The organism is Microcystis aeruginosa NIES-843 (assembly GCF_000010625.1).
GTDB classification, from domain to species: domain Bacteria; phylum Cyanobacteriota; class Cyanobacteriia; order Cyanobacteriales; family Microcystaceae; genus Microcystis; species Microcystis aeruginosa.
In genome coordinates this window covers 687,732-803,074 of the sequence record NC_010296.1, presented here as the reverse complement: position 1 = coordinate 803,074, position 115,343 = coordinate 687,732, and the positions used below count along the sequence as shown (strand labels likewise).

The 115,343-nt window shown below is 42.8% G+C and carries 118 protein-coding genes, 1 tRNA gene and 2 pseudogenes (2 of these 121 cut by a window edge); 52 read left to right on the top strand and 69 right to left on the bottom strand.

Annotated features, from left to right (window positions below):
- The 8 genes from MAE_RS04090 to MAE_RS04055 form a co-directional block, all read left to right on the top strand.
- Positions 1-583 carry the 3' portion of a PstS family phosphate ABC transporter substrate-binding protein gene (locus MAE_RS04090; protein WP_012264444.1) on the top strand. It extends 416 nt beyond the left edge of the window, so 583 of the gene's 999 nt are visible here — the last part of the coding sequence; the start codon falls outside the window, past its left edge; the stop codon is at positions 581-583.
- A gap of 20 nt (positions 584-603) precedes the next feature.
- Entirely contained in the window at positions 604-1,548 is a 945-nt protein-coding gene (pstC, locus tag MAE_RS04085) for a phosphate ABC transporter permease subunit PstC (RefSeq protein WP_012264443.1), read from the top strand.
- A gap of 6 nt (positions 1,549-1,554) precedes the next feature.
- Positions 1,555-2,445: a phosphate ABC transporter permease PstA gene (pstA, locus tag MAE_RS04080; protein ID WP_002738206.1), complete on the top strand. Its 891-nt coding sequence runs from the start codon at positions 1,555-1,557 to the stop codon at positions 2,443-2,445.
- Between the two features lie 139 nt (positions 2,446-2,584).
- A complete protein-coding gene (pstB, locus tag MAE_RS04075) occupies positions 2,585-3,382 on the top strand; it encodes a phosphate ABC transporter ATP-binding protein PstB (protein WP_012264442.1) in 798 nt (265 codons plus the stop codon).
- A 73-nt stretch (positions 3,383-3,455) separates the two neighbouring features.
- Positions 3,456-4,547, top strand: coding sequence for a calcium/proton exchanger (gene cax / locus MAE_RS04070; protein WP_012264441.1), 1,092 nt, complete (start codon positions 3,456-3,458; stop codon positions 4,545-4,547).
- 141 nt (positions 4,548-4,688) lie between these two features.
- Complete coding sequence (locus MAE_RS04065) at positions 4,689-5,381, top strand: cadmium resistance transporter (protein WP_012264440.1); 693 nt, start codon at positions 4,689-4,691, stop codon at positions 5,379-5,381.
- A gap of 613 nt (positions 5,382-5,994) precedes the next feature.
- Positions 5,995-6,690, top strand: a complete 696-nt coding sequence (locus tag MAE_RS04060) for a transposase (RefSeq protein ID WP_012264438.1) — start codon at positions 5,995-5,997, stop codon at positions 6,688-6,690.
- Positions 6,691-7,992: 1,302 nt separating this feature from the next.
- Positions 7,993-9,429: a folate/biopterin family MFS transporter gene (locus tag MAE_RS04055; RefSeq protein ID WP_012264436.1), complete on the top strand. Its 1,437-nt coding sequence runs from the start codon at positions 7,993-7,995 to the stop codon at positions 9,427-9,429.
- Between the two features lie 96 nt (positions 9,430-9,525).
- Here MAE_RS04055 and MAE_RS04050 read toward each other — a convergent pair whose 3' ends face one another.
- The 8 genes from MAE_RS04050 to MAE_RS04015 all read right to left on the bottom strand — a co-directional run bounded on the left by MAE_RS04050 (position 9,526) and on the right by MAE_RS04015 (position 11,721).
- Positions 9,526-9,747 carry a type II toxin-antitoxin system HicA family toxin gene (locus MAE_RS04050; protein ID WP_002732388.1) on the bottom strand — a complete coding sequence of 74 codons (222 nt, stop codon included), beginning with the start codon at positions 9,745-9,747 and terminating at the stop codon, positions 9,526-9,528.
- Positions 9,747-9,992, bottom strand: a complete 246-nt coding sequence (locus MAE_RS04045) for a type II toxin-antitoxin system HicB family antitoxin (RefSeq protein ID WP_002753457.1) — start codon at positions 9,990-9,992, stop codon at positions 9,747-9,749. The genes MAE_RS04050 and MAE_RS04045 overlap by 1 nt, the downstream gene beginning before the upstream one ends.
- A 105-nt stretch (positions 9,993-10,097) precedes the next feature.
- Complete coding sequence (locus MAE_RS04040) at positions 10,098-10,286, bottom strand: hypothetical protein (RefSeq protein WP_039899746.1); 189 nt, start codon at positions 10,284-10,286, stop codon at positions 10,098-10,100.
- A 69-nt stretch (positions 10,287-10,355) separates the two neighbouring features.
- On the bottom strand, positions 10,356-10,628 hold the full coding sequence (locus tag MAE_RS04035) for a type II toxin-antitoxin system RelB/DinJ family antitoxin (RefSeq protein ID WP_012264434.1): 273 nt from the start codon (positions 10,626-10,628) through the stop codon (positions 10,356-10,358).
- 77 nt (positions 10,629-10,705) lie between these two features.
- Entirely contained in the window at positions 10,706-10,930 is a 225-nt protein-coding gene (locus MAE_RS04030) for a type II toxin-antitoxin system HicA family toxin (RefSeq protein WP_012264433.1), read from the bottom strand.
- A complete protein-coding gene (locus MAE_RS04025) occupies positions 10,927-11,139 on the bottom strand; it encodes a type II toxin-antitoxin system HicB family antitoxin (RefSeq protein WP_008199545.1) in 213 nt (70 codons plus the stop codon). The genes MAE_RS04030 and MAE_RS04025 overlap by 4 nt, the downstream gene beginning before the upstream one ends.
- Before the next feature lie 67 nt (positions 11,140-11,206).
- Positions 11,207-11,380, bottom strand: coding sequence for a hypothetical protein (locus MAE_RS04020; RefSeq protein WP_012264432.1), 174 nt, complete (start codon positions 11,378-11,380; stop codon positions 11,207-11,209).
- A 2-nt stretch (positions 11,381-11,382) separates the two neighbouring features.
- Entirely contained in the window at positions 11,383-11,721 is a 339-nt protein-coding gene (locus tag MAE_RS04015; protein WP_012264431.1) for a hypothetical protein, read from the bottom strand.
- A gap of 143 nt (positions 11,722-11,864) precedes the next feature.
- On the opposite strand from MAE_RS04015, the gene MAE_RS04010 reads away from it, so the two are divergent.
- A complete protein-coding gene (locus MAE_RS04010; protein ID WP_002763657.1) occupies positions 11,865-12,164 on the top strand; it encodes a type II toxin-antitoxin system Phd/YefM family antitoxin in 300 nt (99 codons plus the stop codon).
- Positions 12,148-12,420, top strand: a complete 273-nt coding sequence (locus tag MAE_RS04005) for a Txe/YoeB family addiction module toxin (RefSeq protein WP_012264430.1) — start codon at positions 12,148-12,150, stop codon at positions 12,418-12,420. The genes MAE_RS04010 and MAE_RS04005 overlap by 17 nt, the downstream gene beginning before the upstream one ends.
- Positions 12,421-13,113: 693 nt before the next feature.
- Here MAE_RS04005 and MAE_RS04000 read toward each other — a convergent pair.
- Positions 13,114-13,569 (bottom strand): annotated as a pseudogene (locus tag MAE_RS04000) (PEP-CTERM sorting domain-containing protein); the annotation flags it as partial.
- A 416-nt stretch (positions 13,570-13,985) separates the two neighbouring features.
- On the opposite strand from MAE_RS04000, the gene MAE_RS03995 reads away from it, so the two are divergent.
- Together MAE_RS03995 and MAE_RS03990 are read left to right on the top strand one after the other, a co-directional pair.
- Positions 13,986-16,157 carry a glutamine synthetase III gene (locus MAE_RS03995; protein WP_012264426.1) on the top strand — a complete coding sequence of 724 codons (2,172 nt, stop codon included), beginning with the start codon at positions 13,986-13,988 and terminating at the stop codon, positions 16,155-16,157.
- A gap of 113 nt (positions 16,158-16,270) precedes the next feature.
- The gene (locus MAE_RS03990; protein ID WP_041804531.1) at positions 16,271-17,740 is read left to right on the top strand and encodes a carotenoid oxygenase family protein; all 1,470 of its coding nucleotides are present in this window, start codon (positions 16,271-16,273) and stop codon (positions 17,738-17,740) included.
- A gap of 44 nt (positions 17,741-17,784) precedes the next feature.
- On the opposite strand, the gene MAE_RS03985 is transcribed toward MAE_RS03990, so the two are convergent.
- The 3 genes from MAE_RS03985 to MAE_RS34680 form a co-directional block, all read right to left on the bottom strand.
- Positions 17,785-18,660, bottom strand: coding sequence for a Tab2/Atab2 family RNA-binding protein (locus tag MAE_RS03985; RefSeq protein ID WP_012264424.1), 876 nt, complete (start codon positions 18,658-18,660; stop codon positions 17,785-17,787).
- Between the two features lie 175 nt (positions 18,661-18,835).
- Positions 18,836-19,855 carry a glycosyltransferase gene (locus MAE_RS03980; protein ID WP_004163274.1) on the bottom strand — a complete coding sequence of 340 codons (1,020 nt, stop codon included), beginning with the start codon at positions 19,853-19,855 and terminating at the stop codon, positions 18,836-18,838.
- Between the two features lie 418 nt (positions 19,856-20,273).
- Positions 20,274-21,737, bottom strand: a complete 1,464-nt coding sequence (locus MAE_RS34680) for a hypothetical protein (RefSeq protein WP_012264423.1) — start codon at positions 21,735-21,737, stop codon at positions 20,274-20,276.
- An 85-nt stretch (positions 21,738-21,822) separates the two neighbouring features.
- Here MAE_RS34680 and MAE_RS03965 point away from each other — a divergent pair.
- A protein-coding gene (locus tag MAE_RS03965; RefSeq protein WP_125730587.1) for an ISKra4-like element ISMae18 family transposase occupies positions 21,823-22,874 on the top strand; the annotation gives its coding sequence in 2 pieces (ribosomal slippage) (positions 21,823-21,979 and positions 21,979-22,874; 1,053 coding nt in all).
- A gap of 6 nt (positions 22,875-22,880) precedes the next feature.
- On the opposite strand, the gene MAE_RS33130 is transcribed toward MAE_RS03965, so the two are convergent.
- Positions 22,881-23,042, bottom strand: a complete 162-nt coding sequence (locus MAE_RS33130) for a hypothetical protein (RefSeq protein WP_012264421.1) — start codon at positions 23,040-23,042, stop codon at positions 22,881-22,883.
- 466 nt (positions 23,043-23,508) lie between these two features.
- A complete protein-coding gene (locus tag MAE_RS03960; RefSeq protein ID WP_012264419.1) occupies positions 23,509-24,366 on the bottom strand; it encodes an IS5-like element ISMae4 family transposase in 858 nt (285 codons plus the stop codon).
- Between the two features lie 923 nt (positions 24,367-25,289).
- Between MAE_RS03960 and MAE_RS03955 the strand changes: the two genes are divergently transcribed.
- From MAE_RS03955 to MAE_RS03945, 3 genes are all read left to right on the top strand, one after another.
- Positions 25,290-25,733, top strand: a complete 444-nt coding sequence (locus MAE_RS03955) for a hypothetical protein (RefSeq protein ID WP_041803780.1) — start codon at positions 25,290-25,292, stop codon at positions 25,731-25,733.
- 215 nt (positions 25,734-25,948) lie between these two features.
- Positions 25,949-26,536 (top strand): L-threonylcarbamoyladenylate synthase, encoded by a 588-nt coding sequence (locus MAE_RS03950; RefSeq protein WP_012264415.1) that lies wholly within the window; start codon positions 25,949-25,951, stop codon positions 26,534-26,536.
- Positions 26,491-27,348, top strand: a complete 858-nt coding sequence (locus MAE_RS03945) for a sensor histidine kinase (RefSeq protein WP_012264414.1) — start codon at positions 26,491-26,493, stop codon at positions 27,346-27,348. The genes MAE_RS03950 and MAE_RS03945 overlap by 46 nt, the downstream gene beginning before the upstream one ends.
- On the opposite strand, the gene MAE_RS03940 is transcribed toward MAE_RS03945, so the two are convergent.
- Positions 27,284-27,754, bottom strand: a complete 471-nt coding sequence (locus tag MAE_RS03940; protein ID WP_002758109.1) for a GNAT family N-acetyltransferase — start codon at positions 27,752-27,754, stop codon at positions 27,284-27,286. The two genes, MAE_RS03945 and MAE_RS03940, sit on opposite strands and share 65 nt — an antisense overlap.
- 154 nt (positions 27,755-27,908) lie before the next feature.
- Positions 27,909-28,046: a hypothetical protein gene (locus MAE_RS33125; RefSeq protein WP_158303489.1), complete on the bottom strand. Its 138-nt coding sequence runs from the start codon at positions 28,044-28,046 to the stop codon at positions 27,909-27,911.
- Positions 28,047-28,076: 30 nt separating this feature from the next.
- Between MAE_RS33125 and MAE_RS03935 the strand changes: the two genes are divergently transcribed.
- Together MAE_RS03935 and MAE_RS33705 are read left to right on the top strand one after the other, a co-directional pair.
- Complete coding sequence (locus MAE_RS03935; RefSeq protein WP_012264413.1) at positions 28,077-29,072, top strand: carbohydrate kinase family protein; 996 nt, start codon at positions 28,077-28,079, stop codon at positions 29,070-29,072.
- A 15-nt stretch (positions 29,073-29,087) separates the two neighbouring features.
- Positions 29,088-29,255, top strand: a complete 168-nt coding sequence (locus MAE_RS33705) for a hypothetical protein (protein ID WP_012264412.1) — start codon at positions 29,088-29,090, stop codon at positions 29,253-29,255.
- A gap of 136 nt (positions 29,256-29,391) precedes the next feature.
- Here MAE_RS33705 and MAE_RS03930 read toward each other — a convergent pair whose 3' ends face one another.
- From MAE_RS03930 to lepB, 4 genes are all read right to left on the bottom strand, one after another.
- Entirely contained in the window at positions 29,392-30,462 is a 1,071-nt protein-coding gene (locus MAE_RS03930) for a YheT family hydrolase (protein WP_002758113.1), read from the bottom strand.
- Between the two features lie 65 nt (positions 30,463-30,527).
- A complete protein-coding gene (locus MAE_RS03925) occupies positions 30,528-30,896 on the bottom strand; it encodes a DUF1818 family protein (RefSeq protein ID WP_002758115.1) in 369 nt (122 codons plus the stop codon).
- Between the two features lie 6 nt (positions 30,897-30,902).
- Positions 30,903-31,478, bottom strand: coding sequence for a hypothetical protein (locus MAE_RS03920; RefSeq protein ID WP_012264411.1), 576 nt, complete (start codon positions 31,476-31,478; stop codon positions 30,903-30,905).
- Between the two features lie 188 nt (positions 31,479-31,666).
- A complete protein-coding gene (gene lepB / locus MAE_RS03915; RefSeq protein ID WP_041803776.1) occupies positions 31,667-32,764 on the bottom strand; it encodes a signal peptidase I in 1,098 nt (365 codons plus the stop codon).
- Positions 32,765-32,887: 123 nt separating this feature from the next.
- Between lepB and MAE_RS03910 the strand changes: the two genes are divergently transcribed.
- From MAE_RS03910 to MAE_RS03900, 3 genes are all read left to right on the top strand, one after another.
- The gene (locus MAE_RS03910; protein ID WP_012264409.1) at positions 32,888-33,547 is read left to right on the top strand and encodes a glutathione S-transferase family protein; all 660 of its coding nucleotides are present in this window, start codon (positions 32,888-32,890) and stop codon (positions 33,545-33,547) included.
- The gene (locus MAE_RS03905; RefSeq protein ID WP_012264408.1) at positions 33,548-33,844 is read left to right on the top strand and encodes a hypothetical protein; all 297 of its coding nucleotides are present in this window, start codon (positions 33,548-33,550) and stop codon (positions 33,842-33,844) included.
- Positions 33,845-33,992: 148 nt separating this feature from the next.
- Entirely contained in the window at positions 33,993-34,613 is a 621-nt protein-coding gene (locus tag MAE_RS03900) for a chorismate lyase (protein ID WP_002758121.1), read from the top strand.
- A 302-nt stretch (positions 34,614-34,915) separates the two neighbouring features.
- Here the strand turns inward: MAE_RS03900 and MAE_RS33950 are convergent, their stop codons facing one another.
- Entirely contained in the window at positions 34,916-35,062 is a 147-nt protein-coding gene (locus MAE_RS33950) for a hypothetical protein (protein WP_173351057.1), read from the bottom strand.
- Between the two features lie 7 nt (positions 35,063-35,069).
- Entirely contained in the window at positions 35,070-37,109 is a 2,040-nt protein-coding gene (locus tag MAE_RS03895; RefSeq protein WP_012264407.1) for a hydantoinase/oxoprolinase family protein, read from the bottom strand.
- An 84-nt stretch (positions 37,110-37,193) separates the two neighbouring features.
- Here MAE_RS03895 and MAE_RS03890 point away from each other — a divergent pair, with 84 nt between their 5' ends.
- On the top strand, positions 37,194-38,201 hold the full coding sequence (locus MAE_RS03890; RefSeq protein WP_012264406.1) for a Gfo/Idh/MocA family protein: 1,008 nt from the start codon (positions 37,194-37,196) through the stop codon (positions 38,199-38,201).
- A gap of 353 nt (positions 38,202-38,554) precedes the next feature.
- Here MAE_RS03890 and MAE_RS03885 read toward each other — a convergent pair whose 3' ends face one another.
- From MAE_RS03885 to MAE_RS03870, 4 genes are all read right to left on the bottom strand, one after another.
- Complete coding sequence (locus MAE_RS03885) at positions 38,555-38,968, bottom strand: type II toxin-antitoxin system VapC family toxin (protein ID WP_004268924.1); 414 nt, start codon at positions 38,966-38,968, stop codon at positions 38,555-38,557.
- Positions 38,965-39,240: a hypothetical protein gene (locus tag MAE_RS03880; protein ID WP_002752671.1), complete on the bottom strand. Its 276-nt coding sequence runs from the start codon at positions 39,238-39,240 to the stop codon at positions 38,965-38,967. The genes MAE_RS03885 and MAE_RS03880 overlap by 4 nt, the downstream gene beginning before the upstream one ends.
- A gap of 362 nt (positions 39,241-39,602) precedes the next feature.
- A complete protein-coding gene (locus MAE_RS03875) occupies positions 39,603-39,977 on the bottom strand; it encodes a type II toxin-antitoxin system PemK/MazF family toxin (protein WP_173351054.1) in 375 nt (124 codons plus the stop codon).
- Positions 39,958-40,260, bottom strand: a complete 303-nt coding sequence (locus MAE_RS03870; RefSeq protein WP_012264403.1) for a hypothetical protein — start codon at positions 40,258-40,260, stop codon at positions 39,958-39,960. The genes MAE_RS03875 and MAE_RS03870 overlap by 20 nt, the downstream gene beginning before the upstream one ends.
- A 190-nt stretch (positions 40,261-40,450) precedes the next feature.
- Here MAE_RS03870 and MAE_RS33120 point away from each other — a divergent pair, with 190 nt between their 5' ends.
- On the top strand, positions 40,451-40,600 hold the full coding sequence (locus MAE_RS33120; RefSeq protein WP_012263821.1) for a hypothetical protein: 150 nt from the start codon (positions 40,451-40,453) through the stop codon (positions 40,598-40,600).
- Positions 40,601-41,487: 887 nt separating this feature from the next.
- Positions 41,488-42,729 (top strand): IS701 family transposase, encoded by a 1,242-nt coding sequence (locus MAE_RS03865; RefSeq protein ID WP_050766271.1) that lies wholly within the window; start codon positions 41,488-41,490, stop codon positions 42,727-42,729.
- A 191-nt stretch (positions 42,730-42,920) separates the two neighbouring features.
- On the opposite strand, the gene MAE_RS03860 is transcribed toward MAE_RS03865, so the two are convergent.
- From MAE_RS03860 to MAE_RS03825, 8 genes are all read right to left on the bottom strand, one after another.
- Positions 42,921-43,163: a PIN domain-containing protein gene (locus MAE_RS03860; protein WP_231859711.1), complete on the bottom strand. Its 243-nt coding sequence runs from the start codon at positions 43,161-43,163 to the stop codon at positions 42,921-42,923.
- Positions 43,163-43,372, bottom strand: a complete 210-nt coding sequence (locus MAE_RS03855; RefSeq protein WP_012264400.1) for a DUF2281 domain-containing protein — start codon at positions 43,370-43,372, stop codon at positions 43,163-43,165. The genes MAE_RS03860 and MAE_RS03855 overlap by 1 nt, the downstream gene beginning before the upstream one ends.
- A gap of 452 nt (positions 43,373-43,824) precedes the next feature.
- Positions 43,825-44,835, bottom strand: a complete 1,011-nt coding sequence (locus MAE_RS03850) for an adenine-specific methyltransferase EcoRI family protein (protein ID WP_002775122.1) — start codon at positions 44,833-44,835, stop codon at positions 43,825-43,827.
- 37 nt (positions 44,836-44,872) lie between these two features.
- Positions 44,873-45,709 carry an EcoRI family type II restriction endonuclease gene (locus tag MAE_RS03845; RefSeq protein WP_002794631.1) on the bottom strand — a complete coding sequence of 279 codons (837 nt, stop codon included), beginning with the start codon at positions 45,707-45,709 and terminating at the stop codon, positions 44,873-44,875.
- 381 nt (positions 45,710-46,090) lie between these two features.
- Positions 46,091-47,154 (bottom strand): ISKra4-like element ISMae43 family transposase gene (locus MAE_RS03840; RefSeq protein WP_148204723.1). Its coding sequence is split into 2 segments (ribosomal slippage): positions 46,091-46,998 and positions 46,998-47,154, totalling 1,065 coding nucleotides; the frame shifts between segments, so codons are not numbered across the junction.
- Between the two features lie 147 nt (positions 47,155-47,301).
- Positions 47,302-47,601 carry a hypothetical protein gene (locus tag MAE_RS03830; RefSeq protein WP_012264396.1) on the bottom strand — a complete coding sequence of 100 codons (300 nt, stop codon included), beginning with the start codon at positions 47,599-47,601 and terminating at the stop codon, positions 47,302-47,304.
- Positions 47,602-47,769: 168 nt separating this feature from the next.
- Complete coding sequence (locus MAE_RS36315; protein ID WP_080506930.1) at positions 47,770-47,877, bottom strand: N-acetylmuramidase domain-containing protein; 108 nt, start codon at positions 47,875-47,877, stop codon at positions 47,770-47,772.
- Between the two features lie 244 nt (positions 47,878-48,121).
- Positions 48,122-48,922, bottom strand: coding sequence for a carbon dioxide-concentrating mechanism protein (locus MAE_RS03825; RefSeq protein WP_002775137.1), 801 nt, complete (start codon positions 48,920-48,922; stop codon positions 48,122-48,124).
- 213 nt (positions 48,923-49,135) lie between these two features.
- Between MAE_RS03825 and MAE_RS03820 the strand changes: the two genes are divergently transcribed.
- The 3 genes from MAE_RS03820 to MAE_RS03810 all read left to right on the top strand — a co-directional run bounded on the left by MAE_RS03820 (position 49,136) and on the right by MAE_RS03810 (position 52,180).
- On the top strand, positions 49,136-50,215 hold the full coding sequence (locus tag MAE_RS03820; RefSeq protein ID WP_012264393.1) for a RuBisCO accumulation factor 1: 1,080 nt from the start codon (positions 49,136-49,138) through the stop codon (positions 50,213-50,215).
- A 302-nt stretch (positions 50,216-50,517) separates the two neighbouring features.
- Complete coding sequence (gene csaB, locus MAE_RS03815) at positions 50,518-51,555, top strand: polysaccharide pyruvyl transferase CsaB (RefSeq protein ID WP_012264392.1); 1,038 nt, start codon at positions 50,518-50,520, stop codon at positions 51,553-51,555.
- Between the two features lie 274 nt (positions 51,556-51,829).
- Positions 51,830-52,180 carry a hypothetical protein gene (locus MAE_RS03810; protein WP_002760665.1) on the top strand — a complete coding sequence of 117 codons (351 nt, stop codon included), beginning with the start codon at positions 51,830-51,832 and terminating at the stop codon, positions 52,178-52,180.
- Here MAE_RS03810 and MAE_RS03805 read toward each other — a convergent pair whose 3' ends face one another.
- The 3 genes from MAE_RS03805 to MAE_RS03795 form a co-directional block, all read right to left on the bottom strand.
- Positions 52,181-52,750, bottom strand: coding sequence for an ExbD/TolR family protein (locus tag MAE_RS03805; protein WP_002760667.1), 570 nt, complete (start codon positions 52,748-52,750; stop codon positions 52,181-52,183).
- Between the two features lie 18 nt (positions 52,751-52,768).
- Complete coding sequence (locus tag MAE_RS03800) at positions 52,769-53,407, bottom strand: MotA/TolQ/ExbB proton channel family protein (RefSeq protein WP_002760669.1); 639 nt, start codon at positions 53,405-53,407, stop codon at positions 52,769-52,771.
- 322 nt (positions 53,408-53,729) lie between these two features.
- Entirely contained in the window at positions 53,730-54,635 is a 906-nt protein-coding gene (locus MAE_RS03795; protein WP_012264389.1) for a metal ABC transporter permease, read from the bottom strand.
- Positions 54,636-54,770: 135 nt separating this feature from the next.
- On the opposite strand from MAE_RS03795, the gene MAE_RS03790 reads away from it, so the two are divergent.
- From MAE_RS03790 to MAE_RS03770, 5 genes are all read left to right on the top strand, one after another.
- Complete coding sequence (locus MAE_RS03790; RefSeq protein ID WP_004163174.1) at positions 54,771-55,289, top strand: cofactor assembly of complex C subunit B; 519 nt, start codon at positions 54,771-54,773, stop codon at positions 55,287-55,289.
- A 7-nt stretch (positions 55,290-55,296) separates the two neighbouring features.
- Positions 55,297-55,713: an acyl-CoA thioesterase gene (locus tag MAE_RS03785; protein WP_012264388.1), complete on the top strand. Its 417-nt coding sequence runs from the start codon at positions 55,297-55,299 to the stop codon at positions 55,711-55,713.
- A 3-nt stretch (positions 55,714-55,716) separates the two neighbouring features.
- Positions 55,717-56,346, top strand: a complete 630-nt coding sequence (locus tag MAE_RS03780) for a DUF1361 domain-containing protein (RefSeq protein ID WP_012264387.1) — start codon at positions 55,717-55,719, stop codon at positions 56,344-56,346.
- 226 nt (positions 56,347-56,572) lie between these two features.
- Entirely contained in the window at positions 56,573-57,982 is a 1,410-nt protein-coding gene (locus MAE_RS03775) for an IS4 family transposase (protein ID WP_012263965.1), read from the top strand.
- A 204-nt stretch (positions 57,983-58,186) separates the two neighbouring features.
- The gene (locus MAE_RS03770; protein WP_012264385.1) at positions 58,187-59,527 is read left to right on the top strand and encodes a Rieske 2Fe-2S domain-containing protein; all 1,341 of its coding nucleotides are present in this window, start codon (positions 58,187-58,189) and stop codon (positions 59,525-59,527) included.
- A 48-nt stretch (positions 59,528-59,575) separates the two neighbouring features.
- On the opposite strand, the gene MAE_RS33700 is transcribed toward MAE_RS03770, so the two are convergent.
- The 10 genes from MAE_RS33700 to MAE_RS33945 form a co-directional block, all read right to left on the bottom strand.
- On the bottom strand, positions 59,576-59,764 hold the full coding sequence (locus MAE_RS33700) for a hypothetical protein (protein WP_162467754.1): 189 nt from the start codon (positions 59,762-59,764) through the stop codon (positions 59,576-59,578).
- Between the two features lie 19 nt (positions 59,765-59,783).
- Complete coding sequence (locus tag MAE_RS03765; RefSeq protein ID WP_012264383.1) at positions 59,784-60,248, bottom strand: DNA phosphorothioation-associated protein 4; 465 nt, start codon at positions 60,246-60,248, stop codon at positions 59,784-59,786.
- Between the two features lie 100 nt (positions 60,249-60,348).
- Entirely contained in the window at positions 60,349-61,941 is a 1,593-nt protein-coding gene (locus tag MAE_RS03760) for an ArnT family glycosyltransferase (protein ID WP_080506929.1), read from the bottom strand.
- Between the two features lie 362 nt (positions 61,942-62,303).
- A complete protein-coding gene (locus MAE_RS03755) occupies positions 62,304-63,227 on the bottom strand; it encodes a glycosyltransferase family 61 protein (protein WP_422730593.1) in 924 nt (307 codons plus the stop codon).
- Positions 63,228-63,323: 96 nt separating this feature from the next.
- On the bottom strand, positions 63,324-63,800 hold the full coding sequence (locus MAE_RS31530) for a hypothetical protein (RefSeq protein ID WP_193763619.1): 477 nt from the start codon (positions 63,798-63,800) through the stop codon (positions 63,324-63,326).
- A 627-nt stretch (positions 63,801-64,427) separates the two neighbouring features.
- Entirely contained in the window at positions 64,428-66,782 is a 2,355-nt protein-coding gene (locus MAE_RS03745) for a GH116 family glycosyl hydrolase (protein ID WP_012264378.1), read from the bottom strand.
- 191 nt (positions 66,783-66,973) lie between these two features.
- A complete protein-coding gene (locus MAE_RS03740) occupies positions 66,974-67,417 on the bottom strand; it encodes a DUF3531 family protein (RefSeq protein ID WP_012264377.1) in 444 nt (147 codons plus the stop codon).
- A gap of 66 nt (positions 67,418-67,483) precedes the next feature.
- A complete protein-coding gene (locus MAE_RS03735; RefSeq protein WP_004163182.1) occupies positions 67,484-68,065 on the bottom strand; it encodes a CPBP family intramembrane glutamic endopeptidase in 582 nt (193 codons plus the stop codon).
- Positions 68,062-69,120, bottom strand: a complete 1,059-nt coding sequence (locus MAE_RS03730; RefSeq protein WP_041803772.1) for a DUF3326 domain-containing protein — start codon at positions 69,118-69,120, stop codon at positions 68,062-68,064. The genes MAE_RS03735 and MAE_RS03730 overlap by 4 nt, the downstream gene beginning before the upstream one ends.
- Positions 69,117-69,293 (bottom strand): hypothetical protein, encoded by a 177-nt coding sequence (locus MAE_RS33945; RefSeq protein ID WP_002762817.1) that lies wholly within the window; start codon positions 69,291-69,293, stop codon positions 69,117-69,119. The genes MAE_RS03730 and MAE_RS33945 overlap by 4 nt, the downstream gene beginning before the upstream one ends.
- A gap of 213 nt (positions 69,294-69,506) precedes the next feature.
- Between MAE_RS33945 and MAE_RS03725 the strand changes: the two genes are divergently transcribed.
- A complete protein-coding gene (locus MAE_RS03725) occupies positions 69,507-70,061 on the top strand; it encodes a Uma2 family endonuclease (protein WP_004163185.1) in 555 nt (184 codons plus the stop codon).
- 77 nt (positions 70,062-70,138) lie between these two features.
- Here the strand turns inward: MAE_RS03725 and MAE_RS03720 are convergent, their stop codons facing one another.
- The 3 genes from MAE_RS03720 to MAE_RS03710 all read right to left on the bottom strand — a co-directional run bounded on the left by MAE_RS03720 (position 70,139) and on the right by MAE_RS03710 (position 74,848).
- Positions 70,139-70,993 (bottom strand): Rpn family recombination-promoting nuclease/putative transposase, encoded by an 855-nt coding sequence (locus MAE_RS03720; protein ID WP_012264374.1) that lies wholly within the window; start codon positions 70,991-70,993, stop codon positions 70,139-70,141.
- A 222-nt stretch (positions 70,994-71,215) separates the two neighbouring features.
- Positions 71,216-72,889 carry a DNA methyltransferase gene (locus MAE_RS03715; RefSeq protein WP_041804528.1) on the bottom strand — a complete coding sequence of 558 codons (1,674 nt, stop codon included), beginning with the start codon at positions 72,887-72,889 and terminating at the stop codon, positions 71,216-71,218.
- 300 nt (positions 72,890-73,189) lie between these two features.
- Positions 73,190-74,848, bottom strand: coding sequence for an IS1634-like element ISMae10 family transposase (locus MAE_RS03710; protein WP_012264372.1), 1,659 nt, complete (start codon positions 74,846-74,848; stop codon positions 73,190-73,192).
- 957 nt (positions 74,849-75,805) lie between these two features.
- Between MAE_RS03710 and MAE_RS03705 the strand changes: the two genes are divergently transcribed.
- Together MAE_RS03705 and pyrC are read left to right on the top strand one after the other, a co-directional pair.
- Positions 75,806-77,020, top strand: a complete 1,215-nt coding sequence (locus tag MAE_RS03705; RefSeq protein WP_012264369.1) for an ISL3-like element ISMae36 family transposase — start codon at positions 75,806-75,808, stop codon at positions 77,018-77,020.
- 136 nt (positions 77,021-77,156) lie between these two features.
- Positions 77,157-78,191 (top strand): dihydroorotase, encoded by a 1,035-nt coding sequence (gene pyrC / locus MAE_RS03700; RefSeq protein ID WP_012264368.1) that lies wholly within the window; start codon positions 77,157-77,159, stop codon positions 78,189-78,191.
- 43 nt (positions 78,192-78,234) lie between these two features.
- Here the strand turns inward: pyrC and MAE_RS03695 are convergent, their stop codons facing one another.
- The 3 genes from MAE_RS03695 to MAE_RS03685 all read right to left on the bottom strand — a co-directional run bounded on the left by MAE_RS03695 (position 78,235) and on the right by MAE_RS03685 (position 82,848).
- Positions 78,235-80,967, bottom strand: coding sequence for a cation-transporting P-type ATPase (locus tag MAE_RS03695; RefSeq protein ID WP_012264367.1), 2,733 nt, complete (start codon positions 80,965-80,967; stop codon positions 78,235-78,237).
- Between the two features lie 138 nt (positions 80,968-81,105).
- Positions 81,106-82,401 (bottom strand): Glu/Leu/Phe/Val family dehydrogenase, encoded by a 1,296-nt coding sequence (locus MAE_RS03690; protein ID WP_012264366.1) that lies wholly within the window; start codon positions 82,399-82,401, stop codon positions 81,106-81,108.
- A 303-nt stretch (positions 82,402-82,704) separates the two neighbouring features.
- Complete coding sequence (locus MAE_RS03685) at positions 82,705-82,848, bottom strand: high light inducible protein (RefSeq protein WP_002734821.1); 144 nt, start codon at positions 82,846-82,848, stop codon at positions 82,705-82,707.
- Between the two features lie 276 nt (positions 82,849-83,124).
- Here MAE_RS03685 and MAE_RS03680 point away from each other — a divergent pair, with 276 nt between their 5' ends.
- A complete protein-coding gene (locus tag MAE_RS03680; protein ID WP_004163193.1) occupies positions 83,125-84,687 on the top strand; it encodes a B12-binding domain-containing radical SAM protein in 1,563 nt (520 codons plus the stop codon).
- Between the two features lie 479 nt (positions 84,688-85,166).
- Complete coding sequence (locus tag MAE_RS03675) at positions 85,167-86,246, top strand: hypothetical protein (RefSeq protein WP_004163194.1); 1,080 nt, start codon at positions 85,167-85,169, stop codon at positions 86,244-86,246.
- A 2-nt stretch (positions 86,247-86,248) separates the two neighbouring features.
- On the opposite strand, the gene MAE_RS03670 is transcribed toward MAE_RS03675, so the two are convergent.
- Positions 86,249-86,692 carry a molybdenum cofactor biosynthesis protein MoaE gene (locus MAE_RS03670; protein WP_012264365.1) on the bottom strand — a complete coding sequence of 148 codons (444 nt, stop codon included), beginning with the start codon at positions 86,690-86,692 and terminating at the stop codon, positions 86,249-86,251.
- Positions 86,693-87,354: 662 nt separating this feature from the next.
- Here MAE_RS03670 and rdgB point away from each other — a divergent pair.
- Positions 87,355-87,948: an RdgB/HAM1 family non-canonical purine NTP pyrophosphatase gene (gene rdgB / locus MAE_RS03665; RefSeq protein ID WP_012264363.1), complete on the top strand. Its 594-nt coding sequence runs from the start codon at positions 87,355-87,357 to the stop codon at positions 87,946-87,948.
- Here the strand turns inward: rdgB and lipA are convergent.
- A complete protein-coding gene (gene lipA / locus MAE_RS03660) occupies positions 87,911-88,816 on the bottom strand; it encodes a lipoyl synthase (RefSeq protein ID WP_071823433.1) in 906 nt (301 codons plus the stop codon). The two genes, rdgB and lipA, sit on opposite strands and share 38 nt — an antisense overlap.
- 71 nt (positions 88,817-88,887) lie before the next feature.
- Between lipA and MAE_RS03655 the strand changes: the two genes are divergently transcribed.
- A tRNA-Pro gene (locus MAE_RS03655) sits at positions 88,888-88,961 on the top strand.
- A gap of 166 nt (positions 88,962-89,127) precedes the next feature.
- Positions 89,128-92,124, top strand: coding sequence for a type ISP restriction/modification enzyme (locus MAE_RS03650; protein WP_012264362.1), 2,997 nt, complete (start codon positions 89,128-89,130; stop codon positions 92,122-92,124).
- Positions 92,125-92,255: 131 nt separating this feature from the next.
- On the opposite strand, the gene MAE_RS03645 is transcribed toward MAE_RS03650, so the two are convergent.
- A complete protein-coding gene (locus MAE_RS03645; RefSeq protein WP_012264361.1) occupies positions 92,256-92,651 on the bottom strand; it encodes a helix-turn-helix domain-containing protein in 396 nt (131 codons plus the stop codon).
- A gap of 376 nt (positions 92,652-93,027) precedes the next feature.
- Between MAE_RS03645 and MAE_RS03640 the strand changes: the two genes are divergently transcribed.
- Entirely contained in the window at positions 93,028-93,321 is a 294-nt protein-coding gene (locus MAE_RS03640) for a hypothetical protein (protein ID WP_002760270.1), read from the top strand.
- On the opposite strand, the gene hrcA is transcribed toward MAE_RS03640, so the two are convergent.
- Positions 93,308-94,384: a heat-inducible transcriptional repressor HrcA gene (gene hrcA, locus MAE_RS03635; protein WP_012264359.1), complete on the bottom strand. Its 1,077-nt coding sequence runs from the start codon at positions 94,382-94,384 to the stop codon at positions 93,308-93,310. The genes MAE_RS03640 and hrcA overlap by 14 nt on opposite strands.
- A 157-nt stretch (positions 94,385-94,541) precedes the next feature.
- Positions 94,542-94,880, bottom strand: a complete 339-nt coding sequence (locus MAE_RS03630; protein WP_002760272.1) for a rhodanese-like domain-containing protein — start codon at positions 94,878-94,880, stop codon at positions 94,542-94,544.
- A 205-nt stretch (positions 94,881-95,085) separates the two neighbouring features.
- Between MAE_RS03630 and MAE_RS03625 the strand changes: the two genes are divergently transcribed.
- The 4 genes from MAE_RS03625 to recJ all read left to right on the top strand — a co-directional run bounded on the left by MAE_RS03625 (position 95,086) and on the right by recJ (position 101,285).
- On the top strand, positions 95,086-95,313 hold the full coding sequence (locus MAE_RS03625) for a DUF2281 domain-containing protein (RefSeq protein ID WP_002760273.1): 228 nt from the start codon (positions 95,086-95,088) through the stop codon (positions 95,311-95,313).
- 115 nt (positions 95,314-95,428) lie between these two features.
- Entirely contained in the window at positions 95,429-98,452 is a 3,024-nt protein-coding gene (sbcC, locus tag MAE_RS03620) for an exonuclease subunit SbcC (protein WP_012264358.1), read from the top strand.
- A 19-nt stretch (positions 98,453-98,471) separates the two neighbouring features.
- Positions 98,472-98,726 carry a MoaD/ThiS family protein gene (locus MAE_RS03615; RefSeq protein WP_004163207.1) on the top strand — a complete coding sequence of 85 codons (255 nt, stop codon included), beginning with the start codon at positions 98,472-98,474 and terminating at the stop codon, positions 98,724-98,726.
- 276 nt (positions 98,727-99,002) lie between these two features.
- Complete coding sequence (gene recJ / locus MAE_RS03610; protein WP_012264357.1) at positions 99,003-101,285, top strand: single-stranded-DNA-specific exonuclease RecJ; 2,283 nt, start codon at positions 99,003-99,005, stop codon at positions 101,283-101,285.
- A 69-nt stretch (positions 101,286-101,354) separates the two neighbouring features.
- On the opposite strand, the gene MAE_RS03605 is transcribed toward recJ, so the two are convergent.
- The gene (locus MAE_RS03605; protein WP_012264356.1) at positions 101,355-102,302 is read right to left on the bottom strand and encodes a fused MFS/spermidine synthase; all 948 of its coding nucleotides are present in this window, start codon (positions 102,300-102,302) and stop codon (positions 101,355-101,357) included.
- Between the two features lie 361 nt (positions 102,303-102,663).
- Here MAE_RS03605 and accA point away from each other — a divergent pair, with 361 nt between their 5' ends.
- From accA to MAE_RS03590, 3 genes are all read left to right on the top strand, one after another.
- Entirely contained in the window at positions 102,664-103,653 is a 990-nt protein-coding gene (accA, locus tag MAE_RS03600) for an acetyl-CoA carboxylase carboxyl transferase subunit alpha (protein ID WP_004163211.1), read from the top strand.
- Between the two features lie 130 nt (positions 103,654-103,783).
- Positions 103,784-104,074 (top strand): nucleotidyltransferase family protein, encoded by a 291-nt coding sequence (locus MAE_RS03595; protein ID WP_002736589.1) that lies wholly within the window; start codon positions 103,784-103,786, stop codon positions 104,072-104,074.
- Complete coding sequence (locus MAE_RS03590) at positions 104,064-104,342, top strand: HepT-like ribonuclease domain-containing protein (protein ID WP_012264355.1); 279 nt, start codon at positions 104,064-104,066, stop codon at positions 104,340-104,342. The genes MAE_RS03595 and MAE_RS03590 overlap by 11 nt, the downstream gene beginning before the upstream one ends.
- A 283-nt stretch (positions 104,343-104,625) precedes the next feature.
- Here the strand turns inward: MAE_RS03590 and MAE_RS03585 are convergent, their stop codons facing one another.
- The 3 genes from MAE_RS03585 to rplU all read right to left on the bottom strand — a co-directional run bounded on the left by MAE_RS03585 (position 104,626) and on the right by rplU (position 106,399).
- Positions 104,626-105,558, bottom strand: a complete 933-nt coding sequence (locus MAE_RS03585; RefSeq protein WP_012264353.1) for a phytanoyl-CoA dioxygenase family protein — start codon at positions 105,556-105,558, stop codon at positions 104,626-104,628.
- Positions 105,559-105,705: 147 nt separating this feature from the next.
- A complete protein-coding gene (gene rpmA, locus MAE_RS03580; RefSeq protein ID WP_002744094.1) occupies positions 105,706-105,975 on the bottom strand; it encodes a 50S ribosomal protein L27 in 270 nt (89 codons plus the stop codon).
- Positions 105,976-106,009: 34 nt separating this feature from the next.
- On the bottom strand, positions 106,010-106,399 hold the full coding sequence (gene rplU, locus MAE_RS03575; protein ID WP_002760284.1) for a 50S ribosomal protein L21: 390 nt from the start codon (positions 106,397-106,399) through the stop codon (positions 106,010-106,012).
- A gap of 195 nt (positions 106,400-106,594) precedes the next feature.
- Between rplU and murQ the strand changes: the two genes are divergently transcribed.
- From murQ to MAE_RS03555, 4 genes are all read left to right on the top strand, one after another.
- Positions 106,595-107,515 (top strand): N-acetylmuramic acid 6-phosphate etherase, encoded by a 921-nt coding sequence (murQ, locus tag MAE_RS03570; protein ID WP_012264352.1) that lies wholly within the window; start codon positions 106,595-106,597, stop codon positions 107,513-107,515.
- A 27-nt stretch (positions 107,516-107,542) separates the two neighbouring features.
- On the top strand, positions 107,543-109,033 hold the full coding sequence (locus tag MAE_RS03565; RefSeq protein WP_012264351.1) for a site-2 protease family protein: 1,491 nt from the start codon (positions 107,543-107,545) through the stop codon (positions 109,031-109,033).
- A 180-nt stretch (positions 109,034-109,213) separates the two neighbouring features.
- Positions 109,214-109,612: a DUF4164 domain-containing protein gene (locus MAE_RS03560; protein ID WP_002782684.1), complete on the top strand. Its 399-nt coding sequence runs from the start codon at positions 109,214-109,216 to the stop codon at positions 109,610-109,612.
- A gap of 109 nt (positions 109,613-109,721) precedes the next feature.
- Positions 109,722-110,300 carry an esterase/lipase family protein gene (locus tag MAE_RS03555; RefSeq protein ID WP_012264350.1) on the top strand — a complete coding sequence of 193 codons (579 nt, stop codon included), beginning with the start codon at positions 109,722-109,724 and terminating at the stop codon, positions 110,298-110,300.
- A 171-nt stretch (positions 110,301-110,471) separates the two neighbouring features.
- On the opposite strand, the gene MAE_RS03550 is transcribed toward MAE_RS03555, so the two are convergent.
- The 7 genes and pseudogenes from MAE_RS03550 to MAE_RS03520 form a co-directional block, all read right to left on the bottom strand.
- Entirely contained in the window at positions 110,472-110,768 is a 297-nt protein-coding gene (locus tag MAE_RS03550; protein ID WP_231859709.1) for a hypothetical protein, read from the bottom strand.
- Positions 110,769-111,286: 518 nt separating this feature from the next.
- On the bottom strand, positions 111,287-111,796 hold the full coding sequence (locus tag MAE_RS03545; RefSeq protein ID WP_041803768.1) for a HEAT repeat domain-containing protein: 510 nt from the start codon (positions 111,794-111,796) through the stop codon (positions 111,287-111,289).
- Between the two features lies 1 nt (position 111,797).
- Entirely contained in the window at positions 111,798-112,007 is a 210-nt protein-coding gene (locus tag MAE_RS03540) for a hypothetical protein (RefSeq protein WP_041803766.1), read from the bottom strand.
- Between the two features lie 48 nt (positions 112,008-112,055).
- The gene (locus tag MAE_RS03535) at positions 112,056-112,364 is read right to left on the bottom strand and encodes a type II toxin-antitoxin system RelE family toxin (protein WP_002750216.1); all 309 of its coding nucleotides are present in this window, start codon (positions 112,362-112,364) and stop codon (positions 112,056-112,058) included.
- Positions 112,364-112,627: a type II toxin-antitoxin system Phd/YefM family antitoxin gene (locus MAE_RS03530; RefSeq protein ID WP_002750215.1), complete on the bottom strand. Its 264-nt coding sequence runs from the start codon at positions 112,625-112,627 to the stop codon at positions 112,364-112,366. Before MAE_RS03530 ends, MAE_RS03535 begins: the two co-directional genes overlap by 1 nt.
- Positions 112,628-112,732: 105 nt before the next feature.
- Positions 112,733-114,181, bottom strand: a pseudogene (locus MAE_RS34295) (HEAT repeat domain-containing protein); the annotation flags it as partial.
- 17 nt (positions 114,182-114,198) lie between these two features.
- Positions 114,199-115,343 carry the 3' portion of an IS701-like element ISMae34 family transposase gene (locus tag MAE_RS03520; protein WP_012264345.1) on the bottom strand. It continues 124 nt past the right edge of the window, so only the last 1,145 of its 1,269 coding nucleotides appear in the window; the start codon falls outside the window, past its right edge; it ends in the stop codon at positions 114,199-114,201.

Genomic DNA, 115,343 nt, shown 5'->3' with positions numbered 1-115,343 from the left:
GAACACGAAAGCGGAGGGTAGGATTACCAGTTGGAAACAGATTAATCCCAAATTTCCCGACGAAAGATTATTACTTTTCGCCCCGCCTTCCGATACGGGAACCTTCGATTATTTCACCCAAGCGATCACGGGAAAACGGAGAAATAGCCGCACCGATTTTACCCCGAACCGCAATCAAAACGCCCTCGTACAGGGGGTAATCGGCAATCCATCCGCGCTTGCCTATTTAGGCATCTCTTTCTATATGCAGAACCAAGATCGATTGAACTTGGTGGCGATCGAAAATAATGAAGGAAAATGCGTCAAACCGGTCCCCATCGATAACGTTCTCCGCAATGTCTATAATCCCCTTTCCCGTCCCCTGTTTATCTACGTCAACAAGAATAATTTAAAAACGAATCCATCCCTGGAAAAATTCGTGCGCTTCTATTTAGAAAATTCCTGGAAATGGGTCGATGGCGTGGGTTACGTCGCTTTACCTGATGAGGCCTACGTCAAAACCCTGCGGAAATTCGAGCGCGGGGAAACGGGATCGAAATTCGGCAAAGCTAAACCGGGAGAACCGATCACGAACTTTATCTAAAAAAGGAATTTTGTCAAACCATGACCTTAACCCCGAGTTCTTTCGATAATTCTTTTTTCGCGGCAGATAATTCACTCCTCAAGCGCCCTGGCGACGATATTCAAGAGAAGATAATCGCGCTGATTCTCTTCGCTTGCGCTTTCGTTTCCGTGGCGACGACAATCGGCATCGTGGCGATTATTTTTAGTGAAACCTGGGGATTTTTTCAAGAGGTATCTTTCGCCCAATTCTTTCTCGATACCCGTTGGACTCCACTGTTCGCCACCCCTCATTTCGGCATCTGGCCGCTGATTAACGGGACATTTTTAACCACGGCCATCGCTATGTCCGTCGCGGTTCCTTTAGGCCTATCTTCCGCGATCTACCTCGCCGAATACGCAAAACCGAACCTAGCGGCGATTTTACGCCCTGCGGTGGAACTTCTCGCCGGGATTCCCACGGTGGTGTACGGGTACTTCGCCCTACTGGTGGTCACGCCCACTTTGCGGAATCTTTTCCCCGTCGAGATTTTTAACGCCCTCAGCGCCGGGTTAATGATGGGGATCATGATCACTCCCACGGTGGGATCGATTAGTTTAGACGCGATCCGAGCGGTTCCCCGTTCCCTGCGCGAGGGTTCCTACGCCCTAGGAATTACCAAGCTGGAAACGATTTTTAAAGTGGTTCTCCCCGCCTCCCTCTCCGGGATCATGGCCTCGATTATTCTGGGAATGTCCCGGGCGGTGGGGGAAACGATGACGGTGTTGATCGCCGCCGGCTCGCAACCCCGGCTTACCCTCAATCCCTTCGAGTCGATCGCCACGATGACCGCTTTTATGGCCGAGATTTCCGGGGGAGATGCGCCCCGGGGCAGTCTCAGTTTTAAAACCCTCTACGCAGTCGGCGCGGTGCTTTTTCTGATCACGCTGGTGCTGAATCTAGCCAGTTACTGGATCTCCCACCGTTTTAAAGAAAAATACGATTGATTTCCCATGGTTAAATCCTCTGTCAAATCCGATACCGTTGAATTTATCGACCATCTCGAACGCCGCGAGGCGATCGGCAAATTCTGCGAGTATCTTTTCCTCTTCGGTTTACTGATCGGTTTGTTCGTTCTGGCGCTGTTGGTGTTGAATATCGCCCACGATGGACTCGGACGACTCTTAACCCCCGGATTCCTCACGGAAACGCCTTCCCGTTTCCCGGAAAGGGGCGGTATCCGTCCGGCGATCATCGGTAGTTTCTATCTGGGAATTATCGTGCTTCTCGTGGCGGTCCCGATCGGGGTCGGGTCGGCTTTGTATCTAGAGGAATACGCCCCGAAAACTTGGTGGACGGCACTGATCGAGGTGAATATCGGCAATCTGGCCGGGGTTCCCTCGATCGTCTACGGCTTATTAGGATTAGCGGTTTTTAACTATCTGCTCAATTTTGGCCCGACGCTGATTTCCGGCGCGTTAACCCTTGCGCTTCTCTCGCTGCCAGTGATTATCGTCACGGCGCGGGAGGCGATCCGGGCGGTTCCCGATTCCCTACGCCAAGCCTCCTACGGTCTAGGCAGTACCAAATGGCAGACGATCCAACACCATGTTTTACCCTACGCGGTGCCGGGGATTCTCACGGGGGTGATTATCTCCGTGTCGCGGGCGATCGGGGACGCGGCTTCCTTAATGGTCGTCGGCGCGGTTAGTTTCCTCACTTTCGATCCTGGTTTATTCCAACGCTTTATGGCACTACCGATTCAAATTTTCAGCTATATCACCCGTCCCGAACCCGGTTTTGCTAATGCGGCGGCGGCCGCGATTATCGTTCTGATCCTGTTAATTCTCGCCCTCAACGCCATCGCCATCTATCTACGTCAACGTTATTCGACACTGAATTAGGGAAGGCAGCGGGCAAGGGGGTAGATACATAACCTTCCCTACTCCTGCACTCCCCACTTCTCCAGTACGGGAGGGTTTGCAAACCCGCCCCTCTAAAAAAACCATCGATTTTTAATAAACGATCAGGAGAATTTTTGCCATGACTACCCACCTTAACCCAGATCACAGTGTTTTCGAGGCGGAAGGAGTGAAAGTTTTTTATAACGGGTTTCTCGCTCTTGTGGACGTTCATATTAAAATTCCTGCACGAAAAATCGTCGCCTTTATCGGGCCGTCCGGTTGCGGGAAAAGTACCCTCTTGCGCTGCTTTAACCGAATGAACGATCTGATCCCCGGCGCCAAGGTGGAGGGAAAATTACTCTACCGAAATCAGAATATTTACGATTCGCAGGTCAACGCAGTCAAGTTACGGCGACAGGTGGGCATGGTTTTCCAACGTCCGAACCCTTTTCCCAAGAGCATTTACGAGAATATCGCCTACGCGCCCCGAACCAACGGTTATCAGGGAAATCTTGATGAATTGGTCGAGTATTCCCTGCGGCAGGCGGCGATCTGGGAGGAAGTAAAGGACAAACTGAAAGAAAAAGGAACGGCACTATCGGGGGGACAACAACAGCGTCTCTGTATCGCCCGTGCGATCGCGATGAAGCCGGATGTTTTATTGATGGATGAACCCTGTTCGGCCCTCGATCCCATCTCTACCCGTCAGGTGGAGGAATTGTGCCTACAACTGAAGGAAAGTTACACGATCATTACCGTCACCCACAATATGCAGCAGGCATCGCGGATCGCCGACTGGACGGCGTTTTTTAACACCGAAACCGATCCCTCCGGGAAACGCCGGGGAAAATTAGTCGAATTTAGCCCCACGGAAGTTATGTTCGGCAATCCGCAAACCGACGAGGCCCGGGAGTATATTACCGGGCGATTTGGGTAATTGAAACAGTAAAGAAGGCTGATAGTCTGTTTTTCAAAACCGTGCGCGGTTTGATCCCGAAACATCCCTTGGTATGAATATAAAAAACTGGATTTTCGCCATTTTGTTGGTTTTTGTCCCGATCTCGATCGCTGGGAATTTCCTCCATTGGGACGTGACGATCATTTTTCTGAGTGCCTGTCTGGCAATCGTTCCCCTCGCCGCTTACATGGGAAAGGCAACCGAGGAAATCGCCGTCGTGGTCGGACCCAATCTCGGCGGTTTACTGAATGCCACCTTCGGCAACGCTACCGAATTAATTCTCGCCTACGCCGCCCTGGAAGAGGGTTTGATCGAGGTGGTGAAAGCGACGATTACCGGTTCGATTATCGGGAATCTGCTGCTGGTAACGGGCGTATCGATGTTTTTCGGCGGATTACGCTATAAAGAACAGAAATTCCAGCCCGTGACCGCCCGTTTAAATTCCTCGTCGATGAATCTCGCCGTCGCGGCGATCCTCCTACCCACGACCGTTCAATACACCTCCGCCGCAATCGAGGAGAGCGTCCTACAGCGTCTCTCGGTAGCGGTGGCGGCGGTATTAATTTTTGTGTATTGCCTGAGTCTGCTGTTTTCGATGAAGACCCACACCTATCTTTACGAGGTGGGGGTCGCCGATCTCGATCAAGAGTCGGGGGAAGCGGTAAGCGTAAAAAAGCCGAATCTCTGGCTCTGGGTGGGGATATTACTGCTGGTGACCATCGGGGTGGCGGTCGAATCGGAATTGTTAGTTAATACCCTAGAGGAAGCCACGCATAAATTAGGATTAACGACCCTTTTCACGGGGGTGATCCTGCTGCCAATTATCGGCAACGCGGCCGAACACGCCACCGCGGTTAGGGTCGCCTTAAAAGACAAAATGGATCTGGCGGTTTCCGTGACGGTGGGTTCGAGTCTGCAAATCGCACTTTTTGTCGCGCCGGTTCTCGTAATCGCGGGTTATTTCCTCGGTCAGCCGATGGCTCTCGATTTTGATCCGTTTGAATTGGTCGCCGTCGCCGTCGCGGTGTGGCTGACTAACTCGATCAGTAACGACGGTCGCTCGAACTGGCTAGAGGGTATATTACTCGTCGCCACCTACGCAGTGATCACCCTTGCTTTCTTTTTCCATCCCGCACCGGGATAGAGCGATCGGTCGCACGAGATACAGTTTCTCCATCGGGATAGGTAGTAAAATTCCCCCGTTGCCGATTAATTGATCGGTTTCCCCTGCCATGGTGAAGGTAACGAACGGACGAACCCGACAGCTATCTTAAGGAAAAAAACGATGATCGAGATTGTGATTGCCATATCTACGGGTGTAGCAGCATTCGTCGCCACCAACCTCGACGATATATTGATCCTGACGATTCTCTTCAGCCAAACGGGGAGACTCTTCCGTCGTCGCGATATCGTCATCGGTCAGTATATCGGCTTTAGTCTGCTTGTTATTGCCAGTTTAGCGGGATTTTTCGGTTGCTTTCTCATCCCTACCCCATGGATTCGCTATCTAGGCCTCGTTCCTGTGATTCTCGGCATCTTTTCCCTTCTCAAAGAAGATGATAAGCAGCAAGAGCCGGAGAATGTCGAAGTGGACCTGGAGGGTGCGAAACATTCCCCCTTCGGTGGTTGGTTTGACCCGCGCACCTATAGCGTGGCTGCGTTGACCGTCGCCAACGGCAGCGATAATATCGGCATTTACGTTCCCCTTTTCGCCAGTAGTAGCGTAACAAGTCTGATCGTTATCGTCAGCGTGTTTTTGATTCTGGTGGGGGTTTGGTGTGCGTTCGCCTACGGGTTGACCAGTGTGCCGACCATCGCCACCATCCTAACCAGTCAGGGAAGTACCTTTGTTCCCTGTGTGCTGATCGGTTTAGGGATTTTTATCGTCAAAGAAAGTATTACCCTTGCATTTTTGGCCTTAGCAATTAGCTATCTCCGGGCGATCGTCGGTCGCAGTAAGGAACTTGCAAAAAAATAAAGTACCCACTTTCCGCACTTCTTAACATTCAATTGATAATTTTTACTAATACATTGCTTACAACCCTTTGCCAGTAAAGATTGTAGCTACAAGGATCGATTTTCATCAAGGTGAAGAATTGTAATTTGTTTTCTCAGAAAAAATCAATTATTGAAAATGTTCTCAATAGTAGTTTCTACAATGAAGCTTTTTCGTCAAAACATCTTGGGGAATGTAAAAATATATAAAGGTATATGAAGATGTGCGGAATGTCGGGTATAATACTGAATCCGTTGAGCATAGGCCACTTATAAGGACAGGCAATAGGCACTCTTGCAATAGGGGGAATAAATAATCAGTTTTTAATAAACGGATTTAGTATCATAAGGTTTTCATCGGTCTAGAGTGTATTGTAAAGTTTCAATACAAATATGGTCATATATAGTCATTCATGGCAATATGTACAGACAAAACTATCGGACTAGGCAAAAAAAACAGGAATAAGTTATCGAACGGCTTGGAGGTGGTGGAAACAAGGGAATTTAACAGGCTATCAATTGCCTTCTGGTACAATTATGACAACGGATGACAACCCTTCAAAACCCGACGCTGAGTTAAAAGACAACGGACAATAATGTTAGTAGCCGAAAGACACATTATCAAGAAAGGACATCGATTTTGTGCTGAGATAGATAATTTATCTTGGCAGTCTAAAAATCTCTACAACTCAGCCAATTATTTAATCCGACAAAACTTCATTTATGGTCATGGCTATTTGACCTATAATCAGATGGCTTCTCTCATGAAAAAGACAGAACAGTATCAAGCTTTACCTGCTAAAGTTTCCCAACAAGTTTTAAGAGGATTAGACAAAAACTGGCCATCATTTTTTGCCGCTTCATCGGAGTTTAAAAGTCACCCCGATAAATTTCTGGGAAAACCAAAAATCCCTGGCTATAAGGAGCCAAAAAAAGGACGAAATCTCTTAGTTTACACGATTCAAGCCCTAAGCAAAGTAGGTCTTAGGCAAGGATTTGTCAAACTATCAGGTACTTCAATTGCCTTGCCGACAAGAGTGGCGGAGCGCATAGCAGAAGTTAGAATAGTTCCTAAATGTGATTGTTATGTAATCGAGGTAATTTATGAGAAAACCGAACAGTTCTTAGCTCCTAATGAAAAGATAGCTGCGATAGATTTAGGCATAGATAATTTGATGGCTGTAACTTCAAATCAACCGGACTTTATCCCGTTTCTCTGTCATATTGACAAATTCTATTTACTATTATTTGAAGCTTATTGGTTATATTTAAAAAGGTTATTATATTTATAATATCTTGATTAATTTGTTGATCAAGAAGACAATCAACTGAAAGAGCTAATTGGGTAAGAAAAGCTCCCGCACAAGTGACACTCCAGCGATCCATACGTCCTGAATAGCCTTCACTCGCAAGAAATTCTTTGATTAATTGAACAGCACGGTGTCGTATCTCTAAGCTATAAAGAAGTACGACATAATCAGGATCGCGTGAAAAAGGACGCAGTATTTTACGTTCATTCGTCTCCGCATACAAAGCCGCTATACGAGCATCTCGCAACATAATAAAACAGTTGGGTTACTGTCCAGTTGTCTCTATTCTAGCTCGACCAGGAAAATTGTTAAAGAATTACTCTCAGTTACGAGTGCAAGACCTCCACCCAGAGCCAGCTAAATAGACATTATAAAGGCTCTTCGGTAATTGTTATGCAATGGACGGGGGTTATAAGGGATGGAACCCTTATATAGAAAGGCATTTAGCGATTTTTGTCAATTGTTTTTTATCTAGAGCGAACTAATCAATTAAGTCTCTTGCCAGATAAGGATTTAGTCGATTTATGCCACCCTATCGAACCACAACAAGTAACGAAGAGCCACAATAATTAGTCAGGGCGAAGTCGAATCCCACTAGGACTTATCAACTCTCCACCTCGACCTTCTTGATAGATAATCTGGCCTGATAAATTCTCAGGACTAACTATAATCACACGAACTCTTGAGCCATCGCTTTCCCAGTAACCAGAAGCACTCGATGTTCTCGTTCTAGGTGTCGTGTATCCACTGTTTATAAATGAAGAACAGGTCTGTTTAAAATCGCCTCCATCATAGAAAAAATATCTACACCTTTGATTAATACCCGTTCCCGAATCACTACGTTCTGAGGAGAAAGTTGTAACGCCTCTCTGAGAAATCAATTGTGCTTGTACTTGCTGAGAGTTTGGGATATCTAATATCTGAATAACTGAGAAGATACTGAGTATTAAAGTGAGAATTCTAGGTTTTGTCATTTTGGACACCTTAAATCGCAATTTGATCTAGATGGTCTAACTAGACATTAGACCAAAACTTTCCCCATATCAGACCAAATACAGATTTTTTTAAAAATCTTTCTGTATATTACTCTCAAATAGAGCGATCGCAAAAAAGTTTCCCCATAACACGACAATAAGCCTTTTATGGGGAAATTCAACTAAAACCCTAAAACCCAATACCCAACTGCCAAAACCTAAAGCTCAACAGTTAAACCCTAACAGCTAACGCACCGATCGAGCGATCAATCATTATTATAGAGACAGTAACAAATATTTATGAAACTTCATGCTTATTAATCGCCTTGGCATCGATCGCGGGAAAAAATTCCTTAAAGAGACTATCTTGTTCGGAAATGACCCTAATCCCGAATTAATTGGCATTTTAGGGGTTTATTTCGTACAGGGCATTCTCGGACTCTCCCGATTAGCGGTTAGCTTTTTTTTAAAAGACGATTTGGCCTTGAGTCCCTCCCAGATGGGGGCATTAATCGGAGTGGCGGCGATTCCTTGGGTGATTAAACCAGCTTTTGGCTTTCTTTCGGATGGTTTGCCTATTTTCGGCTATCGTCGTCGGCCCTACCTAATTTTATCGGGAATTCTCGGGGTTTTAGCTTGGTTGGCCCTAGCCACTGTGGTGGAGAATGCTTGGCAAGCGGCGGCGGCGATCCTGCTTGGTTCCCTTTCTGTCACCATTAGTGATGTCATCGTCGATTCTTTGGTAGTAGAAAGGGCGCGCAAAGAGTCCTTAACTCAATCCGGTTCTCTACAGTCCTTAACTTGGGGAATATCGGCGTTAGGCGGCTTAATTACGGCTTATCTGGGAGGTTGGTTACTGGCACACCTCGGTACTCGTCCTGTCTTCGCTCTCACCGCTATTTTTCCCCTGATTGCCTCAGCCATGGCGTTTTTAATTACAGAGGAAAAAATCAAGAATAACAATGATGCACAATCAACGCCGAAAGTCAAGGAGCAAATCGGGCAATTATGGTCAGCAATTAGACAAAAATCAATTTTATTACCCACTGCCTTTATTTTTCTCTGGCAGGCTACTCCTAGCGCCGATTCTGCCTTTTTCTACTTCACCACCAACGAGTTAGGATTTGAACCGGAATTTTTAGGACGAGTGCGCTTAGTCACCAGTTTAGCCTCGATCCTGGGCATCTGGGTATATCAACGGTTTTTAAAAGCGATTTCCTTTCGTTTAATTTTGGGTTGGAGTACGGTGATTTCTGCGCTTTTAGGGATGACTACCCTACTCTTAGTTACCCATACTAATCGAGCGCTCGGTATTGACGATCATTGGTTTAGTTTGGGGGATAGTCTCATCCTCACCGTCATGGGACAAATTGCCTTTTTACCCGTCTTAATTTTATCGGCCCGTCTTTGTCCCGTGGGCATTGAAGCATCTCTATTCGCTTTATTAATGTCCATCTGGAATATGTCAGGATTAGTTTCCCAAGAAATCGGCGCTTTATTAACCCATTGGTTGGGAGTCACCGAAACTAATTTTGATAACCTTTGGTTATTGGTGGTGATTACTAATCTCTCTACTCTCCTACCTTTACCCCTAATTAAATGGCTACCTTCTACGGATCCCCAATCTCAGGAAGTCAAGAAAACTTTTCCCCCCGCAGAAGTCTTTGAACATCATGTTACTGGTTCTTTAGCTGAACCCGGTTTTATTCCCGAACTTGTCCCCGAATTAATCGACACAAGAGATTGACAGTTCAGAAAAGGGGTTTCTCAAAGAAACCCCTTTTCTATGGCATTCATCTTGCTTAATTGAGAACAGTTTTTAACTTTTCCAAGACAGAATTGTTTAACGTAATTTTTCCCATTCTTCTCTACTAATATTTGCTTGTTGTAAAATTTTAGCCAGCAAGCTTTTACTGATATCTCCTTGGTGTGGATTAGGAATCCAGATTTTTAATTTTCCCTGCACCATATATTGATGATTTCCTCCTACCAGAGGACCAGAAAATCCCAGCTTTCTCAACTGGCGAATTAACTCTTTCCTTTTGATGGGGGCAAAAGGTGGCATCAGGCGATTTTTTGTTGAGGGGTTAGATTGATACCGTCAACAATCGGTAACTGATGCTGTAAGCGTAGTCCTAAAATAACCCAGCCTTCCAAAACTTCCTGTAACTGTTCCTTAGTAGCTTCGAGGGTTGTTTCATTAGCATATACTCCCTCAAATCCCGGAATTTCTCCATAAAAAGTACCGTCTTCTAGAACTTCATAGGTTGCCAGTTCCATTGCTTGTTTTAGATATTTTGTTAGCATCATTGACAGGAATAAAGCTCAGTTATTGTCTCGAAGATTGTCGATGTGATTATCAGTTGTTTTGAACTTGGCGATAATTTTGCCCTGTTTCTCCAGAAAACGGGTTTCTCAAAGAAACCCGTTTTCTAGGTTTTCTAACTGCTGTCTTCGTCTTTGACGATTTTCCGCTTCTAAGCGACTAATCGCTTCTTCTAATTGTAATCGAACTAATTCCATCTCTTGACAATTGCGGTGTGCTTTTGCCAAAGTTTGCTTAAGTTGATCAGAATCCCGGGGAAGCTGAGGAACAAAATCCATATTTAACTCCATTCAAGTTTAATTTCTTCGACACTACGCATCAAGGCAGGAATCGGCACTTGGGTTGTCTTAATCACTGTTCCAATCCTCGAACATCTGCCCAACGCTAGTATAACGCTTAAGACGCTCAGGATGTTTTTCTACTTCTTCAATGGCGGCGAGCGTTTCTGTATTAGGAATTTGAACATCAAAGGGAAAACCTTGATGACAATCGACATCAGATAAGGCTGGATGCTGAATTTTTTGTAGGAGAAGCTGTTGTTCTTCGTCAGTTAAGGAGAGGATAATTTGAGCAAGGGAATCAATTAGTTTAGTATTGATTGCAGCAGCAGCTTGACTCATATAGCGTTTACATTGTTTAATAGTCTATTTTTGAATTGGCGATTTATGAGCGGTTGTTTCGACTCTGGCAAATCAAGCTAAAGGAGAGTTTTAAACTCTGCCATTGTCAATCCCGCTTGACGAATGATAGATCTCAGTGTTCCCTTAGCCACTTCTCGATGGTCAGGGATGGTGATGCGTCGATAGGGATAGGCTTTTTGTCTGAGTATGATATGACTTCCTCGCTGCCGATCTAATTCGTAGCCAATCTTGCCCAGTGCTTTAACGACTTGGCGACCAGCGATAGGAGGGAGTTCACTCATAATTTAACCTCTACCAGTTCCTCAGAAATTGGTGGTGGAATCGGTTCATTGTGCGCTTCTAGGCTTTCTAGATATAAAGCAATTGCTTCCTGAATGTTGGCGAGTAACTCGAACCGGGTATTGCCTTGAGAAATACAGCCGGGTAGGGAGGGAACTTCAGCCACATAAATGCCATCTTCATCTTGCTCAATTAAGACGCGATATTTCATGGGTTTGTCCTTGCTTTGAATTGATTGTTCCAGAAAACCCGTTTTCTAAGGGGTTTTGCATTTTTTGTCAGGTTTTTTCTAGCTGTTGTCTTCGTCTTTGACGATTTTCCGCTTCTAAGCGACTAATCGCTTCTTCTAATTGTAATCCAACTAATTCCATCTCTTGACAATTGCGGTGTGCTTTTGCCAAAGTTTGCTTAAGTTGATCAGAATCCCGGGGAAGCTGAGGAACAAAATCCATATTTAACTCCATTCAAGTTTAACTTCTTCGACACTACGCATCAAGGCAGGAATCCGCACTTGGGTTGTCTTAATGACTTCTTCTATAAATCTTAGCAAATCAGGAGAAATCATCGGTTGAGATTGAGCGGCACGAATTTCTAAGTTTGATAGCTGAGAAAACCGAGATTCTGCTTGGAGGGCAATTTCTGTGAGTTGCTCTAAACTGTCTAGGGTTTCTGCTGTTTCACCAAAACGGTTTAAGATGGCAAATTCTACAGCTTTAGATTCGTCAACAATGTCTAATAGCCTATTTTTCAGATTGATGATCAGTTGTTTTGACTCTGGCGATAATTTTGCCATTTTTCTCAGCTTACCATACTGGCCAATCTACTGATTCCAGTCTAGCGATCGCCTCTTATTCCAGAAAACGGGTTTCTTTAAAAAACCCGTTTTCTCAGTTGATGAAATAAGCTAAAATCGAATCAACTCGTTGCCCTCGCCTTATGTTTTCTATCCAAACTACCTACACTCAAGCTCAAGAAAATTTAGCGAGCCTTCTGGATCGACTGGAAAGCGAGAATAGTATGGCGATTATTACGCGCCCTGGTCATAAAGATATGGCACTATTAAGCGCAGAGGAATTAACTGGCTTATTAGAAACCGTTTATCTTTTGCGATCGCCTGCGAATGCTAGAAAGTTATTGGCAGCACTGGAACGTTCAATGGAGAGGGACGTTCAAACAATACCGGGACAGACAGTTACAGAACTTTGTCAGGAGTTAGGAATTGAACGCCAAGAGTAGGGCAATTGTCTTTGATCACCAATTTCGAGAAGATTTAAGATGGTGGTACAAAACAGATAAAAAAATCGCCTTTCGCCTACTCGATCTCGTAGAATCTGTCACCGCCGATCCCTTTACTGGAATAGGCAAACCAGAACCCATAAAGTATCTTGAAGCTAATACTTGGTCACGCCGAATTACCACAGAACACCGTCTAGTCTATCGAGTCAAAGATGACCGCATTGAGTTTTTAGCAGCACGATATCACTATACTTAAACAGCTTATGTATTCCAGAAAACGGGTTTCTCAAAGAAACCCGTTTTCTTCTCAAAGAAACCCGTTTTCTCAGTTCCAATGGCGCCTAAATGCCGCTGCCGTTCCTAGTAAGCCTAAAGCCAGCAAACCTAAGCCAGAACTTGATTCAGGAACAGGAACAGTCTGGGCAAAGCGAACTTCAGAGAGACCAATAGGCCCTGGTGCTGTCCAACCAACGAACCAATTGTTTGCTACATCAATTCTAGCATATTGGGCTTGAATTAAAGGAAAGGAAAAGATTGTCGCTGGTATGTTAGTTGCCGTACCTTCAGGTAGTGTTAGGGTTCCTGATACTTGACATCCTCGCCGCCGTAAAACGGACGGCGATTCCTCACCACGCCACTTTTTTAGGGTGGTCGCGTCAACGGGGTTGACGCAGATAGCGAAAAACGCTTAATTGCTTAAGTCTGACTCTTTCGACCCGTCCGTTTTGAGTGTCCGAATGCCCTCCGTCCACTTTGAACAAGTCGAAAAAATCTCATGTTCAACCTTATTTCCTAGAAAGTTTTACTCGTTCAAGGCCGAATTTGAATTCTTTTCTGAACAAAACCCCCTACTATCTGTTGTCAAGGTTCAGTTTTTAGCTTGGTTATCGCTTTTTCCATTGTAGCTTAAAGCCGTCCTAAAAGGACGGGGTTTTAACCCAAATTTTCGATAAACTGGACTGCTAAAGTCGGAGTTATTGGAGAGAATTAGTGTGAAATCCTTGATTCCGCGATCAGTAGCTGTGGTATTAAAAGCGTTGTAATTCCACAAAGCCAAGGTATCTAAGAACACAGAACTGCCAAAATCAAAATCAAGATTGACATCAGCAGGAGTCGTCCCGCTTTCTAAACGTACTCCCCAGAAATTAGCTCCATTGCTACCTCCGACGTGCTGTTGCTGCAAAGCGTTTCCAGGTCCAGTCAACCCATTGCCGTTGGCAGTGTTGACTAAGGCTCCAACGGTGAGAGTAGCAGTGCCTGCATTAAGCGTTAAGGTTGGAGTCGGATTGTAGATGATCGGCCGCGCTTGGACGGGGAGGATAGTCAGTCCAGCGATCGCGCTAACTGTGCCAGCGAAGACAACACCAGCCAGAGAGAGAGATTTGAAGTTAGTTGTAAAATTCATGGGCAATTTTGGGCAAATTCCACCAGCATCTTACTCCCCCCCCGATTTTGTCAAATATCGCTTTTTTATCGATTGCATAGATGTATAGAGTTTTATCTCCAGAAAACGGGTTTCTCAAAGAAACCCGTTTTCTCAGTGCGATCGCTGGTGGAAGATCGGGTTTGGGATATTTGTAATGTTTGATACAAATCTCTCGATCATCTGTTCTTAAGATGAAGGCTGGTGTTGCTAATTGATCGGGAAAGAGGCAGGCGCAAGCAGATAAAAACCGCAGAGAAGCTTGTGCCGTGGGATCAAAATTATTAAGCGGAGAATAGCCTCTGACCGGAATTCAACATCAAAATCAGTAGGAAACTTGTCATCGCCTAAGTAAAGTAACCCTTCATCCACGACACAACAAAATAGGAAAAATACTTATGAGTTATGGAACGCGTGTTCAAGCTATCTCTCAAGTAACGGATCGTAAACCCCTACCTAGCAAAATTCCTCAGCGTTTAGAGGCCCTCTGGGCAACCGATGTGTTTACCCTGAGCAAAATGCAGGCCAGTCTTCCGAAAGACGTATTCAAATCGGTCAAAAACACGATTTTAACCGGGGGAAAATTAGACGTTTCCATCGCCAGTGCGGTAGCGGCAGCGATGAAAGATTGGGCCACGTCCAAAGGGGCGCTGTACTATGCTCACGTCTTCTATCCGATGACTAACGCCACCGCCGAAAAACACGATGGTTTTATCTCTGTGCAGAGCGACGGTTCGGTGATCACGGAATTTACGGGCAAAGTCTTAGTACAGGGAGAACCGGACGGGTCTTCCTTTCCTAACGGCGGACTTCGCTCCACCTTTGAAGCGCGGGGTTACACCGCTTGGGATGTCACCAGTCCCGCCTACGTCATGGAAACGGATAATGGTGTCACCCTGTGTATCCCCACGGTTTTCATCTCTTGGACAGGAGAGGCCCTCGACAAAAAAACGCCGCTTTTACGCTCGATTTCATCGATGAGTAAAGCCGCCACCAGGGTGCTTAAACTATTAGGACATACGGAAGTCGCCCCCGTTAACTCCAGCTGCGGCGCTGAACAGGAATATTTCCTCGTAGATGCTCATTTTGCCCATAGTCGCCCCGATTTACTGCTCACCGGTCGCACCCTATTTGGTAAACCCGCCGCCAAGGGTCAACAGTTCGACGATCATTATTTTGGCGCGATTCCCGAACGGGTTCAGGTGTTTATGCAGGAAGTAGAGGAAAGAATGTATCGCCTCGGCATTCCGGCCAAAACCCGCCATAATGAAGTCGCCCCCGGACAGTTCGAGATTGCCCCCTTTTTCGAGGCTGCTAACGTGGCCAGTGACCATCAGCAGTTAATTATGACTTTGCTGAAAAGTACGGCTAAAAAACACGGTTTTGTTTGCCTACTGCACGAAAAACCCTTTGCGGGAATTAATGGTTCGGGAAAACACGTTAACTGGTCTGTCGGCAACGCCACCCAGGGCAATTTGTTAGATCCGGGCGATACTCCCCACGCTAATATGCAGTTTTTGTTATTCTGTGGGGCGGTGATTCGTGGCGTTCACAAGTACGGGGCGCTTTTACGCGCAGTGGTGGCTACCGCCAGCAATGATCACCGTTTGGGGGCAAATGAAGCTCCTCCCGCCATTATTTCGGTATATTTGGGCAGCCAGTTAGAAAAGGTATTCGACCAAATTAGCCAAGGCCGAATTGAGGGTTCTGATGCCCCGGGGTTGATGGATCTCGGTGTCGATACCCTGCCGGTATTCCCCAAGGATCCTGGCGATCGCAATCGTACCTCTCCTTTTGCTTTTACGGGCAATCGCTTTGAATTCCGCGCCGTGGGTTCTAATCAGTCAGTTTCCGGGCCGCTGGTGGCGATGAACACGATTCTAGCGGATTCCCTGACTTGGGTGGCGGATAACTTAGAAAGCCGGATGAAAGCCGGGGAAGACCTCAATACTGCCGCCCAGGGTGTTCTCAAGGAGATCATGGACAAACACAGAAATGTGATCTTCGGAGGTAACGGATATTCCCCGGAATGGCACAAAATGGCGGTAGAAGAGCGCGGTTTGGCTAATCTCCGCACCACTGCCGATGCTTTACCCGTGCTGAAAGCCGATTATATCGAAGAACTGTTTGCCCGCATGGGTGTGCTTACCCCCGTTGAACTGGAAAGTCGTTTCGATGTCTATGCAGAACAGTATTTACTGGCCATCGAGGTGGAGGCGAAACTGGTGGTAAGTATGGCTAAAACGATTATTTATCCCGCTGCCGTTCGCTACTTGTCGGAATTGTCTTTGGCGATCGCTAATGCGGCGGCGATCGGCATCGAGATGGATAAGGAAAGCGCCCAAACCGTCTCGAATTTAATTAAATTACTGATGGATGGCGTTAGCAAACTGAGTGAGGCCACGGCTAAAGACGATTTTGACTCGATCGAGGAACATATGCAGTATTCCGCTCAAACGATCCGTCCCTTGATGGATAAGGTGCGCGAATATGCTGACACACTGGAAGGGGAAGTGGCCGACAATTTCTGGCCGCTGCCTACCTATCAAGAAATGTTGTTTGTTAAATAACATGACGGCAAGGAGGGGGTAAATAGGCTGAAAAAATGATTGGCCCCCCCTTCTTTTTAGCTCTGGTAGTTTTAAGTTATGTTAAGAAAAGTAAATCCAAACCTAAAACTACCATGGTATTAACTCCGACAATTGGCGAAAAATCCTATAATCGTCAGGATTGGCAAAAAGGCTATCAATCCCAACCTAACGAGTACGATTACGAGGTAGAAGACATCGAGGGGCAAATTCCCCCCGATTTACAGGGTACAGTCTTTAAAAACGGCCCCGGTTTACTCGATATCGCTGGCACTGCGATCGCTCATCCCTTCGATGGGGATGGTATGATCAGCGCGATTAGCTTCAACCATGGGCGCGTACATTATCGTAATCGTTTTGTTAAAACCGAGGGTTATCTCCAGGAACAGAAAGCGGGAAAACCCCTTTATCGCGGTGTTTTCGGCACGAAAAAACCGGGGGGAATTTTCGGCAATGCTTTTGATTTGCGTCTGAAAAATATTGCTAATACTAATGTTATCTACTGGGGTAATAAATTACTGGCACTTTGGGAAGCGGCCGAACCCCATCGCCTCGATGCTAAAACCCTTGATACTATTGGTTTAGACTATCTCGATGGTATCTTGGAAAAAGGCGATTCTTTTGCCGCTCATCCTCGCATCGATCCCGCTTGTATCTTCGATAATCATCAACCTTGTCTGGTAAATTTTGCCATTAAAACGGGTTTGTCGAGTGCCATTACTCTCTACGAAATTAGTCCCACGGGTAAGTTATTACGTCGTCATACCCACAGTGTACCGGGCTTTTGTTTTATCCACGATTTTGTTATTACTCCCCACTACGCTATCTTTTTCCAAAACCCGGTTGGTTATAATCCTTTTCCCTTTCTTTTTGGGTTAAAAGGTGCGGGGGAATGCGTCATCAATCAACCGGACAAGTTAACTAGGATTATTATTATCCCCCGGGATCCTAACAAAAGAGAAGTGAAAGTTTTAGAAACTCCATCGGGTTTTGTCTTCCATCATAGCAATGCTTTTGCACAAGGGGAGAAAATTTATATCGATTCTATTTGTTATCAATCCTTACCACAACTGGATTCAAATAGCAATTTTCAATCGGTAGATTTTGATAGTTTAGCTCCCGGACATCTGTGGCGATTTACACTAAATTTATCAGAAAATACGGTTACAAGAGAATGTATTCTAGAGCATTGTTGTGAATTTCCCAGTATTAATCCTGCAAAAGTTGGTCGAGATTACCGTTATTTATACATCGCTGCCGCTCATCATGCCACTGGTAATGCTCCTTTGCAAGCAATCTTAAAACTGGACCTATTAACGGGAGAAAAACAATTACATTCTTTTGCTCCCCGGGGATTCGCAGGTGAGCCAATTTTTGTGCCTAAACCCGATGGAATCGCTGAAGATGATGGTTGGTTATTGGTAGTCACCTACGATGCAGCCAATCATCGATCGAATGGGGTAATCTTAGATGCTAAAGATATCACTAATTCCCTAGCAGTTATCCATCTTAAACATCATATTCCCTACGGGTTACACGGTAGTTGGACTGGACAATGTTTTTAAGTTAATTCCCTAGGGGTGGATTGAAAACCCACCCTGACTAAACTTTACTCTTGAGAGCCTTCTTGTAATAGCCAAAAACCGGCGAAGGATTCCGATTCAGGGTTAGATTGAATGGCTAAAAAATGCAGATTATTGGCTTTTTGTTTAGCTTCTTCAAAGTTTTTGGCTTCGTTTAAAGTCTCGGCATTAGTGACGTTGACGAGAATCCAGCTATCACTAGCACCCGTTTCTAAACGTAGCAGAGGACGAGAACCAGTTTCTAACTTTAAATAGGCCATTTCTAACCCTGACATCCAACCAGATAATGGTAAAGCGCGGGGGGAAAAAATAACTAAACCGGGGATTTTTAGATTCTCATCTAACCCCATTCCCAGTATAGGCAAATTTTCTCCGAAGCTAATATCCCAATCTTTTAAATCATTAAAAGAAGACAATTCTAGCGTAACAAAAGCCCATTTATCTGCCTTATCTCCCCGGACAGCATCGGGAAGGGGAACAGCATTTAAAGGGGGATAATTAACGGAAGCAGTTTTAGTTAAATTTTGATCATAACCAACTTCTTGGGGGTAGAAATTAACCATTCTTTCTTCTATCCATCTAGTTAAAGCATGAGTGCGACGACTAGGGGAAGCGGGAATACCGATATCCTCGCAAGCTTTGCTAATCATGTTATTCATCTGACGACGGAAAAAGCGAATTTTTTTGGGAGTTACCCCCGCTTCCTTGATAGCTGCAGTAACTGCCTCTCCTAACCATTGGGAATTAACCATCGTATTAGGACAATAACTGGCATATTTAAATATTGTATCGGAGGAGCGATCGATTGTTGCCGGAGTTTCACAGATTAATAATTCCCATCTTTTTTTATTATTTTCATCCACCACCGGCCGCGAATAAAAATCAAGTTCCCAAATAGTCATATTTTTTTCAGTTATCAGTTATCAGTTATCAGTTATCAGTGATTCAGTTATCAGTGATTTAGTTATCAGTCATCAGATTTGAGTTTTCAGTGAACAATATTAAGTGGCAAGTTCCGAGATGTCTTTTCACTGATTACTGTTTACTGATTACTGTTTACTGCTCACTGATTACTGCTCACTGCTCACTGAAAAATCCCCTATTCCCGACAACAGTACGAACGCGGTAGATGGGACGTTTTTGGGATTCATGGTAAGTTCGCATCAAAATTTCTGCCAAAAGACCAAAACAGAGTAATTGTACCCCAGTTAAAAAGAATAACACGGCCAGGATTAACAAAGGTCGATCGCCGATTTCTTGTCCGAAACCGAGTTTGAGAATAGTCAGATAAGTGCCTAGAATAATCCCCACTACCATCGATAACAGTCCGTAGAGTCCAAAAATGTGCATCGGACGGGTGAGGAACTTTTTCATAAAAAAGACAGTAAATAAGTCCATAATCACGCGAATTGTGCGACCTAAACCATATTTACTCTGTCCGAACCGTCTAGCGTGGTGATTAACGGGAATTTCGGTTATTTTTGCCCCTTCAATAAAAGCCAATGCGGGTAAAAAGCGATGTAATTCCCCGTAAAGATTCATATCGGCGACTAATTCGGCTCGATAGGCTTTCAAAGAACAACCGTAGTCGTGTAATTTGACCCCTGTTACCTTTGCTATCAGCCAATTAGCTATTTTTGAGGGTAAAAGCCGTTTTACCCGGTCATCTTGGCGATTTTTGCGCCAGCCACTCACGAGGTCATAACCTTCCTCTAATTTGGCCAATAATAGGGGTATATCATTGGGATCGTTCTGTAAATCGCCGTCGAGGGTAACGATTATCTGTCCCGTGGCATAATTAAATCCGGCAGCCATGGCGGGGGTTTGTCCGTAGTTGCGTCGCAATATTACCGCCTTGAGATCATCGCGATTTTTGGCTAAATTAGTTAAAACCTCGGTGGAACCATCCTTAGAACCGTCGTCAACACAGATTATCTCGTAGTTAATTTGATAAGAACGCAAAATCGTGGCGATACTCTCGACGAGATGGGGAATACTGTCCACTTCGTTATATATGGGAACCACTACCGATAAAGTCTGGATGGCAGCCTGCGGGTTTGGTTCGTTGACACTGATGGACGGTGTAATCGGGGACATATTTGACTGACGCGGGGACGTTTTGGGGCGATTGTATCACAATTGAGGGGTTAGGCGCAGAAGATCGAAATTAAGTGATAGACACAATTTCCCTAACTCCTGATTCCTGCAACCGATATTAACGTCAGTTCAGGGGCAGATGAGAGATTATGCTCGTTGCCAACCGCGGCTGACAGGGGGACAAGCGAGCTAGAAAACTTGCCAACACAGGCTTCTGGCTTCTCTCGCTAGAAATAGATCTAGCGATTCTAGGCAAAAAGCTAACGAAAGAATTAGGGACAGGAGCGAGCTTACTAGGAATTATTATTAATAAGTGAGAGATGGTGCGGCGAACTTTTTAGAGCTAAAACCATGAAAAGCTTATGATATATGGATTTCAGCCTTCTTGTCCCCCTTTCAGCAACCGCGGTTATCTTATCTATTCTAAACTTACCGATTTCCATAGGTGTATTGTCATTGATATTGCTAACAACAGCATTACCGACCAAATTATAAAAGTCCAGCGACGATTCCATCGATACCTAGCATAATTAAACGGCAATAAAACTATACGGTTATTATAATCAATTTGTTTTAAAGTTCGCCCTAAAGTAGTATCTTGAATTTCACTTAATTTAGCAATTTTCTCGGTAATGCAGGAATCAGATATGGACGAATTAACCTTACAGACTACATTTACTATGCGTTGTCCTAGTCTAAACTCTAAGTAGCGACGTTCTGGAGGTAATAAATATCCCTGGGCATCTTCCAACGCAAAACTCAAGATAATTGAGAGAGATTGTATAATAATCGACAGGAAAATTATTGTCTTTATTATCCAATTTTTAAATCCTCGACTTCTAAACATAAATTCTATAAGTACAGGAATTAAAGGGAGGAGAATTAAATGGACAGACGTGACGTGATAACGAGCAGCCCATGCACTATCACCGTGCCAGAAATCTAGATAACTGGTTACGGCTATATGTAATCCTAAATTTAACAAAACACTGAGAAGATATAATTTAATCTCCGGTAGAAAACGTTTCCAAAAAACAATTCCTAAAATTAAGCAGGGCAATAATAAAGGATCATAAATAAAAATACTTTTGGCTGGTGAAAATAACGCTCCCCAAATACCGATAGGATCAGACAGTATAGGCCAATTTTCTGGAAACTCTGGCAAATTAGACCAAAAAGGATGATTATAAATTTGTTTAACCCATAATCTTTGTCCAGTCATCCAGGGGCTTCCATAGCGGATATAATCGAGCAATCTCCCCAATAAAAATAGAGGGAGAAAGCCTCCCAACCAGATTAATCCGTACTGAAAGATAATTTTTCTATGTCGATACTTGTAAAAAAGGTAAGTAATAAAGAACAGAGACACAGTTAGAACATGAAGAATAGAACTAACCCGAATTAAAATGGCCAATCCTAAGCATAATCCACCAAGTAGGGCAAAAAGAGGTTTTTGATCGAGGGAAGCGACTAAAGCACAACCATACCCGAGTATAACCAATAATAGCACCTGATTGTTCTGAAATGGAATTTGGGCATAGTGTAGAAAAGTGCTACCAATTAACCATATAATACTACTAAAAGCCGCTAGATTTTCGTTAACTTTAAAAATTCTTAGTAACCAAAAACAAGCAATAACTGTAGCAACGTTAAGAGGAATAAAAGTCAAAAAAGTTACGGACAAACGACGGAAATCTTTTTCACCTATATCAGGAAAATATTGATGTAATTGAGTTCCTATCCAATCAGCAGGAAGCATTAATACCGATTGTCCTACTTCATAAAAAATGTAAGGTTTATTATCAACTCCAAAAACCATCCACTGTTCTCCGCGAACTTCAGGTTTATAATCCGATGTTAAGGATATTTCCGGTGGGAGCATCCCAATTTTGCCATAAGTATAAATGCTTAGAGACTAAAAACGTTAGCTAAGGCAAAATAAAGAGAAACAATTAAACGGTAGAATCATGAATACAGACCAAAAAGAACAACTAGATCAACATTTAAAAGCCATTGCTCAAATTCTAGTCGATAATACCCCAGAAGAACAACTACGTAGCTTTGAGGGCATTGAAACCGCCCTGCGAGACCATTGGCTGACTACATTGGGTCCTGCCATAGGCAATTTTTTTTTGAATCAGCAACAGGAACCCAAGCAGGGCGAACCAAAAGCGTAAGCAGTATCATAGGGAAAGTCAAGATAAGCGAGAAACAAGCCGATAAACTAGGATTAAGCAAGAATAATCGATTAAGTCCCATGCTGGAGAAATGTTGCTTAGGAGCAGTGGCTAAAGTCTCTTTTGAAGATGCGGAAAAAGCTATCAAAATGGCGACAGGAATGGCAGTTTCAGGCAGTAGTCAACAGAGGCTTGTACAAAGATATAAATTTGAGGAAGCAGAAGCAAAGAGTCCGGTAGAAGCATTGAGTGTAGAGGTCGGAAAAGTCAGAATCAGAACGCCCAAAGGACAACCGAGTCAAGGTCGAGATTACAAAGCAGTAAGTCTGCATGGTCAAGAATGTGCGGGATTTTTTCAGCAAAATGAAGAATTACTGGAATGGGTGAACCGTCAGCCCTTAACAGAGGTAGTCACCTGTTTAGGAGATGGTCATGATGGGGTGTGGAATCTGATGGAGAAAATCGGTGTTAAAAGGAGAGAAATATTGGATTGGTATCATTTAGTAGAGAATATGAAGAAAATAGGCGGGTCAAACAAGCGTCTGAATAGAATCAAAGAGAATTTATGGAAAGGAGAGGTGAAAAGAGTTTTAGAGGAATTAGAGGGATGCAAAAAGAAACAGGCTATAAATTTCACCAAATATGTCGATAAACATCGAGAAAGAATACCCAATTACGAACTCTATCAATCACAAGGGATTTGCATCGGTTCTGGAAGTGTAGAGTCAAAGATTAAGCAAATAGGTGCAAGAATGAAAATTGTGGGAGCACAATGGAAAGCAGAGAATGTTCCTCAGTATTTGAAGCTACGTTGTGCTTATCTCAACGGCGATATTGCCTGAGTATTTTTACTCATTGCAAAACTGGGATGCTCCCATTTCCGGTTGACCTGTCCACCAAGCATGAGCCATGTCCAAACGACGTGATGTATCTCCTCCGAGGTCAACTGCGGAAGTAGTCACAATTATCCATAGTAAGGCAACTAAAGCAACCTTAATTATCCTGTTCATATTTTATCTACCAGTTCAAAATATAGGGAAATCATAACACTAAAGAAAAATAGAATGAATTATTTGATAAAGACCTCGGTAGGGATAGTCCTGTAGAGAAGGTGGATAATCAACTATAATAGAGTGGATAGGAATGATGAGGTTAATGTAAAGAAGTGTTGAGATAGTTAAATAAAGCCATTTAGGAAAATCCTGGTTTTCTTGTAACCAAATATCTAAACTAATCAATAGAACTCTTGCAAATTAATTATATGTTATAATGATGGGTTAACTAATTTTCCCCAAAAAATTAGTTAATCAGTACATTTGTCCTGAATGAAAACTTGAAGTTTAACTTTTAACTCAAAACTCTTTAGAGCTGCTTTAATTTGGTTATCAAAACCTCTTTATTTAAGCGGCACAAACTATCTCAATTATAAAAATTGAGAATAAATTCTCCTTGACTTGATTAATCTTTAGGCAACTTTTAAGAAGCTGCTATACCTATCCCTAACTCACAGTTATAAATAGCCGCCAACAAGTTAACTCTTAAACTATATCTTCGACGACGATTCCGATATTTACAGGATAAGATTTTAAAGATTTTGAGTTTCCTATTTATAGGTTCAATGATAATCCTTTCTTTGGCTAAAGCCTTGTTATACTCTTTTTCTAACTCTGTTAATTTTCTATTTTTCGATTTCTTTTTCGGTGTATAACTATTACTATGGTATGCAGCTATTCCCTGATAACCACTGTCTTCTATGCTGGTAGTTAAAGGATGAAAACGAACTCGACTTTTTTTAAATAAACTAAAATCATGACCTCTACCTTTCCCACAAAAGACACAGATAATTTCCTTTGTATTTTGATCAGCTACTAATTGGGATTTTAAAGTATGATAACCTCTTTTACCCCCCAAAAAATCTTTCTGTTTCTTTTGGGGGCGTTCAATGGGAGTTTCCGTTACATCCATTACCGTTATGACCGGTATCTCTGCTTGATTGAGTAAAGCTTTTTTTCCTTTTAAACGGAAGTTTCCCGATTGTAAAAGCATTTTTTCCGTCTTATTTACAATCCGACATATAGTTGATTCTGATAGTTCCCAGCTTGTACCAATGTGAAAATATGTTCTATATTCTCGCCAATATTCTAACGTTACTAAAACTTGTTCTTCTATAGATAGTTTAGGTTTCGGTCCCCTTTTAGATGGTGAATTAGAGTCGGCTTCAACACTTTTTACTGATTCTACCATCTTTCTATATGTTTGTTTATACACACCGAAACGGCGTTTGAATTGTTCATCTGATAAGTTTTGATAATCCATAATTTTGCTAATAAACATAGCAAAATTATAGATGATTTCCTGACCTAAGATCACATTTTATTCTTTTTTCCACTTCAATCTAAGAATTGAGAAAAAAGCAAAACCTTATATTATACCATAAAAAAATTATGCAAGAGGTCTAATATTCCTAAAAAACCAAAGCCCACGTTACGAGTTGTATCTAATGCTAAACCAGCCAAGGCAATCGGGAACACGATCGGGAGCATCTCACCTTTGCAATGAGCATAAATACTTAGTGGAAAAATAGGCTTTTCGAGGGTAATTCTTGTTTTAATTCTCCATGTACGCAGTCTTTAAAAGCCTCTATTTCGTTCCAAGACACGATTAAGAGTGGCTTTTAGGCTAAGTATAATTACTTATCGCGTAAGTGAGATGCTCCCGGATTTTGCTTACCTGATAGCCATAAGCGGAAAAATCGGGATAGTCACTCATAAATAACAAGGACAGCCAGCGAATCTTAGGCTTATTATTCCCTGATTTACAGGCAAAAGTAGGGCCAAGGCTCAATCTACTCAGACAGTGGGAAAAATTAATTTTTGTTGCTCCCAGTCCAGTTAATCAAATACATTGGTCATATTTTGCCAGCAAGCGAGTAGTCTAAAAGACTAAACACATACCTCTAGGGTCTATTGCTAATTCTAGAGTGAACAATTGAGTCAAAAACAAGCCCATCTAAAGGAGCAAAAGTTTTTATTTGCACTCGTTAGTTTTTGGTCAAGAATGTTACAATATGGCTGTACAAGGGAGGACACAAAAGACAATATTAAGTTTGATTAAGTTGGTTAGCGTCTTTGGATAGTAAGCACTTCGAGATGGCCTGATCAACTTTAGAGCGAAACTGGGAGGTCTTAAAAATGAATATTACAGATAGGATTCGGACTTTCAACAAATTGCTTCCAATTACTCTTATCGGGCTGCCTATGTGTCTGCTACTTATTTCATCCCTAGCTACTCAATTAGGGTTAGCCCAACAAAATTCTCCTCTGATCGGTACTTGGCGACATTCGACTTCTGGTGATCCGCCTGCAACTCAACAAATGAGTTTTTTCCCAGATGGCACCTATCGTGGTAGTTATGCGATCGGCTCTGGCTCGAACATTCCCAGTCCGCCGGCGTTGACTGAATGGACAGGCAATTACCGGTTGACTGGTGCTAATTCCTTTGTCTTTACCCCGCTGCGAGGTAGAACCATGGTCGGGGGAATCTGGTACTATTGTCCGCCGGCTCCTAACCAAATGCTTGACGCTTGTACGACAGTTCAATCTCTTGCTGGTACTTTAGGTCAGTCCTCATCGGGGAGTTTTCAGATGAAAGGAGCAAATCAGTTACTGACTGGTGGGGAAATTTGGTACAGGATTCGTTAACTATGCTTAGGAACTTGCGTATGAATAAATTACCGTCTAGACTGGAGAGGCAACTTGTTGCTCCCACTCTCAACGCTGGCATCTTATTTTTACGCCAGTCCCTGACAGCACTCAGCTATAAGTTTTGTCACTTTCATCGGGGGGGGGTTGTTCTGGTTTTATATTTCACCGAAAAGTTTTAGGCTAAATTAGTCCCCAAAAATGATCAATTCTCAATGCCTACTGCTTCTCTTAACGAAATTGTTCACGCGGCCTTAAGTGGTCAAGTGGTTTCTTTTCCCACGGATACAGTTCCCGCTTTAGCAGTTTCTCCCCCCTATGCTGCCTTAATTTTTGCCGCTAAAAAACGGACTTTTGATAAACCTTTAATTCTCATGGCGGCCTCAGCAGCAGATTTATGGGATTATGTCGAGGGAAATCAGGAAGAAAGGGAAATTTGGCGGCAAATGACCGAAAAACACTGGCCCGGCTCCCTAACTTTGGTTTTACCTGCTGCTGAAAAAGTACCAAAAGTTCTTAACCCTAAAAATCCTAGCACGATTGGTATCCGAGTTCCCGCTCATGCGATCGCACGAGAAATTCTTGGTCGAACTGGTGTTTTAGCGACCACAAGTGCTAATCTGTCAGGACAAGAGCCTTTATTGACTCCAGAAGCGATTATGACTACTTTTCCCTCGGTGACGGTGTTAGCGCCCACAGAAAGGCAAGCATGGGGAATAATCAATAGTGGACAACCCTCCACCGTTGCGCGTTGGCAATGTCAAGGATGGGATATCTTACGACAAGGGGCAGTTTTTCTGTAAATATGGACGATATTGACGCTTTAAAACGGGAATTACAGCAAACTCGCCTCGCTTATCACCTGGCCGTGGCAATTAATCACCTCAAAAGCAGTTTTTTGGCACGGGTTGCCCACGAATTGCGATCGCCATTGAGCAGTATGATCAGTCTCCATCAACTGATTCTCGCCGATCTTTGTGAAAGTCCGGCCGAGGAAAGGGAATTTATCGCCCAGGGGCAACTGGCGGGCTGTAAACTGATGGCAATGGTCGATGAGATGATTAATCTCTCCAAACTAGAGTCGGGTACTATACCTCTCGATCAAGAAATTTTTTCTTTAACTAAACTTTGGCAAGATTGGGCAAGTCTAACCTATTTACAGGCAGCTAATCGCAATATTAAGCTTAAATTTAGCCCTTTGACCGATGATATTGCTATTATTGCCGATTATCAACGTTTATCCTCCGCTCTTGTCCTTCTCGTCGATGCGGCGATCGCCAACTTAACGAGTGGCTCTATTTGTATATCGGTAAGCGCCCTTGGCGAGAAAAAAGTCACTATTACCCTAGAATTTCCGGGGGAAATCGCTCTCTGGCAAATGCCAGAAATTTCTCCTTTGAGTTTAGAATCAAAGCCAGAAGAAGTCAAACAATTTACTCAAGCTATCGGTCTTTCTCCCGGTCTTAAATTTCAGTTAGCGAAAGGCATTATCGAAGTCTCGGGGGGGGAAATGAGCTTAGATCAAATCGATAACAATAGTCAGGACAAGCTCACACGGATCGTTTTTTCTTTACCTCGATCGCCGGATAGGAAAACTCCTCGGGATAACGATTAAATAATACCATCGTCGTGGTGGCGTTGCTTTGGAAACCAATGCGCCGGTAAAAATTTTCTTGATTAGTAGTCATCAAATAGACTCTTTCCACCCGATTTATTCGGGGATGGGCCAAGACTGTTTCTACTAATTTACGCCCTAAACCCGCTCCCTGATAATCGGGATGAACGATCACATCCCAAATAGTTGCCCGATAAATGCCGTCAGAAATGGCGCGAGCAAAACCAATTAATTGCCGCTCATTCCACACCGTCACCACCGGATCACTATAGTCAATTGCGGTTTCTAAATCTTCTAAACGGCGATCGATTGCCCAAAATGCGGTTAAATTAAATAATTCTCGTAGTTGCGATAGATCTATCTTGCTTTTATCCTCGTCAAACTGAATCTGACTACAATCAACCATGATATTTCCTTAGTCTACGACTAAAAAATAAAAGAGGATTCACGCTCGATCGGACTGATTTATGAGCAATTTCCCCTAATCTATGTGTTTGATTATACTCAATGCCTCAGATAATCTCTAGTTGATTTATCGTGATTTCTTGACAAGTTATTAATCAGTGATCGGGAGTCGGTCGTCGGTCGTCGGTCGTCAGGAGATTATTTTTATTTATTCTTCCCACACCCCACACCCCACACCCCACACCCCACACCCCACACCCCACACCCCACTTCCCACTTCCCACTTCCCACACCCCACACCCCACACCCCACTTCCCACACCAATGCTTAACAATCAAAGATCTTCGCCAGTGTCTGTCATTTGTTTAGGGGAAATCCTCTCTGATCTAATTGCCGATCAAAGCGATCGCGCTATAGAGCAAGTGACTTCTTGGACAACCTATACCGGGGGGGCGCCGGCAAACGTGGCCTGTGGATTGCGAAAATTGGGCATAAATTCGGCTTTTATCGGTTGCGTGGGCAAAGATCAACCCGGAGAACAGTTAATCGCCTTGCTAGACGCTCTTGGAGTCGATACCACGGGTGTACAGTATCATGCCACCCTACCCACCCGACAAGTTTATGTCACCCGCGATGCTGGGGGGGACAGACATTTTGCGGGTTTTGGCGGCATTAAAACGACGGATTTTGCCGATACTGCCCTTAACGCTGACCTATTGCCCGAAAATCTGTTTAAAAATGCCGATTATCTAGTGATGGGAACCCTAGGGTTAGCCTATCCCCCGGCGAGAGCGGCGATGATGCGCGCCCTCGAATTAGCTAAAATTTACGGGGTGAAAGTATTGATCGATATCAACTGGCGGCCGGTTTTTTGGCCTAATCTTGAGGCCGCTCCCGATCGGATTCGAGATTTTATCTTCCGGGCCGATTTGCTCAAATGTAGCGAGGAAGAAGCCGCATGGTTATTTGGCACTGATACCCCCGGAGAAATATCATCACAATACCCCAATTTAGGGGCAATTCTGGTTACTGGCGGCGCAAAAGGTTGTAAATATCATTTAGGCAAAAATAGCGGCACTGTCGAGGCTTTTCCCGGGGAGGTGGTGGATACAACTGGGGCAGGAGATGGCTTTGTGGCGGGTTTTTTGGCTCTTGCCGGTCTTGGAGGCGATCAAATTGGGGAAAATGCCGATTTAGCCCGTAAGGCGGTGATTTATGCCTGTGCGGTGGGGACAATGGTGACAAGGGGGGCAGGAGCGATCGCCTCCCAACCGACTCGGGAACAGGTGGAGGAGTTTCTAGTGGCCTTTGACTCCTAGAAACTATACTAGGGTTTGCGGCAAAAAGTTTTTCGTGGGGGCAGGGTGTGGGGTGTGGGGTGTGGGGTGTGGGGTTTTACCCATTTTCAGGGGGTCAATTACCTAATTTTCAGGGAAAAAGTGCCTAAATTTCCCCCCCGATCACCCCAATGTCTGGCACTTTTTGATGGGAAAAAAGTCTAAAAGTCTTATACAACAAGGTTTTTAGATTTATTCAGCCAACCCTATACTAAATCTGGTTATTAAAAACTGATTATTTATTCCCCCTCTTGCATGAGTGCCTATCGTGATATGTAACCTATACTCAACGGATTTAGGATTATTTGCCAGTTTTTTGGTCAAACCAGTCTAAAACCCGATTCCATGCCCACCAGCGATCGCTATCGCCCCACTGACGCTGACAGGATAAACTGCTGATATAACCCACATGACCGCCATAGTTGGTTAAGAGTAGATCCACGTGGGGATTATCGGCGATCGCTGCTTGCAGATCGGGAATAACTGCGGGGGAAAAGAGGGGATCATCGGCTGCGTAGAGGATAAAAGTGGGTTTAGTTAAATAGGGTTGAAAGGGCAAGGGACTACTAGCGGCATAATAGTCAAAAACTGTCTCAAATCCTAGCTTTTTAATCACTAATTCTCGATCGAATCCGGCAATCGTGGTGGCGCGAGTAATTGCTTCGGGATCGATATGATCGGGATGAGCTTGATGGATGCGTTTGGCTAACTTGCGTAATTCCCTGGCGATCGCTTTTTCCAAATGTTTCCCCCAGGGATCCCGGACGAGATAGGATAAAGAACGATTAGAGTCTAAATTAGGACAAATTACCGCACCACCACCGATATCGACGGGATCGATCCCCATATCTTCCTGATTCTCTGCCGATTTAATTCCCCAGAGGGCCAATTGTCCCCCCAGAGAGTAACCCGTGAACCAAAAAGGAGCAGGACAGCCCATTTTTTGGGCTTGGGCGGCAATATGAAGGAAATCTAGCCCTTCATAGATGCCATCGGAGGTGAGAGTCGGGGATAATTCGGCTGTCTTACCGTGGGCCCGCCAATCGAAGAGGACGACTGCGTAGTTTCTTGCTACGGCTTTTCTGCCTAAAATTCTTAAAAACCATTGATTATCTAAGTCTCCCGTGATGCCGTAGGTGCCGATAATTGTTCCTTTCGCTTGCGGGGGAATGGAAACAATCCCGTAGATAGGGACGGCATTGGCCCCGGTGAAAATGGTTTCTTGATAGACTGGTTCGGGAATAGCGATCGTATTTTGCCAGGTTTCTCGCGCTTTTAGGGACACATAGAGAGTCATGGCAAAACCGTTTTTCAGCAATGGGGGCGGAGTGTAGGTGAGATTATCGGTCTTCGTCCTCGGATGGGCAAGCATAGCAGCACAGGGGAATCAAAAAGTCAAGAGGGGGAGACAAAAATTAACTTATGCCCACCGCTTTCTTAAAAATTGTAAAGCAAATTGTCCCAAGCGGCGAGCAACTCTGGCAGGGCAGTGGCCGACCAATTGCCCTCACAACCGCGACCTTGATAGAGAATAAATCGCAGGGAATAATTATCGGGAAATCCTGCCGCTTCTAACCATAAAAGCTCGCTTTCCGCTTCACAAGCAATACTTTCTTCATCCATTAATTCTGTGGCCATGGCCGCCATAGTTGCGGTCAATTGTGATAGTAACCGACGCAAATCTTGCCACTCGGCCTCGGTCAATTCGATCGCCCAATCATCGCCACCAATTAATCCTTTATAAATGGCTGCCTTAGGATCCCAACCGAGTCGCCAACCTGAACCATATTTGAGAATTTTTTCCATAATTTTCTAGAATTTTAATAGGTCGGCATCTCCCGGTTTTGATAAAGATGGACGACGGGGAGAAGGACTGGGAGAAGGGCTAGGATTGGGGGTTTCTTGGGGGAGAATGGCGGGGTTATAAATTTCGACTAGAAGGGTGACTAACTGCTGCCTTTGACGACGATTAAGACTGTTAATCGCTTTGATATCGGCAGCCATCGGGTTAACCGTAAGGGTTGCTTGTCCGGGATAGTTTTCTTCGCTGATTTTCTCGTTCACTCCTAGATAATCCCCTAGGGTTAATTGCCAATCAAAACGGATGAGAGTAAACCTTTTTTTTGTATCTTGATGATAACGAAGAAAGCGACTTATTAAAGTATTATTCGGATCGATCGCCCCTGTATCTCGACGGGTATAGTTGTTTTCTTTCGGTAAATCTGGCATTGCTTGATAAATTTGTTGAGCAACTGTTTCGGGTCGTTGAATTTGGCTCATCCCGGGGGATTGCCACGATAACCACCAGAAAAATATCCCTATTCCTAGCCAGAATACTAATAATATTATTTGCTTAATTTTCAGCTTTTGAGGGAATTTTAACAGCATATTAATCAAGAAAAGATTGAAGTTAATTATCTAGCACCAGTGGTAATTTTTCAGGAACAATTCAAGGGATGCTGTACTGCATTTAAACTGCGTATTGTAAACTTTAGGACAAATGCTCAACCCCCCTCTCCCTGCTCCCATGAAGTCTTAACGAGTAATTCAGATAGTCAACAGCTTAGTCATCCCCATCATAGCAAAGACTGGACACGATCTAGAGGCCAGTAAACTTTATAGGCTTGACCAACGATATAACTTTCCGGCAAAAAACCCCAAGCATGGGAATCAAAACTATGGTTACGATTATCTCCCAAAACAAACAGGGTTTTTGGGGGTACAGTCATAAATTCTATTTCATAATTGGCCAACTCGGCGGTGTAGGGTTCCTCGATAACTTGCCAGTTGAGATAAACTTTACCCCTGCGGATTTCAATGGTATCCCCAGCAATAGCGATGACTCGTTTGATAAAAAAATCTCCAGAATTAGGCTCTAGTTGCTTAATTTTTTCGGGAGTTATAAAAACAATTATATCGCCTCTTTTCGCTTGATAATTACCAGATTGACTGACGAAAATGCGATCACCTACTGCGAGGGTAGGCAGCATGGATTCGCTCGGAATCTCGAAAAATTCTATTCTTTGATGTAACCAATCGGGAAAATAATTACAGATAATTCCCCAAGTAAAAATTGCTGCCACCATCAGCGCCAAAATGGAACGATAGGTGTGACGATGGGGATGAAATTGATCGGGGAAAGTGTGGTAAACATGATAAACAGCGATTGCTGTAATTAAAGGGGTAAGAAAGAGGATATTGTCCAAAAAATCATCTATTTTCAGGGTAATCAGGGATATAGTCAGAAAAATTATCCCTAAGATCACCTTATCGGCGTACAATTGCCCTAACCCGGGTATAATCCGGTTAGCGAAGACGGCAAACCATGGGTTTTTCTGTTTCCGGGGAATTTTCTCTAAGCTGTTATTCTGTCTGGAATAATAAACAGTCCAGTGAGCGTCAAAAATATTGCTAATGTAAACGATAACCAGAGCAACTATTCCCCCTAATCCCCAGCTTACATGGCCATTGTGGCTAAAAATTGACCAAATTGTCACAATTATTAATATTACTTGAGCGATTGCCAAAATGGTTGCTTTTTGGTTTTTGTTAGCATACCATTGTCCCAAACCGGGGAAAAACATCGAGAGATTGACCGCTAACCAAGGATCTTTTGCTTGTGAATTAGTCGCATAAGGACGAGAAACAGCCGAAAAAAGGGAGGGTTTGCTCATAGTATAGACCTATTGCCAATTCAGTAAACAGTGATCAGTAAACAGTGATCAGTTAACTTAAAACTCAAATCTGATAACTGATAACTGATGACTGATAACTACTATAGCAACCAACAACACTTAATGCTTTTACTTCAATTTAGCACATCTCATTACTGTCGCAAAGCTCGTTTAGCCCTAGGTTATAAGGGGATTGATTACCAAGTAGAAAATCTCACCCCCGGACTACATATTCTCAAACTCAGGTCCCTAACCAAAGGGTTAACCACTGTCCCCGTTTTAATGGCAGCAGATGAGATTATTGCCGATTCTACTGCCATTTTAAAATATTTAGAAAAAGTAGTTCCTTTCCCCTCTTTTATTCCCGCTGGGGAAAAGGAGAAAAATCAAGCTTGGTTACTAGAGGATTGGTTAGATGAAAGTATTGGAGTAGCGACTAGATTTGTCTATTATAATTATCGCGCCGGAGAGGGAAAAGCGATCGATCCTTCCCTGAGTAGTCAAATAATTATTAATATCGTGGGACAACAATATAAAATCACCCCGGCAAGGGTAAAACTAGCGGAGGAGCGACTAGAAAATGCCCTCAAGATTCTAGAATATTGGCAAAATCAGCCCTATTTGGTGGCGGATAAATTAAGTGTAGCCGATATTGCCGCCACTGCCCTACTCAGTCCTCTGGCTCTAATTCCCAGTTATCGTCAAAAATATCCCTGGTTGTTTGCTAGAATCGGGGAAATTCATCAACAGTGTCGGGAAAAATTGCCCCCCGGTTTAAATTAAATGCAGCGAACGACCAAAATTATCATCCTCATCTCGATCGTTTTCTTATCGCCCCTGAAAGCCCTTGCTTTGCCCGCTCCTGAAGATATTCCCGAAGAAGTTTTACGAGCAGAAATTATCACTTCGGCTCGATCGCCCCTTGATAATCAACCCCTAACTGCGGCAGAATATGCCTTACTAGAAGAACAATTAGCCACCAGCATTTATCCCCCCCAAATTAATCCCAAGATTCGACAATTAATTGCCCTGAGAAGATTACAAAAATTCCTCCAGATATTGATACCTTTCTATCGTTAAAATCAAAATAGCCGATCTCCTGTGGCAAGAGTGCATCTGCTAACCGAAAAATTAGAGAGGATTAGAGCAAGGCGATCGCTTTTATCGCCAGCAGACAAAAATCCCGTGTTATCATTAATGAAAAAATCATAAAGTTTTGTAACAAACCTTGACTGCTATCCTCCGCCCCCAAGAAAAGCCCCTGCTTAATCGTCCTTGGTACTCCCTGTCCCCTCTCTGGCAAGGAGACGAAACCGATGTTAAACAAGGTTTACCCCATAGCCAACTCGCACCCCCGTGGCAGATTTTAATTCTCGGCGATGGTTCTCCCACCCGTCATTTACAACTTTTAACGGGTGAAAAAACGGAAGTGGATGTGATCGATATGTCCCCCATCGGCGACGATGAGGATGGCGCACCGATGAAAATTAGCCTGATTCCGGGGCCGAGATTGCGTCGTCAAGTCTGGTTACGCACAGCTAGTGGTCAAAGGTTAGCCTATGCCGCTTCTTGGTGGTCTGTCAATCAAGTGGACGAATATCTGGAAAATCGTTCCCTACCGATTTGGGAAAGTCTCTCGCGGCTGCACACGGAATTGTATCGCGATGTGCAGGGACTTTATTACGGTCATTCCCCGGAATTAGAAATAGCTTTTGGGGAAAAAGGAGCATTTTGGGGTCGTCATTACCTATTTTGGCACGCTCGCCAACCCCTTACCCTGATTTACGAGGTTTTTTCTCCCTATCTCCGTAAATACCTCGGCGAAATGAGAATTGATCAATTAGGATAACTGCTGTAGATATTTCTATGTAGGACTTGCTGAATAATGGTAAAACCCTTTGAAAATAAGGCTTTTGACCTGTTAAAATCTGATGTTAGTGCAAGAAAATAGGATTGGGACATTCAAAAACCTTGCATTATTCTCCTCATAGTACATAAACTGGTACAAAAAAAGAGGGCAACAAAGCCTGAAACGACCGACGACCGGCTACTGACTCCTGACTCCTGACTCCTGACTCCAGGAAAAACTTTTTCAGCAAACCCTATGTAGGGTTTACTGAATAAAGCTAAAAACCTTGTTGGATAATATCTTTAGGCTTTTTTGAAATCAAAAAGTGGGGGAAATTTAGGCACTTTTTCCCTGAAAATTAGGTAATTGGCCACCTCAAAACTGGTAAAACCCCACACCCCACACCCCACACCCCACACCCTACCCCCACGAAAAACTTTTTGCCGCAAACCCTAGTTAATCTTTGGAGAGAATTAAATGATTTTTCTCCGTTAATTTTGCCATCCAACCCGGTTCAATCACAATCGTGCTAATTTTTTCGATAATAATTGCGGGTCCGGCGAGACAATCAAAAGGTTGCAGATCTGAACGCTGATAAATTGGCGTTTCTCGCCATTGATTAGCCATAAAAACCGCTACTCGATCGAGGATAGGAGGTAATTCTCCCATCGGACGGGAGCGAGTTAAAATTGCTTCTTTGGGACTGTCCATAGTCTGGATCAATTCCACGGCAATCGACTCAACAATTAAAGCTTTTTGTTCTTGCTTAAACCCATAACGTCTTTGATGTTCCCGTTCAAAATCCTGACGCATTTGATCGCTAAAATTAACCGCTAAAGTGGCATCACTGCCTTGATATTTTAAACTAACTTGCTGCCGCACCTGATTATAATCCTCTAATTCCCGACCCGCTAAAACTTCTAATTCGTTCATTTCCGTGAGCAACTGCCCGATTAAATCGGCATTTAACGGCTGTTCGATCGCTTTTTCTTTAATTACCCTCAAATCGGCCAAACCCATGCCGTAGGCGCTTAAAACCCCGGCATAGGGATGGAGAAAAATACTTTTCATTCCCAGAGTATCGGCAATTAAACAGGCCACTTGACCCCCGGCACCGCCAAAGGTACAAAGAGTATAATCACTGAGATCATAACCCTTTTGTAGAGAGATTTTTTTAATCGCATTAGCCATATTTTCCACGGCAATTTGAATAAACCCGGCAGCCAGGAGTTCAGGACTATTATTACCCCCCATTGTTGCCGCTAATTCGTGAAACTTTGTCAGCACAATCTCTCTATCTAGGGGTAAATTTCCCTCTTGTCCAAAAATAGCGGGAAAATAGGCAGCTTGAATTTTTCCTAACAAAACATTAGCATCGGTAATTGTTAATGGTCCACCCCGTCGATAACAGGCAGGTCCCGGATTAGCTCCGGCACTTTCTGGTCCGACCCGAAAACGATAACCATCATAGACTAAAATCGAACCCCCACCAGCGGCCACGGTGTGAATACTTAACATCGGCGCTCGCATTCTTACGCCAGCAATTTCGTTATCTGTTTGGCGCTCGTATTCCCCTTGAAAATGAGAAACATCGGTGCTAGTTCCTCCCATATCAAAACTGATAATTTTACTAAATCCCGCCCTTAAACTGGTTTGTACTGCCCCGACTATTCCCCCCGCAGGACCAGATAAAATGCTATCTTTACCCTGAAATTTATCGGCGGTGACTAAACCGCCATCGGATTTCATAAATAACAAGCTAGTTTTCGGTAATTGCTGGCTAATACTATCAACATAGCGGCGTAAAATTGGCGATAAATAGGCAGAGACTACCGTGGTATCTCCCCGGGATACCAGTTTCATTAAAGGACTGACTTGATGGGAAATGGCTAGATGAGTAAAGCCGATTTCTTCGGCAATGGCTGCCACTTGTTTTTCGTGGTCAGGATAACGATAACCGTGCATAAAAACAATCGCACAACTTCGGATACCCGCTTGATAAACTGGTATTAAATCGGCTTTAACTTGGGCGGGATTAACGGCGATTAATTCTTGTCCTTGACGATCGTACCGTTCGGCCACTTCGATAACTTGTTCGTATAATAAAGAAGGAAGAATAATTTGACGTGCAAAAATATCGGGGCGATTTTGATAGCCAATTCTCAAGGCATCTTTAAAACCTTTGGTGATTAACAAAACCGTGCGCTCTCCTTTTCTTTCTAACAGCGCATTGGTGGCTACCGTTGTTCCCATTTTAATCACTTCGATGTTATCTAGGGAACCACTAATATCTTTGATCCCTTGAATGACTGCATCCGAGTATTTTTCGGGATTTTCCGAGAGCAGTTTATAGAGAACAATCCACTGTTGATCGGCAAGGGGAACAATCAGAAATCTAGCGGCATCTCTAGCTAGTCGTTCAATAATTTCTGGTCGATCGATTATCGCCACTATATCGGTAAAAGTTCCCCCTCGATCGATAAAAAATTTTAACATAATCCCTTCCAGTTCTCAGAATCAATTAACAATTGCGCCTAATCCTTTTAAAATAAACTAGATTGATCTATCTGAGTAAGCAAAATGTCCACAGGAATCGCTATTTTAGGGGTAGGACGTTGGGGAGTGCATTACGTCCGTCATTTTTCTCAACATCCCTCAGCACAAGTAGTGGCGATCGTTGACTCCTCCCCTGAAAAACTTCATCTCTGTCGCGATCAATTTAATCTCGATACTAATAAGGTTATTTTAGCCAATGACTGGGAATCTATTCGCAATCACCCCGAAATCTCGGCTGTGGTCGTCGTTACTCCCGCCATCAGTCATTATCCCCTGATTAAAGATGCTCTTAATTTAGGTTATCACGTCCTCGCCGAAAAACCCTTAACCCTCAATCCCCAAGAATGTGCCGAATTAACGGCATTAGCGGCTAAAAAACAGCGTATTTTATTAGTTGATCATACCTATCTTTTTCATCCGGCCGTTATCACTGGACAAAAAGTCCTGCAATCCGGGGGTATCGGTAAACCTCTTTATGGTTATGCCACTCGCACCCACCTGGGGCCAGTTCGTCAGGATGTGTCCGCTTTGTGGGATCTGGCTATTCACGATATCTCGATTTTTAATCATTGGCTAAATAGTACTCCTGTATTAGTACAGGCAAGGGGAACCTTCTGGCTACAACCTAATCTAGCCGATTTAGTCTGGTTAACCCTGATCTATGGCGATGGTTTTCAAGCGACTATTCACCTTTGTTGGTTGAATCCCGATAAACAGCGACGTTTAGGGATAGTTGGCAGCGAAGGGACTTTAATTTTCAATGAATTAGACTCTCGATCGCCTTTAACCCGACAAAAGGGCCATTTTGAACGTCAGGAAGCCTATTTTATTCCCCGGGGACAGGAGACGGAATCTATCCCTATTGCCGATGGTGAACCCCTAAAAGCATTGTGCGAACATTTTTTAGAGTCGGTGGCTACGGGTGTCAATTCTCCTGTATCTTCGGGATCGGTAGGGACGGAATTAGTCAAAATCCTCCAGGCAGCAGAATTATCTCTAGCCAGAGGTGGAGAAATCCTGCGCTTAGAATAGGTAAAAATGGGATCGATAGGTAGGGTCTGCTGAAAAAGTTTTTCGTGGGGGTAGGGTGTGGGGTGTGGGGTGTGGGGTGTGAAGTATAACCTGATTTGCTATTGACGAGGAGTTTGTACGGCGTTAGATTTATTAGAGGTTTTCTTAATTTGTACCCAGTAAGGGGGTATCGGAAATTCTGTTAATCCTTCCTGCAGCACAGGTTATGGCTTTTTGTCAATGGGGAAGTCCAGAACCCGATCGGTGCGTAGCGCGCTCGATCGCTAACGGCTCAAATCAGCGACGGCATTAGAAAGCAAGCTCGGCAGCGACGAATTGCGACCGTCCGCTGCCACGCAGTGTTAGCTGGTGGTTCAAGGAAATAACTCAAAGTAATCGCAGTGACTTGGACGAATAATCGAAAAATCTCGGCGATCAAGTGTGTAAACGCGAGTAATAGTAAGCCTTTCAGCTATGGCAATGATCGCTGCATCTGTAAAGTCAAGCTGATTGTCAGCATATTGTTCCAATATCTCATGCACTCGTACCAAGTCTTCTGGGATTACAGGTTCAACTTGAACCGCATCAGGTGTCATACTGGATACAAAACGGCGCATTGCTTGGTGGCTCAATCTTGATGCAATCAGATAGCAGACCTCAGGCAGGACAACGACAGGTAGAACCAATGGCTCATTCACGCTTTGAGCAATAGCCAACACCCGTTGATGATTGCGATCGCCCTGATCGGTCAAGGCAAACAAAAAACTGGTGTCAAGTATCGCCGTCATACTGAATTGCTTGGGTTAAGATTCCAGCCGGACACCGGATCAATCTCATTGCCTAGAATCTCTTCATCACGTTCTGAAATATCCTGTTGACCAGAGTTGCCTAAACCTGCAACTGCAAGCAGAAAACTAGAAGAATGAGTGGTCAGTTCTCTTTGATGGGCTGCTTTATAGCGAAGATAGTCCAGAAAATTAGACAGTTCCACTAAAGCCTCATCAGGGAGAGCCTTGACTGCTTCAAGTAGCGGTTGCCGTTCTATAATGCTTCTATCCATTACTAAATCTTAGATTAGGACTTCTCCTATTTTACTCCTCAACTCAACGAACAGGCTCACTTACTAACTATCACAGCAGGTAACACCTGAATACAGTCCGCACAAATTGGCATGAAGTCAAAGATCACAGTTGGGGGTCTGCCGTCAACCTAACCCACCAGAGCGGCGTACTGCTACGCAGTGCCTTCGGCATCGCACTTTAACCCACAGTTTCAATCAATGTGCATGGTGCGTTACCCAAAATCGAGCGCTGGAGCAGTAGGACTTGCATTAGGGAACGCACCCTACCAGCTGAATTCACCCGCCATTTTGGTCTATTTTCCAGCATCAGTCGCTTTTTGTTGGTCGGGTGCAATGATTTGTTAGACCTCAAATTCGATTACAGTAGCAATGGAGGCTACAATTTCCAGTATTGTAATTTCAGAAACGCTTCCTAATTTACGAATAAACCTTTGTAAATCCACCCCTCTTAGTTGAAGAGTATCAATTGCAGAAGCTTTATTCAATCCATTGATACTGTTAGGTTCAATTTTAACGTGCCATAAATTTGCTGAAAAATATGTTTTCCAGTCTGTAATAGGAGCAATAAGCTTGATAGGAAGCTTTCCTACTGAATCGGAACTGATGACGACGGCAGGACGCAATTTTTTGATTTCTGCACCAACAGTAGGATCGAAGTTGACTAACCAAATTTCTCCACGTTTTGGCAGCTCAGGGTTAATACTCAATGATGTCACCTGCCATTAACTCCTGCCATTCAGAATCTTGTTGATAGTGAGAGAGCATTATATCGGCTTGACTTTTGAGAATATTCCTCCGTTCAGTCATTGGTAACTTCAGAAAAGCAAGACGCTGTTTTAAGGATGGAGAGATATATTCGCTGGTAGAAGAATCAGAACTAACTTCTTCAACCAAAATAACTACCTCAACAGTTTGTCCTACAGTCAGATCTGGAGATTCAATTTCAATTCTATTTCCCGGTAGGACTTTTGCTGTCCTGTACAAAGTTGATTTAACCATTTTAAGCCTTCTCTTTAAGTATTGTTGTTAATATAGCTTATTAAGATCGGCGACCGCACTTTAACCCACAGTTTCAATCAATGTGCATGGTGCGTTCCCCAAAAATCTATTAGTGGGACTTAAACGCCAAATAAAGATCAAATCGAGTATAATCGTTAAAGAGTAAGCACTTTACGTTGAAAGATCAGCGATGAAAGAGACAACCCCAGCCGCAATGCCCCCATGCTTTGACCGATGGTGTCGGCGGTTTGACAATTGCTTCAAAAACGAAGCGCAAAAAAACGGCTTCAGACAATATTTAGGGTCTGCTGAAAAAGTTTTTCCTAGGGGCAGGGTGTAGGGTGTGGGGTGTGGTGCGATTCGTTGGCTAGAAACTAGACAGTAAGACGTTTAGAGGATTAGCCGCTTGGTAAATGTAGTACCTTGATAACTTTATAACCCTACAGGTGCGGGTTAGTAATAACCTTAGTCCTGTCCTCTAGATGCCTAGAGTGACGGCATTTCCTGCTGCTTTAGACTTGGTACATCTGAGGTAGTGAGCGAGGAAAAAAAAAGCGGTATCTGATAGCCTAAATCAGAAACCCGTTGAGCCAGAACCTATGGATAGCCCTGGGGCGAAGATACGAATTAACCATCGTCAACACCCACGAGCCAAAAGGCTGACAGGCTCGAAACAAAAGTTAACAGAGTTGGGGCTGATAGCTCATACCACTATCAGTAAGGCATTCCCGTTACTCTGTTGTGGACAGTATCATCCTAAGGGTTCAACCAATGGTTATAGGGAACGAAGTAACCCTGATTGACTCTGCCCGTTCGGGGCAGTAGGAAACCATCCGCAAGTCAATAGAGGGAGAGGATGTCCTTAAAAGCCAAGGCTTTGAGTAATATCAAAGATATGCTGACAAAGGACGGGTAACTAGGAAGTCTAAGCAACAATCAACGGTCATATACGCCCTAAAACCAACAATCTTGTCTGGTGGGGATACAGCCAAGAGGGTTGAATAGACAAGGAAATAATAATTCCCATTATTATTCTACTAATGACAGTAGCCTAGTTACTCAGGAGCCGGATACGGCGAAAGTCGTAAGTCCGGTTTTGAAGCAGGGGGTGGGAAGGCGACTTCCTGCTCTACTGTAACGGGTGTGGGGTTTTACCGATTTTGAGGGGGTCAATTACCTAATTTTCAGGGAAAAAGTCCCTGAATTTACCCCTGATCACTCCCATATCTGGTACTTTTTGAGGGGAAAAAAGTCCAAAAGTCTTATCCAACAAGGTTTTTAGATTTATTCAGCCAGCCCTATTTAGGAGGATTATTAGGGGAAAGTGAGAGGAAAAACCTCACTCAAATGGCCAATAATGCCGTCGGAGTAGTTTATAACCGATTACATCACTTTTTGACCGAATCTCCTTGGTCAGACCGTCAGGTGAATGAATGTCGGTTGCAAGTGATGAACCAATGCCGCCAGACGCAAATCCCCCGAGGATTTTCCCTGATTGTCGATGACTCAGGACATCGAAAAAGTGGCAATCTGACCGCCGGAGTTGGCAGGCAGTACCTAGGAGAAATTGGCAAGACAGACAACGGAATAGTCGCCGTCACTACTCATCTCTACGACGGCAAAAAAAGTGTCCCCCTAGACATTGAAATTTATCAACCGGCTAGTTCCTTAGCCGAGGGGAAAGAAGACAAAGAATTTAAGAAGAAACCAGAGATAGCGATAGATTTAATTGACCGGAGCTTAACCAGAGGCTATCGACCGAAAATCGTCTTAATAGATGCTGGTTATGGCAACAACACAAATTTTCTCAAAGCCCTGGAAGAAAGAAAGCTAAAATACTTAGGAGGATTGGCAAAAAATCGAAAAGTAATTATTGAAAAAGAAGGGGGTGTGGAAGAAACAATCCAGCTTGAGCAACTAGCAAAAAGCCTATCAGAAAAGGATTGGGAGAAAATCACCCTAAATCTAGATAAAGAGAAAACGGTTTGGGTAGCGGTATTCAGAGCGAAAATATCTCAACTAGAAGGAGAAAGGAACTTGGCGATCGTCATGAATGCAAGTTCAATGGAAAAAGCCACAGAGGTGGACTATTTCATCACCAATGTAGTTGAGGCAGATACAGTAACAGCTTCGTGGATAGTGAGGACTTACACCGAAAGAAATTGGGTGGAAGTATTCTACCGAGAAGCCAAAGGATGGTTAGGGTTAAGGGAATATCAAGTCAGGGATAAACGAAGCTTACTTCGTCATTTTATCCTGGTGTTTTGTGCCTATACATTTATCCTGTGGCATAAGTTAACTGGGGGATTGCAAAGGCAGTGGGCGAATCGACCTTTAAACACTTTTGTGGAAGCCTTGGAAGCTTTTCGGACAGCGATGTCTTTCCGTTTCTTTGAGTGGCTGACCGAGAATCGGGATGTGTTTGCCGCTTACAAAGCCAGTTTAGGGAGCATCTCACCTTTGCAATGAGCATAAATACTTAGTGGAAAAATAGGCTTTTCGAGGGTAATTCTTGTTTTAATTCTCCATGTACGCAGTCTTTAAAAGCCTCTATTTCGTTCCAAGACACGATTAAGAGTGGCTTTTAGGCTAAGTATAATTACTTATCGCGTAAGTGAGATGCTCCCCCAGTTTAGGCTTTGTTTGGGCTTGAAATTTGTTTAAGTCCCATTAGCAGGAATACTGACCAGTACAACACCAGCATCAATCAAAACGTCATCCACAAATTTGATAAAAACCTCTCGTTGATTCAGCCGATTGCAGATCACCGCGATAGAATGTAAAGTAAAATCAGTCATACACATATCAGACGGTGAGAGCGTATCAAGTAGCTCCGCAACAACCTCCGCCTGTGCTTGTCCTAATAAGCGTTCTAGCCAAATATTCGTATCCAGAAGAAACACTAGCCATTTCTCCATTCAACTGCAAGATGCTGTAACTCAATTGATGTGTAATCAGTTTTAAGCGTCCCTGCCCAGTCTTGACGGAGTTTACGTTTTATAGGTTGGTTAGATTTACTTAAAAGTGACTCTACAAACGTTTGTACTTCAACCTTTAACTGGGGCGATAATTGTCTCACCAGTTCTTCTAGTGATTTTGCTGATGTACTCATGTATTTTACCAATTCAACTTTTTGTAGTAGTTGATAACTGATCTTACCATCAGTCTAGCATAGGATTTGATGAGAAATAGCACTAATCTTGAAAACCCCTATAACCCAGTATCGCGCCCTAAAGCAAGCCCTCCAACCCCATCTAGGGGGGGCTACCCAGTGCCTTCGGTATCGCACTAGCTTTGGAGCATAACGATCGATTTCACCGACATTTTGGATCGTAGCGGAACAATGTCGGTTCTTCGTTACTTGGTATGGTTCGATAGGGGGCATAAATCGACTAAATCCTTATCTGGCAAGAGATTTAATTGATTAGTTCGCTCTAGATCAAAAACAATTGACAAAAATCGCTAAATGCCTTTCTCTATAATGGTTCCATCCCTTATAACCCTCGTCCATTGCATAACACAAACCGAAGAGCTAAAATGTCAGGTACAACGATTTGTTATACATTATCTTTCTTTGTCAGTTAAATCAATATATTCAGTTTGTATTCGTTTATTCTTTATTAGTATTCTAAAATACGGACATTTCCCATTTACTGATAAATCTTTATCATCATTCCCTTTCCTGAATTTAATTATTTCAAATTGGTCGGGATTAAATTTATGTAAAAATGTTATTGGCACCCCCATATATCCCTTATAATCTATTGGTATGTCTTGTGTTTTATTAATATTAATCCCATCATAATTGTCATATTTTGGATATTGAACTTCGTTGCCAAAATATCTTTTTGTAAGTTTTATATCTTCGTGCCGCTTAAAATTATCTAAATTAGTAAGCCATAAACAATTGTTCGGTGAGATTATTCTATTACCAGAGTTATCTATTCGAGTTTCTGTTCCATATAGTTCATAGTGTTCAGGTACAATAAAACCTGAAATACCTCTACCAAGATTTATTCCTAACCACGCCTTGTTTTCTTTAATAAGTTTGAAAATTTCTTTATAGGTTATTGCATTAATATTTCCAATTATCAAAAACTTTTTATCGTATTTAACCAATTGAGCTACATACTCTCTGAATAATGAAAATGGGGGATTGGTAACAACAATATCGGACTGCTTTAATAGTTCAATGCTTTCCGAACTACGAAAATCACCATCTCCATTAAAGTAAACTAGGTCAGTTGAACTTGGTTTGTTTTTTTCCCCTTCTGTACCTGTATATTCAAAGAAAAACCCTTTTTCATCTTCTTCTGTATTAAATAAATTTTTTACTTGCTCTCTATAACAAGATGTTATTATTTTTTTAAGACCTAATTCATTGAAATTTGAGGTAAAATAATTAAAAAAGTTACTAATTCGGGGGTCATCGCAATTGCAATAAACTACTTGATTTTCAAAATGACTTTTATAATGCTGTAATTCGCTTTCTATATCTGAAAGCTGTGTATAAAACTCGTCACTTTTTGATTTTTTAGCTTTTTGTAATAATTCGTTTGTTGCATTTCTTGCCATTTTCAACCTATTTTGATTTAATAAATCTTTGTTTTAGTTATTTACTTTTGGTTATCTGATTAAATATCTCACTGCCTAATACTTTAAGAGAGGTTTTAGAAATTTCAAGCATAATATCAAACATTTTTTTGACATCCCATTTTTCGCCATTTCCTTGTGTGTATATAGAAGTTGCTTGAAGCATAATTGTTTTATCTTTATGCTTGACAAACTTATTTTTACACAAATTGGTATTAATGGGCATTCCATAATTTGCAGAAGTTAACCTATCTAATCTATTTAGCGTTCCTGAATTGTATTCAAGCGTTACAACCCTTCCATCGGGTCTTTTAATTGAAATAGTTTCTGTTAAAAAATTTGAGCCTTCTAGAAATAATACATAGGGAAAATGAGATTCAGATAACATCAAATTAGCGATTTCAGATATGTTTTTATGGGATCTTTCTATCGCATTACCAGCAGCCATCAAATCTTGATCATTTTTTGCTCCTACAAGTTTTCCTGCTTTGATGTTTTCAATGTCTTTCCCCTGATGTTTAGCTTCCGAAACTAAAACGATTCTCCAATTACCGTTATCATCTTTTACTTCTATTATTCCACCATCGGGTATAATACTTGAATTTGATACAAAAAGTGTTTGTCCTAATTCTGGGTCAATTTTCTTTAATGCTTCGTTTATTTCTTCTTTTTTTATGCTCGTTTTGTATTGAAAAGATAATTGAGGAAACTCCTTTTCAAGCTGTTCAATTACAAAAAGTGAAATTTTTCCAACAGTTATGTCGTGTGATTTTGCTTCATCTCCAAATATACCAACTACACCTTTAGACTCTTTATGTTGATTCGTTAATCTTTTTGATTGATTCTTTTTAGTCATATTGTGCCTTTTCTTTACTTAAATCTTCCACTTTCTGCTACAGATAATGTATGTATAACTAAAAATTATACACCAACTTTATGTATAACACTCTCCAGACTAACGATATGGGTTAACTTTCGGCATATCACTCTATTTAGGCGCAATCGCCAGAACTTTTCCCTATATCACGCCCAAAAGCCTGTTAGCCAGATTAGCCCACATCGCACTTTAACCCACAGTTTCAATCAATGTGCATGGTGCGTTCCCCAAAAATCTATTAGTGGAGAAGTAGGAGCCAGATTAGGGAACGCACCCTACAAGATTGCTACAAGCTATTCAGTTTAGGGAGCATCTCACCTTTGCAATAAGTAGAAATGCTTAATGATCTCAATAAAAAAGTTAAAAAAGGCAACCATTTAGATAAGCACAGCGATGACGAAGGACTTGCGGTACATTACCAGATTCCCAACTTGCACCAGTAATTTTAAGACGATGAGCAATTTGTTTAATTTTTGATTCAACAGAGCCAGAGCCAATCGAAATGCCCTCTGCCTGCAAATAACCATAATTGACAATTCGATGTTTATGCTTGTTCAAATAAATAATAAAATTCTCCACTTGCGGCTCTGACCATCCCTCAAAACAGGAGATAGCAGCATCCACTTCCCCCTTCCAGAGAAAACATTTTACCTCCTCAATTCGCTGGAATGACCCGCCAACTTTATAGAGGTTTTCGATTAAATGATACCAATCCAATATTTCAATTCTTTCCTGTTTCTCTCCTATCTCACGAAATAAATTCCAGATACCATCATGTCCATCTCCTAAACAAATTAAAGGCTTGGCCAAAACTTGAGAATTAACCAAATCTAATAAAGCTGAGTTATCTTGAAAAAAAGCCGCTACCCCCAGTTGATGAAAACTCACTGCTTTATAATCACGCCAAATTAAGGCTTTTCCCTTGGCAGTTCTTAGTCGTACCTTACCGCCATCTAGGCTCATTTCTTCCACTTCCACTTCTGGGTTAGACGGTAATTCTTCAAAAGCATAGCGATGTACGAGGCGTTGTTGGGTACTGTGAGAAACAGCAATCCCTGTCAATGATTTGATTTTCTGCGCCGATTTCTCGTAGGATTCATCGCCACTTAATAGCAAACAGTTCTTCTCTAACATTGGACTCATCTGAGTCCGAGACTTTATTTCTAATTTTTTCGCTTGTTTTTCTGTAATTGGTAATTCCCCCAAAATACTTTTCACTTTTCTTGTCCGACCAGCTGTTTCTCCTGTGCTTGTTTTGACAAAAAAATACCGATTTCTGGGTTGACATACTGAATCATTAAATCTCTGACTGTCTCCTCTATCTCTCCCAAGTTATTAAATTTATTAATTGGGGATTGCTCATAGAGACATTGCCCTAACTCTTGACATAACTCTTTAATTCTTTTTTCATTTTCTGATAACATTGAATTATTCCTCCCATCGAGAGCTATTCTGAATTGTAAGTTATAACTATTATAATCTCATTTCTCTTTGTGATCAAGTTGAAGATTTTCTAGTTGTTGACGGCTATAAGTATTAATACTCATTGCATAAGTGAGATGCTCCCCAAGCTATTCTTCTCTTATACCATCTCCGGTTCCAGGTTTCGTTTGGTAACCAATTAACAGCGTTACCAGTGCAGTAATACCTGAAGTCAAACTGGTTTTGAGTGTACCCTTATCTTCTGGTGAAATATTCGCTAGAAATGGAAGGTTCAGCAAAAAGGTTGCTAAAAAGAGGCTGATTATAGAGCCTAGTGCAGCACCGACTGATGCAAAAGCGACTTTTCGATTGATTGAGGGGTTGGTAGTAACAAAAGACGGGGATGGTTGCTGATCGGTTGTGGTGGCTGGGGGGGTGGGGGTATTCATAGAGTAGTATTTAGATGAGACAAGGATTTGATTTCTATTGGTGAGTCAAAGATGGACAATACGAAAGGACGTATTTGTTATACCAAATTTCTAAATCCATGACAGACATCCACGCTCGAATGCTTGCCAAGCCTGTATTCGTTGTGACGCGAATAAAGAAAAATGGTATTAGGCAGAAAGCGATCTATGGTAAGCATTAGCAAGTTTGGTATCGTACCTATTAGCACGATAGCCTGACCCATTGTAGCCTAGAGCAAAACCTGCCCAAATTAGCATATTGCCAAAAACCTTATTTAACTAAATTTCTGACAACTAGGCTCATTCTAGCGACGATTATTCGATCTGGCCGCACCTCTTGATAAAAATTTATAATTATTCGATTGGTTTAACTGTCGGGGGACTCTGTAAAGATTTTTTACCTGGAAATCCACACCCACCAACAAACTTTTTGCCGCAAACCCTAATTCAAACCTTTGCTCCTGTACTTTTAGCAGCACAGGAGCAAAGTTGAAAATAAAAATTAATAACTGTCCTCATCGGTGATAACTTCCACGGGAATCACTTCTTCTAACACTTTCTCCTGCATTTCTTGGCGACGAATCGGTATTTTGGTTTTTTCCAATTCAGGTAAAGCGACCAATTCCCGTTGTTTTTCCCGGACAGTATTGGGTAACAACATCGGTAAAGGTTCGGGAGTTTCTAACCAGTAGCTGGCTACCGGTAGGGTATGTTCTAAATCTTCCAATAAACGGGGAATAATCATCACCGCGTGCAGTTCACCGATTTTCTCTGCTTCCCGCATTCCCGCATCAATGGCTACGGCCACATTAGCGACGGAACCCCGGATAATGGCCGTACACAAACCATCCCCAATTGTTTCGTAGGAAGCTAACTGCACATCGGCCGATTTTAACATGGCATCGGCTGCCCCCACCATAGCGGGAAAACCCCTGGTTTCCAAGAGACCGATCGACATATTGCTCAGTTTGCTGAAACCCCGTTGACTTTGGGCAATTTCGGCTAAACGGCTACCAATGGGGAAAATTACCTCTAAATTGGGCATCGGTCGGGGAATAACCGATTTAGATACCAATTGTCCGAACTGTGCGGCGGTTTTTGCCCCTTCTTCCACTGCTAACCGCACATCGGCAATATTACCACGCACGATCGCCGTACAGTGACCACCGCCAATTTTTTCGTAACCCACGAGGGTAACTTCTGCCGATTTTAGCATCATATCCGCCGTCCCGACGATCGCCGGAAAGCTGAGGGTAGAGACTAAACCCAAGGCGCTATCTTTGGGGTGACGTTTGGTTTTCATCGTCCTTTGACCGGGGTTAGTTGTGGACGAGGGGGGAATGCTTCCATTAACTCTTAATCTAGACATTGAAGATAAACTTGCCCTAACAGGTACGAAGGGGGTGATTGTCAGCTATCCTGTTACTATCTAGTCTATCCTGTTAACCTTAATTGCTATTGAAGATTTTTGAGGGATTAGATAAATTTTAGTTATTGTAGCTTGATCAAGTTGTCTATGACAGAACAGCCTCGCAGTACAGATGATCGAATCAGCGAAACGGAAGCGACCGAATTAATGCGCTCGCTGCTTCATAAGGAAGGAAATTGGGTGAATTGGGGGCAAAAATGTCAAAAACTGCAAAAAGCTGGCTACGATTCCCAGTTAATTTTTGAACAAACTGGGTTTCAAAATGCCCAACAAAATTTAATTATTGTCGCTGCCCAAGTTTTTGAGAGTTTAATCAAAGCGGGAGCAGCTGAAGATTTGTTAAGTTACTACATCGGGCCGCGCAGTGATGTGCTATACGAATTGCGGATTCTCAACCAAGAACAAAGACTAGGGGCAGCGAAATTAGCGGCAGAAAAAAGGATTGAGGTGGCTGAAGCACACGATATCGCCAAAGCTATCCAAGATTTTTCCCGTTTATCCCAGATTCCCAGTGAATTTACCCGTCATCCTGGAGATGCGATCGCTTACCAGTGTTGGAAACGGGGCAAACAAAAGCGAGATTTAGCCGAAAGAGCGAAATTAATCGCTAAAGGGTTGAAATTTGCCCATTCTGACTCGGCCAGACAGGCGATCGAGTCTTTACTACAAGATTTTACCGTTACTCCCTCCCGTAGCGCACCGTTGCTACCCGTCCATCGTTTACAGGATGAGGACGAATTAGCCCGAATTATTCCTTTAGTGGGAAGATTTCCGGTGACAGTAACTGATATAAAACACACAGAAAGTTTGAGCGTCGAGGAACCTTTTCGACTGGTAACGGTGGGGGATAAACAAACAATCGTGCCTCTCCCCGGTTGGCAAGCAATTCTCAAAGCGATCGATCCTGTAGCGATTTTATGGCCTAGCGATCAATTACCTCGATCGATTGCCACTAGGTCTGAGGAAGTGTTATTAGTAATCGATCGAGTTTTGGCTGAATGGGACGTGAACAATTATTATCTAGTAGAGAGAGATAATTCCGTCTCTTTACAATGGTTTGATAGTCCCCCCGATGTCACCATCCTAGGTCAATTGGTCTTGATTTTAAGAGCCAAAAATATCCTCGATGAAAAAAACATCACCGAACCCTGGCAAATGGACGACTAAATCAGTGATCAGTGATCACTGATCAGGTTTAAGCTATTAGTTATGAGTGGGAATAATAAAATAGATAAACTGATAACTGCAATCCAATAAAACTGGTCACTGCTAACTTGTAGCTGACAGCATAACTTAAGAAACTAAGGGACATTTTTCAAGAAAAAAGTAACAAAGAGGACAAAGGAGACAGGAGACAGGAGACAGGAGACAAATTTACCATACTTTTGCCTTTTGCCTTTTGACTCTTGCCTTTTTCTGACTGACAACTGAGAACTGATAACTGATAACTGATAACTGATAACTGATATATGCGTGCAGTAATTTGTGGATATTATGGGAGAGGAAACGGAGGAGATGAGGCATTATTAGTGTCTCTATTGCAGATGTTGCCCTCAGCAATTAAACCTATTGTTTTGTCAAATAATCCCAGAGAAACCAGTCAACGTTATGGAGTGGAAGCCTGTCCTAGTAGGGATTGGTGGCAAGTTTTTCAAACTATGAAAAAAGCGGATATATTTATCTGGGGTGGCGGCAGTTTAATGCAGGATGTCACCAGTTTTGCCAGTCCAATTTATTACGGTGGTTTAATGGCTCTTGCTCAATTATTGGGCTTAAAAACTATTGCTTGGGGGCAGGGAATTGGACCATTAAATAGACCTTTTACCCGTTGGTTAACCAAAAAAGTTTTACAAAAATGTAGTTTAGTTAGTGTGCGCGATGATACTTCGGCTCATTTAGTCGCCAATTGGGGTATTCATCCCATTGTTGCCCCCGATCCAGTATGGGCTTTAGACGCTCAATCAGTCAAGGGATTATCGGATTTACCCGCCCCAAGAATCGCCGTCAATTTACGTCCCCATCCCCTATTAACCCCGGCAAAATTAGATAAATTAACCCAAGCTTTAATTGATTTACAAATCAGTACGGGGGCGTTTATTCTCTTAGTCCCTTTTCAAAAGTCGCGGGATTTGCCCCTTTGTGAAGCTGTAGCCTGTCAATTAAGGGAAAATCATAAAATCATTAGTTTAGAGGATCCAAGACAGTTAAAAGGCTTATTTCGCGGGGTAGAAATGGTGATCGGAATGCGCTTTCATAGTTTAATTATGGCCGCAGCAGAAGATTGTCGTTGTTTTGCCCTGAGTTATGATCCGAAAGTGTCGCGATTAATTGCCGAAGTACCGATGCCGGGTTGGGAATTAGATCAGTTACCAGAGGCAGTTAATGATATTAGTACCACTTGGATTGATTTTTATGCCAATGGAGAGGGATTAACCAGCGATCGCAAACATTTTTTAATCGATCGAGCTTTAATTCATCGAGAAATTTTATCTAGATTGGTGAGCTAATTTTTATGTCGAGTGCGATTACCGATGCCAGGGCTATTTCATTCTAAAAAGTCTCAAAATATGCTTAAGTCCTTGTTGTGGCATAGGTTTTGATCAAGGGGAAAGGAGGCACTCGGCACATCCCCATCCTGCTTCGGTCTCGTGTGGGGACTTCCCGTGCCATATTTTCGTTAAGGGCAGTAAAGGGATCGTTAAATCAATCAGAAATTGTTATAGCCCATTTCCTCCAGAGCCTAGCATAGAGGGGAAACCTCCTTTATCCCTAGGTAATTGCATGAATGGACTACAACAACAGATTATCAGTCTTGAGCAGAAAGTCGAGCGTCTACAGGATATTGTCGAAAGCCTCAGCCAGCAAATTGCTATCCTAGCTGGGGATAAATCGAGTCATTCCAGGCGAGAATCCCTGGAAATGGTCGGTTTTTCCGAGTTATCCGATAATAGCCTCTACGATCATAAAGATATTCTCCGGGATCACGGTGGCAAACAAGCCCCAGCTGTCAATGGCGATAATTCTTTTGCCGATGAAATCCAAATTCGCCGATTAACGGCACAATTGACGGCGGCCTACAATCGCATTGCCGCCCTCGAAGAACAATTACTCAGCTATCGCATCCATTCCTAGTTAATTGCTGCCCAGAGGATTGGGTAAACTGGGCAAGGTGGGATTAGTCGGCAAATTGGGCAAAGGATTGCTATTTTCCAGGGTGGGATTATTAGCCTCCCCCGATAGAGTCGCTAAAGCCACACGATCACCGCCTACCTGTCGCAGTAGGTCTAAAACCCCAACCACTTCGTTATAACTGGCATTTCTGGAGGCATTCAGTACCATCAGTCCATTGGGACTATATTGATGATAATTCTTGATCGCCTCGAACAACTGGGCGCGAGTCACCATTTGTTTTTCGACGTAGAGTTGTCCGAAATCATCGAGACTAACCACCAACATTTCCCGCATCGGGGTGGTGGCGGTACTAGCTTTCGGTAAATCGAGACTGATAGCCTGTTGGCGAGATAATCCCACTGCACCGAGAATAAAGAAAGTGAGAATACAGAAAATTACATCGATCAAGGGAATGATATTAACCTGCACATCCTCTTGAATGCGGTGTTGATCATGCCATAATTTGAGCGGACGAGCCGTAATATGGCTACTTTTTGGCTTTTTGTGGTTAAGAGATTTAGTTTCGGCCATGCTTGATAAGGGAGAGATTTAGCGATCGAGAGGTTTTTCTAGGTTAGCACTGAGGGCGTATTGTTGGTCTTCTTGGTGTAACCAGCGTTGGCGGTAGATAATTTCTAAATCACTGCCGGCCTTGCGAAAAATTCGGGCTTGATTGAACCAGAGTCCCTGAAAAACACGATAGAAAGCGAGGCTAAAAATAGCGACAATTAAGCCGGTAGCGGTGGAAATTAAAGCTTCACTAATACCTAAAGTTACTCCCGCCGTCGAGGAAGTTCCCAGGTCACTTAATTGAATATTGGCCAAAGAGGTAATTAAACCGAGTACCGTCCCTAATAATCCTAACAGGGGAGAAAGGGCAATGACTGCCTCAAGGATTTTATCGCCCCGTTTCATTAGGGATAATTGTTCATCGGCAGCCGATTCGAGGGCAAAGTGAAAAACCTCTGGATCTGGATTTTCTAAGCGCAGGGGTGCGTAGAGATAGCTACCAATGGGGTGATTGCGGGAATCTCCAGCGACTTTTGCCGCCAAATCCCAGTTACGGATGGCGGATTCCATAATGCGATTTAAAATCTGGCCCTCACTGAGGAGAGTACGACTCCAAAACCAAATTCGTTCGATAATAGTGCTAAGAGCTAAAATAGACAGAAAAAGCAGCGGCCACATGGCCACTCCGCCTTTTTGGATTAAATCAGTTATAGTCACGAGTTGTTTTGTTCCTCCAATACCGGGCGATTCGGGGTTGATTATTTAGTTTAAGATTTAAGTCGATCGATTGACATTTATACTTTTTATACCATTTTTCAAAAATCGTGCCATACTTAAGGCGTTTCTCCTAAAGATGAAGTATAACCTGATAGGGCATCCTCTACTGTCTCGGAGTCTCGACTAGGAAATTAATTCTGCACGACTACTGATAGCCGTTATCAGTTTTTTAGCCGTCGGCTTTTTTTGATCACTTGCCAAAAAACCCACCTTCTGCTGCAAACTAACGTCGTCTCAACAAATTTTTCATCTCTCCCCAGATAGAAAGTTGACCACCTAGACTAGAGGGATGGGTGAAAATTCCCTGACGGGGACTGAATAAAAAGGCCAACATAAATAGGCTAAAAGCGACAAGCACGATCGCAGGTCCAGAGGGTAAATTCCAGTAATAACTTAAATACATCCCACTGATACTAGAAATAATACCCACACCCACACCCACACCCATGACTTGATGGAGACGGGTAACTAAAAGATAAGCAGTGGCCGCGGGGGTAATCAAAAGGGACAAAACGAGGATTACTCCCACCGCTTGGAGACTAGCAACTATTGTCAGACCGATCAGGAGCATTAAGCCTAAATCTAATAAATTTACCGGTAAACCCGCCGCTTGCGCCCCGATTTTGTCGAAAGTGTAGAATAATAGTTCTTTATACAGGAGCAAAACGGTTAACAAAACGATAACGGCAATAATTAGGGTATCGCGGATGTCGGCAGCAGTGACACCCAGAATATTGCCGAAGAGAAAGTGATTCAGGTCAATTTTGTTGTTTTTTTGGATGAGAGTGATCAGGGTGATGCCAAGGGCAAAAAAAGCCGAGAAAACGATACCCATGGCCGCATCTTCTTTGATTGGGGAACGATTACGGATCAAGTTAATCAGTAGAGTACTGACCATTGAGGCTAGTAAAGCACCCAGTAGCAGATTAAAATTACCAATAAAAGCGATCGCTAATCCGGGTAAGACCGAGTGACTGATGGCATCGCCCAAGAGGGCCAAACGTTGTACCATCAGGTAGGTTCCCACCACCGCACAAATGATCCCGACGATGATAGCTTCAATTAGGGATCTCTGCATGAAACTATACTGTAAGGGTTCGATTAATCCTGTTAATAGATTGTTGCCCATGAATCTGCCTTGGGGTTAAATTTTTCTGATTCTCGATCGAGGTTTTGCTCCTAGGGTCTATCTTCTAAATCGGGGGAGAAGATAGGTTAGGATAATTAGGATTAATTGTAAGTTTTTTCGCTCCTAACTGCCGCCATGGATACCCCCGTTCTTTCCTCAACTTTTTTTCTGACTCTCCTGCTCATGGTGGGATTATTCTTTTTTATTCGCGGTTCCGTCAAAGAGCGTATCGAACAGCGTGTCTATCTTACCAGTACCAGTGACGACCAACTATTAGAACAACTGCGAGATTATTTTGACCGACGTTCCTATCAAGTCAAGGCGATCGAACCCGAACAGAATATTGTCAGATTACAGGGTTTTGTGCCGCCTAGCCCCTTCCTAGCGATATTTTTGACAATTTTGGCGGCCTTGGGTTTATTTTGCTTCTCACTGGTGTTATCGTTGTTATTTCCCGATACTAATCCCTATATTTTTGCTCTTGTGGGTTTATCTCCCCTCGCGGGTGTTTTCTATTGGCAAAAAGTCGGCCGTTTAGAAGAAGTGGCTTTTAAAGTAGAAAGCAAATCTCAGCAAACGGAATTAACTGTCAAAGCCCATCGGGACGAGTTAAGACAACTACAAGATAGTTTAACCTTTCTGGAAAGACAATAAGCTTTTTATGCCCTACGAGCGCCTAATTTATCTGGCCGATACCGATGCGGCCGGTGTGGTTTACTTTGCCCATCTTCTCTCGATCTGTCATGAAGCCTACGAGTTTTCTTTAGCACAATTTGGCATCAATATCAAGGATTTTTTCAAAGATTCTCCGGTTGCCCTACCGATTACTCAAGCGGAAATCCAGTTTTTTCGTCCCCTTTTTTGTGGTGATCGCATACAAATTGATTTCACTGTCCGATCCCTGAGCGAAAACGAGTTTCAATTGCAGTATAAAATTTATTTGGCTGAAATCATGGTCGCAAAAGCGAAAACTCGCCATGTGTGCATCGCTCCCACCGCTAGAAAAAGAATCCCTTTACCGGAATCTTTAAAACATTGGTTAGGATATTTATCAACCCTAGAGGAGACTGGTATTTAAGGGATGATTTGGGCAGATTTAACGATAATTTTAACTAGGGATTGGTGGCATAATGCTTGGCAATTATTTAACCTTAGCACCGGGAGGATTATCTGGAATTCTTTTCTGGCCTTTATCCCCTTTATCCTCAGCTTTTGGCTATTTCGGATCACCCTCGATCGTTCCCTACTCTGGTGGTTAATTCTCTTAGTTTTCCTGCTTTTTTTACCCAATGCTCCCTATATTCTCACCGATAGCATTCATTTAATCGCCTATCTTCAGCAGGATTACGCCAAAAGTTTATTTTTTTTAGTTTTAATTCCCCAGTATAGTATCTTTATTTTTATTGGCTTTCAGCTATACGTTCTCTCCTTACTTAATTTAAAAAGTTATTGTCAGCAAAGTCAGCTAAATTCAGCAGTTTTACCCCTAGAAATAACTCTCCATTTTTTAAGTGCGATCGGTATTTATCTAGGGCGTTTTCTCCGGCTGAATAGTTGGTATCTAGTCACTCAACCGCAGCAACTATTCTGGAGTTTGCAGAATTTACTGACTCAAAAACCTTTGATATTCATCTCTGTCTGTTTTTTAATTATTTGGGTACTATACGAAATCAATAAAAGACTTTACAATCGACTTTCTGGCTACAATTAACGCCTATCGGGAATTTCGACCCTCTCCTAGTCCCTTTCGGATTGATTAAAAGATAAGTAGGTAGGCGTTAAAAACTATCAGATCCCCCCGCCTATCGGCACCCCCCTTATCAAGCTATCCATTAGTCGGATCTTTCTTAACAAAAAGAGAAGAAACTTAAAAAAAGGGGAAACGATTGATAGGTATAGTTTTGAAAGAAGGAATTAAGGTGGAGGTAAGCAAAAAAATGGAGAAATGGGCAGCCCAAGAATTACAGTATGCAGACCTAGGGGACACCAGAAGAAAGAAAAGGTTAATCAGTATCGTGGAAAACTTGGCCAGTCAACCTAGTACAAGTGTGCCACAAGCTTCAGGAAATCTAGCCGCAGCGAGTGCCACCTACGACTTTTGGAATTCCCCCTATTTTCACCCCTCAGATATAATTGCCGCCCAGGCCAAAAGTACAGTAGAAAGAATCAAAGAACATCCAATAGTTTTGGCAGTGCAAGACACAACAAGTTTAGACTTTACGACGCAAAAAGCCAAAAAAGGCATGGGTTATCTAGATTATAAAAAATCCTTTGGTCTCAAAGTTCATACCACCTTAGGAGTGTCCCCAGTCGGAATACCTTTAGGACTGATTAATCAATATGTCTGGGCAAGAGAAGAAAAGAATTTAGGGATTGCCAAGCAACGCAAAAAAAGAGAAACCCAAGAAAAAGAAAGTCAAAGATGGTTAGATTCTTTGTCAGAAACACAACAACAGATACCCGAAGATATTCAAGTAGTAACAATCGGAGATTGTGAGGCAGACATATTTGATTTATTTGCCCAATCAAGAAGTCCTAACTCTCATTTATTAATTCGAGGAACTCATAACCGAAAAGTTAACTATCTCGAAGACAAGCAAAGGTCAGGGCATTCAGAGCCTAAATATTTACATCAATCCATCAGAGAAATAAAAGCCTGTGGGACCTTAGATGTGCAAGTAAAACGCAATCCTAATCACGAGGCTAGACTAGCTAAACTAACAGTTAGATTTGCCAGTTTTGAAATACAAGTACCTAGCCATCACTCCAAGGCGACCCCTCGTCAACCGGTCAAATTACAGGTAATTTTAGCTGAAGAAGAAAATCCGCATAGCGGAGTTAATCCTATCAGTTGGCTGCTCTTAACTAGCCTAGACATTAGTAGCTTTGAATCAGCGATAACCTGTGTGCGCTGGTATAGTTATCGCTGGTTAATAGAACGCTATCATTTTGTTTTAAAAAGTGGTTGTGGATTAGAAAAACTGCAATTAGAAACGGGTAGGAGAATTGAGATGGCCTTAGCTACCTATTCAATTGTAGCTTGGAGATTACTTTGGTTAACCTATCAAGCACGCTTACACGGAGAGGAGAGTTGTGAAAGTTTTTTGGAAGAACATGAATGGCAATCTTTGTGTGCCACTATTCATAAAAAGAGTCCGCCACCTGAAAAGCCGCCCTCCTTTCGAGAAGCGGTCAGAATGATTGCTTCTCTTGGGGGGTTTTTAGGTAGAAAAGGTGACGGTGAACCTGGTGTTAAAACTATTTGGTTGGGACTGCGAAGGTTACATGATATCAGCCAGACTTGGAAACTATCTCATCAAATTAGTCCCCCTATAGAACCCCCTTGAGCCATCTGGCACACTTTTCTCTTTTTGTCAAATTTTATGTTAAGAAAGATGTGACTAATGGATAGCTTATCAAGGGGGGCAGGGGGGATCGAACCTAAAATCCATTTTTAATTTAATTATAACCAGCTACTTAGTAGAAAAACAGAGATCAATTGGCCGCACCGATATTATGATCAAGATCAATATTTTTTCTCTCTCATCCCCATGACAAGCACTGATCAATCTCAACCCCTGCCTAGGGATGACTGTTTTCACTACCAAAATTGTTGGTATCCTGTGTTATTCGTGCAGGATTGGCAAAAAAATCCCTACTCTTTCTCTCTTTATGGGCAACCATTGCTAATATTTCGCGATCAGCAGGGAAAATGGGGCTGTTTGCTTGATCGCTGTCCCCACCGCTTGGCGAAACTCTCCACAGGACAGATGATCGCTGGTCGTTTAGAATGTTTGTACCATGGTTGGCAGTTCGAGACGGATGGAAAATGTTCCCATATTCCCCAACTGCCAGTCAATACCCCGATTCCCCGCAATGCCAAGGTTAAATCCTATGGGGTGATGGAACGTCAGGGAGTCCTCTGGGTCTGGTTAGGAGAAGAGGAAACAGCGAAAGAAAGCGATATTCCTATCATCAAAGACCTAGAAGACCCCAATTGTGTCCATACCGATTATGTCATCGATTTTCCCTACGAACAGGGCTATTTACTCGAAAATCTCCTCGATCCCGCCCATGTTAATATTAGCCATGATCGCAGCGAATTCGGGGCAAAACGGGAAAATGCTCAACCGTTAGCCTTCCAAATTCTCGAAGTCTCGGCGCGGGGAATTCGCAGTCAGTGGCGCAATAGCCGCAATCCGCAGGAAAGCTGGAAATATCTGGATTTTATAGCCCCTAATCTCGTTCATTATCGTTTTTCTCTGCCTAATCCCCATTGGTGTGCTGGATTGGCTTTATACGGGATTTCTCTGGGTCAAGGTCGTTCTCGCTTACTGATGCGACGTTACCAAAATTTTGCCGTTAACTCCCGTCAATACCGTTGGCGCTGGTTGGAACATCTGCGTCAAAGTCGCATCCTCGAAGATGATCTACCTTTAATTCAAAGTCAGCAGCAAATGGTGGAAAAGTCAAGAGATAGTTTACAAAAATTATACTTACCCTTAAAAAGTTCCGATGCCTTGGTGATTGAGTTACGTCAATGGTTCGATCGCTATGGGGACTCTTTCCCCTACTATCAAGGCTACACCAGCCAGCGGACAACGGCGATCGATTTATCCGATCCTTTACCCCTCGATCGCTATTCTCGTCACACTGTCCACTGTCGCACCTGTAGCGATGCCCATGAAAACATGGTAAAAACTAGACAAATTGCGATTTTAATGGGGATATTATTAGCTTTACTGGCAATTTTATCCCCAAATCAGTCTATCTATCAAATTAATGCCCTTATTTTCGCAATTTTGGCTTTAGCAATAGCGATCGCTGCCAATTACACCCGCAGAAAATTTGAACGCACCTATGAGAAAAAAGCCCATACCAAACTACAGTAATAAGTAGGGTCTGCTGAATAAATCTAAAAACCTTGTTGGATAAGACTTTTAGACTTTTTTCCCCTCAAAAAGTGCCAGCCATTGCGCGGATCGGGGGGAAAATTCCTGGACTTTTTCCCTGAAAATTAGGTAGTTGACCACCTGAAAATCGATAAAACCCCACACCCCACACCCCACACCCCACACCCCACACCCCACACCCCACACCCTACCCCCACGGAAAACTTTTTGCCGCAAACCCTAACTAGAATTTCTACTACAAAAATCTGCCTAAATCGAATTCGGTTGTGGCAGTAATTTCTCGAAAACGTTCTTGACTGATAATTAACAATAATCTTTCAGTATAATCCACCGCACCGCGCAATTCTCGTTCTAATCTTGCTAAACCAGCGTTGGCATATTCCTCGAAAATTGTCAGTCGCAAAGCTTCCGAATCCACCCCATGGAGAGAAAGAATTTTCGTGTCTTGGAATTCATTGACTGCCAATAATTTGATTAGGGTATCGTAGCCACGAGAAATAAAAATTTCGAGGTTAATAGGTGAGGGTTCCTTCGCTACATTTTCTATCGCCACTCTCTCTTGATATTTTACCCCTAAAGCCGCCGCAAAAGCGATGACATCAGCATAGGTTTGAAAGGGTCCAATTCCCTGATTAAAATTAACTAAGGACTGGACAAATTCCCCTTTATCTCTAGCAATACGCACTCGATGAATGGACATATTTATCAAGTAAAAAGTAAAAAAGGTTACAAAATTCAGGAGATAGAAATTATGAGTATTTATGAACTAATTAATCTATCCCCTATCCGCTATAACTGCTTTAAGGATAAGTTTTAATTAGTCCTTTAGCTTGGTAAACATGAAATTGTTCGATGGCGACACCACCGCGCTTGATCGGAATGACAGCTACTTTAGTTATATCTTGGAAATAGGGACGGTAGCGATCGATTATTTCTGGTCTTTCTAGAGAACTATTTGTAGTAATTAATAAACCATTTTTACCGATCCATTCTTGAGGATTAAACCAAATTTGATAACCCCTTTGATCGTTGTTAAAACAGGTGACGGGAATAGGAACTAGGGGATAGAGAGCCATATCTAGCCATGCGGTCACATAAAAACTATGGGTAAAAACGAAGCTAGAATCTTTTAAGAGTGCTAATAATTCGGGAGAATTAGCAAAGCCTTGGCGCAGTTGATCGATATCGACAATTTCCCGAGAAGGGTCTTGTTCTGGGGCAATAATTCCCCCAAAAATTGCGTATTGACTAGGTTTTTGGAAAGTGCCAAAAGTAACGTGAAGCATTGCTATAGATAAAACAGTAACGATAAAAATTCCTGACCCCCATAACCATCTTTTTACCCAGATTCGAGAAGATTGCTGCCAAGTATTGGCCTTTTCTCCTAATAAAATTGTGCAAGACCAGAACCCGGGTAAAATCCAACTAGGGGCGAGATAATGGGAAGCTCCCACATAAAGCATTCCCAGGATTAAAGGCAGAGAAACCGAGAGAATTAACCATTTTTTTAGGGATTCTTCTTCTCGATGAAAAAATCTTTTTTTCGAGATAAAGTTAGGAATTTGTTCGGCAAAGCTTTTAAATGTCACCCACCACATCGGCAGACCGAAAGGAGGAAACATCGTGGCGATACTAATGCCAATAACCGAGAGAATACCAAGAATATTAAAGGTTTTCGGTTCTCCAGAAAAACGGTCTTCTAAATGAAAGCGAAAGGAAATCCAATCATGGTTAATATTCCAGTAGATAATTGGCAATAAGGTTATCAAAAAGAGAATAAATCCTAATCCCAACCAAGGGGATCTAAATACAGGCCAATAGCGGGGAGTGGTCAGGCAAAATAAAACTAAACCAAAGCCCAAAATAAAGCCGTGATATTTACTTAAAACCGCCAATCCTACGGCAAGTCCAATATAAGCGAGACGATAGCTAGGATGATAATTTGTTTCCCGAATTGGCCAGAATTCTTGGGCAGCTAAATAGACTGTTAATGACCAAAAAAAGATTAAAGGACTATCTGGCTGCGAAAGAATCCCGAAGACGATCCCATAGATGGGGATCAGAGTGGCGATCGCTAAAGTCATTCTGGCGACCGGCAGACTGAACAATTTTAAAGCCGTCAGATATAGCAAACAGAGGCTGCCAGTATAGAGGAGGAGAGTACCGAAGCGAATGGTAAATTGATTGACTAATCCCGTGATCCAAGTCCCAAAACCCGTGGAAATCGCTACTATTGGCGGATGATCGAAATAACTCCAATCTAGATTATGGCTGTAAACGTAATAATAGGCTTCATCGTAACCGGGATAAAGCCCCAAGGCGATGATTATTCTAAACAGGAGTCCACCGATGAGCAGATAAACGGCCATGCGATCGCTAAGTATTTTGGTCAAAATTCTTACCTCATTTCATCGCTAAAACTGATGTTAGAGACGGGAGATTTTTGAGGTTGCCAGATTCGAGATTTGTGCATCTATGGCAAGGTTAGATTTAAGTGTGATCTTTAGTTACTATATCACCAACTCTGTCATCTCTTGGCCCTTGGCTATCAGCAAACTCTCCCGATTCGTTGCTGATTGGCGATCTGAAAGTAAGATTAAGGGAACGGGGAACTTAGATAAAAGTGATGTTAATTAAATAACTTTTGCCACCATCAAATCAATAATAATCAGGGCGATAAATTGCGGAATTAATAATCTTAGTGCTTGTTTAGCAATTTCGTCAGTCAGGAAAATAGAAGTTAAAGCGGTTTATTTTAAAGTAAATTAGACTCTTTTAAACCCGATAATGCTGCATCTACATCTAGGATTTTCTGACCCGTGATGTAGTTATCATCTTCTTTTTCTGATTTAATAGCAGCAATATAGGTTGAATTAACTGATTTTAGAGCATCAAACTGAGGAAATGCAATAAATAAACCATCTTTGTCGCTGAGACAAAAAATGTTTTTAGAGTCAGACAGGCTGAAGATAATTGTATGTAGTGACGATCCCCAAGTACCGACAATATATTTATGCTTATTTACTAAATATATCTGTTCTTGTAGAGTCAAATTTTCTGAATAAATAATAGCAAAGCCACGTTCTCTTAATATATTTTCTAGTTGCTCTTCCCCTAGAATTTGTCGGTTGGCTTTTTTTAGTTTAGTTCGAGAAATGTAAAGCGGTTGCTCAGTTTGCGTGACTTTATCGGGTAAGAGCTTTTGGGCTACTAACTCGGGAACAAGTTTGTGACAGGCAAAAACCTCTCTTCTATAAAAGCTCAGAGAAGGATAAGGAAAAACCACCTCTCCTAGTATCACAGGTCTAGTCAACTCTAAGAATTGCTCGGAGTCTAAGTCAAGAGCAGTCATAAATTCGTCAACGAAATTTCTAGAGACTTTTAAGTCACTGATAGACTTAGCTTTACGAGGTTGTCCGATGACCAAAATCCCTAATTTTTCAGCTTGTTCTAAGTACCAAAGACGACAAATTGATTCACAAAGAAAATGTCCATAGTGTAGTGAGATATTCTCTCCATACATAAATTTCTGATCAATCCTTTTAATTTTAGTAGGATCAATAGATTGATGGTATAAAGATTTAAATTCCTGAGAATCTTGCTCGGATTTTGGAATGCCTGGCATTTTAAATGTGTTAATTCTTGACCCATCTCTTAAATCATAGGGCTCTTCGGTAATTGTTATGCAATGGACGGGGGTTATAAGGGATGGAACCCTTATATAGAAAGGCATTTAGCGATTTTTGTCAATTATTTTTGATCTAGAGCGAACTAATCAATTAAGTCTCTTACCAGATAAGGATTTAGTCGATTTATGACCCCCTATCGAACCATACCAAGTAACGAAGAACCAATCATAGAAAGCTTTATACCTAGGAACATAAAGGACATCTTTGACGGTGATAGTCTTCTCTAGAGGTAGTTTGTCACTGTAGTTTATACTATAATAGTCTTCTTTAATAACTTCCAATGTATCGGGGTGATAATTTAAAAAATTGGTCTGGTATTTCTGTGGATATTGTTTCTCTATAGCACTAATTTTTAAAGACTTGTAATTATTTTCCCATTGACTCGATACTGAGTCTCTTATCCTTCTAGGAACAAATAGAGCTTGGCTTTTTGATAAATATTTAGACAAATTATAGTTTGCTACATCTAGTATTTTGGTGGTAATGCCTTGCATAGAAATTTTAAGACAAATTAGAGATACGGGGAAATGATAACATGAATTTTTGCCAATATCAAGGTTCATGGGTAGAAAGTTTTGGCTCTTCTCGACTTTGTGTGATAATTTTTGCTTATGGAATCCTGAAGGGAGCATCTCACCTTTGCAATGAGCATAAATACTTAGTGGAAAAATAGGCTTTTCGAGGGTAATTCTTGTTTTAATTCTCCATGTACGCAGTCTTTAAAAGCCTCTATTTCGTTCCAAGACACGATTAAGAGTGGCTTTTAGGCTAAGTATAATTACTTATCGCGTAAGTGAGATGCTCCCAATCCTGAATCCTGAAGTGCTTATTGGGCAAAACTTTTAGGACTATTTTGCGGAAGAAATTATCAGTATAGACCTCGTTTCCACACAGAAACCAGAAGAGCCAAAAAGGGAAACGATTGATAGGTAGGGTTGGCTGAATAAATCTAAAAACCTTGTTGGATAATATCTTTAGGCTTTTTTGAAATCAAAAAGTGGCAGCTCTTGGAGTGATCGGGGGGGAAATTTAGGCACTTTTTCCCTGAAAATTAGGTAAGGTAAAAACCTACACCCTACACCCCACACCCTGCCCCCAGGAAAAACTTTTTCAGCAAACCCTACTTACAACATTATGCCATAACAATTTAGCCATTGACGAGAACCGGATCGCTCCAGATCAGCGAAAATTTATCCCTGAAATTCCGTCAAAACCCCATAGATAGCCCAGATAGCCATGGCGCGTAAATAATGACAGGCGCGGAAAGTTCCCACCGATGTAATCGCTTCTGGAGTGCGAAATTGTAAGCCATTTTCATAGACTTGTTTCACCACCGCTTCTGTAATTTGCCATCCTTGCTTTTCCATTCCCATTTGCATCAAAAAAGCCACCAACCCAAAATTAATTCCTACCCAAACTTCCAAGGGATGAGTTGCCTGGGGATTTTCGGGAGTACCATCGGGTTTTAACCCATTTGCCGCCCCAAATTTTCCCCCATGAAACTTGAGAAAACAAGCCTGATAAATCTTACTTAAAGCTGATTGCGTGTATTGATTTTCTACCACATCTGGTAAAGCCAATAAACGGGAATAAAATTGACCACATAATTGATCAGTCATCACCACATCGGAACCACTGCCACTATCTAAATTATAATATTCTCCATTCCAGAGAGTCTGATGATAAATAGCGCGAGATTGCTGTAACCAACTGGCAAAAATTTCTGTATCTTCCCCAAGAATTGCCCCAATTTTAAGCGTCGCTTCTAGTGCCGCTATCCACAAACCACCACAATAGGCACTAATTCCCTGTAAACGCCAATCATCAAAGGTTTGGTCTGGTGCGCCGGAATTTTCGGGAATCCCATCCTTATCAAGGTCAAAAGTTTTTAAATATTGCAAAGTCAGGACAATTGACGGCCAACATTCCCGCAGAAAATCCTCATCTTTAGCCCCCGTTAATAAATAATCCCGATAGACTAATAAAACAAAATCACTGCCTAAATCTTTCCAGAGATTACAATCTTGATAACTGGTGTAATTGCTCTTTTGCCAAGGGTGTTCATTGGGTGCGCCTAAATCGTGGGGAGTGGCATTTTTGGTCTTACGAATGGCACTAGCTTGGTTATATCCAATAATCCGAGGAGTGTCGTCACTGCTGGGAATTGCCCTAGCAAAAGCTTCCATGACGGCCTTTTCTAAGCGCGGCCATAACATCAATAACCCAAAGGAACCATAGAGACGCACATCAAGACTTTCATACCAACGATAATCAATACATTCTAACACTCCGAATTGACCAATCGGATCCCGTTCCGTGGCGGCCGTCCAGAGAGTGCCGCCGTCCGTTAACAGGTATAATTCGTTAAATAAAGCCATTTTAAACCAATCGGCCAGATCGCTGCGTTCTAGGATCGGTTTTTGCCAGTTAATAATATTTTCTCGCCATGTATCGCCGTGTTTTAAAGCCGTGCGTACCATCGCCCAAGCATTTTGACCATTGCGACCGAAAAAGTCCGTATAACGACGATAATAGTTAATTCCTTGGGCAAATTCGTTAACGGGTAAATCCCAAGCTAAAATAAAGGGAATTTTGCGAGTTTTCCCCGGACGAATGGTAAAACGAATCGCCATGGCCGTGGCCGTTTGTTCCCCTTTTTGGGCGGGGGTTTCGTCCTCAATATCCGGTAAAGAGCCATTCATGGCGAAATAATCCCAAACTTCGCCCCCATCGCCAGCAGGGTTCCATTTACCCAGATAGAATACCTCTAGACTCGGATTAGTGATAGTGGCAATCGCCATCTGTCCATCCCCTTCCCCGGGGTTTTCGTAATCTCGACGCATTAGACAGCCAACGCGGAAATTATCGACAATCCATTGATTATAATTACCCTCACTTTCTCCCCATTTTGATTGATATTCATAAACGGGACTACCATCATCTCTCACCTTAACCACTGGGGATTTAATCCCGTTAGTAAACCAACCGATTGTATTTTGCCAAGTCAGCATAATACTAATAGTAATCGGTTTATCGGTGGGATTATGGGCCGTCCATTCAAATAGGGCAATAGGATAACTACTTTCTTGATAATTATGCGCCCAAACTGGTGAGAATTGTTCGCAAATTAATTGAGTCTGAAAAACATCTTTATACTCGTACCAACTGCGGGGATAAAGCGCAGAATATGTCCCCTTTTCGGCTGGATACCACGACCAGCGCGATAATGTTCCATCCGTCGGGCTTTCCGTCGCCATAGCGTAGGCTTGGGCGCTTCCGTCTTCTGTTTGTTCAAAAATGCTAAATTGACAGGCTGCAAGGCTATTAAAGCTGTGTTCACCGCCGTCCAGATGCCAGAGGTTAAAGTCACCTTTGGGGGAACGTCCGATGCAACCGGCCCCAAATCCCCCCAGAGGCATCCCATGCCAAGGACCATCATCTAAATTGCTGGCATAGCGGACGCTGTAGGGTTTTTCCCAACCTTTGCCCAGAGGACGTTTCCAAGCGGCGGCGGGAATTTCTGGAAGGGAGACGAGATTAAGCATAGATGTTTTTAAGTGGGGTGTGGGGTGTGGGGAAGTGGGGAAGTGGGGAAGTGGGGAAGTGGGGAAGTGGGGAAGTGGGGTGTGGGGTGTCGGGTGTGGGGTGTGGGGTGTGGGGAGAATAAATAAATAAAAATAAACTCCTGACTCGGAGAATACGGACTCCACCAAGAAACTTTTTTAGTAAACCCTAATTATTCGCTAAAGAGATAATTGCTGCGATCGCTAACCGTCCAATCTTGATTTTCTCCACCGATAATTAAACGTTTAATATCGACAAAATCCTTACTTAATTGGGTCAAGGCATTGATTAAAATATCTAAAGCAATAAGATCGCTAGTACCGAGATCAAACCAACAACGTCCCCAAGTACCTAAGTATTCAAAATCGGTCATATTGTGCATCGGTGACATAAAGGCATTTTCGGCCATATCTGGATCGTATTCCATATAACTAATATCGACTCCCACCTCCTGTACCTGTAGGTTTTCGGCATTGAAAGCCCCTAATTTACCCAAATAAAACCAAGAGGCAAAAACTTCTTCTACATATTGCTGTTCCATATTCGAGGGAACCGTCGAAAATTCCAGCCAAAACCAGACATCAAAAGGATTAAATTCGCGAAATTGCACTTCCATTTTTTTTATAGGAGACAGGAGTAGTCACTGATAACTGATAACTGATAACTGATAACTGATAACTGATTACTGATTACTATGCTGTAATTTCCAGAGAAAACTAGCGAGGAGATTGGTGATAATATGAGCGAGGATCGGGATTAATAAATTACCGGTGATGATGACGGTATAACCGAGGGCAAAACCGACAACAGTTGCCCAGATAACATAGGGCCATTGTTGGGAACCGCTAAAATGGAGGATACCAAAAATTAGACTAGAAACAGTTAAACCAAAGATATTTAAGCCCAAAGCCGGCAAAATCACCCCGCGAAATAATAATTCTTCACTTAACCCCGGCAGTAATCCAATCCAAATTAAATCGGGCCAAGCTAAAGGTTTAATGACTAATTCTAAGTAAGCGTTAGCACTATGGCGATAACTAGACCAAAAACGATAGAGAAGCCCACTAATTCCACTAATTGCCCCCGCTAAGGCTAATCCGAACAGGAAATCCGGGAGAGTCAAGCGAATTGCGGGAATAGCGATCGCACCGAAATATTGCCAAACTTTGGCGACTACCAGCAAGATAATCGCCGTTACCGCCATAATGGTGAGGACTTGTGTGCGTGTCAGGGGATCAAATTCGGAATTAGGGGAATTAGTCACGGATTCTCGGATAAACAGCGTAAAGAGTGTAAATTAGGGCGAAGAGATGCGAGGCTAACCCCTGCCCGTTGACAAACGATCGCACCGATCGCCTCCATATACGAGTGTACCCTAATTGCTTTCACCCCTAGGGGTTCCGGGGCCACCTTCATTCTTGTACTATTTTCCTGTACGGCAATCAGTACAGTTTTTTCTTGACAAAAACTCAATACTGTGCTAGAGCCGCAGGCACTGGCGGGAACGATCAGCGCGTCCACCTCCCGGCCCCAAATAGCATCGGGACTGGGCTGCTTGACCAATTGGGGGGCGCGACTTAAACCCACCAAAACGCAGGGTAAAAAAGTATAACCGATTTCTTCGGCCGCGGCCTTGGGGGAAAGTTGCGGATCGAGGGGCAGCGGACTTAAAGCGGGGGCGTGGGCTGCCGGTATTTGGAATTGTCGGACCACCAGATGGGAAATCACCGCCTCGGCCCCGGCAAGGGGATCCACCCCCTGACCATGGCGATAATTAGCCAGGGCAATGCTATCGGGATCGTCGGGAAAACGGGCAACAATGGCGATCGCTTCCGCCCGGCCCTGGTTAATCAGTTTTTCTGCTCCCCGCAGCAAGCTGTCGGGATTACCAATTGTTCCCCAACTGGCCCCAGAGGCTGCCTCTCGCAACTGCACATTTAAGGGGGCATCGGTGACAAGGTAATCGGTGAGATCTAAGCCTAGGGTAGCCCGGACAGCATCGGCAGCCTGAAGGTGTCTTTGCAAGAGGTCAAATTCAATGGCGCGATCGAATAGTAACCCGATGCGATTTTGATGGACGGGACTTAATCCCCAATCCCCCCGGGCAAAACGATCTAAAGCGTAACCCTCCACATAATAGGTGTTGTCCAGAGGCCAGTACAGTTGTGCGCCGTTGAGGACATTGGGATGGGTAATTAGGCGATCGCAAACTTGGGCGATCGCTCTAGCCACGGGAATGCCATCCCCAGCATAACCGCCAATCGCTGCCCCGATGCCGGTGGGAATAATTAGTACGGCGGTATAGGGACGGGAATTCACGAGGCAGTGGTGACAATCGCTTCGACTTTGACTTGATTATTCTCGCTATCCACTTCTGTGATTGCCCAACGCAAGGGTTCACCCCGTTTGGCTAATTCTTTTTCGATTTCTTGCTGCAGTTGTTGCGGGGTTTCCTGTAGGTCGATTTCGGCACTAATAAAGTGAGTGGTCATGGGGATTGTCTGGGATAGTTATCCCCTCAGTTTATCAAGATTTTGCCCTCTTGCGCTGGCTTATCGGCTCTCTGGGTCAGGAACCACAATGAGACTGAGACTAAGGACAAAAAGATCGATCGCCGCCATATAAGTTAAACTGATCACACAAAGAATAGGAGAGCCAGATCCGTTCTCGTACTATGATTAATAGTAGGCTTTCCCCTAGAGATTATGATCGCAGTTCCCAACTACATCAGTCCCCAAGAATATCTCGCTATCGAGCGCCAGAGTCAGATCCGCCATGAATACCGACGTGGTTTGGTTTATGCGATGGCCGGCGGTACGGATAATCACGAGCGCATCGCCTTCAATTTTCTCAAAGTCATTGACGAACATTTCGGCGACTCTACAGACTGTAGGTTTCACTCGGGTAATGTCAAGGTTAACTATCAAGATCAGTTTTATTACTATCCCGATGCTTTTGTTACCTGCGATCCGCGCGATCGCCAAGATCGTTATCTGAAACGCTATCCGAAACTAATTGCGGAAGTGCTTTCCCCCAGTACGGCCGCTTTTGACAAGGGCGAAAAATTCCAAGATTATCAACAGATAGAAACTTTAGAAGAATATGTATTAATTTCCCAAGAAATCCAGCGCGTGGAATGCCGTCGCCGTAATTCTCTGGGGATATGGGAAACGACTATTTACGAGACAGGCGATCGGGTGATCCTGCAAAGTATTAACCTAGAGTTAGCCATCGCCGATCTCTACCGCGGAATAGATTAAAGTGTTAACTACTCTCAAGGGAGTTGAGAGCTTGCTGCTTCCATGGGAATGGATAGACAGCATTTAGTTTACTTGTACTAACTAGCTCGGCAATTTTCCAGCCATTGTTCTAAATCCTGTAGTGACTGAAAATCTAACAAAGCTTCTCCCAAGTTTTCTAACTGTTCTAGGTCAAGACTGCGGATATTGGGCAATAATTCGGGAGAAATGTCCCCTACACGCCGATTTAATTGACGTAAAACTAGGTTAGCTTCTCCTTCTTGTCGTCCCTCTTGTCGTCCCTCTTGTCGTCCCTCTTGTAAACCTTCCGACCAGATTTCTTGATAGATAACGGATTCTTTCATGATGTCTTTCCTCAATAATCGTTGGATGATGTCTTTCTCTAATACTAACCCGGCTAGAATTGCGGTAGATGCGGCCAGATTACTTTGTTCTCGACTATCGCTGATTTGCTCGATTTCTTGGGCAATTTGCCGCAGTAAGTTTTCTTGTTTCTCAGCTTGAGCGAGTATGGCAAAGGGAAACAGTCCGGGGGCCTTTAATAGGGGTTCCGAGGGTTGTTCCCAAAGTCTAATCACTTCAAATTGATGAGAGGTTTTCCCTTGTTTATAATCATTCTGTCGGACTGTGGGGGAGCCACTTTTCCTTAGATAAATAACCACTTGATGGATAGGTTTACGGGGATAGCGTCGATAGAGTCTGGTGGCATAATCTAGCATTCTATAGGGAATATCTTCTTTAGGGTCGGTTTGGAACTCGATATGTAAGATTAATTCTTCCGACTCCAAAAAGATTAAAGTATCGGCTCTAATTGGCTCTAGGGATAATTCCGAGGGTTTAATTTCTGTTAATTCTAAGGGTTTACCCAGTAACCAAGTGGCCAAGTCTCTCGAATATTCAAGGGCGATAAATTTACAGGTAGAATCATACATTTTCAATTCAATTATAGGTTAAGGCTGACCTATATTTTAACAAAATTATCACCCTATCTCCCCTTATTAAGGGGAGCATCTGACAATTTTTAAGTAGTTAGGTGTTCAAAACCGTGAAATCACCCCCCTTATCAAGGGGGGTAGGGGGGATCGAACCCAAAATCTATCTTCAATTTAATTATAACCAGCTACTTAATACCTAGCTACTTAAACAAAGGATTTTTATTCGGGGAAGGGTATATCTAAACTCATTTGTTGTCCTTGGGTTTCCCTTTGTTTTTCGGCAGCTTTCAGGACTTCAAAGGTGAGGATAACATCGAGACGTTTTTTTTGTTCAAGGATTTCTTGTACCGTCACAATCTCAATTTTATCGACACTTTGACTCATATAACGACCGCGATAAATTCCCGCAGATTTGGCTGTTTGGATCATATCTTTGCTAGGAGGTTTCAAGGTGATAAATATACCCAGGGCTGCCCCTTGTAGTGTCATGGTTCCCTGTAGATCTCTGATGTCTCCCGATTTGACATTACCGGATTTTACTTGAAAAACAATTTTCTCCCGATTGTCTTTATCTCCCTGAAAATAGGCAATGGCATCGACTCCTTTATCTGCCCCTTTTTTGTCATTAATTACGGCCCGGTTATTACTATAGGTTAAAACCGCCCATTTCTCAAATTCTTTGCGGGTACGATCATCGGGTTTAGTGGCTAATGCTTTGGCTGATTCTAGATCTTTGGGAATACCATTCAGTTCAATTTTATCTAAAACATTTTTACCAAAGGAGTCCTCTAATCGCTTTAACATTAAGCTAATACTCTGATAGGTTATATCAATTCCAATCCAGTTTCTCTCTAATCTCTCTGCTACAGCGATCGTCGTTCCACACCCACAATAGGCATCTAAAATTACATCTCCTTTATTGCTACTTGCTTTGATTATTCTTTCTAACAATGCCTCCGGTTTTTGCGTGGGATAACCCAGACGTTCTTTGGCACTTGAGGTTAAGGGAAAAATATCATCCCAGTTATTTTGTAAGGTAACTCCAGGCATTTCATCTAGGTATCTAATATATCGTGGTGGACCACCATTTTTAGGAAAATATAAGCGTCCTTCTGCCATAAATTTTTCCATGTTTTCTTTAGAATATGCCCAGTAACGACCCTTGTAAGGATAAGTTCCATAAAACTCATAGGAAACGTCACCACCTGATTTAGCTGCTGTCAAATTATCTAAACAGTAACGTCTACCTGTTTTTTCTTCCACTAATCTATAGTTTTTTTCAATATATTCCTCGCTGTAAGATGAATATTGGCAATTCCAATTCCATCGATTTGATTTGGTATAAAAAAGAATGACATCTCGAATATTGCCATATTGTTTTTGTCCTTGCTTTGCATCATTATGAGCAGTGGTTCTTTTCCAGCTAATCTCATTTTTAAAATCACCCCCCTGAGGGCAAAAAACAGTATCTAAAACTATTTTTAAATAATGACTAGCAGTAGGATCGCAGTGGAGATAAAAGCTACCAGTAGATTTTAAAACTCGATGGATTTCCACGATCCTCAGAGTCATACTCACCAGATAAGCGAGAAGACTGCCTTTACCTAAAACTTTGGTTAAACCGTCAATTAAATCGATAGTCTGACTGGTAAATTTACCCTGATAGTTGCTTTGAATTTCTTCTAAAGCTTCGTTAGCGTGATTATCCCATGTCCAGGTATCTACAAACGCTTGTGCTTGTGCTTGATCTTCCTTGCCTAAGTTGTTATAAATTTGGTTGTAATTGCGTTTAGAATTAAAGGGTGGATCGATATAACAAAGATCGATCGATTCATCTTTGATATATTTCCGCAGCACTTCTAGGTTATCACCGTAGTATAGTTTATTGACCATAGAGATTAAGGGGATTGACTGCATTCTCAATTGTATTATTATTCCCCCTTAAAGCCCACATTCCGCACCCTAAGTGTCACAACGTCTCAAAAGAGGAAGGGGCGCGAGTCAAAATACTTATCTAGAGGAGTGAGTTGGCGGCAAGCTGCCGGCAACTAAGCCGAAAATTTCAGAGTTCCCCCGGTCATTCTCAATAAACAGTGCTTGTTGAGAATGACCGGTCAATCAGACTTAACATCTAGGGGGAGATGTTCCAGTTGCTCGCTTTGTTTTGTCACCCCTTGAAGTCAATCCATCTGGTCAAGATAAGAGATAATATTCTTGGCAAGGTTTGGGAAAAAATCTCAAAATGTTGCGCCTCTCATCCGTTAAGTTGCTAATCTTTTGATTGTCTTGAATACGTAGGAGATGAATCCCTTGAAAGTTCTGAAATATCCAGCGTAATGTTGGTCGGTCAGTTAACTTACCCAACTGATTTTTCAGTCCCGTCTCCTGCTGTTTTAAATTCAGACGAAGTTGTCTTTGACCAATAGTATAAACCAACAGGCACAAGCCCATGAGCATGGCCATGACCTCGATTCTATGGGGAGATTTGAGAAAGACACTGTGGGCAAAAAAGCAGGGGTCTTTGAGAAAAGAAAATCCTCTTTCTGGAGCTTGTTGCCCCTTATATTTTTTGAGTATATCCTCACTGCTTAATCGTTTTTTCTCCAAATTGTTAGTTGCTAAAACGAATCGTCCTGCTCGTTTCTTGAGCCTCTCAATCGCTGCCAAATTCAACTCTAATTCGGCTTGAACTTGATAGCTTTGAGAGGGTAAATCGTCTTTTGATTTGAGTTTTGACTGCTGAGACTCAGGCGGAATGAGATTGACTTTAATCTCCGTTAACTGATGATATTTTAAGGAGTCAGATAATCCTTTGACTATCGCCAACGCCACCGCTCTATTCTCAAATTCTCTTCGGGATAGTTGCCGGATTTTTTCTTGGGCTGTTTTCTTTTCCTGCTCGATTTTTTTCTCTAATTTTTTCAAGTCTGATTCTTGTCTAGCTTGACTTTCAACTAGCAACCATCTTTGTTCTATCCCCCCATAGTTAGAGATGGTTTCCCGCCAGGAATAACCCGGTATTTCTGAATCGGTTAACTCTTTTTCTGAGATGCTATCGACTAACTCTTGAGCCTCTTTAATGCTTAATGGTACTCGAGACAACCAACGCATTTCTTTCATTAGTTTTAAATTCTCTTTGCTATAGAGGGCGCTATCGCCGACTATTAAACTGTCAAAGTCAACTTGTTTTTTAAATTCTCGGGCGATTTGACCAAAAACCGCTTTGTCCGCTTCATTTCCGTCCCCTACTTTCAGGAATAAAGGTACATCTCCATCCCCACTTACGATTAAGTCAATCATAAATTGTTTTAAGTCAGGTCTTCGGTCGCGGGAGTATCCGTAGGTAATTTTTATTGGCTGTTGTCTGGTTTCAATTTCTTCTCCCACTGCTCCTGATTTCAGGATTTCTACTGTTGGGTATTCCTTTTTATATTCTCCTTCTACTGATAGAGAAGTCGAATCTAAATGGGAGTTCTCGGTTGCTACACCAAATTTTTTCACGGCCGCTAAACTAATCCGTAGGAAAATGACCGAAACATTAAGTTGATAAAGTTTGTCCATTACTCGACCAATTTTATCATCATTCAGGTGTTTTGGTTCGATGCCCTCTCCCAGCAAATGTTCGGTTGCTTTATCTTCAAAAAATTGAGGAAATAAATACAAGGCTCGGGAGACAAATCCCAATCCATTCAGGATAATTGCTTTCACGACTTGCCCCGCTGTGACAATTTCTCCTCGCTCAATTGAGACTTGTTCGTTGATAATTTCAACGATTCCTATTTCATCGATAATTCCGGCTACTAATCCCAGATGGTCTAGATTTTTGACTTCAATTTCTGTTGATTGATTCATGGTCGAACAGCCCACTCGCCTCAGTTTTCCAACAATTCCTATTTTTTCATAATTAGGGTCTCAAAGCCCCCCTAGCGGCCACCGAGAAAACCTTCACCAGCTAAGTATTTTTACTCAAGTCTCTGGAGGGGGACAGCTTATGTGACAGTTGAGGGTGCGGAATGTGGGTTAAAGAGGACGAATGCAATCGCTCCAGAGAATAATATGATTGTACTAATTACAACAAGCGCATCGTGTGCGCTCAAAATTTAATTTTCCTAAGTCTATCTTGCCTGAAAATGAGGGGGTCGCAGGCAGGCACGGATTCCCATTATATAAATAAGTATATGTCAAGTGCTGGGATTTTGTCAAGAGGAATTATCCTCTGCAATCAGTCCAGAGAATAATATGATTGTACTAATTGTAGAAGCGCATCGCGTGCGCCCAAAATTTAATCTAGATATTTCCCCACAGTGGGATTTTGTCAAGGGGAATTATCCTCTGCAATCGCTCCAGAGAATAATATGATTGTACTAATTACAATAAGCGCATCGTGTGCGCTCAAAATTTAATTTTCCTAAGTCTATCTTGCCTGAAAATGAGGGGGTCGCAGGCAGGCACGGATTCCCATTATATAAATAAGTATATGTCAAGTGCTGGGATTTTGTCAAGAGGAATTATCGTCACCGTCAAATCAATTTCGCCGCTAAGTAGGTAGGCGTTAAAAGTTATCAGATCCCCCCACCTATCGGCACCCCCCTTAGGGGGGCAGGGGGGATCGAACCTAAAATTCATTTGGCTCTTCGGGAATTGTTATGCAAATAATTAACTTAAAATAAAATTCGATGAGAGCGCCTACGCTCAAAAGTAGCTGAAATCCATACAGGAAAGGACTTAAGGCACAAACAGGTTAATACCAAAAGATAGACAATTGAGTTAAGATTTGATATAATAGCCAAAAACGAGATTATTTTACTTATGATACTTGACAAATTTTTGAACCTAAAAGGAACCTGTATTCAAGGCTATCTACACCTAGAAAATATCGGTATAGTTTGCCGAATCGAATCGAAAAATCAAAAAGCAACCTGTCCTCGTTGTGGGTTAGAGAGCGATAAACTCCACCAAAATCATCGACATTTAGTCAAAGATTTACCAATCTCAGGTCAACCAGTATACCTACAAATTAATCGTCGTCAATTTAAGTGCGATAATTGTCAGAGACCCTTGAGCGAAGAGTTAGATTTTGTCGCCAAGAAACGAACCTATACGAAAAGACTAGCCGCAAATATACTCGAACAATTAAAAGAAGGAGATATTTTAAATGTTAGTCGAATAAATGACGTAACGGAAGAAGAGATTCAAAGAATGATAGAGGACATCGCCGAAGAAATTACAGAGCCAGACCTATCGGAATTAAAAAGACTAGGAATTGATGAAATCGCTCTAGTCAAAGGACAAAAAAATTACTGTGCGGTTTTAGTAAATTTAGATACGGGAAAACTAATAGCTATTCTAGAGAAGCGAACACAAGAAGAGTTGAGAGAAACGCTTACGGGCTGGGGAAAAGAGGTGTTAGAGCAAATTGAAGAAGTGAGCATAGACCTTTGGTTGCCTTATAAAAATTTGGTGAAAGAATTGATGCCATCGGCCGAAGTAGTCGCCGATAGATTCCATGTAATGAAACAAATTAATCAAGAGTTAGACGAACAGAGAAGAGCGGAAAAAAGAGCCGTAGAAGCGCAGAAAAATAAAAAACAGAAAGCGGAAAAAGAAGCGAAGCTAGAAGTTTTAAAGCGAAGTAAATATAGCCTGTTAAAAAATGAAGAAGATTTAACGGAACCCCAAAAAATTAAACTAGAAGCTATCAAAGAAAAATTCCCAAATTTGAAAAAGATGCAGGAATTAAAGGAAGAATTAAGAACGATTTATGAAACCTCAAATAATCCGACAGAGGGACTGCTATCCATCTCGGAATGGTTGGCAAAATCCTCCAGTGTTTTTACCAAGAGTTGTCAAACAATCCGAAACTGGTTTGGAGAAATCATTAGTTATTTTGAGCGAAGGACAACGAATGGGGTGGTCGAGGGAATCAACAATAAACTTAAACTAATAAAACGGAGAGGCTATGGCTTTAGAAACTTTCGGAATTTTTGGGTTAGAAGTATGTTATCTTGGCATCTTGTATGTTGATTTAGCATAAAGGGTAACGAAGAGCCATTCATTTTTAATTTAATTGTAACCAGCTACTTAAAATCAAAGGTTCTTTCCAATCAACTAAAACCCTTGTGTTTGGTGATGGGAACCCTAACCGTAGTATGATTGAACAATGCGAAGACTCACAATGACTCGACCCGACGACTGGCACCTTCATCTCCGCGATGGTGCGGCAATGAAAGCGGTTCTACCCCATACGGTGCGTCAGTTTGCCCGTGCCATTATCATGCCGAATTTAAAGCCCCCAGTGCGCTCGGTGGCTGATGCTGCCTCCTATCGCGAGCGCATTCTGGCAGCAGTTCCAGAGGGTCAACAGTTCGAGCCACTGATGACCCTCTATCTCACCGATAATACCAGTCCCGAAGAAATCGTGGCGGCGAAAGCCTCCCAGTTTGTCAAAGCGGTGAAATACTACCCGGCCGGTGCGACAACTAATTCCGACTTGGGGGTGACGGACCTTCGTAGGTGCGATGGCGTTTTGGCAGCGATGGAGCAGGTAGATATGCCGCTACTACTGCACGGAGAAGTTACCGATGGTGATATTGATGTGTTCGATCGAGAGAAAGTGTTCATTGAGAAGCACTTAATCCCACTGATAACAAGATTTCCCAAACTGCGTGTCGTATTTGAACACATTACCACTGCCGATGCGGTCAAGTTTGTTCTATCTGCTAACAACAATGTCGCCGCCACAATTACGCCCCAACATTTATTGTTTAGCCGAAACATTCTCTTTACCGGTGGCATTCGTCCTCATTTTTATTGCCTGCCGATTTTGAAACGAGAGGATCATCGTTTGGCACTTTTGCAAGCGGCCACATCGGGGAATCCCAAGTTTTTTCTGGGGACCGATAGCGCGCCCCATTCTCGCTACAGCAAAGAAAGTTCCTGTGGCTGCGCGGGTTGTTATTCGGCTCTGCACGCCCTAGAGTTGTACGCAGAAGCTTTTGAGAGTGTCGATGCGATCGATCAACTAGAAGGGTTCGCCAGCTTCCACGGTCCAGATTTTTATCAACTCCCCCGAAATACCGAACAAATCACCTTAACCAAAAGCCCTTGGCGCATTCCCGATGAATTGCCCTTTCCCGAATCCGGACTGGTGCCGTTACGAGCGGGTGAAGAGATAACCTGGCAATTAGGGGAATAAAAACCGCCAGTCTTGGTAGCTGCGGTCAAGAATTCACGATTAGTTATTTTCCATGACAATGAGGAGGATCGATAACATTGGCAAAAATTGCCCAAAGTACCATGAGCGGCATCGGCAACAAACAGATTAGCCATTGATGACCGGTTAGGGTCGCCGTTGCAAACAGACTGTTCATCACCCCCCATTGGCTAAACAAAATTTGTAGGGCAACAGCAGCCACAATCCCCAAAATTAGGATCGGTGCATTAGTAATCGAGGTTGACTGACGACGCAGGTAGTTAACTAGGCTCATCCCTAATTGACTGATACTGAGCAGATAGATAACCCGTGCTGCCACAAGGGATTGAATTGCCATTGTGCGGGCAACGGCAATATCTCCTGTGGTCGATTTAGCCCACTCAAACATACCAAAAATCAGAATCCAGTTAAACAATGAAACAGCCAAAATTCGGCGCAATAGTTTTTTGGTGATCAAAGGTTCATTGGGATTGCGTGGTGGTGACTGCATAATGCCGGGGGATTTTGCTTCAAAGGCCAGGGGAACAGTCATCGTGACCGAGTTGATCATGTTCAACCAGAGTACTTGTAGGGAGAGGATCGGTAAATCTCGCGCCAGTAAAGTACTGATCAGAATGGTCATCGATTCGCCACCATTGACAGGTAAGAGAAAGGAGATTGCTTTGCGTAAATTTTGATAAACGGTGCGTCCTTCTTCGACAGCAGCCTTGATCGAGGCAAAGTTATCATCAGTGAGGAGCATATCAGCAGATTCCCGGGCGACTTCCGTTCCTCCTTTCCCCATGGCAATGCCGATATCGGCCTGCTTGAGAGCCGGCGCATCATTAACACCATCGCCCGTCATCGCCACGATTTCTCCTTGAGACTGGAGTACTTCCACCAGTTGCAGTTTTTGGGTAGGGGCAACCCTGGCAAATACCGATCCATCTTCAACCGCTTGGGCCAGTTGATGATTATCCATTTGCGCTAATTGTTTTCCCTCAAATGCTAAGACTTGTGCTGCCGTTTTAATGCCCATCCGTTCCGCGATCGCCCGCGCCGTGACAAGATGATCACCAGTAATCATCTTGACGCGAATCCCAGCAGTTTGACAGGCATGAACAGCAGCGATCGCCTCTGGACGAGGCGGGTCAATCATGCCCTGTAATCCTAGAAACACCAAGCCTGTTTCGATATCCTCATGGTCGATAGAATGCTGATGAGAAGCGGCTGCTTTTTTGGCGAAGGCAAGCACCCGTAAACCCTGCTCTGCCATCGTTTCTACCGCTTGCTCGATCTGTTGGGCGTTAAGCGCGGTCATCTGACCATAGCGATCGATCATCTGGGAACAACGACGCATTAGCGACTCAACCGATCCCTTGACATAGATCAGGCGAGGTATCCCATCATGCAGGGTTGCCATGTATTGGTACTCAGATTCAAAGGGAATTGCATCTAATCGTGGGGTTAAAGACAATAGCCCCAATTGACTGAGACCTGCTTTGGCGGCGGCCGCAATCAGCGCCCCTTCCGTAGGATCCCCCACCACTGACCAATCTTCTCCCGTTTGTTTTAGCCCGGAGTCATTACAAAGCAAACCAGCTACCAGACAATCCCCTAGGGCCGGGGGTAATTCCTCTGCAAACGGGCTGCCAGGGTTGCCATCGGTGATCAGACTAATTTCGCCCTTGGGACTATAGCCACCACCACTAACGGCGTAATATTGCCCTTCAGTATAAATGGACTGTACAGTCATTTGATTTTCGGTCAGGGTTCCGGTTTTGTCAGAACAAATGACGGTCGCACTCCCCAATGCTTCCACTGCGGGCAGTTTACGAATAATCGCATTGCGACGGGCCATGCGGTTGACCCCAATGGCCAAGGTAATCGTTACTACTGCCGGCAGCCCTTCTGGAATCGCACTCACTGCCAGGGCAACGGCAGCTTCAAACATATCGATCCAAGATTTCCCCCGTCCTAACCCGATGGCAAAGGTCAAGGTTGCTAGGGTCAAAATTGCGTAGAGTAGGGTGCGGCTAAATTGGGCAAATTTACGGGTCAGGGGTGTGCTAAGGCTGACTCGGCTTTCCATCGACTGGGAAATCTGCCCCACTTCGGTGGCATTGGCCGTAGAGACAACAATCCCTTTGCCCTGTCCAAAGGTAACAAAACTCCCTGCGTAGGCCATGTTTGTCCTTTCTGCTAGGGGCGTATCCCCGGGTAAGGGTTCGATCGCTTTTGACCCGGGCAAGGATTCCCCGGTCAGGGCAGACTCATCCACCTGCAAATTGCGGACTTTCAGCAGCCTCAAGTCCGCCGGCACTTTATCCCCCGATGCCAATAAAACGATATCTCCTGGCACCAAATCCTGAGATGGAATCCGCAGGGTTTGTCCCTCTCGCAACACGGTCGCTTCTGTGGTTACGGCCTTGGCTAGGGAAGCGATCGCACCTTCCGCCTTAGCTTCCTGCACATAGCCAATAATGGCATTGATCAGGGTAACTCCCCAAATCACCGAGGCATTCGTCCAAGACCCTAAAAATGCCTTAATAGTACCCGCAAGCAAGAGAATATAGAGTAGTGGCTGATGAAATTGCTGCAAAAACCTCAACCAAGCTGGTTTCCCCGGCTTAAATCGCAGTTCATTCGGGCCATATTTTTCGTAGCGACTGGCCACTTCTTCTGCTGATAAGCCCGCTGACCCATCGCTGGTCAAGTATTCAATCACCTCTGGTTGAGAAAGTTGATGATACAAGGGCAATGATAATTGAACTGGCATCATGCTCTCCAATATTTAGGGAATTATGAATTATGAATTATGAATTGGGGGGTGGGGAAGCTGTCTCATCACCCTATCACCCCAAAACCCTATCACCCTATTTATTTCCAGACGACCGACGACCGACGACTGACGACCTTAAGCTCTCGTCTTATTTTGATAATAATCGCGGGTTCCCTTGGCATCTAGGGCTTCTCCGAGACGAGCAATGGCCTGGGCGTAGGCGGCGTTACGCAGAGATATATCGAATTCCTGGGCGAAAGACCAGACTTTTTCCGCTTCTGTCACCATTCTTTCTTTTAAGCGCTCATTGATCTCGTTTAATCGCCAATAAAGACCGCTGCGATTTTGCACCCATTCAAAATAACTCACCGTTACCCCACCGGCGTTAACCAAAATATCGGGGAAAACGAGAATCCCTTTTGAGTCTAAAATGCGATCGGCTTCTGAGGTAGTCGGACCGTTGGCCACTTCAAAGATATATTTTGCCCGCACGCGATCGGCATTTTCGGCGGTAATTTGGTTTTCTAGGGCTGCTGGAATCAAAACATCCACATCTAGGGCTAACAATTCTTCATTACTAATCGCTTCGTGTTCGACGATATTACACACAGTACCCTCACAGTAAATAGCAGTAATTCCGCGATGTTCCTGTTTATACTCACGAATGCTGGCAATATCTAGGCCTTTTTCCCGATAAATGCCGCCCTGGGAATCACTTACCGCCACCACTTGATAACCGGCTTTGGCGAGGAGATCCGCCACTACGGCCCCGGCGTTACCGAATCCTTGGACGGCTACGGTAGTATTAGCGGGTTTTTTATCTAATTTCGGCAAAAGAGAGTTAATAACATGAAAAGCCCCCGTTCCCGTCGCCGTATCGCGGCCGCGACTGCCTCCCATGGTTAAAGGTTTCCCCGTCACCACCGCCGGACTAATTTTACGCTGAATGATGCTGTACTGGTCCATCATCCAACCCATGATCATCTCGTTGGTATAGACATCGGGGGCAAGAATATCGATATCGGGACCGATAAAGTCGGCTATACCCTCGATATAGCCCCGGCTAAGGCGTTCTAACTCGGCTTTTGACAATTCTTTCGGATTGAGGGTAATGCCGCCCTTAGCCCCACCAAAGGGCAAATCCAGCAGGGCGCATTTAAAGGTCATCCAAAAGGCTAGGGACTGCACCTCATCAATGCTGACGTTGGGATGATAGCGCACCCCTCCTTTGCCGGGGCCGCGGGTGTCATCGTAGCGGACGCGGTAGCCTTGGAAGATTCTCAGAGTGCCGTTGTCCATACGGACGGGTATGGAGACGCTGAGACTAGCTTTGGGATATTTTAACCGCTCGATCGCATCATCGGAAATGGAGACATACTTAAGGGCCCGTTCTAGGCGACTGCTGGCATCGGTAAAGAGTGATTTCGACATGATTTTTTTCCCCCTATCTATCCCCATTAGAACATGAAAAAACAGTATATTTCGCTACAGTTTATTTTTCTTAATTAACCATAGACAGGAATTGCCGACAAGTATTCTCAAACAAGGTTACTTGAGAGATTTTCCAGTACATCAACTACCCTACACCCTACACCCCACACCCCAGACCCCACTTCCCTATCACCCCACTCCCCCATCCCCAACCTGCAACTAAAAAAGGGAAAGAGCGATGCTCCTCCCTTTTTTGATAATTTATTCAAGACGATTGTAGATGCACAGCAATCGAGGCTGAAATTACATTAAGCCTAATTGAGCAAGGATACCTTTGTGGGTTAAGTATTCCGTAGCTACGCCAATAACGAAACCGAGCATGGCTAAACGACCATTCCAGTTTTCAGCGAAAGCGGTGAAGCCGAGTTTGTTTTCTTGCTTATCCATGGTGAATTGCCTTCCTATAATAAAATTGCATTTGATTCAAGTGCTTGATATTAAATGTAACATAACTTCCCAGACTATGCAACATTTGTTTACATAAATTTTATTAATGTTGACCATAAACTTTTATGGGGGCAGGGTCAAGGGTGGGCAATGGCGGCCGAAAATCAAGCCTGATCTTAGTTCTAGGGCTAAATAACGGTTTTCCCATCCCTGACCGAAAAAGATTACAATCAAGCGAAAGGTCAAGAATCGATCGCCATCGAGCGAGGAGTGAATATGCGCGCCTTACTGATTTATCCCGTTTTTCCGCCGACTTTCTGGTCTTATAACAAAATTCTGGAATTAGTTGATCGCAAAGTCTTACTTCCTCCCCTTGGTATGGTGACGGTGGCGGCGATTTTACCGCAGCAATGGGAATTTAAACTGGTTGATCGCAATATTCGGGCAGTGACAGAAGCAGAATGGGACTGGGCCGAAATAGTGATTCTTTCCGGCATGATTGTGCAACGTCAAGATTTAATCGAGCAAATTCACGAAGCCAAGCAACGGGGTAAACTGGTGGCCGTGGGTGGTCCCTATCCCACTTCTATCCCCCACGAAGTGGCCGAGGCCGATTTTCTGATTCTCGATGAGGGAGAAATCACCATCCCGATGTTTGTGGAAGCATTGGCAAGAGGAGAAACTAAAGGTGTTTTCCGCACCACAGAAAAACCCGATGTGACAATTACCCCGATCCCACGCTACGATCTGCTCGATTTTGAAGCTTATGATTCCATGTCGGTACAATTCTCGCGCGGATGTCCCTTCCAGTGCGAATTTTGCGATATTATCGTTCTCTACGGTCGTAAACCCCGCACCAAAACCCCCGCACAATTATTAAAAGAATTAGATTATCTCTACGAGTTAGGTTGGCGCCGGGGCGTGTTCATGGTGGATGATAATTTTATTGGCAACAAGCGCAACGTTAAATTACTCCTCAAAGAATTAAAAGTTTGGCAAGAAGAACACCAGTATCCTTTCCGGTTTAACACGGAAGCATCGGTGGATTTAGCCGCCGATCCCGAATTAATGGAAATGATGGTCGATTGTTACTTTGATGCGGTCTTTTTAGGTATTGAAACCCCCGACGAAGAAAGTTTACAATTAACCAAAAAATTCCAAAATACCCGTAGTTCCTTAACCGAGACGGTAGAAAAGATTATTAAAGCCGGATTGCGCCCCATGGCGGGATTTATCATCGGTTTTGATGGCGAGAAAAAAGGAGCGGCCGATCGCATTATTAATTTTGTCGAAGAAGCGGCCATTCCCACGGCTCTATTTGGAATGTTACAAGCTTTACCCAATACCGCCCTATGGACTCGCTTGGAAAAAGAAGGACGACTAAGATTAACGGGGAAACAGGACATTAACCAAAGTACCCTGATGAATTTCGTTCCCACCCGGCCGATCGAAGATATTGCCACGGAATATATTGAAGCCTTCTGGAAATTGTACGATCCGGAGGTATTTCTTGATCGCACCTATCGCTGTTTCCTGAAATTAGGGGCACCTAAAGCGAAACCAGCCTTTAAACTGCCTCGCCGGGCCGATCTCTATGCCCTAGCGGTAATTATCTGGCGACAGGGCTTTAAACGGTCCACTCGCTGGAAATTCTGGCAGAATTTATTCGGTATTTTGCGCCATAATCCCGCCAATGCCGAACACTATATCACTGTCTGCGCCCACAACGAGCATTTCCTGGAATACCGTCAGATTGTTCGGGATGAAATTATGGCACAATTAGCCGAATTTCAACGCCAAGAGGCATTAACATCGGAAAAAACCGCCATAGCGGCCTAATTAGGGTATGCTGAAAAAGTTTTTCCTGGGGGCAGGGTGTGGGGTGTGGGGTGTGGGGTGTGGGGTTTTACCGGTTTTGAGGGGGCCAATTACCTAATTTTCAGGAAAAAAGTCCCGGAATTTTCCCCCTGATCACTCCCATGCCCAGTACTTTTTGATTGACAAAAAGTCTAAAAGTCTTACCCAACAAGGTTTTTAGATTTATTCAGCAGCTCCTAATTATTCCGAGGATGGGTTATTTACCCATCCTGAACATTTTCTGTCCTGATGGTGGACGATCGATAAATCAATAATATTCCTAGTTTTCTGGTTAAAAATTCCCTCAATCTCTGCCAAAGCAATTCAGTATAAATTCTTAATTTTCTAGATATAATTACATTTTTTCCCTAAAATGTTAGCTGGAATACTGAATAAATCGAGAAAATCTGGATAAAGCCAGTATTTTTAGCTCCTTAACCCTATCAATCAAGCTAAAATCAATGATTACTCGTCAAGAACTTAAGAAACTACAATCCCTAACTCAAATACCCGCCCTTTCCATTCTCTTACCTACCCATCGCACCTCACCGGATAACAAACAAGACCCTATTCTCGTTAAAAATTTGGTCGATGAAGCAAAGCGCCGATTATCGGCAGAATTCTCTAAACGTGAAATCGAACCTTTGTTCGAGCGCCTCGATAGTCTAGTGGCTGAAATAGATTATCCTTATACTCTAGATGGATTAGCTCTCTATATTGGTCCGGATATTGCCAAGCTTTATAACTTGCCTTTTTCTGTCCAGGCAAGAGTTGTCATCGATAAAACCTTTGCCACACGGGATTTAGTTTATGGATTACATCGAGAACAACCCTATTGGCTGTTACTATTAAGTCAGGGTTCTACTCGTTTAATCTCAGCTACAGGAGAAACTCTCGAAGAAATTCGCGATCAAAATTTTCCCTTAGAAATGACTGGACCGGGGGCCACCGCACCACTGCCCTTTGATGCCGATACCAGTTATCTAGATGATAGAATCCGGCGATTTTTCCAGCAGGTAGATAATGCTCTGGGTGAATACATTGACATTGATGATTCTTCCCCTTTGATTGTGGGTGGAGTGGTTCGTCAAATTTCCTTCTTTCAAGAAGTTTCACAGTACACATCAGCAATTGTTGGCACTTTAACCGGCAATTTTGACAAAACCTCACTGCCAGAATTAATTCCGCAAGTATTGCCGATTATGCATTCAGTGCGTCAGACTCAAAAAACTGAAGCCCTGCAAGCTTTGGACGCGGCAGTCAGCGCTCAAAAAGTTATCTCTACCCTGGGAGAAGTGTGGCGTTTAGCGCAGGAAGGTCGAGGAAAATTGTTATTAGTGGATAAAAATTACCATGTACCCGCAGTTTTAAGCGAAAACGGTGATTTGATACTGGTGGAAAACGTCGGTGGTACGGAGGTAATCGATGATGCAGTGGATGAAATTATCGAAGTGGTATTGGCCAAGGGAGGACGTGTAGCTTTAGTCGATGAAGATTCCTTGAACGATTACCAAAAAATTGCCTTAATTTTGCGTTATTAGACCTAATGGGCCGTTTCACAAGCCCCAATACTAACCCATTGACTAGAACCATCAGACCAGTATTCTTTTTTCCAGATGGGGGCATTATGCTTGAGAGTATCAATAGCATAACGACAGGCTGCGAAAGCTTCCCCCCGATGGGGACAACCCACCGCTACTAAGACGCTAATTTCACCGATTTGTAGCTTACCGGTGCGATGGTGAATGACAACTCGATTGGTATCGGGCCAGGTTTGCCGAATTTGCCCGGCAATTTGCCGGAAAACCTCGATCGCCATGGGTTCGTAGGCCTGATAATCAAGATAAATAACCGGTTTACCGTCGGTTTGCTCCCGTACAGTGCCACTCATTAGTACAATAGCACCATTAGCCCCATCATCGGCTAATTGATATACTTCCTGCAAAGATAAGGGAGCAAAACTGACGCGAAAACTATCTTGAGTCATGGATGAGGGGATCGGGGAGTGGGGAGTAGGGTGTAGGGTGTAGGGTGTGGGGTGTGGGGTGTGGGGTGTAGGGTGTGGGGTGTGGGGTGTAGGGAGTGGGGTGTAGGGTGTAGGGTGTGGGAATTAGGAATTAGGAAGTGGGGGGAATAAATAAAATAATCTCCTGACTACTGCCTTCCTTAACAACATAGCTATCGCTTTTTCGGAGTCAAGAGATGTTTCTATAGCAATTCCCATAGTTGTGAGGTACAGAGTCTTAGGTTTTGAGGAGTCAGGAGTCAGGAGTCAGGATTCGGGATTCAGGAGTCAGGATTCGGGATTCAGGATTCGGGATTCAGGAGTTAAGATTTTGGTGTACCTCATGAGATTGGGAAACGCTATATTTTTTCATCTTCATAAATATACTCAATCTCAAACCAGCGAGCCGAGTATTTTGGATGTATTTGTACTTCCTTGATATGTTTGTCTTTGAGTCTTTCAGTCAATGGGAATTTTAAGGAACCCATCCTTAACTTTAATCCTGGCAATAATCAGGGGGAAATGTCCGTCCGATCCAAAGCAGTCAGGGAGTTAAAAGTTTTCACTGTAGCTTTAGTGTATAGTGAAATATTCTCAACGTCAAGCCGTCCTTTTAGGCCGGGGTTTCAAACCGATTATTTTCGATGAAAAAATTAATTCTAGCCACGAGTAACCCGGGTAAATTAGCAGAGATAGGCGAATACTTAACTGATATTGACCTAGAATTGCAGTTAAAACCCGATGATTTAGAGATAGAGGAAACAGGGGCGACTTTTGCTGAAAATGCCTATTTAAAAGCTGCTCAAATTGCCCTAACATTGGGAGAATGGTCGATCGCTGATGATTCGGGATTGGAAGTAACCGGGTTAGGAAATGCCCCGGGGATTTACTCGGCCCGCTACGGTGAAAATGATCGAGAAAGAATCGATCGCCTAGTCAGAGAATTAGGAGATAATCAGGATCGCTCGGCCCGTTTTGTCTGTGTAATTGCGATCGCCCGTCCCGATGGTGAGATTGCCTTGACTGCTACAGGAATCTGCACGGGAGAAATTTTAACCAGTCCTAGGGGTAAAGGTGGTTTTGGTTATGATCCGATTTTTTATGTTCCCGAATACGCTTTAACCTTTGCGGAAATGTCTCCCGAATTAAAAAGAAAAATTAGCCACCGAGGACGAGCTTTTCAGCAATTGCTGCCCCATCTCAAGACTCTCGCGGGTACAAATTCATTAAGGCTCTGACTTGTTCAGCATGATAAGAGCTTCTTGTCAAGGGACTCGCAACAATTTGTAAAAATCCCAGAGACTCCCCGTATTCGCGCCAAGCGTGGAACTGTTCGGGGGTGATAAATTCCTGTACACCGAGATGTTTTGGCGATGGTTGCAGATACTGCCCGATGGTGAGAATATCACAATCGACAGCCCGTAAATCGCGCATCACTTGGCGCACTTCCTCGTCGGTTTCCCCCAATCCCACCATAATGCCCGATTTTGTGTAGGTAGCGGGAACAATGGCGCGAGCGCGCTGCAATAATTCTAGAGAACGCTGGTAATCACCCTGGGGACGCACGCGACGATAGAGACGGGGAACAGTTTCGGTATTGTGGTTTAAAACTTCAGGTTTAGCGGCAAGAATTAAAGCTAAAGCCTGCCAATTGCCGCAAAGATCGGGAATCAGCACTTCGATGGTGGTTTTTGGGGAAATGCGGCGAATTTCCTCGATACAACGGACAAATTGACTAGCGCCACCATCAGCCAAATCATCGCGATTGACAGAAGTGATCACTACATGATTAAGATCAAGACGTTGCACTGCTGCCGCTAGTCGCAGGGGTTCCGTGGGGTCTAAAGGTTGCGGTTTTTTCTCAAAATCTATATCACAGTAAGGACAGGCGCGAGTGCAAGCAGGACCCATAATTAAAAAGGTAGCCGTCCCCGCGTGGAAACATTCGCCGATATTGGGACAGGAAGCCTCCTCACAAACGGTATTTAAGCCTAAATCGCGTAAAACCTCCTTAACACTGCCGACTCGCTGCCATTGCGGTGCTTTTACCCGTAACCACTCTGGTTTTACCGTCACGCCTGAACTACTCCGATAATTTTTGCCTATATCTGTAATATCCTAGCAAGTCTCGACCCAATCAAGGCCGAATATGCTATGATAATTTAGCTGAAAATTTTCGGGATGTAGCGCAGCTTGGTAGCGCACTTCGTTCGGGACGAAGGGGCCGCAGGTTCGAATCCTGTCATCCCGATTAAAGACAATCAAGGGTAGATCCCCCCGCCTATCGGCACCCCCCTTATCAAGGGTAGATCCCCCCGCCTATCGGCACCCCCCTTATCAAGGGGGGCAGGGGGGATCAGAGTCCAAAATCTATCTTCTCTTTGATTATAACTACTTAATTTACCTCCTCTAAGCCCATGTCTAGATTATTAATCAGCCAGTATCAGGCGGAAGTTGAGAAGATTGTCCAATATGGCGGCAGTCGCAAGGAAACTTCGATTAGAGTCGCTTTTCAGAATTTGTTAAATGACTATTGCAAGGCGCGGGATTTTTTGTTAATTCCGGAGTTGGATTATCGCACTAAGTCGGGAAAAGTTGTCTATCCTGACGGGACGGTAAAGGATGCTTTGCGGTTAGATTGGGGATATTGGGAAAGTAAGGATCAATACGATAATTTAGACGAAGAAATTGAGAAAAAGTTGGCGAAAGGCTATCCTAATGACAATATTTTATTTGAAGATTCCCAGACGGCGGTTTTAATTCAAGGAGGAGAGGAAAGACTGCGCGTCTCCATGCGCGATGATGAGGCTTTGGATGGGATTATTAATGCTTTTATTAATTATGTACGTCCGGAGGTTGAGGATTTTCGAGAGGCAATTGATAGTTTTAAGGAAGATTTACCAACAATTTTAGAAGCGTTGCGGGATTTAATTGCGTTGCAGTCGGAGACGAATCGTAATTTTGTGACAGCGCGGGACAATTTTTTAGAGATTTGTCGCAAGTCAATCAATCCAGAAATTAGTCTGGAAGATGTGCGAGAGATGATTATTCAGCACATCCTGACAGAGGATATTTTTATCAATATTTTTAATGAGTCTCAGTTTCACCGGGAAAATAATATCGCCAGGGAATTACAGGGAGTGATTGAAACTTTCTTTACTGGTAATACCAAGCGCAATACTTTAGGGACTATTGAACGTTATTATGCGGTAATTCGGCGGACAGCGGCGAATATTTATAACCACCACGAGAAGCAGAAGTTTCTCAAGGCGATTTATGAGAATTTTTATAAAGCATACAATCCGAAAGCGGCGGACCGGTTGGGAATTGTCTATACACCCAATGAAATTGTCCGTTTTATGATTGAAAGTGTCGATTATTTAGTTCACAAGCATTTTAGGAAGTTGTTGGCGGATCCAGGAGTAGAAATTTTAGATCCGGCGACGGGGACAGGAACTTTTATAACGGAGTTAATTGAGTATTTACCGAAGGATAAGTTACGGTACAAGTATAAGCATGAGATGCACTGTAACGAGGTGGCAATTCTGCCTTATTATATCGCTAATTTGAATATTGAGTTCACCTACAAGCAGAAGATGGGTGAGTATGAAGAGTTTGAGCATATCTGTTTTGTGGATACCCTGGACCATGCTGCTTTTCATCTCAAGCAGATGGATTTGTTTGCTATGTCGGTGGAGAATACCCAACGCATTCAAAATCAAAATGACCGCAATATTTCTGTAATTATTGGGAATCCTCCTTATAATGCTAATCAGCAAAATGAGAATGACAATAATAAAAATCGGAAGTATCCTGCTATTGATAAGCGCATTAAGGATACTTACATCGAAGAGAGTACAGCGCAGAAGACAAAGCTATATGATATGTATTCTCGCTTCTTTCGTTGGGCTACAGATAGGTTAGGTGAAAATGGTATAATAGCTTTTATTACTAACTCTTCTTTTATCGATGCGAGGACATTTGACGGTTTTAGAAAAGTAGTAGAGAATGAGTTTAGTGAAATTTATATCATTGATTTAGGTGGTAATGTCAGGAAAAATCCTAAACTTTCAGGGACAACTCATAATGTTTTCGGTATTCAGACGGGGGTGGCGATTAGTTTGATAGTGAAGCGAGAAAGTAATAATCTTCCTTGTCGAATTTTATATACTCGCCGTCCTGAATTGGATACAGCATCGCAAAAATTAGAGTTTTTGTCATCGACAAAACTTAATCAGCTTGATTTTGAGCATATCATCCCAGATAAAAAACATAACTGGATTGAACAATCAGATAATGATTTTAATGACTTGATACCTGTAGTTGACAAAAATACTAAACTGCTCAAAAATAAAACTGACATTCAAGCATTATTTGAATTTTTCTCTCTAGGTGTTTCTACGAATAGAGATGAATGGGTCTTTGAAGACGATGAGCAATTATTGTCCAAAAAGATGCAATATTTTATTTCTATCTATAATAAATCGATTGAGTGTAATCACATAAATTATTCGATAAAATGGAGTTCTTCTTTAATATCCAAATTTAAGAACAAAGAAAAATCAGAGTATTTCCCAAGATTCGTAATTTCTCTTATTTATAGACCATATATTACCAAGTATTACTATTCTAATAAATTTTTTTCAGATCGACTTACCTCAAATCATTATCAAGTATTTGGCAATGAATTAATTAATTCAAATCAAGTCATAATGTTTTCAGGAGTTGGCTCTTCAAAACCAAATTCTGTGTTAGTAACTAACAAGATATTTTGTTTAGATACACTTGAAAAAACTCAATGTCTCCCCCTCTACTACTATGAAAAAGAAGGAAACCGTATCGACAATATCACCGATTGGGGATTGCAACAATTCCAAAACCATTACAACGATAAAAACCTCACCAAACTCGACATCTTCCACTACACTTATGCAGTCCTCCACTACCCGGAATATCGCAGTAAATATGAATTAAACCTTAAGCGAGAATTTCCCCGACTTCCCTTTTACGATAACTTCTCTCAATGGGTAGAATGGGGAAGCAAACTAATGGAATTACATATCAACTATGAAACCGTCGCACCCTACCCACTAACCCGCATTGATACTAATAATAATCTCAAACCCAAAACTAAACTAAAAGCTGACCGAGAAAAAAATTCTATCAACCTCGATGATGTCACTTTCCTACAAGATATTCCCAAAATTGCTTGGGAATATAAACTCGGTAATCGTTCGGCCTTAGAATGGATTTTAGATCAATATAAGGAAAAGAAACCCAAAGATCAAACCATCGCCGAAAGATTTAATAATTATCGCTTCGCCGATTATAAAGAAACAGTAATTGACTTATTACAACGAGTCTGTACTGTCAGCGTCGAAACCATGAAAATAATAGAAGCGATGAGACATTAAAAAGATTGCTTCCGGGAAATCTTATTCTAGATTCTACACCCGTTCGGCTGAACGTTCGACTGATCTCACGGCCTCCTGCCCCCTGCCTCCGTTAACGGCTACATCCCGCACTTTATCCTTTGTATTCTTGTCTAAGTTGTTGTACTCTTTCTGTCTCTTTTGCGGGTGGTTGTATAGTTTTTTTTGCGGGTTATTCCCAAGCGTTCGGCTATTCTTGCCACTGTCGCCACACTTAACACTATACCAGTTCTTTCTAGGAATAGTTTCGATAGTTCAGCTAGAGTTGCGTCATTATTTTCCTCAATTAACGTACCGAGGACGATCATTTGTTCTGGCGTGAGTTTTAAATGACGTCCACATCGATAAGTCTTCGGTCGAAGATCTCCCGTTTCTCGATATTGCTTCAAAAGCTTTTGTACGAAACTTAGGGTTACGCAGAATCTTTTCGCTAATTGTCTTTGAGAGATGGGTTCGTTATAATAACAGTCGAGGATTTTCTGACGGAACTCTACTGGATAGGATTTCATTTTTTGTGCGGTTTAGCTATCGATGACATTATACTTCATATTTGTGAGAAAGAAAGAAAAATGTTATAGTGGGTTTTCTGGCGCGACCCAAGCGATCGCTAAAGATGTTATTATCTAGGGTCTGCTGAAAAAGTAGGGGCGAAGCATTCGGGCAATAACCTATCGGTGAAACCGTAGATTTTCTATCCGAATGCTTCGCCCCTACAGGACGCGGGCCGATGAAGACGCCAGGTTTTGAAGCACGATTCTCTCAAAATCTTGCACCTGTTTCGCAAGAAAAGCCACAAAACCCTTACCATGCCTACATTTCACATTTATTCAGCCAGCCCTATCTAGGACAGTCAGCTGAAAATTCCCGCAACCTTCCTAGCCACCGATGAGAGCGATCGCTAAAGATGATATTCTTTATATTCACCATGAGGATGTGCCGGTTTACAAAAAAGGCGGTTCAGTGGTGAGAAATAGTTATTTTTGGGCGCTAAAATCGATCGCCTGTGGAGCGCGTCGGGGACAGGATTGGGAGTTCGATGCGGAGGTGTGGGTGGCGCTGGTGCGGATGTTGCTCTGTTTTGCCAATTCTGGCTATTTGGGGGATGGTGAGACAATTTTAGAGTTTACTGTCGATTGTCCTATTCCCGAACCTTTGCGGGGGATATCTACTTACTTATAGCCTCGCTGAGATAGTTAGCGGTGGATTCCACCAGGGGAATAGTATTTTCGTATAACATTCGCGTCGGTCCGATAATGCCAACACTACCGACGGGAGTATCTCCCTGTTTATAAAAAGCGGAGATAAGAGTACAAGGGCGCATGGATTCCAGAGGATTTTCGGAACCAATGGTGATTTTGACTTTTTTAGCTGATTTTTCCGGTTCTGGTCTTTGTAAAATCAGGGGTAAAAGGCGATCCTGTTCTGCTTCCAATAGATGCAGTAACATTTGTACTTGTTGCCATTGGGCGAATTCTGGCTGTCGAATGACTTCAGCGACACCATGGACGATAATCTCCGGGGTGGCAGTGGATTGGAGACTAGCGCCGATTTCTTGGCTTAATTGTTGGAGAAAATGGGTATAACGGGTAAATTCTCGCTCGATTTGCTGCCAATCGAGGTTAATTAAATCTGCCAAGCAATAACCTTTTAATTTTTCCCCGAGAAAATTAGAGAGGATTTGTAATTCTTCTGCTAATCCATCCTTCTTGTCCGTTGCCATAGACTCAGGAATCTCTATCATAACCGAGCGTGTTTGTAAACTATCTGTAACAATAATTAACATAATCTGCCGGTCCGAGACGGGGACTAATTGCAGATGACGCAGGGTATTGGTGAGGGTGTGGGGGAGGGTAACGATAGCGATATAACCGCTTAAACCGGCTAAAAGTTGGGTGGCCCGTTGCAGCAGACTTTCGAGACTCCAAGCGGGAGATTTAGCGTTTTGATGCAGATAATAGCCGATTTTTTCGCCGATACGGTCATCGGGAGTCATTAACTCATCGACGTAGAGACGATAACCCCAATCGGAGGGAATGCGTCCGGAGGAAGTGTGGGGTTGATAGAGTAAACCTTCTTTTTCCAGTTTACCGAGAGCATTGCGAATCGTGGCGGAACTAACAGTAAATTTGTACTCCTCCAGCAGAGTTTTCGAGCCAACCGGTTCGGCCGTGGCGATATAATGTTGGATTGTGGCCTTTAAGATATGTTGATAGCGATCGCTGAGATGGTTTCTAGCGGACATAGGGGGATAATCTTAACAAAAGATTTATAACATTTTTTTAGACAGTATAACGCTTAATCAGTTATCAGTTATCAGTTATCAGTTATCAGTAGTCAGTCCTCCGTGGGGAGAAAGGGGATAGTTTACCCCTCTCTTTTCCCGATGGAGGCGCTCAAAATTAGTAACGGGGAATATTAGGATCGACGAGGAGGGAATAAGCATCGATGCCGCCGTTAATATTTTTAACATTAGTAAAACCCTGACTTTGTAGCCATTGGCACATTTGCAGGGATCTCATGCCATGGTGACAGATAACCAGGGTTTCCGCTTGGGGGTTGAATTGGCTGGCAATAGTGGGCGACCATTCTTGGTATTGACTCAAGGGTAAAATGGTAAAATTGGCTACAGATGCCATGGCAACTTCCTCCGGTTCGCGCACATCAATAAGTTGTAAATTAGGATCATGATCGGCTAAACGGAGAGCGAGTTCATGGACGCTAATTTCGGGAATGCTCATAGATTTGGTCTTAAGAATCGGTTATCTTTCCTTTAGAGTAGCAAATCGAGGGACCCTGAGCGGTTAGGTACTTGCGTAGGAATAATATCGCAGCCAAGTGGGGGGATTTGGTCAGTGCCAGAGCGGGTGATATAATGGGGAACGGGCAGGTATTGAAGACATTGATGCTTTTTAGTACGCCGATTAATCGACAAGCTGAATTTCGATGAATATTGAACAAGCCGTTATCGAAAACTTGCGAAAACTTCCTTTAGAAAAACAACAAGAAGTCTTAAACTTCAGCCAATTTCTAACTCAGAGAACTTCGCCAAAAATTGCAGAGATGACCTCCCACGAAAAAGCAGAAGATTGGCTAAAATTTCTGGAAAGTCAACCCAAGGATACCCCCGGATTACCCGATGAAGCCTTAGGGCGTGAAACTATCTATGACTAATGGCTAAATATCTATTTGATACCAATATTTTACTGAGGCTGAGTGACAGAATTTCCGCTAATTATGCCTTGTACTGCATTCTCCCCACTTCCCCACTTCCCCACCTCCCCAGCTTATGATTCCCCTACAATTAACCCTGAAAAATTTTCTCAGTTATCGCGAGGCAGTGCTAGATTTTCGCGGATTACATACTGCCTGTATTTGTGGTGCCAATGGTGCGGGAAAATCCTCTTTACTCGAAGCAATTACTTGGGCAATTTGGGGAGAAAGTCGCACCTCGATTGCTGATGATGTGATTCATGCGGGCAGCGATTATGCGCGGGTAGATTTCGAGTTTAGTTATGGGGGAGAAATCTATAAAATTATCCGTAGTCGTCACCGGGGAGGGAAAGCTTCTGGTTTAGATTTTCAGGTGATTAATGATCAGAGTTTTCGTCCTTTATCGGGTAAAAGTATTAAAGATACTCAAGCACAGATTAATACTTATCTGAAAATAGACCATAAAACTTTCATTAATTCTGCTTATTTACGGCAGGGACAAGCGGACGAGTTTATGAAACAGCCTCCCAGTGGTCGTAAACAGATTTTAGCAGAATTATTACAACTCGATCGCTATGAAATTTTAGCAAATAAAGCCAAGGATATATCGAAACAATTTGATGGACAGTCCCTCCAGATCGAGCAGCAAGTAGAAACTATCAAACTCCGTCTTCAGGAGAAAAATTCTTATCAGCAACAGCTGCAAGAGTTAAGCACCCAAATTAACCAAATTAATCAAGAACAAGAGGTAAATAATCGGCGTTTACAGCAACTACAGGGGGAAGAAAATCAGCGTCAGAATTGGGAAAAACAGCTGCAGTGGCAAAGAGAACAGGAGCGAGCTTTATTAGCAGAAATCGAGAGATTAGACCGGGAAAAAGTTAGTCTAGACAATCAATTAAATCAAATTAGGACTATTCTTCATCGCAAAAATGACATTATTACTGCACACGAGCGCCTAATCAATTTAGACAAGAAAGAGGCCAGTTTGTCAAGTCAATTGCAAGCTTGGCAACAGGCCCAGTATGATAAACAACAATTAGAACAGAAATTACAGCAAAAAATTAACGAATTTACCCTTCCCATCCAACAAACGAGCGCTCGTTTAGAAGAATTGGGAAGACAGGAACAAGAAACTCAAAAAATTATCGAGCAAGCGGGGGATATTCAAGCAGGATTAGAGAAATTAAATTATCATCGTCAACGTCTTCAGGAATTGGATAGATTAGCTTTAAAATATGCTCCTTTAAATAGCCGAAAAGCTGATTTAAATATGCAGTTGGAACGGGAAAAAGCTAAGATCAATGCTCGTTGGGAACAACTGCAAAGAAATCGGCAACAATTAGAGACAGAAATCGCTCGTATTCCTCTACTAAGAGAGGAAGCTCTCAATTTAGCCAAACGGATTAAGGAACTGGATAAAAAACAAACCTATTGTGAACGAGTTGAAGAAAAGGAAACTCTTAAACAAGTGGATAAAAAAAGTTTATTGGAGCAACAGAAAAGATATGAAGAACAACTTTTAGAGTTAACTGATAAATTGGAAAAATTAAATATTCCCGATTCGGTTTGTCCTCTGTGTGAACAGAATTTAGACAGTCATCACCGTCATCAAGTAATCAGGAAAACCCATCAACATCAAGAACAAATTCAAGAGCAAATCTGGTCCCTACAGGAAAGGATGGCAGACTGCGATCGAGATTTAAAACGTTTAGGGGAGGAATTAGCCCAAATTAAACAAGAATTGCCAGCAAGATCGAATCTACAACAAAAATATGTGCAGTTGGAAGTCAAGTTAGAAACTATTGAAGAAAAGGAAATAGAACTAGAGAAAACCGAGGAGATACTTGTCCAGTTAGAAGCACTTTTAAGCAGTGGCAATTATGCCCTAGAATTACAGCAAGAATTACAAATTGTCAATCAAGAAATCGCCTTTTTAAACTATGATGAACAAAGTCATGCTTTAGTCAGAGGAGAAGAAAAAAGATGGCGTTGGGCAGAAATTCAAGAATCAGAACTTAAGCAAGCAAACCGTCGTTTAGCTAATATCAAGGCCGAGAAACCTAATTTAATTAATCAATTAGCTAGACTAGAACAAGAGAAGCAAGAACTAGGTCAAAACTCACCACTTAAACAGGAAGTTGAACGCTTAGAAAAGTTTATTCAAAACTTAAATTATGATCGCAGTGAACATCAGAATATTCAAAATCTGATCCGACAATTACAGGGGGTAAGATTACAGTATCAAGACTGGCAACAAGCAGAAAAAAATTATCCGGAAATAGCCGCTAAAATCGCTGAGATTGAGCAAAGATTACAGCTGCGAAATCAGGATCGCCAGAAGCTGAATCAGGAGTTAGCAAATATTAGTCAAAAGATTGGTACTTTGACTGACTATCGCCAAGAAATAGCCGCATTATCGACCAATATTCAACAGCGAAGACAGATAATTGATGGATTGCTCTCCCAAAAAGGTCGGGTTGAGGAGAAATTACATCAACTAGAAACTTTAGGTAAACAACTGACAGAAAAAGAGGGCGATTTAGCTAAAGTTAAAAAACAATATACAGTTTATAAAGAGTTAGCCATAGCTTTCGGTAAAAATGGTTTACAAACTCTGATGATTGAGAATATTTTACCTGAGTTAGAAGCCCAAACTAATCATATCTTAGCTCGCTTAACTGGTAATCAATTTCATGTGCAGTTTTTAACCCAAAAAAGCGGTAAAGGTACGAAGAAACAGCGACAAAAGTTAATCGATACTTTAGATATTATTATTGGCGATACCCGCGGCTCTCGTCCCTACGAAACCTATTCAGGAGGAGAAGCTTTTCGGATTAATTTCTCGATTCGATTAGCTTTAGCGAGATTATTGGCACAAAGAGCCGGAACAGCCTTACAAATGCTCATTGTTGACGAAGGATTCGGAACTCAGGATGCGGAAGGATGCGATCGCTTAATTGCGGCAATTAATGCTATATCCGCTGATTTTGCCTGTATTTTGACTGTAACTCATATGCCCCAATTTAAAGAAGCTTTTCAACATCGCATCGAAGTCCGCAAAACCGAACAGGGTTCTCAATTAATGTTATTATCCTAGGAAAAATATTGATGTAAAGATGGAAAAGATTACGATCACAGTGAAACTATTTGCTATTTATCAAGAAGTCTATCAAACTTCACAATTAAACCTCGAATTTCCTGCCCACACTTCCGTTACAGAAGTGTTAAACTATATTATAGCCCCCTATCCTCAATTAGAAAGATGGCGCGATGTTACTCGTTTTGGAGTTAATCTTCAGTTTGTTTCGGGAGAGAAAATCCTCAAAAATGGCGATGAGATAGTTTTAATTCCCCCCGTTAGTGGTGGCTAAATGGGGTTTGCTGAAAAAGTACGGGCGAAGCATTCGGATAGAAAATCTACGGTTTCACCGATAGGTTATTGTCCGAATGCTTCGCCCCTACAGGACGCGGGCTGATGAAGACGCAAGGTTTTGAAGCACGATTCTCTCAAAATCTTGCACCTGTTTCGCGAGAAAAGCCACAAAACCCTTACCTTGCCTACATTTCACATTTATTCAGCAAGCCCTAAATGGAGATAGGGAAAATCACAAAAACTGTCACCTTTTTTACTTTTTCCTTGATATCCCGTGTCTAACTGGCAAATTCCCCCATCGGTGTCTCTTCCCCAAGAGTTTTTAAAAATAGTCCAAGACTACACCCCAGAGTCGGATGGCAGCGTCGTGGCACAAATATTATGGCATCGCGGTGTCCGGGATATGGCGACTCTGGGGACGTTTCTGGATGAGAAAGCTTATCAGTCAAAAACTCCCTTTGATTTTGGGCAAGAAATGAACTTCGCCGTCAAAAGACTGGAAAAAGCCCTAAATAAAGGCGAAAAAGTGACTATTTGGGGTGATTTCGATGCCGATGGTGTCACCGCTACCACTGTCCTCTGGGAAGGATTAGGGCAGTTTTTCCCAGCTGATCAACAGTTAGATTATTACATACCCGATCGCCAAAAAGAATCCCACGGCCTCAATTGTCCTGGTATCGAGAAACTAGCGCATCAAGGAACCAGTTTAATCGTCACCTGTGACACGGGAAGCACGAATATCGCCGAAATTGACTATGCAAACAGTCTAGGTATCGATATTATCATCACCGATCATCATACCCTACCCGACGAGCGCCCCGAGGTGATTGCCCTGATTAATCCCCGCTACTTTGTGGAAACCCATCCTTTCTATCATCTTTCTGGGGTTGCCGTTGCTTATAAATTAGTGGAAGCGATGTATTTAACCCTGGCAGATATTCCCAGAAAACCCCTAGAAAATTTACTCGATTTAGTTGCGATTGGTTTAATTGCCGATTTAGTCAAATTGACGGGAGAATGTCGTTATTTAGCCCAAAAAGGTCTTAAAAAACTGCAAAACACTCAGCGTTTGGGAGTTAAAAAATTACTGGATTTATGTAACAAAACCGGAGATAGACCGATGGATATATCCTTCGGTATTGGACCGCGCATTAATGCCGTCAGTCGCATTTATGGCGATGCCAGATTTTGTGTGGAATTACTTACCAGTGAAGATGAAAAACGTTGTCACGAATTAGCTGAACAAGCGGAATTGGCCAATATTCGTCGCCAAGAAATCCAACGGGATATTATTAAACAAGTTCAGAAAAAACTAGAAAGAATTGATCTTTCCACCACTAATGTAATTATTTTAGATGATCCCCAATGGATGGCGGGAATTTTAGGATTAGTTGCGGGACAAATTGCCCAAGAATACCAGCGACCGACAATTTTATTAAGTACCAGTGAACCACCTTTTGCTAAGGGTTCCGCTAGGTCAATTCGCGAGATCGATCTTTATCAATTAGTATCCTCTCAATCCCATCTTTTACATCGTTTTGGTGGTCATCCTTTGGCCGCAGGTTTAAGTTTAGCTCTAGAAAATTTACCCCTATTTATTGAGGGGATTAATCAACAGTTGCGACGCACAGGAATTGATTTAACTTCCCTTTCTTCCGAGATAGAAGTGGCTGCGGTGGTGACGGTTTCCCAATTGGGAAAAAGTCTATTTAGAGAATTAAAATTACTGGAACCATGCGGGATGGGTAATCCGACACCGAAGCTATTAATTCAAAATTGTTATTTTCACAATCTTTGGCATAAAAATCTTGAGGATTTCAAAGGCAGAAAAATCGCTTATCCCCGGACAACTTTTGAGATCTGGGATAGTTCAATCGAGCAGGGTTTCCCCGGTATGTGGTGGGGTCATCACAAAGACGAAATTGCTGCCGATACCCGTTATGATGCCGTAGTCGAATTAGATTTTAATACCTACAAAAATCGCTATGAAGTGCGCTTAATTGCCTTGCATCCCTATCAACAAGAATCCCTAACCTATAGCAATAAAAAAGATTTTTTAATCGACAATCGCCATCGAGAAATTAGTCAAGAAGTTAGCCAATTAAATCCACTTTTTCTCTGGGAATGTCCCCGGGATTGGACAAAACTTTCCAGGGAATATCAACAGGCAATTTTACGGGATAAAAAGTTAGTTCTTGCCTATGCTAGTCCTTTGAAAAAATCCGCTCACACCACATGGATAAACCTTGTCGGGATCGGGAAATATTTAGCTAGAACTAAAACCAGCATTTCCTGTCAACAATTACAAAACCGCTTAAACCTCAGCTATCATACCCTAGAATTAGGATTAATTTCCCTAGCAGAAAATGGCTTTAAAGTCAAGAAAAATCAAGAAAATTTATCCTTTGAATTAGTCAATCATGAGGCAAAAATTAATAAGATTGAACAATTTCTAGAAGCGGTGGCCCTAGAAAACTTTCTCCAGCAATACTTTGCTACTGTTCCCCTAGAAATACTGCAAGCAATTCTTAATCATGAAGACTCGATCGATTTCTAGTTATAACCCTTATTTACTGATAGCTGATAACTGATAACTGATTACTGATTACTGATTACTGATAACTGATTACTGGTCACTGATTACTCCTTGACCGAAGAATTTCGGGGGTTTTGCCAGGGTATAAACTTCCGTATTTTGTGCGATTGCTTGACGAATATAGAGAGGAGTTTGTAACATTCCTAGTAAACTCATGCCATCAATTAAACGTAATCCTCCCGTAGTTGTATCGCTGATTAATTCATCTACCACGTCCGGATCGGGACGAGTATTTAAAGGATGATTAGCACAGAGAGTAAAACCCCAAGGGGAACCATAACTAGGAGTGGGAGCGCAATAGGAATGAACGTAGGGAAAAACTGCTTTTAAAGTATTCACCAAACGCGCATGATACATCACCGAAGGAGGAGAAACCGGGCCAGATTGGACAACAACAATGCCATTTTCTGCCAAAACTCTTTGTAGTTTTTCAAAGTATTCTTTCGTGAATAGGGGGAAAGAAGGACCCTCTTCGATGGGATCAACCAGATCGGAGATAATAATATCCCATTGATCGTTAGTGGTGTCTAAAACTTCTAAAGCATCAGCGACAACTAACTGAAAACGAGGATCATCAAAAGTACCTTGGTGCATTTCGGGAAGATGTTCCTTACAAGCTGCCACCACATCCCCATCGATATCAATCATCATCACTTTTTCGATTGTTTTCCAACGCAATAACTCCCGCGTTGTCGCACCTTCACCACCTCCCAGAATTAAAGCAGTTTTTGGTTCTTGGTGGGCAATCATTGCCGGTTGCACTAATGCTTCATGATAAATAAATTCATCCCCCGTACAAGATTGCCATTTGCCATCCAGTACCAAGGCTTTTCCATAGGCCCCCGACTCAACAATATACATCTCCTGAAAAGCGGTTTTTTTGTAGGCTAAAATCCGCGAAACCCCATGACTATAAATGTCCCAGGGGGTAATATATTCGTTAACCCATAGATCCGCTTTTAGTTCACTTCCTGCCATAACTAATCCTCCTTGGGGTGAAAAAGGCACGATCTATCATTATACAACAATTGACAAAATTCGATCGATAACCTGAAATTATCTCCAGGTAATCCCGAAGCTGCCGATAATCGATCGCTGAAAAACGTTAAGCTAGAAAAGATTAAGTAAGTAGTTATAATTAAATTGAAGATAGATTTTGCCTCTGATCCCCCCTGCCCCCCTTGATAAGGGGGGTGCCGATAGGCGGGGGGATCTCCCTTGATAAGGGGGGTGCCGATCCCCCCTTAATCCTCCCTTAATCCCCCCTTGACAAGGGGGGTATTTGATAATTTTTAACGCCTACCTACTTAGCTCCAAGTAAACTTCTAGCCACTAACCTATGACTAAAAACGAGACTACCGAGAAAAAGATTTTTCTCCTAGATTTTGAGAAACCCCTCTACGAATTAGAATCCCGCATCGAACAGATTAAAGAATTAGCCCAAGAAAATAGCGTAGATGTCTCGGAACAAATTACTCAACTAGACGAACGAGCTAATCAATTACGTCGTGAGATTTTTAGCAATCTCACCCCTTCCCAAAGGCTACAATTAGCCCGTCATCCCCGGCGCCCCAGTACCCTAGACTATATTCAAGCAATCACCGATGAATGGTTCGAGTTACACGGTGATCGCGGTGGTTACGACGATCCCGCTCTTGTGGGTGGTGTTGCCCGTTTTAACGGTCGTCCCGTGGTGATTATCGGGCATCAAAAAGGCCGGGATACTAAGGATAATGTGGCTAGAAATTTCGGCATGGCTGCCCCCGGGGGTTATCGTAAAGCCATGCGTTTAATGGAACACGCCCATCAGTTTAATCAGCCAATTTTAACCTTTATTGACACCCCCGGCGCCTGGGCGGGGGTGGAAGCGGAAAAATTAGGTCAAGGAGAAGCGATCGCCTATAACCTCCGGGAGATGTTCCGTTTAGATGTGCCGATCATTTGTACTGTTATTGGCGAAGGTGGTTCGGGCGGTGCTTTGGGCATTGGGGTCGGCGATCGCCTGTTAATGTTAGAGCATTCTGTCTATACCGTGGCGACTCCCGAAGCTTGTGCCGCCATTCTCTGGAAAGATGCCAAAAAATCCGATAAAGCAGCAGTTGCCCTCAAAATTACCTCAAAAGATTTAAAAGAGTTAAATATTATCGATCAGATCGTTCCTGAACCCTCCAGAGGGGCCCATGCTGATCCGATTAGAGCGGCAGCCAATTTAAAAGCCGCTATTAGTGAAAATTTAGAGGCTTTATCTTTGTTAACTCCCCAACAACGGCGCGAATCTCGTTATCAAAAATTCCGCAATTTAGGCGTATTTTTAGAAGCTACAGCTTAATCAGTGATCAGTGATCAGATGTGAGTTTTCAGTGATTAGTTTGTTTTGTAGATTTGGAAGATTTCAGCTTCAGTTTAAGGGTTGCACCGACAAAGCTATAATATTGATGGCAGGTTCAAAGACACACCAGATGAAACGGGACGAGGTGCTGGCAATTCTAGAGGCACACCGAGAACAGTTACAAAAACTAGGGGTGAAATCTTTGTCTTTATTTGGTTCAGTGGCCAGGGATGAAGCTGATGCCGATAGTGATGTAGATTTGTTAGTAGAATTCGATCGACAAGGTGGTTTTTTTCAACTTCTGCAAGTACAGTATTATTTAGAAGATATTCTGGGATGCTCTGTGGATTTAGGAACTCAGGATGCCTTAAGAGAACATTTACGGGAACCTGTGCTTGAGGATCTGATCAATGCCTTCTAGAGATTGGCGACTTCGCCTTCAAGACATTTTAGAATCTATCAGTGAAATTGAACAGCGAACAAAGGCAATGACGTTTGAGGAATTTGCCAAGAATCAAACAAATATCAAAGCGGTTCTCTATGATTTTATTATTATCGGAGAAGCAACTAGAAATGTACCGAAGGAAATTCAGTCTCGCTATCCTCTTATTCCTTGGCGTTTAATGGCAGGAATGAGAAATGTTGCAACTCACGAATATTTTCAAGTTAATTTAAGTAGGGCTTGCTGAATAATGGTAAAACCCTTTTAAAATAAAGCTTTTGACCTGTTAAAGTCCGATGTTAGTGCAAGAAAATAGGATTGGGACTTTCAAAAACCTTGCATTATCCTTCTTGTAGTACATCGCTTGGTACAAAAAACAAGGGCAACAAAGCCTGAAACGACCGGCTCCTGACTCCTGACTCCTGACTCCTACCCCCAGGAAAAACTTTTTCAGCAAGCCCTAAGTAGCCTATACTAAACGGATTTAGTATTAGTCCGATTATTTCCGAGTTATTAGTGGTAAATTAATCTTACCAATTAAAAGGTCCCAAAGCCCGATCGTTGTAATCGCCACCCTCGGCAATAAAATGAATGACCATCGATTTACGGGTTAGCAGGGTATTATTAATCTTCCCACCACCATGAATTAACATTCCGTGCCAGAGAAGAATCTCTCCTTTTTTAGCAGTAAATGATTGACAGTCATAATTCTGAGCGCGCTGGTTAACATAATCTTGGTATTGGGGAATTTGAGCGGCAGTAATATTTTTAAGATTGACGGCGGGATAGTCTGGAAAAAAGTCAGTTACTTTGATATTTTTATGAGATTTAGGATAAAAAATTAGCGGCCCAGCATCGGCGGAAATATCTTCCAAGGCAATCCAAACACCGACTAAATGATTAGCCGGATGAACATAAAAAACTGCCATATCCTCGTGCAGCCCCTGCTCTGTACCGTGCAGGAAGTTGATGGAATATCTCGGTTCGCAGGATTTGCCAATAATTAAATTAACTAAATCTTTCAGATTTTGATTGTCAAAAATTGCTTGAGCGGCGGGGGAAATCTCATGAAAACCATGAAGTCGCCAAATAGAATTGACTAAGGCTTTTCTTTGCTCGATATCTAGGGCTAAAACTTGATCGTGACTTAAACTCGCCGGTAGATTTTCTGCTTGAATGCCTTCAATTCTTAATCCAGGGATAGCCGATTCTAGGAAAAATAAATCGGCTAATTCTGCTACTAAATTATCGATCGCCGTTGCGGGAATTAAATCTTTGACAATACAATAACCCAATTCTCGCCAATGGTCAAGGAGTTGATATTCTCGTTCGGAAATTCGCCGTTGTTGACGAGCTTTTTGCAGGGATTTTTCCGCTTGCGATCGCTCTAACCAGGGTAATTCGGCAGTAGAATTGAAAGACCAGGGCAAATTTTTTAAGATATCGGCAATTTTAAGAATCATGGTGAGTCCATCTTTTCCGAGCTACTTTCGGACTATTTTAATCTATGAGCGATCGATCTACCCTGTCAACAGATATAAATTATCTGAAAAAACCCCCTAGGATGAGTTAGGAGGTTACAGGGAAAAAATTAATCAGGGTTGATGGGATTAACTGGCGCTAACTTCAGCAGGATAAACGCTAACTTGACGGCGACTTTTATCCTTGTATTCAAATTTGACCACACCATCAATTAAAGCGAATAAAGTATCATCGCCACCACGACCAACATTTTTACCCGGGTGAACTTTAGTACCCCGTTGACGGATGAGAATATTTCCCGCTTTTACCACTTGACCACCGTAGCGCTTAACGCCTAGTCTCTGGGAACGAGAATCGCGTCCGTTGCGGGTACTACCCGTACCTTTCTTATGAGCCATAATTTCTCTCCAAATGCTTTTTTGATTCTAAAAGTTATTCTTCTTCATCGCTACTATCTTCCACAACTTCAGCGCTGGAGGTAGCAGCAGTGGCGACTAGGGTTTTACCGTTATAATTGATTGAATCAATCATAAAACGGGTAATTTCTTGACGATGACCGCGTTTTTTACGGGTTTTCTTTTTCGGGCGCATTTTATAAACAATAACTTTTTTGCCCCGACGATGTTGTATGACAGTGCCTTCGACGGTGGCCCCTTCGATAAAGGGTTGACCGATGCTAATATCATCCTCATCATGGATTAATAGCACTTTGTCGATGGTATGGGTACTTTGTTCATCGACGGGAAGAAGTTCGATATCGTAATAGCGACCGGGTTCCACCCGAATCTGTTTGCCACCGGTCTCAATAATTGCGTAACTCATGAATTTTCTGCGCTCGTTTTGCCGTACAGGTAGCTGAAAAAAATTCCAGCTTTTGTGCTAATGTCCTCACCTGATCCGAGCAGGAATTGACACAATTTACTATTATCTAATATCTAGGGGGCAATTGTCAAGCTTTTAGCCCACCGATTCGCTATATACTGAAAATAATCTTACGAAAAACTCAATTAAACCGTTATGGAACAGTGGGAAAGCAGAGGACACCTGTTAACCGAACAAATTAATCCAAACAGCCTAAATTTAGACCAATTAAACCCGCTCGAATTGGTGGATCTGTTCAATCGGGAGGATGCCCAAACCCTAAAAGCGATCGCCATGGCCCGGCAAGAATTGGCCCTAGGGATCTCCCTGACCAGTCAAGCTCTGGCTAAAGGTGGTAGACTCTTTTACATTGGAGCAGGAACCAGTGGCCGGCTGGGGGTTTTGGACGCGGCCGAATGTCCTCCCACCTTCTGCACTCCCCCGGAATTGGTACAGGGAATTATTGCTGGTGGAGCGGCGGCGCTGGTGCGTAGTTCCGAAGATTTGGAGGATAAAGCGGAAGATGGGGCGGCGATTATTGCCCAGCGAGAAATTCACGAATTAGACGTGGTAGTGGGGATTACCGCCGGGGGGACAACCCCCTACGTTCACGGGGCTTTACAGGCGGCAAAACAGCGGGGTGCGACGACGATTGCTATTAGTTGTGTCCCCGCCGAACAAGTGGAGATCGCGGTGGATGTGGATATCCGGTTATTGACTGGACCGGAACTTTTGGCCGGCTCCACACGGCTGAAAGCGGGAACGGTGACGAAAATGGCTTTAAATATCCTTTCCACAGGGACAATGGTCATGTTAGGCAAGGTTTACGGCAACCAGATGGTCGATGTGGCAGTTACTAATCATAAACTCCATGACCGCGCCCTGCGGATTATCTGCCACCTTACCGATGTTAGTCGCGAGGAAGCGGCTATTTTACTGGAAAAAAGTGGCCGCCGGGTTAAACTGGCTTTGTTAATGCAGAAAACGGGACTTTCGGCGGCGGCAGGACAAGAATTGTTACAAAAGCATCGGGGTCAATTACGGGCCGCCCTGCAAGCTTATAATCAAATTGATTGATAAAAACCTATTGATTTTGACTTTCCTATGGTTAATATTTCTTCGGAAATTGCTGCGGTCGCTGTTATTTTCCTCGTCGCTGGTGCTATCTTGACTTGGAGTTTTTATCGAGCTAAACCCTACGGCCAACTGGGAATTTTAGCTTGGTTACAATCCTTGGTACTCATAGCTCCTTGGTTAATTTTTTTCGGGCTATTTGCGGCGGGAATTTATCTCAATCTAGCGGTAATTCTCTTTTTACTGGTTGCTTCCACCATTATCTATATTTATTTGGGCAACCGTTTACGCTTACTGAAAACCAATCAGATAATTGAACCGAAAGTTAACCAGGCAGTTAGCCAGTCCGTTACTCCTCTAGAAATCCCGGCAGCGGTGACAGCAATTGTGCCGGATGTGATGCCAATTCCCGAAGAGGATTTAAAAGTTATTCAGAGTATTTTTGCGATAGATACTTTTTTTGCCACCGAAACTATCTCTTTTCAGGAAGGGGCAATTTTTAAAGGCAATTTACGGGGAGACCCGGATATCGTTCACTCTCGCTTAACCCAGAAATTAAGTAATAATTTTGGCGACAAATATCGTTTATTTCTGGTGGAAGGAACCGAGGAAAAACCTGTGGTAATTATCCTTCCCAAAACTAACGATCCTAGTCCTGCCACTCTTGCTCAAAAAAATCTCTCTTTAGTTTTGTTAGTAGCCACCATTGTCACTAGCTTAGAAGCGGCTGGAATTTTATTGGGTTTTGATTTGTTTGGTAATTGGCAGAGATATCGAGAAGCAATTCCCCTGAGTTTGGGTTTATGGTCGGTATTAATTGCCCACGAAATCGGTCATCTAATTATCGCTAAACGCCATAATGTTCGTCTCAGTTTACCCTATTTTCTTCCCACTTGGCAGATTGGTTCTTTTGGGGCGATTACTCGTTTTGAATCTTTATTACCTAACCGCAGTGTTCTATTTGATATAGCTTTCGCTGGTCCTGCTTTGGGCGGTTTGGTTTCTTTAATCTTGTTAATCGTTGGACTGACTTTATCTAATTCTGCCAGCCTTTTTCAAATCCCTAGTACCTTTTTCCAAAGTTCAATTTTAGTGAGTTTTTTAGCGCGGATAGTTTTGGGCGACGAGTTACAAAATGCTGTTATCTCCGTGCATCCTTTAACTGTTATCGGTTGGTTAGGATTGGTGATTACCGCCCTTAATTTACTGCCTGCTGGACAGTTAGATGGTGGCAGAATTGTTCAGGCTATTTATGGTCGCAAAATTGCCCGCCGCACCACTGTGGCCACTTTGGTCATTTTGGGCATTATTTCCTTAGTTAATCCCAGTAATCCGATTCCTCTCTATTGGACAATTTTAGTCGCTTTTTTACAAAGAGAGTTGGAAAGACCGAGTTTAAACGAGTTAACCGAACCCGATGACACCCGCGCCGGTTGGGGTTTATTACTACTCTTTTTAATGTTGGCGACTCTGATTCCTTTAAGCCCTAGTTTAGCGGGACGGTTAGGCATCGGTGGCTAAATACTTCCCCGAAATTCTTGCCATTGATTGCCGTCAAAAAAAAGCTTGACAAAAACTCAAGTCTTGACTTATAATTTTCTTATAATGGGAATCCGTGTACGCCTATAGACCCCTGATTTTTCCGTAAAATATAGCCTCCAGTATTTACCCCTGAAGATTTGACTTTTGGAGTTGCTTAAAATGTCTAACGAAACTGTCACTTATTCCCTAGAAGCTGTCCTGACAAGGATTGAGGGGAAAATCGACTCTCTGGAAAAACGTATTGACGAGAAAATCGACTCTCTGGAAAAACGTATTGACGAGAAAATCGACTCTCTGGAAAAACGTATTGATGAGAAAATCGACTCTCTGGAAAACCGTATTGACGAGAGATTTGACAAGGTAGAAGACCGGTTAACTAAAGTAGAAATAGGACAGGCCGAACTCAAGGGAGATATTAAAGCTTTAGACGAAAAAATCAATGGATTAACTGCAAGGGTTGCCTATCAGGAATTCACCAATCGAGGGATTCTGATAGCATTGGTGGTCGCTATTTTAGGAGGTGCCGCTAAACTTTTTGGTTTTTTCCCTAATCCTTAGAAGTTGCCGGTAGCCGTACCTAGTAGATAGGCTCTTCCCCAAAATTTTTCGCTCATTACCCCGATCATCCGTTAGAATAGATTCAGAATTCAAGGATAAAATCTCATCTATGAATCCCGTTGTTTTGGTGCATGGTTTTCTAGCCACTACGGCTGTTTTTAAACCGATGAGCGAGTATTTAAACTATCATGGTTGGCAGGTGCATAGTTTTAATCTAATTCCCAATCATGGTTACGAAAAGTTAGAAGTTTTAGCCGGTCAGGTGGACAATTATATCGAGAAAAACTTTGCTAAAGAGCAGAAAGTAGATCTGATTGGGTTTAGTATGGGAGGATTAATTACCCGCTACTACCTGCAAAGATTGGGAGGAGTGGAAAGAGTGCAACGTTACCTAAATATTTCTGCTCCGAATCGAGGCACGTTAACCGCGTATAGTTTACCCTTAGATGGGATTAGACAAATGCAGCCCGGGAGTCAATTTCTAGAGGATTTAAATCAAGATTGTCAACAAATTTTAAATAAAATTAAAACCACAATTATCTGGACTCCCTACGATTTAATGATATTTCCTGCCCATAGTTCCCGTTTATCGGTGGGTAAAGAAATTTCGATTCCCGTATTGCTCCATGCTTGGATGGTCAAAGATAGCAAAGTTTTAACAACAATTAAAGAGACTTTATTAGAATAGAAATACTGGTTGTCTCCAATACCAGAACAAGGTCAAAATATCACCAACAAAAAAGTTAATTATCATCAAAAAAGCTTGACTTATGGTTATAATTGTGCTAATTCAAAAATGAAACGCATCAGCGGCGGACTTCGGGATTTGTATCATTAGAAGATTATTAAACCTCTAGGTTTAATCACTTAAATTAGCAGTTTCTAGCCATTTTTTACCCATTTCAATGGGAATACCGAGGGGAGGACAGAGGACTTTAATTAATTCAATTCCTCCCGTGATTAAAATGCTTCTTAAGCGAGAATTTTTCTGGATTTCTGCGTCAACTTGTGCGACAAAAGTTTGTTTTTCAATTTCGGTATTAGTGGGATAAGTTTGGGTAAGTTGGCTGATAAGTTGTTGGATTTCTTGGGCGGCTTCAGCTAAATTTTGGGGTGTGGCGTAATTATGTTGAACTGCTTTTTGATCTCCTTGCACCGTATCGGCAAAGTTAGCAATATTTGCTCCACGAAGGTCATATTTAGGAGTTTATGACATAGGATTAAAAGATTGAAGATTACTGATGATAATTAGGGTTTGCGGCAAAAAGTACGGGCGAAGCATTCGGATAGAAAATCTCCGGTTTCACCGATAGGTTATTGCCCGAATGCTTCGCCCCTACAGGACGCGGGCCGATGAAGACGCAAGGTTTTGAAGCACGATTCTCTCAAAATCTTGCACCTGTTTCGCAAGAAAAGCCACAAAACCCCTATCTTGCCTACATTTCACATTTATTCAGCAAGCCCTAATTATAGCATCCATAATGGCAAAACTGAGAACATTTCTCTGAATGAAAGCGATACGTCGAATTCAATTCCCCCTTGAAAAGGGGGATTTAGGGGGATCAAAATAAGGATTGAGCGGCTTTAATCCGAATACTTGGGTTCTTGTCTGTGAATAGTCTTTTGGCAAGAGTTCTGATAATTAAATCGAGGGATTCTGTACTCAATTTCATATCAGTTTACTGCATAACGAGAGCCAATTTTACCGAGGGCATCAACAGCACTGAAACGAACGCTATCATCTTCATCGGAACAAACATTTACTAGATCAGGAATAACATCTTCTAGTCCAATTTCACCTAAAGCAATTGTGGCTGTGACACGAACTTTTACTTCCGTATCTTGTAGGGATTGAATGAGATAGGATATTGCTTTTTCACTACCAATTTTTCCGATAGATTCCGCCGTGATTATCCGAATATCGGGATTAGTATCAGATAAGCAGGAAGCTAGATAAGGAATTGCGGATTCATTGCCAATTTCTCCTAAAGCTCGAATCAGATTTAGGCGAACATTAAGATCATTTTCTCCTATTAAATGGGATACTAAGGTGTCGGCAAGGCTGCTATTGCCAATTTTGCCCAAGGCTTCGGCAGCTTTAGCGCGGATCTGGGGGAGAGAATCGTTGAGTTTATTCAATAAAGTATTGATGGCGATTTGGGTGTTATTAAGTTGCTGAACCATGTTATTTTTTCTCTGGGTTATTGTTATTAGGTTGCTGGGGATAATTCTGTTGGCTTCCTTGCACATTATGAGCTAAATTGCCAATGGTAGCTCCTCTGAAATCATAGGTAATAGATGATAGGGATGCGTTTTTTTCAGAAGAAGCAGGAATATTTTGACTATCCTCTCCAAAACTGGCTATCTCTGAAAAAGTAATAGGTGTATATCTCACGATTCAGCAAGAACCTATTGGTTTAGCAGTTCTGTCATAACCCATATTTTATTCATTATTAATTAATTTTTCAAGAAGGGCATAAATATCTTTTTTATCACCTTGTTTACGAATTCCAACTCCAATAACAATAACAATAATTTGAGCTTCTTCAACACGATAGACAATCCGATATCTTTGACCAACTGCCCTAACGCTACGATATCCTTTAAGTTTACCTGAAAGGGCTTTACCTTGTTTATCTGGTTCAATTTTTAGCTTTTCAATCCGTTTGCGAATTTCTTGCTGAATGCGTTTATCGGTAATTTTAGATAAAAAGCTTAAAGCAAGAGGAATTAATTGTATTTGATATTCCATTACCAACCGAGTTGTTTTTTAGCATCTTCCCAAGTAATTCTTTGTCCTGATTGATCCTGTTGAATTGCTTCAGATAGGATTTCGGCAAACTCTTTGTCTTGTAAAATATCAAGAGTTTCCAACCAAGATTCAATTTGAGCGTAATTCAGGGCAACCATAATGGGTTGACCTTCTTTGGTAATAATAATAGGTTCGTCAGTCATTTGCTCAGACCATTCAACCAGCTTTTGTCCTGTTTCAGTAATGTTTAGATATTTAGTCATGTCAGCAATTAAAAGTTATCAAAAAATCGGGTTTAAAACCTCGCCTTTTAAGGCGAAAAGTTTTCGGTATTTCTGCAAATGCGAGACGCACCCGCTTAAGCACAACTACGAACTAGAATCCTGAATCTGTCCATCACCTTTTTCAATAATCTGGACGTTTTTGGCATGGATAGTATATTTAGATTCTGACTTGACTGGAGATTGATTAGATAATTTTTGACTATCCTCTGCAAGTTTAGTTTCTACTTTTTGAATCATAGCTGCAAATTCCGATTGGCGGTGTAAGTCGATATTGAGAGTATTCATATCTTTAAGAATATTAGTTAGATTATCAATATTGCCCCTGATTTCATCATACAAGTTTAATGTCGCCATGATACTATTAGTTTTAGCTAAATCAATTTGTTTGTATTTTGCTTGTAGTTTTGCTTTTTCGTCTTCCCAATATTTCAGGTAGTCTATGCGCTCCAAGTCTTTATGAATTCTGGCATCTGGTAAAATAATCGGGAATATTCTTTGATAAAAGTCACCATTTCTGGCAATTTCTACTAATTCAAACATACAGTTTTCTGATTTTAAGTATCTATCGCTGATGACGGCGACGACACATTTCCCCTGTCCAATTTGCCGCATAAAGTTTTTGATGGAGTCTTTATAGCTGGTGTGGGTTTTATCCCGAATAATCTCAATTCCTTTAGCGGCAAAAGCTTGGACGAGTTGATTAGCCATTTCGTTGCTGTCTTCTTGCCAGTTGTAGGAGATGTAAACTTGTTGATTCATGGGTTGGGAGAGGGGGTGATAGTATTTAAGTTTGTTTTGAATTGTGTCTAGTGCTTCTCTAGCTGGAGAGAGAGTATAGCCATCATTTAATGTGACAAAATCAGGATTTTTCAGGCATTTGATAAGTTCAGTCATCGCCGCTTCTGAGCCAATCTTACCCAAAGCCTCGACTGCGTTCCAACAAACATACTCATCATAGTCTTTTAAAGCCTTGAGTAACCCCCCAATGGCTGTTTCCGAGCCAATTTTACCCAAAGCCTCGGCTGCCTTCCCACGAACATACTCATTAGAGTCTTCTAAAGCCTTGAGTAACTCCGGAATGGCTGTTTCTGAGCCAATATTACCCAAGGCGAAGGCTGCGTTCCTACCAGACCAATCCCAATCATCAGAGTCTTCTAAAGCCTTGAGTAACTCCGGAATGGCTGTTTCTGAGCCAATGTTACCCAAAGCGAAGGCTGCGTTCCTACGAACATCATCATCAGAGTCTTCTAAAGCCTTGAGTAATCCCGGAATGGCTGTTTCTGAGCCAATTTCACCCAAAGCCTCGGCTGCGTTCCGACGAACATCCTCATCAGAGTCTTCTAAAGCCTTGAGTAATCCCGGAATGGCTGTTTCTGAACCAATCTTACCCAAAGCGAAGGCTGCCTTCCTACGAACATAATCATCATAGTCTTCTAAAGCCTTGAGTAACCCCGGAATGGCTGTTTCTGTGCCAATCTCAGCCAAAGCCTCGGCTGCGCTCCAACGAACAACATAATCATCAGAGTCTTCTAATGGGACTTAAACAAATTTCAAGCCCAAACAAAGCCTAAACTGGCTTTGTAAGCGGCAAACACATCCCGATTCTCGGTCAGCCACTCAAAGAAACGGAAAGACATCGCTGTCCGAAAAGCTTCCAAGGCTTCCACAAAAGTGTTTAAAGGTCGATTCGCCCACTGCCTTTGCAATCCCCCAGTTAACTTATGCCACAGGATAAATGTATAGGCACAAAACACCAGGATAAAATGACGAAGTAAGCTTCGTTTATCCCTGACTTGATATTCCCTTAACCCTAACCATCCTTTGGCTTCTCGGTAGAATACTTCCACCCAATTTCTTTCGGTGTAAGTCCTCACTATCCACGAAGCTGTTACTGTATCTGCCTCAACTACATTGGTGATGAAATAGTCCACCTCTGTGGCTTTTTCCATTGAACTTGCATTCATGACGATCGCCAAGTTCCTTTCTCCTTCTAGTTGAGATATTTTCGCTCTGAATACCGCTACCCAAACCGTTTTTTCTTTATCTAGATTTAGGGTGATTTTCTCCCAATCCTTTTCTGATAGGCTTTTTGCTAGTTGCTCAAGCTGGATTGTTTCTTCCACACCCCCTTCTTTTTCAATAATTACTTTTCGATTTTTTGCCAATCCTCCTAAGTATTTTAGCTTTCTTTCTTCCAGGGCTTTGAGAAAATTTGTGTTGTTGCCATAACCAGCATCTATTAAGACGATTTTCGGTCGATAGCCTCTGGTTAAGCTCCGGTCAATTAAATCTATCGCTATCTCTGGTTTCTTCTTAAATTCTTTGTCTTCTTTCCCCTCGGCTAAGGAACTAGCCGGTTGATAAATTTCAATGTCTAGGGGGACACTTTTTTTGCCGTCGTAGAGATGGGTAGTGACGGCGACTATTCCGTTGTCTGTCTTGCCAATTTCTCCTAGGTACTGCCTGCCAACTCCGGCGGTCAGATTGCCACTTTTTCGATGTCCTGAGTCATCGACAATCAGGGAAAATCCTCGGGGGATTTGCGTCTGGCGGCATTGGTTCATCACTTGCAACCGACATTCATTCACCTGACGGTCTGACCAGGGAGATTCGGTCAAAAAGTGATGTAATCGGTTATAAACTACTCCGACGGCATTATTGGCCATTTGAGTGAGGTTTTTCCGCTCACTTTCCC

Bases quoted from the DNA above. Each gene is read 5' to 3' on its own strand.
- MAE_RS03940 (WP_002758109.1), bottom strand. From the start codon at position 27,754: ATGGTTGATTGTAGTCAGATTCAGTTTGACGAGGATAAAAGCAAGATA.
- MAE_RS03810 (WP_002760665.1), top strand. From the start codon at position 51,830: ATGAATGGACTACAACAACAGATTATCAGTCTTGAGCAGAAAGTCGAG.
- MAE_RS03920 (WP_012264411.1), bottom strand. From the start codon at position 31,478: ATGCTGTTAAAATTCCCTCAAAAGCTGAAAATTAAGCAAATAATATTA.
- MAE_RS03560 (WP_002782684.1), top strand. From the start codon at position 109,214: ATGTCTAACGAAACTGTCACTTATTCCCTAGAAGCTGTCCTGACAAGG.
- MAE_RS03545 (WP_041803768.1), bottom strand. From the start codon at position 111,796: ATGGTTCAGCAACTTAATAACACCCAAATCGCCATCAATACTTTATTG.
- MAE_RS03640 (WP_002760270.1), top strand. From the start codon at position 93,028: ATGAGAGCGATCGCTAAAGATGATATTCTTTATATTCACCATGAGGAT.
- MAE_RS36315 (WP_080506930.1), bottom strand. From the start codon at position 47,877: ATGCTAATTTGGGCAGGTTTTGCTCTAGGCTACAATGGGTCAGGCTAT.
- MAE_RS03945 (WP_012264414.1), top strand. From the start codon at position 26,491: ATGTCAAGGATGGGATATCTTACGACAAGGGGCAGTTTTTCTGTAAAT.
- lepB (WP_041803776.1), bottom strand. From the start codon at position 32,764: ATGAGCAAACCCTCCCTTTTTTCGGCTGTTTCTCGTCCTTATGCGACT.
- MAE_RS03890 (WP_012264406.1), top strand. From the start codon at position 37,194: ATGTCCACAGGAATCGCTATTTTAGGGGTAGGACGTTGGGGAGTGCAT.
- pyrC (WP_012264368.1), top strand. From the start codon at position 77,157: ATGCGAAGACTCACAATGACTCGACCCGACGACTGGCACCTTCATCTC.
- pstB (WP_012264442.1), top strand. From the start codon at position 2,585: ATGACTACCCACCTTAACCCAGATCACAGTGTTTTCGAGGCGGAAGGA.
- MAE_RS03985 (WP_012264424.1), bottom strand. From the start codon at position 18,660: ATGACTATTTGGGAACTTGATTTTTATTCGCGGCCGGTGGTGGATGAA.
- MAE_RS03790 (WP_004163174.1), top strand. From the start codon at position 54,771: ATGGATACCCCCGTTCTTTCCTCAACTTTTTTTCTGACTCTCCTGCTC.
- MAE_RS03960 (WP_012264419.1), bottom strand. From the start codon at position 24,366: ATGTTTATTAGCAAAATTATGGATTATCAAAACTTATCAGATGAACAA.
- MAE_RS04025 (WP_008199545.1), bottom strand. From the start codon at position 11,139: ATGAAATATCGCGTCTTAATTGAGCAAGATGAAGATGGCATTTATGTG.
- MAE_RS03805 (WP_002760667.1), bottom strand. From the start codon at position 52,750: ATGGCCGAAACTAAATCTCTTAACCACAAAAAGCCAAAAAGTAGCCAT.
- MAE_RS03870 (WP_012264403.1), bottom strand. From the start codon at position 40,260: ATGGTTAAATCAACTTTGTACAGGACAGCAAAAGTCCTACCGGGAAAT.
- MAE_RS03935 (WP_012264413.1), top strand. From the start codon at position 28,077: ATGCTTAACAATCAAAGATCTTCGCCAGTGTCTGTCATTTGTTTAGGG.
- rplU (WP_002760284.1), bottom strand. From the start codon at position 106,399: ATGAGTTACGCAATTATTGAGACCGGTGGCAAACAGATTCGGGTGGAA.
- pstC (WP_012264443.1), top strand. From the start codon at position 604: ATGACCTTAACCCCGAGTTCTTTCGATAATTCTTTTTTCGCGGCAGAT.
- MAE_RS03685 (WP_002734821.1), bottom strand. From the start codon at position 82,848: ATGGATAAGCAAGAAAACAAACTCGGCTTCACCGCTTTCGCTGAAAAC.
- MAE_RS04045 (WP_002753457.1), bottom strand. From the start codon at position 9,992: ATGATGCTAACAAAATATCTAAAACAAGCAATGGAACTGGCAACCTAT.
- MAE_RS03680 (WP_004163193.1), top strand. From the start codon at position 83,125: ATGCGCGCCTTACTGATTTATCCCGTTTTTCCGCCGACTTTCTGGTCT.
- MAE_RS03695 (WP_012264367.1), bottom strand. From the start codon at position 80,967: ATGCCAGTTCAATTATCATTGCCCTTGTATCATCAACTTTCTCAACCA.
- MAE_RS04030 (WP_012264433.1), bottom strand. From the start codon at position 10,930: ATGAGTGAACTCCCTCCTATCGCTGGTCGCCAAGTCGTTAAAGCACTG.
- MAE_RS04065 (WP_012264440.1), top strand. From the start codon at position 4,689: ATGATCGAGATTGTGATTGCCATATCTACGGGTGTAGCAGCATTCGTC.
- MAE_RS03535 (WP_002750216.1), bottom strand. From the start codon at position 112,364: ATGGAATATCAAATACAATTAATTCCTCTTGCTTTAAGCTTTTTATCT.
- csaB (WP_012264392.1), top strand. From the start codon at position 50,518: ATGCGTGCAGTAATTTGTGGATATTATGGGAGAGGAAACGGAGGAGAT.
- MAE_RS03725 (WP_004163185.1), top strand. From the start codon at position 69,507: ATGATCGCAGTTCCCAACTACATCAGTCCCCAAGAATATCTCGCTATC.
- MAE_RS03625 (WP_002760273.1), top strand. From the start codon at position 95,086: ATGAATATTGAACAAGCCGTTATCGAAAACTTGCGAAAACTTCCTTTA.
- MAE_RS33130 (WP_012264421.1), bottom strand. From the start codon at position 23,042: ATGAACAGGATAATTAAGGTTGCTTTAGTTGCCTTACTATGGATAATT.
- MAE_RS03565 (WP_012264351.1), top strand. From the start codon at position 107,543: ATGGTTAATATTTCTTCGGAAATTGCTGCGGTCGCTGTTATTTTCCTC.
- MAE_RS03880 (WP_002752671.1), bottom strand. From the start codon at position 39,240: ATGGATAGAAGCATTATAGAACGGCAACCGCTACTTGAAGCAGTCAAG.
- MAE_RS04040 (WP_039899746.1), bottom strand. From the start codon at position 10,286: ATGGATTTTGTTCCTCAGCTTCCCCGGGATTCTGATCAACTTAAGCAA.
- MAE_RS03690 (WP_012264366.1), bottom strand. From the start codon at position 82,401: ATGTCGAAATCACTCTTTACCGATGCCAGCAGTCGCCTAGAACGGGCC.
- MAE_RS03995 (WP_012264426.1), top strand. From the start codon at position 13,986: ATGAGTTATGGAACGCGTGTTCAAGCTATCTCTCAAGTAACGGATCGT.
- MAE_RS03715 (WP_041804528.1), bottom strand. From the start codon at position 72,889: ATGGTCAATAAACTATACTACGGTGATAACCTAGAAGTGCTGCGGAAA.
- MAE_RS03710 (WP_012264372.1), bottom strand. From the start codon at position 74,848: ATGAATCAATCAACAGAAATTGAAGTCAAAAATCTAGACCATCTGGGA.
- MAE_RS03630 (WP_002760272.1), bottom strand. From the start codon at position 94,880: ATGAGCATTCCCGAAATTAGCGTCCATGAACTCGCTCTCCGTTTAGCC.
- MAE_RS03910 (WP_012264409.1), top strand. From the start codon at position 32,888: ATGCTTTTACTTCAATTTAGCACATCTCATTACTGTCGCAAAGCTCGT.
- MAE_RS04010 (WP_002763657.1), top strand. From the start codon at position 11,865: ATGTTTTCTATCCAAACTACCTACACTCAAGCTCAAGAAAATTTAGCG.
- MAE_RS03785 (WP_012264388.1), top strand. From the start codon at position 55,297: ATGCCCTACGAGCGCCTAATTTATCTGGCCGATACCGATGCGGCCGGT.
- MAE_RS03720 (WP_012264374.1), bottom strand. From the start codon at position 70,993: ATGTATGATTCTACCTGTAAATTTATCGCCCTTGAATATTCGAGAGAC.
- rpmA (WP_002744094.1), bottom strand. From the start codon at position 105,975: ATGGCTCATAAGAAAGGTACGGGTAGTACCCGCAACGGACGCGATTCT.
- MAE_RS04055 (WP_012264436.1), top strand. From the start codon at position 7,993: ATGCTTATTAATCGCCTTGGCATCGATCGCGGGAAAAAATTCCTTAAA.
- MAE_RS03775 (WP_012263965.1), top strand. From the start codon at position 56,573: ATGGAGAAATGGGCAGCCCAAGAATTACAGTATGCAGACCTAGGGGAC.
- MAE_RS31530 (WP_193763619.1), bottom strand. From the start codon at position 63,800: ATGAACCTTGATATTGGCAAAAATTCATGTTATCATTTCCCCGTATCT.
- MAE_RS03800 (WP_002760669.1), bottom strand. From the start codon at position 53,407: ATGTGGCCGCTGCTTTTTCTGTCTATTTTAGCTCTTAGCACTATTATC.
- MAE_RS03950 (WP_012264415.1), top strand. From the start codon at position 25,949: ATGCCTACTGCTTCTCTTAACGAAATTGTTCACGCGGCCTTAAGTGGT.
- MAE_RS03675 (WP_004163194.1), top strand. From the start codon at position 85,167: ATGATTACTCGTCAAGAACTTAAGAAACTACAATCCCTAACTCAAATA.
- MAE_RS03795 (WP_012264389.1), bottom strand. From the start codon at position 54,635: ATGGGCAACAATCTATTAACAGGATTAATCGAACCCTTACAGTATAGT.
- MAE_RS04015 (WP_012264431.1), bottom strand. From the start codon at position 11,721: ATGGCAAAATTATCGCCAGAGTCAAAACAACTGATCATCAATCTGAAA.
- MAE_RS04060 (WP_012264438.1), top strand. From the start codon at position 5,995: ATGTTAGTAGCCGAAAGACACATTATCAAGAAAGGACATCGATTTTGT.
- MAE_RS03770 (WP_012264385.1), top strand. From the start codon at position 58,187: ATGACAAGCACTGATCAATCTCAACCCCTGCCTAGGGATGACTGTTTT.
- MAE_RS03605 (WP_012264356.1), bottom strand. From the start codon at position 102,302: ATGGCAGGAAGTGAACTAAAAGCGGATCTATGGGTTAACGAATATATT.
- MAE_RS03980 (WP_004163274.1), bottom strand. From the start codon at position 19,855: ATGTCCCCGATTACACCGTCCATCAGTGTCAACGAACCAAACCCGCAG.
- MAE_RS33945 (WP_002762817.1), bottom strand. From the start codon at position 69,293: ATGACCACTCACTTTATTAGTGCCGAAATCGACCTACAGGAAACCCCG.
- MAE_RS33120 (WP_012263821.1), top strand. From the start codon at position 40,451: ATGAAAGAGACAACCCCAGCCGCAATGCCCCCATGCTTTGACCGATGG.
- hrcA (WP_012264359.1), bottom strand. From the start codon at position 94,384: ATGTCCGCTAGAAACCATCTCAGCGATCGCTATCAACATATCTTAAAG.
- MAE_RS03585 (WP_012264353.1), bottom strand. From the start codon at position 105,558: ATGATTCTTAAAATTGCCGATATCTTAAAAAATTTGCCCTGGTCTTTC.
- MAE_RS03885 (WP_004268924.1), bottom strand. From the start codon at position 38,968: ATGACGGCGATACTTGACACCAGTTTTTTGTTTGCCTTGACCGATCAG.
- MAE_RS03925 (WP_002758115.1), bottom strand. From the start codon at position 30,896: ATGGAAAAAATTCTCAAATATGGTTCAGGTTGGCGACTCGGTTGGGAT.
- pstA (WP_002738206.1), top strand. From the start codon at position 1,555: ATGGTTAAATCCTCTGTCAAATCCGATACCGTTGAATTTATCGACCAT.
- MAE_RS03850 (WP_002775122.1), bottom strand. From the start codon at position 44,835: ATGGCAAGAAATGCAACAAACGAATTATTACAAAAAGCTAAAAAATCA.
- MAE_RS03645 (WP_012264361.1), bottom strand. From the start codon at position 92,651: ATGAAATCCTATCCAGTAGAGTTCCGTCAGAAAATCCTCGACTGTTAT.
- MAE_RS03555 (WP_012264350.1), top strand. From the start codon at position 109,722: ATGAATCCCGTTGTTTTGGTGCATGGTTTTCTAGCCACTACGGCTGTT.
- murQ (WP_012264352.1), top strand. From the start codon at position 106,595: ATGGAACAGTGGGAAAGCAGAGGACACCTGTTAACCGAACAAATTAAT.
- MAE_RS03650 (WP_012264362.1), top strand. From the start codon at position 89,128: ATGTCTAGATTATTAATCAGCCAGTATCAGGCGGAAGTTGAGAAGATT.
- MAE_RS03955 (WP_041803780.1), top strand. From the start codon at position 25,290: ATGTGTCTGCTACTTATTTCATCCCTAGCTACTCAATTAGGGTTAGCC.
- MAE_RS03740 (WP_012264377.1), bottom strand. From the start codon at position 67,417: ATGGAAGTGCAATTTCGCGAATTTAATCCTTTTGATGTCTGGTTTTGG.
- MAE_RS03705 (WP_012264369.1), top strand. From the start codon at position 75,806: ATGATACTTGACAAATTTTTGAACCTAAAAGGAACCTGTATTCAAGGC.
- MAE_RS03895 (WP_012264407.1), bottom strand. From the start codon at position 37,109: ATGTTAAAATTTTTTATCGATCGAGGGGGAACTTTTACCGATATAGTG.
- MAE_RS03765 (WP_012264383.1), bottom strand. From the start codon at position 60,248: ATGTCCATTCATCGAGTGCGTATTGCTAGAGATAAAGGGGAATTTGTC.
- MAE_RS03905 (WP_012264408.1), top strand. From the start codon at position 33,548: ATGCAGCGAACGACCAAAATTATCATCCTCATCTCGATCGTTTTCTTA.
- MAE_RS03615 (WP_004163207.1), top strand. From the start codon at position 98,472: ATGGAAAAGATTACGATCACAGTGAAACTATTTGCTATTTATCAAGAA.
- MAE_RS03990 (WP_041804531.1), top strand. From the start codon at position 16,271: ATGGTATTAACTCCGACAATTGGCGAAAAATCCTATAATCGTCAGGAT.
- MAE_RS03590 (WP_012264355.1), top strand. From the start codon at position 104,064: ATGCCTTCTAGAGATTGGCGACTTCGCCTTCAAGACATTTTAGAATCT.
- MAE_RS03845 (WP_002794631.1), bottom strand. From the start codon at position 45,709: ATGACTAAAAAGAATCAATCAAAAAGATTAACGAATCAACATAAAGAG.
- MAE_RS03745 (WP_012264378.1), bottom strand. From the start codon at position 66,782: ATGCTTAATCTCGTCTCCCTTCCAGAAATTCCCGCCGCCGCTTGGAAA.
- MAE_RS03930 (WP_002758113.1), bottom strand. From the start codon at position 30,462: ATGCTTGCCCATCCGAGGACGAAGACCGATAATCTCACCTACACTCCG.
- MAE_RS03830 (WP_012264396.1), bottom strand. From the start codon at position 47,601: ATGAATACCCCCACCCCCCCAGCCACCACAACCGATCAGCAACCATCC.
- MAE_RS03780 (WP_012264387.1), top strand. From the start codon at position 55,717: ATGATTTGGGCAGATTTAACGATAATTTTAACTAGGGATTGGTGGCAT.
- MAE_RS03530 (WP_002750215.1), bottom strand. From the start codon at position 112,627: ATGACTAAATATCTAAACATTACTGAAACAGGACAAAAGCTGGTTGAA.
- cax (WP_012264441.1), top strand. From the start codon at position 3,456: ATGAATATAAAAAACTGGATTTTCGCCATTTTGTTGGTTTTTGTCCCG.
- MAE_RS34680 (WP_012264423.1), bottom strand. From the start codon at position 21,737: ATGCTCCCACCGGAAATATCCTTAACATCGGATTATAAACCTGAAGTT.
- MAE_RS03820 (WP_012264393.1), top strand. From the start codon at position 49,136: ATGACAGAACAGCCTCGCAGTACAGATGATCGAATCAGCGAAACGGAA.
- accA (WP_004163211.1), top strand. From the start codon at position 102,664: ATGACTAAAAACGAGACTACCGAGAAAAAGATTTTTCTCCTAGATTTT.
- MAE_RS03825 (WP_002775137.1), bottom strand. From the start codon at position 48,922: ATGAAAACCAAACGTCACCCCAAAGATAGCGCCTTGGGTTTAGTCTCT.
- MAE_RS03595 (WP_002736589.1), top strand. From the start codon at position 103,784: ATGAAACGGGACGAGGTGCTGGCAATTCTAGAGGCACACCGAGAACAG.
- rdgB (WP_012264363.1), top strand. From the start codon at position 87,355: ATGAAAAAATTAATTCTAGCCACGAGTAACCCGGGTAAATTAGCAGAG.
- MAE_RS03855 (WP_012264400.1), bottom strand. From the start codon at position 43,372: ATGAGTACATCAGCAAAATCACTAGAAGAACTGGTGAGACAATTATCG.
- MAE_RS04035 (WP_012264434.1), bottom strand. From the start codon at position 10,628: ATGAGTCAAGCTGCTGCTGCAATCAATACTAAACTAATTGATTCCCTT.
- MAE_RS04050 (WP_002732388.1), bottom strand. From the start codon at position 9,747: ATGCCACCTTTTGCCCCCATCAAAAGGAAAGAGTTAATTCGCCAGTTG.
- MAE_RS03670 (WP_012264365.1), bottom strand. From the start codon at position 86,692: ATGACTCAAGATAGTTTTCGCGTCAGTTTTGCTCCCTTATCTTTGCAG.
- sbcC (WP_012264358.1), top strand. From the start codon at position 95,429: ATGATTCCCCTACAATTAACCCTGAAAAATTTTCTCAGTTATCGCGAG.
- MAE_RS04020 (WP_012264432.1), bottom strand. From the start codon at position 11,380: ATGGATTTTGTTCCTCAGCTTCCCCGGGATTCTGATCAACTTAAGCAA.